Source organism: Methanospirillum lacunae (genome assembly GCF_003173355.1).
Lineage (GTDB): Archaea > Halobacteriota > Methanomicrobia > Methanomicrobiales > Methanospirillaceae > Methanospirillum > Methanospirillum lacunae.
In genome coordinates, this window is record NZ_QGMY01000006.1 from 230686 (window position 1) to 346028 (window position 115343).

A 115343-nucleotide genomic window follows, 5' to 3' on the forward strand; every position below is an offset into this window, starting at 1 on the left:
AGCCCACTAATGACATCAACATTCCTGTGGAAACCAGGCAAGTTGAAGAAAAGCAAAGTGAGCCACTTACTCCTGAATCAGTTGAAAGTATACGCATTGTTGAACCTGGCAAGTATGATCTGAATCTGCTCAGGCTTGCTGAGTCTGATGACCGCGTTATTCAGGTTGGAAAAGATGGAAACTTCCGGCTTGATCTTAACTCGATGATCAGGCCAAAGAAAAAACGTTGAGTTACGGGCATGCCCGTTATGTAATATTGTCCACCGCATACCCTTTGCTTGCGAGCAGATCGATAACCCGTTCACGATGGTTTCCCTGCAATTCAATCGAGTTTCCCTTCACCGTCCCCCCACAGGCGAGTTTACTCTTCATGAATTTAGAGAGGTCTTCGAGATCGATGTCAGTAGGATCAAGCCCCTCGATCACTGTGACTTCTTTCCCATAACGACGTTTATTGACCTTTACGTTAATTCTCTGCTGCTCTTTTGCAACTTCTTCACAGATACACAGTTCTTTTGGTAGCCCGCAAATGGAGCAAATACCACCATTCATTACTATACCATCTCCCGTTTTGTTATTAAAGCCTTTTTATTGTCCGGTATCGGAACAAACCCATTTATAACCGAGATTAGAAAAGTCAGGCCATAGGAGATTATTACCCAGCCCATCCAACGTTGGATCATGTCAATTATGGTGCTCGGTACAGCTTCTCATGTTGGAAAGAGTACCGTGGTTACCGCGATATGCAGATTACTCCACCGGCGTTCAATCAGGCATGCCCCATACAAATCTCAAAACATGAGTCTGAACTCATATGTTACACGCGAGGGGGGTGAGATAGGAATTGCCCAGGCGATGCAGGCCATAGCAGCAGGTTTAGAGCCTGATATTTCAATGAACCCAATCCTGCTCAAGCCCAAAGGAGATCAGACCTCACAAATTGTGCTCATGGGAAAGCCATACCGTGACGTCAAAGCCTCCTCATATTATAATGAGACCGATTATCTCCTGGAGATAGCGATAGAAGCTGCCAACGTATTGCTTGACCGGTATCAGCACCTGGTTATTGAAGGGGCCGGTGGTGCTGCCGAGGTGAATCTGTACTCCCGCGACATCGCCAATATCAGACTTGCCCAGAAACTCAGATATCCAATCATTTTGGTTGCAGACATAGAACGTGGAGGCGTCTTTGCCCAGGTATATGGCACCATTTCACTTCTCCCTGATGAGATAAGATCCCTTGTAAAGGGGGTAATTATCAACAAATTCAGGGGAGACCCTGCTCTCTTTGATGAAGGGATCACAATCCTTGAAGCTCTCTGTCATATCCCGGTACTGGGTCTCGTACCGGCAACAGACATAGCCATCCCGAGCGAAGATTCACTCTCACTACAAGACAAAAAAGTAGTGGTAACACCAATTCGAATTGCTGTAATCCATCTCCCGCGGATATCAAATTTCACAGACTTTGAACTTCTTGAGCGTCATGCATCTGTTTCCTATGTGAAACCCGGCGAAAACCTTGGCGATTATGATGCCATCATTATTCCAGGAACAAAAAATACGGTTGAAGATCTACAGGTAATTCAGGCATCGGGTGCAGCAGATCAGATCAGGGTAGCACGAGCGAGAGGCGCTCCAGTGATTGGAATCTGTGGGGGATACCAGATGCTCTGCACGACTATCATCGACTCAGGGGTTGAGTCATGTGAGGGAGAATATCGAGGAATCGGACTCATCCCGGGAACCACCCAGTTCATCGGGTACGAAAAGACTACCACCCAGGTAACCCGCTGCTCATCAGGAGTCGGTCCAATCCTCTCACGTATCTCTGAAGTGAGCGGGTATGAGATTCATATGGGAGATACCAATCATCCAAAAGTTAAAACTGCTTTTTTGGATGAAGGGGCAGTCTCTGATGATGGTCTTGTAATAGGGACCTATATGCATGGCCTATTCACAAATCCATCTGCGGTTAAAGCCCTGGTCTCATATCTTTGCGAGCAGAAAGGAATCATATGGAATGAAAGTGAGGAACAGGGAGATCCATTCGATGCCCTGGCAGATCACTTTGAAAAATATGTCCGATTTGATGAGATTCTGAAACACTTCAAATAAAAAGGAGAAATTTCCAGTTAACCGATGATATTCATGATACTACGAAACCCCTCTGATGAGAGATCATCGCATATAACTGCTTCAACTTTTGCAAGGTCAATCTCCTCGCTATGACGCTGAAGAGTGCAGTAAGCACGGGCAGGGGAGGCAACCTCTTTGCCAGCTACTCTGAACCTGACAGAATGGGCACAGAACCTGCAGTGATCTAGGTCCTCTTTTTTTGAAGACAGGCACTCCACATATCCTTTCTCTACCTGAAGTGTACGGACAGGACGGCTCATGCTCCTTCTCCGGAAATCCCTTCAATAATGATCTCCCCACCTGACAACTCCTTCATCTCGTCATTAATAATGGATGCTGCTTTCTCCTTTTCCCGCTCAAGATGATGAACCCGGCCTTCAAGTTTTCCTGATTCCTCATCGATGTGTTTTATTTCACGTTCGAGATCGAGAATGGCAATCTCAAACGAAGAATACTTTTCTGCTGCAGTGTGCGAGGAAAGTATATCGCGATCATGCTGACATTTTTCCTCTCCGTTTCGCCATAATACAACTGAACCTGTCATCTGGTCCATGTATGAATCAGCATTTACAAACAACGATTTTTCAAATGAATTTTTCAGGGGGATTGAATCGTTTGCTATTGATTTGAAAATCTCTTCTGATGTAGATTTTACAAGATGCACAAATTCAGGATCAGCATATTGCTGGAGTACGGCCATCTGGATAAGACTGTCAAGATGTTTCTCCTCACCCTTTCTTTTCTCGTCCTGTACAATCCGCAGCGCACGACGCCAGATAGGAAGAGCAGTTCTTACAAGAGCATCAAGCGTTTCAAATAACTCAAGAGTCCTTCGCTTTTCGTCTTCAAACGCTGCCATTGCATCCGCATATTCCCGGTATTCATGGCTTGAAGCATGCGTATCCCGATCACGGGAGAGGTCATCTTTTCGCTTGAGACGTTCACTACGCTTTTCATCCATCTCTTTCCTGATGGTGTTCACTTCAGCGAGTTCATCTTCAGCATCCTGCACCTGCTTTATCCCCTCCCTGACAGCCTCAATGCTGGCAAGTCTGATCCGGGAGTTTTTTATGGCTTCAGTAAGGAGGTTGAGTTCTTTTCCAATCTGATCCATCAGTTGCCTGAAGACCTTCACCTCATCTGCATACAGGTGGTGCAGGTAGCGGCCGGGGCCACGGTATGCCTTAAAGCAGCAGTTGATCAATTCGGCAACCTGCTGGTAATAGGTCTCATCATCGTCAGAGAATTCGACATCAAGGGCATCTTCGACCTTATGCTTGAACTGTGGGAGGTTATGCCGGTTCACCTGCTCGACCTTGGGGTGCATGGGTTCTGGAGTAGAATCCTCTTTCCCAAACTCTCCAAGAAGTTGAAGAATATCCTGCCTGGCTTTTTCAATGACCTCACGTGAATCAATGAACTGCTCAGAGCGGAGACTGACACAGGTCTGCTCTTCGGTATCAAGCCATGCAGGAAGGTCAGCAAAACTCGTAGTACTCGATTTTGATTCTGTTTTTTTGGATTTGAATAATTCGGTTATTCGTTTAAACATGATCTTCCCCTGATAAATACTCGATTTTAGGATCGCCGTCATCCCGGTCAAGATCCCTGATGCGATCAATACCATGAATTTCATGTATCACATCAACCACTGCAGATGGAACCAGACGTTCCCAAGGTTTGCCGGCCCTCATTCGATCCCTTATAGAGGTCCCGGAATGTGATTCTCGTTTAAACATGGAGGGTGAACAGACCGGGATTCCTGCTTCTGAAAAGAGCCTGATAACAAGAGGATTACTTGTGTATACAGTATCAAACGGAGGTGTCATTGAGGTGATATGGGCAACCCAGAGGGCATTTCGTTTGATATCTTCTATGGGAATTACATAATACGGACAGCATAAGCCTTCCAGAGCTCTTGTTATCATCAAAACCCGTTCACCTGCAGTGAACGGATTTTCAAGATCATGGCTAAGCTGGGCACTTCCAATTCCTATGATTAGTTCATCTGCTTCCCTTGTGATGCGATCAATAACAGTTAGATGACCGTTGTGAAACGGTTGAAACCTTCCTATGTAAAATGCACGTTTCACGATCTTCCTCCTGCAACCATGGTTGCTATTCTTGCCGCGAACGCCCCCGCAACAAATCCGGCATCAATATTTACCACTGTCAGCACTGAACATGACTGGAGCATACTTGCAAGGGCAGCCTCTCCTTTCCCCATATATCCATATCCGGTTGAGACCGGAACACCGATCACCGGTTGATCCATAAGACCTGCAACGACTGCCGGAAGAGTTCCTTCCCTTCCCGCGGCCACAACAAAAGCATGACAGTCCCGCATCTCCTCAAGTACCGGAAAGAGCCGATGCAGACCAGCAACACCGACATCATAGGAGGTGCGAACAATACACCCCATCTCCTCAGCAATAACCCGGGCTTCTTCTGCAACCCTGATATCAGAGGTTCCTGCAGTGATTACTCCGATGATACCACCGGTTCGCTGCACTTTCGGAGCACCAGTGAGTACCATGATCCTGCCTTCTGGGGAATATTCATACGATATGCCAAGACGTTCTGTTATCTCCTGCAAAGCAGGCAGGGTATCAGGATCGATCCTTGTGATAACACACCTGCCAGCCCGGCGTGCATACCCTTCTGCTATGGCATACAGGTGTGAAGGATCTTTTCCTTCAGCAAGCACCACTTCAGGAATCCCACACCGGCCTGCCCGCTCAAGATCAAGATGTGCAATAGAACCGATATGACCTGTGCTCCTTTTCTGGATCTCTATTTCAGCCTCATCGGGGGAGAGAACCCCTCTTCTGACACGTTCCAGAAGATCCCGCAGATCACCATCAGGCTTCATATAAGATAGTAAGATATGAGTCAAAGATTACATAATAGGTTCATTGTGGTGAGTTATCTCTTCTATATCGCCGTCTTCGGTTCGGCCGCCTGTCTCTTTTTATGGCTGCGCGATATCAGGATATTTATGAGAACCGGCCTTGATGGGTACCGGATTTCGGCACGAACAGGAGTTATTCACACCGCGATCACAACCGCTGGAGCAGGCGAGATAATGCTCTTTCCATCTGCCGATATTCTCGGAATCGGGATTGTCCTGCTTGGATTGTATCTCCAGGGACAGCAGAAGAGAGAGGTTGTTTTTTCAACAGAATCCGTCATAGACCGGGCACTTGGGAAGGCCCGGATAAAGCGATAGTTACAGAGGATACACATGCTGAGTAGACCACGAGGAACACGTGATATGCTCCCTGAAGAAATGGAGCAGCGCAGGGAGATCGAGGCACGACTGAGGGCAAAGGCCCGAACCTGGGGATACAGGGAAATATCCACGCCTACATTTGAAGAACTTGAACTCTTCACGATCCGTTCAGGTGAAGGGATCATCGATGAAATGTACGTCTTTGAAGACAAGGGTGGCAGATCTCTCGCCCTCAGGCCTGAACTCACCGCACCTGTACTCAGAACCTTTGTCAATGAAGGTCGTTCCCTCACAAAACCAATTAAGTGGAATTACTTTGGAGACTGTTACCGGTACGAACGCCCGCAGAAAGGGAGATACAGGCAGTTCTGGCAGTTTGGAATCGAACTGATCGGTGCCGATTCTGCAATGGCTGATGCAGAAGTCATGATGGTTGCTGATGATCTTCTCAGAACAACCGGTGTTACGTTTGTCATGAAAATTGGGCATCTCTCATTCATGCGGACACTTCTGAGAGATCTCCCTGCTGCCGACCAAAAGAAAGTCAGGGCATTTCTTGACAAACGAGACACTGAAGCGGCTTCGGTATTCCTGACAGAAATCGGGAGAAATGATCTTGCTCACCCACTTCAGCAGCTCATAAGTGCCCGGACGCTCGATGAAGTCTTTGCGGTTATCGGCGAGATCCCTGAAGCTGACCGGATACGAGAGACCTTTGGTATCCTCGACAGTCAGGGAATCCAGTATGAGATCAATCCTGCCATCGCCCGTGGTCTTGACTACTATACAGGAATTGTCTTTGAATGCTTTGCCGAAGGACTGGGAGCAGAGAACCAGATCCTCGGGGGCGGTGCATACCGGCTTGCTCACCTCTTTGGCGGGGAGGATACCCCGTCAGTCGGGTTTGCGATGGGATTTGACCGGGTGATGGTAGCTCTTGGCGAAAATATCTGGATGCCATTCCAGCCTCATGTTATTGTAATCTTTACCCCCAATGCCCGGGACAGAGCACTCGAAGTTGCACGTGAATTACGGGGGAGTGGAATTCTCTGTAGCATTGATCTTATGGGAAGGGGGTTTTCTGCACAGATGAAAAATGCAGGAAAGAATGCTGACTATGTCATCATTATCGGTGACGATGAGGTAAAAACAGGTCTGGCAACACTTAAGAATATGAAAGGAGGAGATCAGCAGACCCTTCCGCTTACTGACGTGATATCTTCACTTACCACCCATTGAAAATACTGAGTACTGAATCTCCCACATTTTTCAAGGCACAATGGCACGAAAGAAAGAACCCGTCCCTGTGCAGGCAGAACTGCCGGCTGAAACCCTTGCAGACGAACTAGCCCGTCAGCAGCGTAGCATTAGTGTAGCCGAATTTTTTGAGAAGAACAAACACCTACTCGGTTTTGATTCGCCGGTCCGAGGAATCATCACTACAGTGAAGGAAGCGATTGACAATGCGTTAGATGCCTGCGAAGAGGCTGGAGTGCTCCCAGACATCTACCTTGGTATCTTCAGGATGCAGGAAGATGTCTTCAAGGTCGTTGTTGAGGATAACGGGCCGGGAATAGTTCCAGAAAATATACCATTTGTCTTTGGAAAACTCCTCTATGGCTCCCGGTTCCATCAGATCCGCCAGTCCCGTGGACAGCAGGGTATCGGAATTTCTGCAGCAGTCCTCTATGCCCAGCTGACAACCGGTACGCCAACTCTTGTCATCTCCCGGTGTGGTGCTGACCGGGGAGCATTCAGGATGCTCATTCAGATAAAGACTGAGACAAACGAGCCCGAGATCCTCTCTCGCGAAGAGATAACCTGGGACCGTACCCACGGAACCAGAATCGAGATAGAATTCAGGAGCAGCCTAACTGCACGAAAACGGCTCATCGAATACCTCAGGTACACCTCGGTTGTAAACCCGCACTGTCGGATCAGGGTTGATCTCGACGGTGAAACGATGACCTTTGATCGTGCAAGCGAGGAGCCCATAGTCCCGCCAAAAGCGATCAAGCCACATCCCCACGGGGTCGAACTGGGCGAACTCAAACGAATGGCAGCTGCCACCAATGAAACGCTCAGGACATTTCTGATTGAAGGGTTCACCAGGGTCGGTGAGAAGACAGCAACTGAGATCCTGAATACGGCCGGAATGCCAGATGACCGCAAGGCTTCCTCTCTGAAAATAAAAGAACTTGGTACCCTGCTGGCAGCAATGCAGAGTGCAAATGTACCTCCGCCGCCAGCCCAGCAGTGTCTCTCCCCGATAGGCGAAGATCTCATCAGACAGGGCCTTGAGAAAGAGTTCCAGCTCGATTACATCTCGGCACGGACACGGCCTGCCGCAGTGTACCATGGACACCCGTTTATCGTAGAGGCCGCCCTTGGCTGGGGAGGTAAACTCGAAGCAGAGGGGACTGCAAGGATTATGAGATTTGCAAACCGGGTGCCACTCATGTATCAACAGGGAGCCTGTGCTGTCACTGGCTGTATCAGCGGGGTAAACTGGAAGACATACGGGATCGGCCAGCAGGGACTTCCAACAGGACCATTGATCATCCTCGTGCATGTGGCATCAACCAATGTCCCGTTTACAAGTGAGAGCAAGGATGCTGTTGCATCAATTCCTGAGATCGAGCGGGAGATAACCCTGGCTTTGCAGGATCTCGGGCGTGATCTCAAGACATTTATCCAGCGCCGTGACCGGAGCAGACAGAGTGAAGAACGGGCCCGGGCTATCTGTTCGATCATTCCCGATATTGCGGCAAAGGTCGCAGAGACTCTGGATCTTCCGGTCCCTGATACTTCACCTATTGAAGGGCAGATCATGCGACGGCTGGTAGCCAAGAAGAGGACTACAGATGGAATAGTCTCTATTCTTGTGAGCAACTACACCTCACATGCAGTTGACATCTCTCTTTATGCAATCACCCAGGATGATCCACAGAAAGCAGACAAACCACCGGTTTTTGTTGAAAAAATGGGCGATGATTACTCGGCAGTATGGCAGCTCCGCCTTGCAGCTTCAGAGACCTGGATCACTGAATTCCCCGGGACAGGGAGGGGAAGTATCGACATCAGGGGAATAGACGAGAAAAAGAAAGTGGTGGTGGATCTTGATAGATAAGGAAGCCAGAAAAAAGGAGACCCTGAATAAGCTGCTGGGAATTCCAAGGCAGTGGTACTCCCAGATGACCAGGGGGGATCTTCCATCCATCACGATGCCGACCAGAACCAAAAAGAACATCGAGTACGATGAAGACACCGAGGTCTGGAAGTACGGAGACAGGGAGAGACTTCGTGAGGCAGGCAGCGAGAAGAGCGCCCTGCATATTCTCAAGATGGCATATGTGATCTGGTTTATCAGACACCAGATCGTGGAGAACCGTTCATCCACATTAAGAGAACTGTATTACATCTCTGAGGGCTGGAAGAGGGCTAAGTTTGGAGCCCAGAATGATTCCAACCTCCTTATTGAAGATCTTGAGATCCTGACAGATGTTCAACGTGAGCAGTTCAACCTCAGACCAGAAGAAGACGGGGCTAGTATATTTGGCCCGCTAAAAATAAGAGAAGAGACCAGGCGTGGTCCTAAAGAGATCCACTGTGGTAATGATGTCGGTGAGACCGGGTACCAGATCCCAACAAACGTAGAGAAACTGGAACTTGTGGATCATGACGCAAAAATGGTTATCGCAATTGAAACCGGTGGTATGTATGCCCGTCTGATTGAAAACGGGTTTGATGAGAAGTACGATGCCATCCTCGTCCATCTCAAAGGTCAGCCTGCCCGATCAACACGACGTGTGCTCAATCGACTTGCCAAAGAGTTCGAACTCCCGGTCACGGTCTTCACCGATGGCGACCCATGGTCATACCGCATCTATGCATCAGTTGCGTACGGATCGATAAAAAGTGCTCACATTTCGGAGATTCTTGCAACTCCATCAGCCCGGTTCATCGGTGTTCAGCCGACTGACATCAGGGATTATGATCTCCCTTCAGATAAACTAACTGACCAGGATATTTCAGCTCTCAGAGCAGAGCTCACAGATCCGAGGTTTGCAACTGACTACTGGCGTGAACAGATAGATCTCCAGCTCTCACTAAACCTGAAGTCAGAACAACAGGCATTCGCTGCCCGAGGGCTTGACTTCGTCACTGACGAGTACCTCCCGGCCCGACTTTCCGAGATGGGTGTTCTGAAACGGTGATTGCACGAAAAAGATCGAACAGAAGATTAAGGATCACAAAGAAGAGGTATCATGGATATATTCAGCATGCCTGCGGTCATGCTTCCTCTTGCAGTTAATGCCCTTGTTCTGATTATTACACTCATCTACGGATGTAGAGAGGACATCCGGGAGCGTGCAGTACCGGTTGTGATGTGGTATCCCGCACTTGCAATCGGTATTCCCATGCTCATCTGGTTCTGGTACTCAGTAGCAGAAGCTGGAGACCTGCGCATGATGATGCCACTCATCCCTTTGATTCTCTTCTTTGTAGTTGCCTTCTACCTCTTTACCAGGTTCAACCTGATGGGTATGGCAGATACAAAAGCCCTGATACTCATTACCGTTCTCATTCCTTGTTTTCCGTTTGCCCCAGTCACCGGTTATCCCATCTTTGGCTTCCCACCGTACGTGTTCCTGCCATTCAGCGTTCTCTTCAATGCTGTAGTCATCAATCTCATTCTTCCGGTTACGTTCTTTATTATGAATGTAATCAGGGGAAACCGTGCACCATTGCCATATCTCTTTCTCGGATTTCCAGTGCAGGGATCTGATATTGAAAACCAGTTTGGGATAGTCATGGAAGAGTTTACCGAGGTTAACGGGGAACTGCAACGAAAATTTATCGGAGTAGGAGCCGCAATAAAAGATCTTGTAGCAGGGGGAAAGCGGGTATACACCAAATCGCTTAAAGAGCATCCAGAACGGTACCGCAAAGAACTTGCGTTATATCGGAAGGCTGGCACAGTCTGGATCAGTTATGGTGTACCCTTTTTGATCCCAATCACCGGTGGACTCATCTCTGCTCTCTTCCTTGGTGATCTTTTCGGATTTCTGATCAGGCTGGTTGTTTCATGAAGGATGTTGAATCAGGACTGGTAGAACTCAGTTTTGATGAGCAAGGGCTGATCCCGGTTATCACACAGGACCATGAGACCAAGGATGTTCTCATGCTCGCCTATGCTACCCGTGAAGCTGTAGACCTCACACAGAAAAGCGGTTACGCACATTATTACAGCAGATCACGTAAAAAGATCTGGAAGAAAGGTGAGGAGTCAGGAAACCTGCAGAAGGTTTATGAGATCAGGGTTGATTGTGATGCAGACACCCTGATCTATATTGTCTCACAACAATGCGCTGCATGTCACACCGGCCACTGGACCTGTTTTTATCGGACTATCAGCGGTAAAATTATAGCAGACCGCCTATTTGAGCCGGATAAGGTATATAATAAAAGCAATGAATGACCACGTTATAAGTGGTGAATATTTTTTGAAATTGGTGCCAGATACTAGCGTCGTCATAGACGGTCGCATCACCACTCTCATCGATACAGGTGAATATAACGGAGCTCAAATAATAATACCGGAAGCAGTAGTTGCTGAACTGGAGGCGCAGGCAAACCAGGGACGGGAGATCGGATTTTCAGGTCTGACCGAACTTCAGGAACTGTGTAAGCTCGCTGAAAGAGGTATAATATCAATAGAGTTCTACGGCGAACGCCCGACACTTGAGCAGGTAAAACTTGCCAGTGGCGGTGAAATAGATTCACTGATCCGGAGGGTGGCAATAACCCATGGTGCAAGATTTATCACCAGTGATGTTGTCCAGTCCGAGGTTGCAAAGGCAAAAGGTCTTGACGTATTATACCTGCGACCTCAGGTAGAGGATTTTACGCCTCTTGCAATTGATCAGTTTTTTGACGAATACACGATAGCAGTTTATCTGAAAGAGCGTGCAAAGCCGATGGTTCGCAGAGGAACCATCGGAAAGACTGAGACGTTTACTGCCAGAGATACCCTTTGTACTGAGTACGAACTCAGGTCCATGGCACAGGAGATTCTTGAGCGTGCCAAACGCGATCCTGATGGTTTCATCGAGATAGAGAAGCGTGGAGTTACTGTTGTGCAGATCGGATCCATGCGGATATCGATCGCCCGCCGCCCCTTCTCTGACGGTATGGAGATCACCGCAGTCAGGCCTATCGTTGATCTCTCTCTCCAGGATTACAGCCAGGCAGAAATAATCAAAAAAATCCTGCTCAGCGAAAAACCAGGCGTTCTGATCACCGGCACACCAGGGTGTGGAAAGACCACTCTTGCCCAGGCTATTGCCACATACCTATCTGATTCAGGTTGCATTGTCAAGACAATGGAACAGCCACGGGAGATGCAGGTTCCGGACCAGATCACCCAGTATACAGCCCTTGACGGTAGTATGGTCAATACAGCCGACGTCATGCTCCTTGTTCGTCCGGATTATGTCATCTTTGATGAACTGCGGAAGAATGATGACTTTGATGTCTTTGCTGATATGCGACTTGCCGGGATTGGCATGGTTGGTATTCTCCACGCAGTCTCACCGCTTGAGGCACTTCAGCGGATGGCATACCGCATAGACTTCTCTGCTCTTTCACAGGTCTTTGGAAGTCTTATCTACATGAAGGATGGGCAGATTCAACACATCTACTCAACCAGTTTCTCGATGAAGATACCGGAAGGCGCAGACAATGAGATGCACATCCGTCCGGTTACAACCCTTTCAGAACTCCAGACTGGTGATGTGGCCTTTGAGATCTTCAAGTTCGGTACTGAGACCGTTGTACTTCCAATAGCCCCTGTTGAGGAAGAAGAGGCACCGGCATATGAGCCACCACAGGAGACTGGTAAGGGTCTTGAACCAGAGAAGGCTGTGGTTGCGGTTGCAACAGTTCAGAACTCTGAACCCCAACAGTCTGAAGACGAGAATGAGAATGAAGACGAGGATGAAGAGAGTTCCACCTGGGAAGTTACTGAACGGGATATCCAGCGTGAGATCGGCAGATACTCTAATGGTGAGATCCTTGTCGAGATGCTCTCAGCAACCAAGGCTGTTGTATACATTGACGATCGCGACGTTCCAGCTGCAATCGGTAAGGGCGGCAAGAACATCGCTGCAATCGTGAACAAGGTGGGTGTCGGGATTGACATCAGACCTGCCAGTGAACTTGCCAAGAAGGCAAAGGTTGCAGCAGCCTCAGCCCCGGTCGAGAAAGAGGAACTGAACCTTGGTGAGGGACTGCAGGTCAGGATTGACAAGAAGCAACTCTCAATCATATCCTCTGATAACACTGGCAAGATAGTGGATGTCTTTGCAGGGAGGGAGTATCTCTTCACAGCCACAGTCAATGACTCTGGTGAGATTCACCTCGCAAAGAACAGTACTATTGCACAGGAGATGCTGCGCAGGTATAATGAGGGCGAGCCCATCAGGCTCAAGACGGTCTAAAGGTGGAATCAAAGAGGACATATCGTGACTCAGGATACCATTAACCAGGAGGCCGCAGTCAGGGCCAGATGGGAAGGGGCATTTGTCACAAAACCATCTGACAAGCAGAAGTTCTATCTCACCGTTGCATATCCGTACCCAAGCGGGGCGATGCATGTCGGCCATGGCAGGACATACATCGTTCCAGATGTTATCGCACGGTTCTGGAGGATGCGGGGTCGTGAAGTACTGTACCCGATGGCATTCCATGTCACCGGTGCACCAGTGGTCGGGATTTCAAAACGGATTGCACGAAAGGATGAGAAGGCAATCAAACTGTACCGGGATCTTTATCGGGTTCCCCAGGATGTGCTGGATTCATTCACTGATCCCCTCAATATTGTCAATCACTTTGCGAACGAATACGAACGGGTGATGAAACAGGCCGGGCTTTCGATTGACTGGACCAGGAGGTTTACCACCGTTGAGCCTACCTACAGCAAGTTCATCGAATGGCAATGGAAACACCTCAACGAGGCAGGGCATGTTGTAAAAGGTGCCCACCCGGTCAGGTACTGCCCACAGGATGATAACCCGGTCGGTGATCACGATCTTCTTGAGGGAGACAAGGCAGAGATTCAGAAGTTCACTCTGATCCTCTTCAAGTATGGGGATATCACCATCCCATGCGCAACACTCAGACCTGAAACCATTTATGGTGTCACCAATCTCTGGGTAAATCCGGATGTCGAGTACGTAAGAGCAGCCGTGGACGGGAAAGAGTGGATTCTCTCCCGCGAAGCGATGATCAAACTCGGTCTTCAGGATCACGAAGTAAAGGAACTTGGCGTTATCAGGGGATCTGAACTCGTTGATAAAACCGTAACCCACCCATTCTGTGGTGAAATCCCTATTCTTCCGGCAGTATTCGTAGACCCGGACATGGCAACAGGTCTTGTAATGAGTGTGCCTGCCCATGCACCCTATGATTACATTGCACTGCGTGATCTGCAGCAGAAAGGAAAGTACACCTCAATTAAGCCTGTTGGTCTTATCAAGGTCGACGGGTTTGGAGAATTCCCGGCTGTTGAGGCAGTGGAAAAGGCAGATATCATCAACCAGGATGATCCCAACCTTGAAGCCCTGACCCAGGAGGTCTATTCCGCAGAGCACAGCACCGGAAAGATGTATGAACAATACGGGGGAAAACCGGTAAAGTTCGCACGGGATGAGATAGGCCAGCTGCTCACAGACAAGCATGGCTCCTTTGTCATGTATGAGTTTGACACCCGCCCGGTTGTCTGCAGATGTGGCTCCCGGGTGTATGTCAAGGTCCTGCATGACCAGTGGTTCCTTGAGTACAGTGATCCGGCCTGGAAAAAACAGGTCTATGATCAGCTTGCAAATATGGAACTTGTGCCTTCAGAGGTCAGGATAGAGTTTGACCGGACAGTTGGCTGGCTCAAGGACTGGGCATGTTCACGGCGGGTAGGACTTGGTACAAAGATGCCATGGGATCCTGAGTGGCTCATTGAGCCTCTCTCTGATTCCACTATTTACATGGCGTATTACACCATTGCCGCACGGATAAAGAAGATGAACCCTGCCATCCTGACACCGGAAGTCTTCGATTACATCTTCCTGGGCAAAGAGTCACCGGATCTTCCTGAGCGTGCAGAACTTGATGCAATGAGGAAAGAATTCCTCTTCTGGTATCCGTATGACTTCAGGTTCTCAGCAAAGGACCTCATCTCCAATCACCTGACGTTCCAGATATTCCACCACTGTTCGATATTCCCAAAGAACTTACTTCCACACGGAATGGTAGTCTTCGGGATGGGTCTTCTGAACGGTGCTAAGATGTCATCCTCGAAAGGCAACGTCTATCTGCTCGAAGATGCTATCAACGACTTCGGTGCTGACACAGTCAGAATGTTTTTGATTGGTAGCGGCGAACCGTGGCAGGACTTTGACTGGAGAAATGAACTGGTCGCTTCAACCAGAAAACAGATTGAGAGGTTTGCATCAACCATTCGCGAGGCAAACACAGCAGGAGGAAGTCCGGCGTCTATTGACCGTTGGATCATCTCACGGGTTCAGGAACATATCAGGGAAGTTACCAGGGCGATGGAAAACTTCCAGACCAGGCAGGCTCTTCAGGAGGCTTTCTTCGGACTTGAATCTGATCTGAAGTGGTACAGACGTCGTCTCGGAGGAGGACTCACTGGTGGCAAGGAGACCCTTCATGAGATCAGTTCTACCTGGGTCCGCCTGCTGGCACCGATCATTCCCTTTACTGCAGAAGGACTCTGGAAAGAGATGGGTCATGATGAATTGATCTCTTTCGCATCATGGCCAGAGGCAGACGAGACTAAGATAGATATCAGCGCAGAGATAGGCGAGGACCTTCTCGCACGCACTGTAGAGGATATTGAATCGCTGCTTCGCATCATCAAGATGAAACCTCAGCAGGTTACTATCTGTGTATCTCCCGAATGGAAGTGGGAGATCTTTACAATGATCGCATCGGCTCCTGACAAGAAGAATGTCATGCGAGAGATCATGCAGCAGGAAAGCGTGAGAGCACGGGGCAAAGAGGCTGCTGATGCGGTAAAGAACTGCACAACCCACTATCACCGGCTTTCATCAGAACTAGTTGACCAGATAGTGGAGAGTAGACCTGACGAACTGGCTGTCTTTATTGCAGCCCAGAAGTTCCTTGAGAATGAATTCAACCTCAAGTTCACCATGGTAGCAGCAGAAAACTGCTCACATGAAAAAGCAGGAAATGCTCTGCCTTATAAACCAGCAATAATAATCGAATAAAAGAGACGGTTATTCAACCGTTTTAGCTTTTTTTACCCGTTCTTTTGTTGTGTATCCAGTTACTGCATCAAGATACCGCCTGAACCTGCGGTTTGTGTCAAGAATGATCTGTTCATCTTCGATACCGGTCTTTGACTTTGTCTCAACGAGCATGGTTTTTCCTGTTGCCCCGACCTTTACCTGCATTGATTCGATGGCACCGAAGCTGATCTGATAGAACCCGTCAACCTCTTTTGGTTCAATTTCGAAGTGCTCTTTGAGTTTTTCAACTATGTTCTCAGAAAGTTGCTTTATATGAGTCCGCTTGATTGGATACTCCTGCATACTCATTTTATAGCTTCGATGGGTATCTTAATGTAATGATGAACAGTCAGGTGCCCGACGTCATCGTGCATTCACCACCTCCATCTGGTCAGCCGGTTACGGTTTTTATCGGATTTCCCGGAAGTGGCCTTGTTGGGAGCATAGCACTCTCATACATCGTAGAGAAACTTGGATTCACCCAGATCGGGGTGATAACCAGTAAGTACTTCCCGCCGATGGCAATGATGACTGAAGGAGTCATAGCAGTTCCCGTTCGAATCTATGAGAAAGATGCAACAATCGCAATATTTGCTGATATCCCGATTCATCCACAGATCTGTTATGAAGTCGCCAATGCGATCCTTGACTGGCTCAAACCGGTAACGATTGCCGAAGTGGTAACCATTGCAGGTATCATCACAAATGAACCGGAGAAACGGGTGTTCTGTGTCACCACTGCAAAGGAATTACTTGACAAGATCGGTGAAAATGCACTCAAACTTCCCATTGGAAGCATATCAGGTATTGCCAGCAGTATCCTCACCGAATGCAAAGTCAGGGGAATACCTGGCATCGGGCTTCTTGGTGAGACAATAAACGCTCCTGATCCCCGAGCTGCAGCAGCAACGATAGAGGTAATGAAAACGATATATCAATTCCCTGTTGATACAAGCGGCCTATTAGAACAGGCAGATGAGATTGAGGCACAGATGCATCGTCTCTCTGAAGAGGTGCAGTCTGCAGAAGAGCAGCCAGTAAAGACTGATCCCTTACTTCCAATGTACGGGTGACCACCATGGAGTGTATCACATTATCAGGGATCTCACCGCAGGTAATCGAAGAACTTAGGAAAGGAGTCCCACGGACTGTAGAGCTCACGAGTGCTCACAATGTCATAGCATTGTCAACTGTAGCTCCGGGCGCAAGGGTCTTCATGACATCAGTTGACTGCGAAGATATCGTAATTGGCGACACAGGTATCATCGTAGAGATCCAATCAGTCTCCATCACTATGAAACACGTTGTTGAGGTTTCACAAGGATATCATGTCATGGAAAGGGAACGTATGTCTGCACGATGTAAACTGAAATATATCTCAAACACCACCATCAAGGCAACGGTAAGTCCCTGCCGACTGACTGAACCACGCAGGGTTGATGTTGTAAGACCTGTAATTTTTCATGCAGGATAACCCTTTTTTTCGCTAGGTTTAAACCAGTCCAGATGCAATATATAGAGGCACAGTGGACCTGTGGCTTAGCCTGGATATAGCGTCGGGCTTCTAACCCGAATGTCGGGGGTTCGAATCCCCCCAGGTCCGTAAAACTATTTTCTGAAAAATTTTGTGCTCATTATGCCTCTTATGAGCAACACTGGAAATAAAAAAATTATTGGGTTCTGCTGATATGAAGAACCTGATCAAAGAAATGGTACTGAGTCCCGTCCATAAAGGCTACATCAGCACCTATTCGCTCCATGCAATTGTTTGAGGCAATGAAATTGACTGTAGATCCAACTTTGTTTCCAAGATCCTTGGTTTCAGTTGTTCCATCCGGAGCATACCTTGTCACTTTCAGCGACTTGATGAGATTTTGACCAAAACCACCACGGAATTCAACGGTGATGGTGCTGATGTCAACATTCGCCTGAATGGCTACAGATTTGTTTCCTGGAATCTCTTCAACCGGAGCAGTCTTCAAGGATGGTGAAGCAGCGATCTCTTCGCAGGGATCAATCACTTTCTTAAAACCAACGCTACAGATACCAGATACTACAGGAAGTACTTCATTCAGGAACGGGTACTCAATTCCATCCATATATACCGCGGTCCCTGTCACCTGGTCACCACACCCAGTTCCTGTAAATTTGACTGTATCTCCAGTTTGCCATCCAAGGTTCTTTGTCTCTGTTTTTCCGTCTGGTGATGTTACAGTTATCTGTAAGGATTTTAGAAGATTCTGACCGAATCCACCACGGAATGTTGCAGTGATCGATGTTCCCATCTGATCAACCTGAACACCTATAGAGAGATTTGCAGGAGGCTGAATTGTTTCTACGGGTACTGGAAATACACCATCTGTTGCTGTTACAATCCCCATTGCCATCAATGAAAGCAACGCAAGTCCCACCAGTAGCGCTCTGGTTCCATCCATAATAGGAGTCTGTTCAACCTGAATACTATTTCAGGATTATGGTATGAATCAAAGAACGAAATTCAATGAAAAAAAGAATTACTCGAGAATAATGTTCTGGATATTATGTTCGCGGAGAGCAAGCATCTTTGTGCGGTTCAAATTTTTACCCGCTTTCCCTATTGCTAGTCCGCGATCCTCATCCCTGATCACCACGTGGGCGATCTGGTCACCATGATAATCCGAGTATTGTATCTCGGTCACCTTGGCAGGATGGAAGCAGTTCTTGAGGAACTGGGTCGGATCATCCGAGTACTCCACAACCTCACAGCGCTTGCCAAGTGTCTCGGCTGCTTTCTTAATATTGGCACCCTGTTTGCCAATGGCAAGCCCCATCTCACCGTTATTTACGATGAAGATAAACCGGTTATTCTCTTCGTCGGCGATGACGTCACGGCTTCCAGCACCAGTCAGGTGTTCAAACCGGGCAATCAGAGCCAGTTTCTCTTCGTTAAGAACTACTCCCATATCACTCGCTTACCTTGAAAGGCTCAGAATGTCAGACTCGCCTGCTTCTACAACTGCCAGGGCGCTTACCATGAATGGCTTACCACAGGCACGGCCGAGCTGGACACTTGAACCCGGGAAGGTATGAGCCTTTACATCTTCCTTACCAGAAAGAAACTCGACAAACTCCTTCGGGCAGTTTCCTGCAACCACGATGAGCTGTGCTTTTTTGCTCTCAATACACTCTTTTGTCTCATTCTGACCAAGGATCACAGTCCCGGTCTTGATAGCCCGTCTAAGGGAAGTGTTGAAATCCATATGAAATACCCTATACTTTCTGCCTTACTACTAATTTAACATCCCCGGTCCCGAGCTGAATCGGCTGGCCGACAATGACATTCTCAGTAACTCCGCAGAGAACATCTGCTTCGTGAGCTACCGCTGCATCCAGGAGGTGATTGACAGTCACTTCGAATGCTGCACGTGAGAGAACACTCTCCTTCTCTCCTGCAATTCCGTGACGTCCGATCTGCTTGACTTCGCCTTCCATGCACATCATATCTGCAACGAGCATGATATGACGGACATCGACCATGATACCCTGTTCACCAAGGGTTGCAAGGGCTTCATTGATGATGGCATTACGGGCGGCTTCAATACCAAGAACCTGGGAGATCTCGTTGATGTTGTTGGTCCTCGTCCGTGAGGTATCAACTCCGCGGACAGCAAAGACATCCTTCAGGTTTGAACCCTCGGTGTAGAGAATGTACTCACCAGACTCTTTCCTGACCACTACACGCTCGATATCATCGATTCCCTGGACGATGACGTTCCGAACATGCTCCTTAAGTTGGAAGAGGTTCTGATAACTCCCACGATCCTTGGGAAGGAAGACAATGATCCCGTTTGCCTCGTCAATCTCATGATCAAAATCACGGTAGTGGCGACGCTCACGGATCTTCTTCGGTCCTGCCTCAAGGATCTCCTTTACTGATATTTTCCTCTTGTCACAGACCTGCTTGTTCAGGTGAACAACGATCTGCATCTTTGCCATATCAGTGGTGATATCACCAAACTCCTGAAGGGGAGCTGCTTCAATCTGCCATGAGACCTGTCTGGCCTTATCACGATCTGCAGCATACCCCTCTCGGAGGTAGATAGTCATCGTTGGCGTGGAGGGCTCCTTCCTGGCATCCATGATCTCTATGAGACGGGGAAGACCCAGGGTAACGTTGATCTCGGCTACTCCTGCGTAGTGGAAGGTACGCATGGTCATCTGGGTACCTGGCTCACCAATGGACTGTGCAGCCACAATCCCCACAGCTTCACATGGCTCAATTCGGGTATGTTTATACTCCTTGATTACCTGGGCCATGATAGCAGAGAACTGCTCATTAGAAATAATCCGGTTTGGAGCTTCAACACCCTCAGTCTCACGCTTGATGAGGATCTTTGCAAGAGCGGTGTTGGTTCGGTGCGGAAGATTGGGCTCCAGGATACTGAAAAATCGGTTATTGATTCTGGTGAGAGACTCTGGGTGTTCTAGAAGATCTTCAATCCGTGGAAGGTGATCACGGAGCAGTTCCCTGAACTTATCCTGCTGAAACCGGTCAAGCGCCTCAAACTGGGAGAGATCAACCCATTCAGGGATCTTCATCTCTTCAACAGGCTCTTCACGACGAACCGGGATATCACCTTTGCCGAGATCTGCAGGTAACGGATATGCCTGGACCAGCCAGTTCTCGAAATTACCCTGCTTCAACTGCTCAGTAAGGAAGACATTATACTGTTTCTGGGTGAGCCTGAAGTTCGGGTTCTCATCTTTCTTGAACTCTTTTATCTGTTCTTTCAGGAGTTTCTCAATCCGCTCAGGTATTTCAGGAATCTTCTCTACAGTCAGAATATGATCTGCGAAGAATTCCCTGATCTCTATAGCCTTCTTGTCCTGATTGGTGAGTTTGGTCTTACGGATCGGGGTGATTATGACTTCGCCTTCAACGACTGGAAGTATTTCATCAAGAACCTCACTCTCCGGTTCATGATCCTGCAGAGTCAGCTGGTAAAAGCGGTCATTGAGCCACTCATAGAACTTTTCTGCATGGATGAGATCCTCCATTCTGGCGATAAAAGCCTGGTCATCAAGAAGGGAATCCTCAACACCTTCTTCCTCCTTCATCACCCATTCGACCATCTCCATGAGGATTTCTCTGATATGGTCAGGGACATCCTCTGGAAACTTCCGTTTTACCCGGTGCTCCTCAAAATATTTCAGCACCGCCTTGGCAGCCTCGGATGAGATGTCGGGAAGTTCTCCCATCATTAGATCTCCTCCTTGAGGATGTTACCAACGATACCCTCGACATCTACAGGCTCACCAAATGAACTTTTCATCGGGTCGGTTGAATCTTCACCATACTCGATCTGGATGATACGACCTCCGGTTGTCCGGACTGACCCGTCGTATGCAACCTTGAGATCCTGCAATGCGTTGATCATACGTCGCTGGAGATAACCAGACTGTGAAGTACGGACTGCAGTATCCACAAGACCTTCACGACCTCCGATTGCATGGAAGAAGAATTCAGTCGGGTTAAGTCCGGACTTGTAACTGTTCATAACAAACCCGTGACCCATTGCTCCGCGTTCATTCTTCTTGAAATGGGGAAGGGTACGATCCTCATACCCTCGCATAATTCGCTCACCACGAACTGCCTGCTGTCCGACGCAACCTGCCATCTGAGTCAGGTTGAGCATCGAACCACGGGCCCCAGAAACAGCCATGACCACTGCTGAGTTTGAGAGACCAAGGTGACGACCTGCAATCTCACCAGTGTTATCACGAGCCTTTCCAAGCACCTGCATGATCTGCATTTCAAGGGTTTCTTCAGGAGTCCGGCCTGGCATTGGCTCAAGCTGACCCTCTTCGAAGATCTTGATCCTTCGATCCACATCTTCAGAAGCCTGGGCCAGTACCTCACGAATCTGACCATAATCACTCTTGGACAGGTCTTCATCATCAATGCCGAATGTAAACCCATCATGCATGATTGCACGGATTGAGAGCCTGGTTACATCATCAATGAACTGGGCTGCCCGGGCATATCCGTACTGCCTGATGATCCGGTGAAGGATTGCACCATCGAATGCACCGACGGCACGCTTATCGATAACACCAGATACAAGGTCACCGTCGCGGATCTGAACATATGCGTCACGGTCACACTCTACTTTCAGGCATTGTTCGCAGTTCTTACAGGAAGATGCCTGGAAGACCATGTTCATATCGCTCGGGAGAATCCTGGAGAAGACCTGCTTATTACTCCAGTAGTTAACTCCATTCTCTACCTTGCCAGGTTTTCCTAGGCGATCAACATTGTTATTTTTGAGAAGATCGATCGCCTCACTCTTGGTAAACCACCTGAGCTCATGAGTGAGCAGGAAAATCCCAGAGATGTGGTCATGGATTCCACCGATGATCGGACCACCGAAACGTGGAGAGAGAATATTTTCCTGCACACTTGCAAGCATTGCTGCTTCTGCCCGGGCCTCTTCGGTCTGCGGGATGTGCAGGTTCATCTCATCACCATCAAAATCTGCGTTATATGGTGGACAGACTGCAGGGTTGAGTCTGAATGTCTTCCCATCCATCAGTTTTACCCAGTGGGCCATGATGGACATCCGGTGAAGGGACGGCTGACGGTTGAAGAGCACAATGTCGCCATCACGAAGGTGACGCTCAACAATCCACCCGGGTTCAATCTGTTCAGAAACAAACTCAAGGTTCCCGTCTTCTGTTCCAGTCCCTTTCACAAGCCGGATACGCCGCTTGTCAGGCCTGATAACATAGTTGGCTCCGCACGGACTCTTCACCCAGGGTCTTTCAGGACCGATTTTGACGATCTGGCGAAGCTCATCTATGTTGTATATAGTAGCCTGAACAGGGATGGTCATCTCGTTGGCAATCTTTAGTGGAATACCTACTTCGTTGACCGAAAGGTTCGGACTTGGGGAAATGACAGTACGTGATGAAAAGTTGACACGCTTTCCAGACAAACTTCCACGAAAACGACCATCTTTTCCTTTGAGACGCTGGGAGAGGGTTTTGAGTGGCCGTCCTGACCGGTGACGTGCAGGCGGACATCCTGCAACTTCATTGTCCATGTACGTGGTGACATGGTATTGAAGCAGTTCCCACAGATCCTCAATGATCAGTTGTGGTGCTCCGGCATCCTGATTCTCTTTGAAACGCTGGTTGATACGGATGATATCCACAAGTTTGTGAGTCAGATCATCCTCTGACCGCTGACCATTTTCCAGAATAATGGACGGCCGCATTGTAACCGGTGGAACAGGAAGCACGGTGAGGATGGTCCATTCCGGCCGTGCCACCGAAGGCTCAATTCCGAGGTGAATCAGATCCTCGTCCGGGATTTTTTCAAGTCGGGCCCTGATATCTGCAGGTGTCAGTTTGTTCTCAACTTTTTTGCCACGATCATCGGTTGTGACTTCGGCGAACGTAGTTGGTTTTTCAAAGTTAATTTTAAGCTGCTGCTCTCCACAGTGGGGGCAGATACGCTCCTTTTTAACATCTTTCTCAGAGAGAGAGTCACCACTGCTCTCATCCTCTGGTCCCATGATCTTCTCAATCTCTTCAGGTGAGAGAAGGAGGCGACCACATTCACGGCAGGTAACCCTGAGCAGTTTCCTGATCAGACGAGTGTACCCTACGTGTATGACCGGTTTAGCGAGTTCGATGTGACCAAAGTGGCCAGGACATTCACCAGCCTTCTGACTGCAGGTCTTACATCGAAGACCAGGGTCGATGACACCAAGGTGAAGATCCATAAGACCCTGTGGATACGGAAACCCATCATCATCATAGGTGTCTGCCCATATGATCTTACGGACACTCATCTGGCGGATCTCTTTCGGGGAGAGGAGACCGAACTCAATCCTTCCAATTCGTTTTGGGCTTGGCATTTCACTCCTCCTTATACGACATCCTCAAGATTGAGACGGGGCGCAATCATCATACTCTTCATCTCATCGAGGAGGAGTTTGAATGCGTAACTCATCTCAACAGGATAAATGTCTGTCTCATTGCCACAATTGAGGCAACGGGTGATGTTCATCTTCCGGTCGAGCATTGCCACCATACCACAGTTGGCACAGACAAACTCGGTGACCTTATCAGACTCTTCAAGCAGACGCTCTTTCAGAGCCATTGCTGCTCCGTGTCCGATCATCACATCACGTTCCATCTCACCAAAACGAAGACCTCCTTCACGGGCACGACCTTCAGTTGGCTGACGTGTCAGCACCTGAACCGGACCACGTGAACGTGCATGCATCTTCGAGGAAACCATGTGGTAGAGTTTCTGATAGTAGATGACACCGATGTAGATGTCTGCCTGGAACCTCCGTCCGGTGATTCCATCCCACATGGCCTGGCGGCCGGTGTGCGAAAATCCAAATGCCTTGAGAGAAGAACGGAGGTCTTCTTCACGGGCACCTGAAAAGGCTGTTCCGTTGACACGGTGACCCTCAAGTGACCCGACCTTTCCACCAAGCATCTCAAGCATATGCCCGATGGTCATACGCGATGGAATAGCATGCGGATTGATAACCAGATCAGGTTGCATACCAAGTTCGGTGAATGGCATGTCAACTGCAGGTGTGATGAGTCCGACGACTCCCTTCTGTCCGTGCCGTGATGCAAACTTGTCACCGACTTCAGGGATACGAAGGTCACGGGTTCTGACCTTGACAAGTTTGGAGTTGTTTTCTCCTTCAGTCAGGATAACAGTGTCAACGATACCATGCTCATTGCTTCGCATGGTAACAGAAGTATCACGCCGTTTCTCAACCGTTATCAGTTCAGAACTTGGTTCTTCAAGGAAACGTGGTGGAGAGGTCTTGCCGATAATAACATCCTTCTCATTGACAACAGTTTCAGGGTTGATGATACCATCGTCGTCCAGGTTAGCATAATAGTCGGCACCGTGGGCACCGACGACGTCCTCATCAGGTACCTGAATACGGTCAATCTGACCTCCCGGATACCGGCGTTCCTCACCTTCATAGGTTCTTAAAAAGTGGGATCTGCCAAGACCACGGTCAATTGAGGCCTTATTGAAGATGAGTGCATCTTCAATGTTGTACCCTTCGTACGAAAGGATAGCAACCACAAAGTTCTGACCTGCAGCCCGGTCATCTGATCCGATTCCTTCAGATGTCTGGGTATAAACGAGAGGTTTCTGAACATAGTGAAGCAGGTGACCACGGGTATCAGGTCGGAGTTTCATATTGGCATTGGCAAACCCGAGCGCCTGCTTGACCATTCCTGCTCCCATCGTTACACGCGGGGATGCATTGTGTTCAGGGAACGGAACATGAGCTGCCCCTATACCGAGAATGAGAGATGGATCGATCTCAAGATGAGTATGATTCGGCGTGATATCATCAGGAGTCATTGCAATGAAGAGATCCTCTTCCTCTTCTGCATCGACAAATTCGATAACACCGCTTGTGATCAGGTCCAGAAATGCGATCTCCTTGTTTTTCAGTTTCTGGAGATCATCCTCGGTGATCAGTGGTTTTCCATCCTGAAGAACAATCAACGGTCTGCGGGCACGCCCACGATCAGTATGAATGATAATGTCGCCGTTGAACTCCTTGTGCGAACAGTTCACCTCGGTTGAGATGACTCCCTGCCTGCGCATGGTCCTGATCTTCTGTACCAGACCCTTGGGATCATCAACAAGGCCGATCAGTGCTCCGTCTACGAACACACGTGATTTTGTCTCTATCACTGAATTTCACCCCTGATCTGTTCGACACCAAGGCCGTAGAGCATCCTGATGATCTCTTCATCATCATACACTCCTTTGCTGATCTCGACCATCTGGGCAAAGTTTTTCACCAGACCACAGTTCGGACCTTCAGGAGTTTCACTCGGACAGATTCGACCCCATTGTGTCGGGTGCAGATCACGAGCCTCGAAGTGAGGCTGGGAACGTGAGAGCGGAGAAATGACACGCCGGAGGTGAGAGAGGACACTCATGTGATCAATCCGGTCAAGGAGCTGAGATACACCAGTCCTTCCTCCAACCCAGTTACCAGTTGCAAGCGGATGAAGCAGGCGTTCAGTCAGCACATCAGCACGAACAGCGGTTGCAATTGAGAGATCACGGTGCCTCATGCTGGCACGCTCAAGCTGATATTTAATATCACGGGTAAGCCTGTTCAATGAGATACGGAAGAGATCCTCCATCAGGTCACCAGCGAGTTTGAGCCGCTTGTTTGCGTAGTGATCTTTATCATCAATACGTCTGCGGTCAAGAACAAGATCGAAGCAGGCTTCAGCCATACGTCCAAGGAAATGGGCTTTTGCAAGTCTGACGGAACGGACGATCTTCATCTGTTCCTCATCTTCCTCATGCACAAACCGCGGCATCATGTAATTGAGATGTGGAAGCAGGTAGTTGTCAAGTACGAACTCAGCCCGTTTCTTCTGGTAATCACGAGTCTGGTTTGGTGCAAGTTTCTTACCAACGTACATTACTCCACATTCAACCGAATCACATTCACTCTCTTCAAGATTCTGCATCATGAAGGTGAGAATCTCTTCATCGGTTGAGACAGCTTTGACAACCTCTGCATCGCTGGTCATCCCGAGTGCCCGCATCAGATCTACAAACCGGAGGTGCCCAGCTACTGATGGGAACGTGACCTCAAGCAGGTTCTTGCGGTTACGCTCGACGACTACAAGTGCACGATAACCCCTGAACTGGGAGAACACCTTAGCTACATAAATTCGTTCGTTGTATCTCTCGGTGTACTCGGTCATGATCTTGTTTGAGGCAAGATCCTCAAGCGTCATCAGCACACGCTCAGTTCCGTTGACTATGAAATAGCCACCGGGATCAAGTGGATCCTCCCCATGAGAAACACGCTCCTCCTCAGTCAGACCAGACAGGTTGCATGCAACTGAACCAACCATGATCGGGAGCTGCCCAATGGTTGCAGTCACCGGTTCCTGCCGGACACCACCCTGGATAAGGGTGAGATCTAGCTGAATCGGTGCCGCATATGTAATATTGCGAAGCCGTGCCTCTCCAGGGAATAGTTCAGACTGCGATCCGTCTGCTTCCCGTACAAGAGGACGTAATATTTTCAGATCTCCAAGCTCAACCGATACTGGTTCGTTCCCTTTACCCCGTGACTCAATGTCTGTTTCAATGATCCGCTGTTCTTCAACAACCTTATGCAGATTATGAGTCAGAAAATAATTGAACGAATCCAGTTGATGCCGGGCTACATGGTCCCGGGCAAAATATGCCTGTGAAAGGATGCTCCTATCAATCAAAAGATCAGCCCCAGGCTCACTTCTTGGGTCTCTTTACTACCTGACGGTAGGACTCTGCACGACCAGCAGTCATGCTCTTTCTGACGATCTTGATGACATCATTGATCCGGGCCCCTATGGCAAGCACTGCCGGATCATCATGATAAATCTTGGGCAGGTGTTCCTGCCCGATATTATACTTGGAAAAGAGCGCTTTGACATCTTCATCGCTCATGATACTGTGCTCTGGTACCATCTCATGCTTAAGTACATTCAGCTCGGCGTTCAACGCCATACCCCCTCGATTGCTACAGCAATTCGATTAAAAAATCTGTGCACGAAAAAACCACAACTGCAAGTGGAACGGGCTCGAGGGGATTTGAACCCCCGACCACCTGGTTAAAAGCCAGGCGCTCTGCCAAACTGAGCTACGAACCCCCTTTCTCATCTCTCTTGTAGCATCATAAAGAGGCTGCAATAAGGGATAAAGGTTTGCCTATCTCCTCATGTTTCAGAACTGATCACCTTCATCAGACTGATCTGAAACCGGGATAAACCCACCAAACAACAAGATGCTGGGTGGCGCGTGAATAACTTATATGCTGGAGCAGATAAACAGTTCTACTGGAATCACTGTTCATACACAAATATAGCTGAAGGGATCCCTTGATCCTGAAGTCAATAGGTACTCAGAGATTCCGTTTTTTCAGGAGCGATACTGAGTGGTACCAATATGGCTAATACAGGCTGGGCATCATGGATGAACTCAGCCGATGGATAGAAGAGAATAAAAAACTCTGTCAACCGAAAAAGGAGCATGCAATAAGGGCTGTCAGACATCTTTCACGGATTGAAAGACAGAATCTCTTCTCGGAAGAGATCTCATACATGAGGTCAGCGGAAGGCCGATGGTTTGAGATGATATCGTATGAACTCTTTCTTGATCTAGCAACTAAGACAAATGCTATCAAGGCCGTAGTTTTGAAAGGAGCAGATGTTAGAGGGAAAAAAGAGATCCCAGCACTTGGACAGGATGGATTTTTCTATTCACGAAACGGAGATATTACACTTCGGGGAAACGGACAAGATCTTGCAGAATTCGACCTCTTGCTAATCAAATCTGATAATTCACTGGTTTTTGTGGAGGTAGTGACATCACCATCAGATCTCAAGGATTTTATGCAGGAGATCTATTACAAAAAACAGATGATTCGCTACCTTTTCAATCAGAAGGCAGTCACCTTTATCCTGATAACTTCTTTCCCTCTTACAAACTACAAAGGTGGCAGAAAAGTTCTCGGTTCAGAGGAGCATCTCTCAATCTGTACTCAGGCATGTGAAACATTCAGATCCCACATCTCCGGAACCTGGAATAAAAATACAATGAAACCGGTTCTTCCAGCCGGAAAAACAGTCAGGGCCACAAGTCTTGAGCTTGCTAACCCCCTGTCATACAAAACCTTCCACGACCTGGAGCGCGAGTGGGTCTTTACCCATCTGCCAGAAGGAGATGAGATGCCCGCATTTCCATCACCCTACAAGACAGCAACCCTCGTAAAAAAGATCCTCTTTGGCCGGCTCTATCCATCTACGATCAAACGACTCTGTGAACATTACCGGTTCACATACAAAGATAAGATCCTCTCTGCGGAGGATATTATGGAGCAGTTTTCCAAGATGATCCTGGCTGCTGACCTACCTGATTATACTCCTCTCATTTACTTCAGGTTGAGGCAGAAAAAAGAGTACTACAAGATGGTATTTGATGGACAAGGGTGCTTTAAATTTGAACGAAAAACCCCTCCAAAGGTTGGTTTCTTTGTCTGGCTTGAGTCACTGGAGCCAGAACTCGGTGCAGGGATTTCAATAAAAGTGATAGATGCACTCGCAAAGTTCTGTTTCACGACGGGACAGACAATTCCGCTCCAACTTTAAACTCAATATCCTTCCAACATGGAAAAATTAATTCTAGAATGAGTGCAAATTTCCCTTTTTCATAATTAATAAAAGGGGAGTTTACACACACTGCAGGTCCTTCACATGAAATTTTGAGATAATTTCCATTTTTTACGTTACAGACGGAACAGTTCTGGCAGGCGAAGCCGGAGCACTTGCTCCAAAGAATCCAGATTGATATCCAAATGCCTTCTGGAGATTTCTTATGCCTCCGGTTACTTCTGTTGAATCTTTCCACGTGTTAGTGACTGAGGTCTTATTCCATGTTGCAGTGGCGTATGGATCATCAGCACTAGTTGATCCAGCACCATCACGGTAATAATTACCATCTCCTCCATCACGTGCTTCCATAATGCTTCCCGCGAAGGTAGTTTTCACAGTTCCCTCTGCAAACCCACTTCCAGAGTTTGCATCTGGAGTTACAGCCAATTGATAATTCAACTCCGCGGGTGTATCAGCACTGCTCGCAACCGCACGAATCTGCCCTTTAGTTGAAACCTGGGCACTGTTAACATTCACCAATGCGCTTTTTGCAGATACAATGTTACAGAAAGCTGGAAGTACTCGACCTTGATTCGTGGAAAAAACACACCTGATCTGATCTTCCGCTGATACATAATTACCAGCAACTGAAAGGGTGTATTCTTCTTCACCAACCATATGAGCCCCCTCTGTACTTGCATATGTCAGAACTTTTTGCGATTCCACATTATAAAGGCCAGTTGACTGATCTTTAGAAGAGAAATCAAAATTTTTGTTTTCAGCAAGTTTACCGCCATTGGTCAGAATTGCATCTTTATAGGTTACATCTGAAATAACTTGTGACGAGCCAAGGATACCTGTAGGTATTGCACCAGGTGATGCAATGACCCATGACATTGTAGATTTATCGTCAATCGCACCAGTTACATCAATAACTGTATCAATGCTAAATATCTGATTTTCAGGGGTTTGATTAGGGAGACGATCAGCTGTCACCAACCCTATCATAGCGAAAATCAGAACTGCAGTAAATCCGAAATAAACAATTTTACCCATTTTTCCTCCTAGGGTAATCAACAATAAACAGTAATCTTATATATATATGAGACCGGTGCCTACATCCTGAATTAGGCGACAATGGACGAAGAAAATAACAAAAAAATATTCATAAAAATGAATATCTTTTTCGTGAATTACGACTTGTAACTTGATATTTTGAATCTATTGGAGAAGTATATCCCATGCTTCATCCCGATATGCTTCCATCACATACGGAATACCTGAAACTTCTGCAGCTTCAGGAGTGAGAGCCATGAGATCCCTTCGGGACACTGACTTAAACGAGAAGTTGCGGCTTCCGGCCATAATCTGTGACATCCCGGTCTTGAACTTCTGTGAATATGTGTAGATGCCAAGGGCTCCAAGGGGTATCTGGTCTATTTTGGATCCAAATTTCTCTTTGAGTTCTTCATAGGCAACAAAGATCTCCGGGACCGTTGAACCATATTTAGAGATGCTTTTTGGAAGTTCACCAGTTTTGAGCCATTTCTCAATGTTCTTGCCAACCATTCCCGGAATCATGAGTCCACGACCCATACAAACGGCTTTGAAATACGGTGCACCCATGGCAAGAGCCTTGAATGCATTTGCTTCATCAGCAAATCCACCAGCGATCGCAAGGTCAGGTACCCGCATTCCCTTCTTCTGGAGATCACTTGCCATCTGGTACGCAAGAGACTGAATGTAGAAGGTTGGAATACCCCACTCATTCATCATCGGCCACGGGCTCATACCCGTGCCACCAGGAGCTCCGTCAATTGTGAGAAGGTCTATCTTTGCTTCCGAACTCCACCTTATAGCCATCGCGAGTTCTTTCATTGAGTATGCCCCTGTCTTCAGGGTCACTCGCTTGAATCCGATATTGCGGAGTCGATCCACTTCCTCAAGGAAACCTTCTTTGGAGACAAAGCCAAGCCTTGAGTGACGTTCAAATTCTTTGATTGCTCCGGCCTTGAATGATGCCTGGATATCCGAACGTGTCGGGTCAGGAAGAACAATATATCCACGCTTTTTAAGTTCCTGGGCACGTGCAAGATCTTTTACCTTAATTTCGCCTCCAATGCATTTTGCACCCTGACCCCACTTGAGTTCGATCGTCTCAAGATTATGTTTTGATGCAACATATTCTGCGGTCCCAAGCCTGGTATCTTCGACATTCAGTTGTACGAGAATTTCTCCATACCCCTGATGGAACTTCTTGTATGTATTGATCCGTCGATCCATTTCAGGAGAGGAAGCCACTTTTTTATCAGAACCAAGTGTTAACTGGGGATCAACTCCACAGACATTCTCTCCACAGACCAGGGTTATCCCTGATATGGCTGCACCAATAGCAAAGTGCTCCCAGTTGATTCGTGCAATATCAGTGGAACCCAGTGCACCGGTGAAGATCGGAACTTTCATCTTTATTTTGATGTCCCATCCGTACTCAACCTCGGTGTTGACATCATCGAAAACCGCCGTATCTGGATTTGCATTTACACCATCAGGCAGTCCATTAGCCCCGACAGCGTAGCCTTGAATATTCAGATGTGAGTAATCGATCGGGTAGTCCTTGTCTGCCCCTGCGGTGACCTCACCAAAAGGCCCGGGATACAGAACTTCACGGCCGCGGAACGATGATAACCAGATATCACATGCACCTTTACATCCGTCAACACACCGGGAACACATCCCCGACATGGGCACAACATCTTTCGAACGTGTTGCCGTGCCTACGGCTTCATTGGAATTAGGACGTTTCAAATTCATGAGGCATCTCCCCTGCACATAATTGAATGTGCGGGATCTCAAAACCCGGTCTTTTTTAGGGAGCCGGATAAGAGAAATAGATCTCATTGAGGTATAATCTCTTTCCTTCTTTCGTTCTTAAAAAAAATGGATAATTTTAAGGTGATTAGATAGAAGGAAGTTGTTGATAAACATTCCTTGATTTGTAAATCATCCCCTCATCAATAAATATGAACAGAACATAACAGCACTCATGGCACCGTTACGAAAAACTACACCAAAGGGAGCAATGAACCCAAAACTCGAAAAAGCAATTAATGAACAGATTAATGCAGAGTTCTATTCAGCATACTTATATCTCTCAATGTCATCATGGTTTGACTCTACCGGTCTGAAAGGGTTTGCCAGTTGGGAACGTATTCAGGCAATGGAAGAGCGCGATCATGCCCTGAAATTCTTTGATTACTTATGCTCTCGGGGCGGGCGTATAGTAATGCAGGCTGTTGAGGCACCCCCATCATCATGGAAAAATCCACAGGATGCATTTGAGGCACAGCTTGATCATGAACTGAAGGTTACCGGAATGATCAACAACCTGGTGGACCTGGCTATGGCTGAAAAGGATCATGCAACAGTAAATTTCCTGCAGTGGTTTGTCAGTGAACAGGTGGAAGAAGAGGAGAATGCACGGACAACCCTTGAACAGTTAAAGATGATAAGCCAGGAGAAAGGTGTCGGACTACTGTATATGCTGGATAAAGAGATGGCCACCCGGGTGTATACTCCTCCTGTACCAGCAACAAACTAATTCTTTTTTTACACAATTCGATTTTACTCATCCACCCGGCATCTGGACTATTATACCTATCACAATTCCCAGATTACACTTTTTTTCAATTAACCTCTCTAACCGAAGTGAGGATATCAGGAAAGATACAACTACTTTGTATGGCACGTGTTCTCAGTGAAAAAGATATTCAGCTCCTCAAGATCATGGCACCAGAATTCAGCGGGGAGACTTGCAAGGGATCAGGTGTACCATATAAATCCCTATTACCACCGATTGCAAACCATTACTCCAAGGATCCAGACGATTTTGAAGATCGTATAAAACGTCTTTCAGGTGATGATTTTCAATACCTGATCGATCTCATGCTCACCGGGGAAGAGGGGCTGCATTGTCTCTCACCAGAATTCTTTTTCCGCCTCGAAAAGTTAGTAAAAGCAAGCGCCGGACAGGATATAGCCCGCAAGATCGGGGCACAGTATGCAATGGAATGCTGATATCCAACAAGGGCTATCGGCGATAAGGCCTAATATTCTGGGATCAGATCTCTTGGTATGTCATTGAGATCCCGGATTATCATCATTCTCCTTGTTGTAGCAGCCCTGATCTGCAGTGCTGATGCATATATAATCACCATTGATGCACCGGATCAGGTCAATCTTGGCAGCCCCCTGACAGTTACCGGGGAAACATCATTCCCTGAGAATACTTATTTTGATATCGTTCTTTTTTACTCAAAGTACACTGCAGGGGAGGTTGCAAGACAGAAAGTAATAGTGGATCAGAGCAGATTATTCAGATCGGATTTTGAGACACGAGATCTTCAGAAGGGACAATACAAGGTTGAAATTCATAATATTGTATCAGATGGGAAAGAGTTCGTTGAGAGTTCACTTGGCTCGTCATCAGTCACCCGCAGGGTTGTGATGATAGTAGATCGCTCAGATGAACTTACTTTGGAGTCTTCACAGACACAGGATATCGGATCTGCCCTGGTTGTAACAGGAAAGATAAAAGATTTGAATAACGGTGTGATCACCCTTCGGGCATTTGGCCCTGATAATTTCACATTTGGTCCCCAGCAGTTGATCACCAGTTCTGGATATGCAGACAAGGACGGCCATTTCTCAACCAAAATACCAGTCACCCAAGCAGGAGAATATCAGGTAAGTCTTTCAGACAAAGGGGGATTCATCGGTGAACTCTCTTTCAATGTCACCGGTGGAGAGAACAGCACACCAACAGTCAAAGAAACCCAGACTCCAACAATTACACAGACACCAGTATCTAATGAGACGCAAAAAGACCCAACCCAGACTCCGCTCCCAACACCTACCAGGTCACCACTCCCCGGTTTCATCGGAGTCTGCAGCGTTATTATTGCATTTGTCTTGCACCAGAGAGAATAATCTCCGATTTTTTAGCGAGTCCGTTACGCCATTTAAAATCAGATAGAGATTAGAAAAAGAGAATTAGTGAGTTTATATTCACCCATTCAGGGTGGTAATAATCATATCGCGACCTGAAGTAAGAGCCTGATCGATCTTTGTCACGTCCGGTCCGCCACCCTGTGCAAGGTTTGGCTTCCCACCGCCTTTTCCTCCAAGGATAGTGCATACTGCAGCTATCAGATCTCCAGCCTTTATTGTGTCTACTCCGCTTGAAACCACTGCCCGTGCGGTTTCACCACCAGCAATCAGGAGTGCAACTCCCCCTAATGCAGAGATACTTGTAGCAATTTTAACCAGTTCGACAGATGGAAGATCAATACGTTTAATCAGAACATTCTTTCCATTGATCTCTTCAGAAGTCAGGTTTTTCAGTTCGAGTTCACTGACTTTAGCAGAAAGCCGTTCAATCTCCTTACGCTGATCCTTCCACTCACCAAAAAACCGCTGTGCAGTTGCGGGAAGTGCTTCATTCTGGACTGAAAATGCCTCTGCTGCACCGGTAAGTAGATCTTCCATCTGGTGAAGATACTGCACGGCAGCAAGGCCTGCAGTGAACTCAAGCCTCTCAATTCCATCCTGGATATGCTCGACCCTGATGATCTTGATAAGACCAATATCACCAGTATGGGCGCAATGTGTTCCCGCACATGCCTCAATATCGCCTGCAACCTTAACAACCCTGATCCTGGAACCTGGCGGAACTCCTCCCTGATAAAGGCGGAATCCATACTTCTGCTCTGCATCAGTTCGATCTTCCCAGCCAATTGAGGTCGGAGTGTTTGCCATAACCAGCCGGTTTGCAGCAGCCTCGATCTTCTTGAGTTCTGCAGGCGTGATATGTTTGTAATGTCGAAGATCCATTCGTGAACTGGTCTCACCTTTCTGGGCACCGGCTTGATGAATATGTGCACCAAGCACTTCCTGAGCAGCATGCAGAAGAATATGGGTTGCAGTATGGTGCCTCATCAGGGAAAGACGCCTCTCCTCATCGATGATTCCACGGATTGTATCGCCTTTCTGAAGATTCCCCCCGGAGATCTTATGAAGAATTGAATTACCGAGTTTGATCGTGTCCTCAACACGGATTGTAAGTCCGTCTGGTGCCAGAATAAGACCGGTATCTCCTGGCTGGCCACCACCTTCTGGATAGTAAAGAGTGGTATCCAGAACTACGTACCTGTTATCAAGAACATCAAGGACTTTTGCTTCAAACTCCATCGAGCCCTGCTTCTCGTAGTACAGTTTATTGGTTTCTGGCAAATGGGCAAGCCGGTCAAGGTAATCAAAGAGGGGATTTCGTTCTGGCTCGCGTTCTGACTCGGAATGTTTGTCTGCAATCTGCGAGTAAAAATCATCAGGCAAATCAACTACAGCACCCTGCTCTGCAGCAAGATCGCGGACCATCTCCGGAGGAATACCATGAGAATCATAGAGGGTGACCATCTCACTGAGCGGAATCTTCTCACACTTCTTTTTGTAACTCTGTGCAAGACGCTCAACAGTACGGGTTCCCCTCTCCATAGTAGTTCGGTACTTCTCAATCTCACGCTCGATGATCTCACTAACCACTTCAGGATCCTGTTCGAATCTTTCAGTCCCGATGATCTTCATCTGCTTGCTAACCATCTCACCCAGGAAACTATCCTCAATATTGAGGTCTTTCATCATCCTGAGTGTTCGCCGGATCACAAGACGTGCAAGATACCCATCCTTTACATTTGAGGGTACGATGCAGTCCCCAAGCATGTATGAGAGGCAGCGGGTGTGATCTACGATGGCATACACACTCTCCACCGGGGCGATCATCTTCTCAAGTTTCTCAACAGGGATATTGATCTGATCAGCAACCTTCTGTCGAAGTTCAAAGATTCGCTGACCTGAGATATCCATGAGACCTGCGAATTTTGCGTTCTCTCCAAGTATATGAATAAAGTCAGGATCGTTGAGTCGGTGACCAAGACCAGCCTCCTGCATCACATGGCTGACCATTTCCGGAAAGACGGCATCATAGATCGTTGGAGAACCTTTCGAGGCCCAGACCAGACGTTCAAGACCATACCCGGTATCCACAATTCTAAGATTCATCGGGTAGTACGGATTCCCTTCAAGCATGACCGGAGGTTTATCGGTCTTCTGCTTTCCAAGACTCATGAAGACCAGGGTAGCCACTTCAAGCCCACCGATAAGAACCTCAACACTCGGTCCCGCATTTCCTCCACCGATCCATGGGTGTTCCTTGTAGGTGACCCGGTTCATGTCAGCCCCGATGCTTGCTAGGAACTGGTCACAGAGTTCAACTGTCCGATCCTTCCAGTATACTTCCTTCCCGTTTGAGTTGAAGGCATGATGTGCCATCATCTCAAAGCAGGTCAGATGCCTGCCGGATCTTCCTACTGAGTCGAGATCATTGAGACGGATACAGGGTTGAGAAATTGTCAGCGGGTTTGCAGGTGGCGGAACAACTCCGCTTGTTACAAATGGTTGAAAATCGGCGATTGATGCAATGGTAAGGTAAATATCATCACGCCACCGGGCTGCCACAGGATAGCGGGATATCCGGGTATGGCCCTCCTTCTCATAGAATGAGAGATATGCTTCCCGCATCTGATCCACAGTGTGAGCTTTGAAAAGAGGGTTTCCAATGAACTGATATGGTTCGCAGGGGGCATCCCCACAGACTGTTCGCTCGGGGTCTCTCGTCCAGAACGCTTTCCCGCACGAGGTACAGACCTTCCGTACCATATCCTGGGTACGGAAGTATTCGAGCTGATATTCTTCTTCCATCATGAAGATTCCCGCAGTGCCTTAGCTATTCTCCTGCCTTCTATAAGGCTGTACCACCCGAACAACCAGTAAGGTCTTCATGGTACCAAAGATCGATTAGTTCAAACCTGCCGGTTATCCGGGCAACCTTCACAGCAAGAATATGAGCGCAACGTCCTCCACGATGAAGAAAGTCGTCGCAGGAACAGAAATCATCCTCAACCACATACTCACCGGTATCACCAACCACTACAAAAAAATCCCGATATCTTTTGACCCTGTTCTGGTCAACAATATCAAGGGCTTTCTTTCCCCGGCTCTTGTAATATGCACCAATTCTCTTTCTCATCCAGTCGTTAAGCGGGGAACCTGATGCGAGATCCGAGAGGGGATCACTCATGGATATGTACTCAATACTGGCGGATCATCGATGTAGGTCCAGCCTTTTTTTCCTGCTAGGATCCTCATTGCAGGGGCTTCGAGGGCATAGTGAGTAGCTTCAAGGAGTGGTAAAGGAGATGATCTCGCCACTGAATGCTTAAGTTCTGCAGAAAGAAAGGCTTGTGCACCGACATCAGAAGCTTCTTTAATCAGCACCGGATCAAAACCTGATCCCCCGACAACCGCAAGCCGCCTTATCTCACTTACCTTCCCCCATATCCGAAGTGAAGTACCTAAATGATCAGCGATCATTGATGGTGTCAGATAACAGTCTCCAACAACTCCGAGTGAGAGGGGCCTTACAGAACCGAGTCCAAGCAGACCGGCCAGACAATGGTTCACACCGGCCACCGCAAGGTCATAATTCGTGTGCATGACATACACATTGATTTCATGGCTGAGGAGATCTCGAAGGAGCGATGCATCTGAACCCTTTATACTTGTGAGAGGATACCAGAAAGGGGTATGATGGGCAACAATCATATCTGCCCCCAACTCAATCACCTGCCTGACCACCGACGCGGTGACATCAAGGCAGGTACAAACCCGGGTAATTTCCTGCTTTCCTTCTACTATCAGTCCGATTTTACCCTGATCAAACGGTTCTGCCAGATCAGGTGGAGCACAGCCTTCCAGATCAAGGACAATATCATCCCGGTATATCATCGCCTTACATCACCTTACACTTTTTAATAGAGAGAAAAAATAAGATTGGTGGCAGAAAGAGTATTTCAGACCTGTTCATTAGAGGATCAGCCCCTAATAGAAAGAAGAGGATAATCACGATTAATTGAAGACAGTTTATTCATCTTTTCATCAATGAGCTCTTGAATATCTTTCAATTTGCGGGCGAAAACCATTTCTTCTGATTCTGTTCCATTCGGGATACATCGTGGGTTTACAATCTCCTTCAATCCAATCAATGCCCGGACTTGTCGTGATAATAGAATCCATTCAGCACAAACATCAGATGGAACACCTTTTGATCCGGCACCTGCTGCATCAGCAAGCACGATATCATACCATTCAAAGAATTTGTTGATATATTCGCATAGATCATCATCAACGAATGGTTTTTTTATGAATCCACTTATCTGTTCACCAAAACGGAGGATCTCATCAGCGAACACGGATTTTGCTGACGACATGAAAACAGGGATTTCCTGCCCCTGGGGAAGGGTCTTGATCAGATCAAGTGTATCCCAGCCATCAAGAGGATCCATCATGATATCCAGAAGTACGAGATCATAGTGTTCAGATTTGAGGCGTTGTATCCCGTCACCTGCACTTTCCACTGATATGCAGGTGTGTCCACATGCAGTCAAAGCAGAACACTGTGCTTCTCTGAACACAGATTCATCGTCGATTATCAGTATATTCTTCTGTTTCCGGATCATGACGTAACCCCTGCCCGTATTGTTTATCATGTGTATGAACGAGGGAAAAATACTTTCATCTTTTCAATTAGTGAGGGATTTAGAGATAATATAAGCAAACTCTGCTTCTCCATGTGATATTTCCCCCTTGCAGATGAAGACCGCTGTACGGATGAGATATGCGAGATATTCATCATCCGATTCAGGTTCAGAAGAATCAAGAATTTTTTGTGTCAGATCAAGTGCTTCATCATCAGATCCGGTCTGAAGAAGTACCATAGCATGACTGATGTAGGCAGAACATTTCCCAGGCTTCAACCTGCGACCTTTACATCCTTGTACAAACCATGAGGGATGATATGTCCGTCTCCACTCAATAATATTCAGGAGCTGACCGGCCTGTTCAAATATCATCTCTTCTGCAGATGCATTCCTGAAAATCTCTCGAAGTAAGGTAACTGCTTTGTCTAAATCCCCGTCATTATATGAGACTTCCCTGACTGCAGCCTTAAATATCTGTTCAAGGGGAGGAGGATATCTGCAGCATAGTTGGGGAGCTATTCTGTCTGCCAGGAGATACCAGAGTACTGGAAGAAATTCCTGTTCAATTGATAATGTACTTGGAACTTCGGCCTTCTTTCCGGTTTCCTGATCTACAAAAGGGGATGATAGATCAGACTTGTGACTCTTTTCTTGCTGCATGTTCAGCAACTACCCCGGCCATAATTGTCATTACAGGAATAACAAGATACCGAAGTCCTATCTGGAATGTATATGATATAAAATCAAGTCCACTCAAGGGGATTAGGATTACTATATCGAGGCCCCAGTTAATTAAAAGCCAAGCCACACCAGTGACATATCCCGCGGTCTGATACTCCATAGTCATGACACTGAAGAGATGAATTATCAGGGCTGCACCGGTTAGGGCTCCGGCAACAATCATAATACTCTTAAACAACTGTTGATCAATTTGAAGTCCCCCTCCAGAATAGAACGGAATTGAAAGTAAAAATGGGATGAGCCATGTCAAAAAACCATACAAGAGAATCCGTACATTATCACGCATAGATATCTCCAGTTGATGCAGCCAACCTGTCTGAACAGATCTTCATTTTTACACAATTTCTCCTGAAATCAATATTTTCACCCCATGCAGAATTATTCATTAAGAATATATAACTGATCTTACTGTAAAATAATTAGTAATATGGATAAAACCATCGATGAGATCAACCGGCGGATAAGGGAGGGATCGGCCAGGGTGGTCACTGCCGATGAAATGCCCGCAATTGTCAGTGAACTTGGTGAAGAAGGAGCCCTTAAAGAGGTGGATGTCGTAACCACCGGGACATTTGGAGCGATGTGCTCTTCTGGTGCATTCCTCAATTTTGGTCATGCAGAGCCTCCTATCAAGATGGAACGTATCTGGCTCAATGATGTTGATGCATACGGTGGTCTTGCAGCAGTTGATACCTATATTGGAGCTACAAATAAATCGGTGACCAGGGCAGAGAGTTACGGCGGAGCTCATGTCATCGAGGATTTCATTGCCGGAAAAGCGATCGAACTCAGGGCACAATCATCGGGATCAGACTGCTATCCCCGCCGCAATATTACTACAGAAATACGGCTTGAAGACCTCAACCAGGCGATCATGGTAAACCCACGAAATGCATATCAGCGTTACGATGGGGCCACTAATACTTCAGATGATACCCTTTACACCTATATGGGGACCCTCCTGCCCCATTCAGGAAACGTCACGTTCTCAGGAGCAGGAACCCTGAATCCCCTCTGTAATGATCCTGCTCTCAGGCTCATCGGAAGCGGAGTTCCTATCCTCCTTGGAGGTGCACCTGGGATGGTAGTTGGTGAAGGTACACAGCATTCCTCTGCAGGTAACTTTGGAACACTGATGACTACTGCAGATATGAATGATATGTCCACCGATTTCCTCAGGGCTGCATATATGTACAGATATGGCCCGACCCTGTACATGGGAGTTGGGGTTCCTCTTCCTGTCCTTGATATTGAGGTGGTTAGAAGAACCGCGATCAGGGATGAAGATATTCCTGTGAGTATCAAGGATTATGGTGTTCCCTCAAGAAGTCGTCCATTAATAACCCAGGTAAGTTATGCCGATCTTAAAACCGGGAGGATCGAACTCAATGGCGAAGAGGTCAGGACATCTTCACTCTCCAGTTACCGAAAAGCACTCCAAGTTGCAAGGACCCTGAAACAGTGGATAGAAGAGGGACAGATGACATTATGCCTGCCAACAAGGCGTCTTGATCCCTCAAAACAGGTTAAACCAATGCGTGAGACCCGGAAGGTGGCACTTGTTCAGGAGATCATGCAGCGTAAGGTAGTAACTATCAAAGAAGATGAAGAGATACCTGAAGCAGCTAAAAAACTTCTCAAAGGCGAAACAAATCATCTTCCGGTCCTCAACGAACAGGGAAGACTGGTGGGAGTTGTAACAACCTTCGATGTTGCAAAGGCTGTAGCCCATCCGGAGCGCAAAGTCAGGGTAAAGGATGTCATGACCAGAAACGTGATCACCACCCGGTGTGATGAACCGGTTGATATTGCAGCACAGAAACTGGATCATCACCGGATCAGTGCTCTTCCGGTAGTTGATGCGCAAAACCAGTGTATTGCTATTCTTCATGCGAGTGATCTTGGAAAACTCTTCAAACCAGGAGGGCAGGGAGCATGAAACTGCTGGTAAAACTTTCACACAGGAGCAGGCCAATAATCGCAGAGGTGGTCAAGGATACCGGAGTCCTGATCAATGTTGACCGGGCACGATCTGATGCACACGAAGGAGAAGAGGCTCTGGTTGATGTGCCCGATGAATTCTGCCGGCTCATTAGTGAAAAGATGCGAGGCCTGGGAGCAGAGGTGAGTATCCTTGAAGAAGGAATACGGCATGATCGTGATGAATGCGTTGATTGTGGATCATGCATTAGTGTCTGTCCAAAGGAAGTATTCTCATTTAATAGTGAATGGGAACTTCAGGTCGAGACAAAACGTTGTATACTCTGTGGTAGGTGTGTGATTGCATGCCCACACCAGGCACTTTCAAATAATGAAATCTGATGTCAACCAGGTATCATTTTGAGTTAAGCGAGACTATTGCCACTATAGTTGCTGATCAGAATGAAGATATCAGAATTGCATGTCTGGGACTTTCTAAAGCCAGGCATGAAATTGAGAAATACATCCTCATTGATCCCTTTTTTAAAACCAGCTTTGAACCCATCCCGGTAGTCTCATCATCTCATATTATTAACCGGATGGCAAATGCTGCAGAAAAGGCTGGAGTTGGTCCCATGGCAGCTGTTGCAGGAGCGATTGCAACCTTTGCCCTTCAGGATGTAATTAATCAGGGAAGTAAATTCTGTCTGATTGATAATGGTGGAGATATTGCACTCATTGCTGACCGGGAGATAACTATCGGCCTTTTTGCAGGAGAATCACCCCTTTCTGGAAAATATGCTTTTCTTTTAGAACCTACATCTGGGATATACGGAATTTGTACGTCATCAGCAACTGTGGGACCCTCGATATCACTCGGAATTGCAGACAGTGTAACTGTCTTCAGTCCTGATCCAATACTTGCAGATGCGGTGGCAACCGCTGTGTGCAACGAACTCACACCAGATGAACATTCATGTCTGGAGAAATTGCCTGAAGGAATAGACGGAATTTTTGCAGTCTTCGGCGACAAAAGTGTGATATGGGGAAAAATTCCAAGAATAATTTCTGCAACAGTAAATGAGAACTTGATCACTGCCGGGAGAATTATCACCCCCTAACAAATAATTTGAGACAAAGAATCATCCATAAAAGTTGGAGAATAATTTCAACCAGAACCTGATTGAGAGGGTCCAATTATTTATGTGAAACTACCTCAGGGGTAAATCTCATAATCCATCAAGTATATTCGGAAATCTTTCAACAACCCACGCCATGATCTGGTGAAAAATGTTTGAATCTGATTTAGGCAGAACCTAATTCTTTGAAGATCTTTTCTTGTGCCATACTTTGAGAGGCTGATTCATTCATTACTTTTCCACTGGGATCAGAAGGGACTGATCTCGCCGGACACTCCCAGAATGGATAAGCACAGGAACGATTCAGGGTCTCTTCTGAACAAACTGCTTTTCCATGTAAAAACCAGAGATAAAAGCAGTGGGGTCGGTTGCCTTTAATCGATTGGGGCTTATTAGTGGACGTATCTTCACCCTGCATTACAATAGTACCGTTATACAGCTAAGGTTAAACAACTTATCCAAAGTTGGTTTTATGCTGTCTTCTCGAAGCGAAAAATAGTTTTGGGTTGTGATAACCGGGATAAGAATATTTTCGGGTCAGTTCGAGTTTTTGTCAGCCATTTCAACATCATCAAAGACTGTAACGATGGAAGAGTCTGGTGCAGGTGTTATTATGCTGACAACATAGATTGCTACAAGGGCAATAATGAATCCGGGAACGATCTCATATAGCCCAAAGAGATTAAGTTGTTTCCAGATGAGTACAGTAACTCCTCCGCTAATAATACCTGCAAGAGCACCAGCTTTTGTCATGCGGCGCCAGAAGAGTGCCATCAACAGTGCCGGCCCAAAGGCTGCTCCAAACCCTGCCCACGCATAAGAGACAATACCATACACCAGGCTGTCCGGGTTGAGACCAAGGATTATTGCAATAATAGCAGCTACGAGCACAGATATCCTGCTAACCCAGATCCCTTCTTTTTCACTGGCATGTGGACGGAGATATGTCCGGTACAGATCTTCTGAAACAGCTGAAGAGGTGACAAGTAGTTGAGAAGAGGCAGTACTCATAATTGCAGCAAGGATTCCACACAAAATGATCCCGGCAAGGAATGAGAAGAAGATCTGATCGGTCATCACCATGAATACGGTTTCTGATGCTGAACCAACGAGTGGTTGTGATAGAAAAACTTTGCCCACAAGACCAATTGCAACTGCAGCAGTGAGTGAGAGAATAACCCATATCATCGCAACAGTCCGTGCATGAGCAATTTCTTTGGGATCACGGATTGCCATGAACCTGACAAGGATATGTGGTTGCCCAAAATATCCCAGACCCCATGCCATGAGAGAAATGATCGCTATCGCAGTTAGCGGTGTTCCGTCAACACCAGTGAAAGGGTTCAACAAATTAGGGTTTACAGCATTGATTGAATCAATGGTTGCAACCGGACCGCCGAGGAGACCCACCGCAGCGATAGGAACAACGAGGATGGCAAAGAGCATCAAGAGACCTTGAAAAAAGTCAGTCCAACATACTGCCATGAATCCACCAATAAAAGTGTAGACCACAACAATCAGAGAACCAATAAGCAAGGCTGTGGTATAATCAATCCCAAAGACGGTATTGAAGAGCTTACCGGTAGAGACAAACTGGGCAGAGGTATACAGAAGGAAGAAAATCAGAATGAAAATCGCACATATCCCTCCGATGATATCAGATTTATCTTCAAATCGGTTTTTAAAGAATTCCGGGAGAGTCAACGAGTCTCCGGCAGACTGAGTGTAAATACGCAGACGTTTTGCGACCAATTTCCAATTAAGAAATGTCCCAAGGATGAGACCTAAAGCAACCCATCCTGCCTGCATCCCAGATACATATGCCAGACCAGGTAACCCAATAAGAAGCCATCCACTCATATCAGACGCTTCAGCGCTTAATGAGGCGACATACTTGTTCAGACCCCTACTACCCAGAATATAATCAGAAACATTGTGTGTCTTCCGATAATAGAGAGCACCGATGCTGAGCATCACTGCTAAATAAACAACAAATGCAGTTATAATTCCGATATCAGTATTAACCATAGAAGAACTCCACGTATTCCATTTGCAACCAACCAAAGTTGTAGAGAAGAACTCGGACTGGTCACATCAAGTGCAGGAAAAGCAGTTACCCCAGAAAGTATTTATAATATGATTACTTGAATCGGGGGATAAATATATGAATTAAAGGAGAGTGAGGGCCTTCATTTCAGGATTACTTCAAGATCCTCCAGCAGACCCTGAAGATCTTCTTCATGTTCAACCTCCTGTGATATGATGGTCAGGATCATATTGTATGTAATTGGATCCTTGTCTTTGACAACAGACAGAAGGTTATTGTAGGTCTCGATCGCACATCGTTCACCTTTAATATTCTGCTTAAGAATCTCTCTAACAAAGGGATCAGACGGGACTTCATATCCACAGTTAGTCAGATTGTACCATTCTTTTGGTTCAAGGACAGGAATACCCCCAATTTGGATAATTCGGAGAGCAATCATGTCTGCATGAGCGAGTTCTTCGGTTGCATGTTGGACAAGTTCAGTCATCACTGCATCTTTGGTCGGCCCTTTAACAACCTTGGCTCCAACCCAGTATTGGTAGTACGCAAGCCATTCATCACTCAATGCTTTGTTGAGCAGCCTAATGAGCTCATTAGCATCCATACCAACAATCATACGTCCTTTCGTTCCCATAATTTACTTCATCGTTCTCTAGTTATTTAGAGGAAACGGATCACAAATGAGGTGAATTCCAACAATTTTTAAAAAAGAGAATCGGATTATATCCAAAGACAAAAACAATAATCTCTAATATCTGCGAATCAGCCTATCAATGATTTTGTGAGACCCCTTCATTTCCAGTGGAGCGCGAGAATAATACCGGCTATTTTGAATAATATAAACAGAATAGCAACTAATATCTGATTCAAATCAGAGTGCATAAATATCGGTTACATATTCAGTGCCCAGGTGTATCAGATAATTACCCTGACCGCAGCATCATATTTATCAATTTCATGCGTTATTTCATCAGACCCACAAACTCTTACCCGATTGGGATGAAATAACCATCTAGTGATATCAAATGAGAAGGGTTATTTTATTGCTGATTCTGGCAGGGAGTTTGTTCACGTCGGTTCAGGCTGATATTGCAGTTGCCGGCATAAAACAGCAGACTAATCAATATGTTATTAACAACACTGAATTTTATCCAGAATATCAGTTTTTGACAAGCAGTGAGATCTGGAATTATGAATATCCATCTCTGGTAGTTAATGGAACATTTGGTGGAGGGTATAAACTAGATGGATTTATTCTCCATGCTATCAAACGAACAGATCTTGATCCAACTATTCTGGCAGATCTCAGTTCTCCAGAACGTGAGAAGAAAAATCTATCAGCCTACTTCGAATCCACCCCACTCGCAACATCAGATCTCCTTCTTCCTGTAACAACAAGTCTTAATGAGAACTTATCTGTGAGTAATCTTACAGTTCTGCTCAACATAGAGGGTATTAATAAAAAGACTCTTAATGTTTCCAAAATTAAAACCATCTACCAATATGAAAATGGTACCATATCTGAAGAAATAGAACAGACTAAGCCTGAAAAGATTGATTCTGCTTCACTAAACGATATCAACCAGATGTTTTCTCCAGACATATTGCTGGAGAAAATCTGAAACATTTTTTTTATTGTTATCTGTCTGAAGAATATGAAAAGAGGGTGACAATGCAGAGTCAGGATCTTTTTCTTCTCAACGTCTGGTTTTTTTTCATACCCTCATTTTCAGCGTTGCTTATTATTCTTATTCTGTTAATCCGGAGAATCAGGTGAACCTTCTATTATCCTCATTGATATTGGCCTTGATGGGAACCATCCTCTCAGAGTATGTAGCCCTTATTCTTCTGATCAGAAAAGAACCTCTGAACCTGTTTATCTACACCGTGCTAATTAACGGAGTAACAAATCCCCTCTTAAATTACTGCTACCTTATTCTTGACATCCCCCTCATACTCCTTGAAACCGGAGTGGTGTGTACTGAAATGATCCTGATCTATCTATTAGCCAAAGTAGATCTGCGATATGCAGGCATTTGTTCAGTCTGCGCTAATGGGTTTTCAACCTTAACCGGCTTATTATGGCATATACGACATTAACTTAAAGTTAGTCAAAGCACATTTTTGAAAATCATACAATTTTTTGTTTTTTAAAAATTAGATTGTAATTTGAGGATATTTATGTTTCATTCAGATAATGATTATGTAGTAGTGATAGTGAATGATGGGAAACTATTATATAGAACTACATTACAACAGATATGGTGACCACGTATGATTAATTCCGCAGATGAAGGGGCTCCGCAGGAACCCAGAGAAGATCAGGGTGAAGTCGGAGAACTGATTCCGGAGGAATCTCCCCCTCAGGATGAACGCACTCCCCTTGAGATCCTGCAGGGTGAGTATGATGATCTCCATAACAGATACCTGAGGCTTGCTGCTGACTTTGAAAATTTCAGAAAGAGAAGTGCCCGGGATATAGAATCACGGACAAGCTCAGCAATAGAACGATTTGCTAAAGACATGCTTGAAGTTGCAGATAGCCTTGAACGTGCCCTCGTTGCAGAAGGGTCCGAGCATGAGGGAATGAATCAGATCAAAAAATTGCTTGAAAATGTTCTCGACAGGCAGGGTATTGGCTCATATGAATCATCAGGCGAGAAATTTGATCCAACCCGTCATGAGGCGATTGCCTACGTTCCATCCGAAAAAGATGAGGGGATCGTTTGCGATGAAGTCTGTAAGGGCTACTGCCTGAACAGTAAAGTTATCAGACCTGCTAAAGTTACAGTCTCGCGTGGAAACGAATCAGAACAATCAAAGGAGTAAATAAAATGGCTAGTGAAAAAATTCTGGGTATCGATCTGGGAACAACCAACTCATGCATGTCAATCATGGAAGGTGGAAAAGCTGTCGTCATCCCCAACGCAGAAGGTGGCAGAACCACTCCATCGGTTGTTGCATTTACCAAGGATGGAGAAAGACTTGTCGGGAGTCTTGCGAAGCGCCAGGCAATAACCAACCATCAGAACACCATAATTTCAGTAAAACGGTCCATGGGAACTGACAAGAAGTTCAGTCTCAATGGAAAGAACTTCAGTCCGCAGGAGATCTCTGCAATGATTCTTCAGAAACTCAAGAGTGATGCTGAAGCATATCTTGGGGAAGAGATCAAGAAGGCAGTCATTACTGTCCCTGCTTACTTCAATGATGCACAGCGTCAGGCAACAAAGGACGCAGGAACCATTGCAGGACTTGAAGTACTCCGAATCATCAATGAACCGACTGCAAGTGCCCTTGCATATGGCATCGACAAAGAAGAGGACAAGACAGTATTAGTGTACGACCTTGGTGGCGGTACATTCGATGTTTCAATCCTGACCCTTGGTGACGGAGTCTTTGAAGTTAAGGCAACTGCGGGAAACAATCACCTTGGTGGTGACGACTTTGATAAACTTGTCACCGACTTCCTGGTCGAGGAATTCAAGAAAAAAGAAGGTATAGACCTCACCAAGGATCCAATGGCAATGCAGCGGCTCCGTGATGCGTCCGAAAATGCAAAGATCGAACTTTCTCAGAAACAGAAGACCAATGTAAATCTGCCATACATCACTACCGACTCAAGTGGTCCGAAATTCCTGGACATCGATCTGACAAAGTCCAAATTCGAACAGCTCATCGGGAATCTGGTTGAGAGCACCATTGGCCCGGTCAAGCAGGCACTTTCAGACGCTGGTATGACCCCATCAGATATCGATCACGTGCTGCTTGTTGGGGGGTCAACCCGTGTACCGCTCGTTCAGCAGAAAGTTAAGGAAATCCTTGGAAAAGAGCCAGACAAGGGAATCAACCCAGACGAGTGTGTTGCAGTCGGCGCAGCAATCCAGGGTGGAGTCCTTGGTGGTGAAACCAGTGATATCGTTCTGCTGGATGTTGCCCCACTGACACTTTCAATCGAGACCCTTGGAGGAATCGCAACCCCGATCATCGACAGGAATACAACCATCCCGACCAAGAAGAGCCAGGTATTCTCAACTGCAGCAGACAATCAGACATCAGTCGAGATCCATGTCGTGCAGGGTGAGCGAAAACTCGCAGCAGACAACTTCACTCTCGGAAAGTTCATGCTGACCGGTATTCCACCAGCTCCCAGGGGTATCCCACAGATCGAAGTAACCTTCGACATTGATGCAAATGGTATCATTCACGTATCTGCCAAAGATCTTGGAACTGGAAACGAGCAGAAGATTACGATCAAAGGGAGTAAGAAACTCTCAGATGATGAGATCGAGCGGATGGTAGACGACGCGAAGAAGTTCGAGGAAGAAGACACCAAGAAGAAAGAAGAGATCGAGGTCCGGAATAGTGCTGACATGGCTGTCTTCTCTGCAGAAAAACTCCTCAAAGAGTCTGATGACAAGATTGAAGAGGCAGATAAAACCAAGGTCCGTGAACAGATTGATGCAGTAAAGAAGGCACTTGAAGGCACAGATTCAGAACAGATCAAGAAGGCTATGGAAGAACTGACCGAGGCTGTCTACACAATCACTACCAAGATCTACCAGAAAGTCCAGCAGGAACAGGCTGCCCAGCAGCAGGCCGGAGGAACAGGAGAACAGCAGAATTCCGGACCTGCAGACGATAACGTGGTTGATGCAGATTTCACTGAGAAGAAGGAGTGAACCTGAATCATGGTTGCGGGAGATTATTACGACAGACTCGGCGTCTCACGGACAGCCGATGATAAAGAGATAAAGAAAGCCTACCGCAACCTTGCCCGGAAATACCACCCAGACGTAAACAAGGATCCCGGGGCTGAAGACAAATTCAAGGAGATCAATGAGGCGTACAGTGTCCTCTCTGATTCCCAGAAGCGGGCCCAGTATGATCAGATGGGACACGAAAACTTCACCAACGCCTCCAAGGGATCCTACGGCGGGGGCGGATACAGCGGCGGGTTTAACGCAGACTTCTCAGGATTCGGCGACATCTTCGACTTTGCCAGTGACATCTTTGGAGGGTTCGGTGGTGGAAGGCAGCGTGGTCCACGCAGAGGTGATGACCTTCTCATGCGCATGGACATCTCACTCAAAGACGCCACATTCGGACTCGACAAAGAGATCGAAGTGATGCATGCCGAGGCTTGTCAGACATGTGAAGGTACCGGCAGCGAGAACCGGAACCTCAAGAATTGCCCAAAGTGCGGTGGGTCAGGGCAGATAAGGCAACAGACCCAGACACCATTTGGTAATTTTGTCAGGCAGGGAACATGTGATCTCTGTCATGGGCGGGGTAAGGTTCCGGAAAAACCCTGCTCTACTTGTCATGGGACAGGACATGCAAAAGTCCGCAGGAAAGTTGCGGTCCATATCCCTGCCGGTGTTGATACGGGAATGCGTCTGAGAATGGAGGGATACGGCGAGGCCGGAGACCATGGTGCGCCAAACGGTGACCTGTACATAGAGATGCATGTCAAGCCAGAAACCCGATTCCAGCGTGAAGGAGATAATCTTGGGACCAAGGTTCAGATCTCCCCTGCCCAGGCAGTACTCGGAACCACAGTTGAGCTCGAAACAATCGATAATAGAAAACTCGAGGTCAAGATACCTGCTGGGACACAGGGAGGAAAACGGCTAAGGGTTTCAGGAGAAGGAATCAGACGCCGTGGCAGACACGGAGATCTGCTGGTGCTTGTTGAGGTTGTTATACCAAAGAATGTTCATGGTGAAACCAAAGAATTATATGAAAAAATCCTTGCATTTGAAGGACATACCCCAAAAGGAAACGGGGATAAAAAAGGATTCTTTGAGTCAATTCTGGGAAGTTAACAACGTACACAATAGGTGGCTGATCGCCACCATCAAACTCTTTATCAAAACCCTTAATTGTGTTTAAACGTAAATTGTAGATCATGGGAACTCTCCTTCTTGTTGATGATGCATCATATATGCGAAGACTCATCGGCATCATGGCAAAAAAGGGAGGACATAAGATCGTTGGTGAAGCTGAGACTGGAGAACAAGCGATCGATCTTTTTGTACGTCTTTCTCCAGACCTTGTTATTCTGGATATCCTGATGCCTGATATGGACGGGCTTGCAGTTCTAAAAAGGATAAAGGAACTGGACAGTAATGCCAGGGTTATCATGTGTACAGCTTCTGAGCAGTCTCACCATGTTCAGGAAGCACTCTCTTCAGGTGCTCAAGGGTATATTGTCAAGCCTTTTACACAAGAAAGCCTGAATGAAAAGATCAACACAGCTTTATCTTCATAAAAAAACACTTCTCTTCTGATAAATCCACATCTTTTATGCATTCCCGGTTAACACTAGACAGTGAAACTGATCTTTGAGCTTTGGGGCGAACATCCAGATATTCCCAGGGTTGAAATCTCTTGTATCGGTAGAGTGACTGATCATCGGGTACAGGTAGCGGTTGCTGAAATATCAGACCCGAAATTAGTCCAAAGGCTCGCCTACACTCACCGGGTAATGCGGTACCAGGGAGAATGTTCTGCTGATGAAGAGGCTTTAATTAAGATGCTTTCAGAACTTTCCCTTACCTCGGATCTACCATATTGCGGCAGAGTAAAAAAGATGGATGGATCGCAAATGAGCCTCTCAACCACACAGATGGAACGACTTATCGGAACATACATAGAAGGCCCTGTATCAGTATCAGCACCGAAAAGGATCTATCGTGCTATTGCTTCAGGTGACCGTATCTATTTTGGTGAAGTTCTCTGGGAAATTGATCGTGGCCCATATCATGAACGAAAACCAGGTAACAGGGAATTTTTCCATCCCGGTGTTATGATGCCCCGAATGATCCGATCCCTTGTGAATCTTGCTCATGCCATGCCTGGAGAAACGGTGTTGGATCCCTTTTGTGGAACAGGAGGCACTCAGATTGAAGCAGAACTCATTGGATGTAAAGCAGTGGGTACTGATGCAGATCCTCTCATGATTGAGGGAACCCGCCTTAATCTTCCTGGGTCAAAAGCCGCCATTGCTGATGTCAGATACCTCCCATTCCCTGATAACTCAATAGATCATGTTGTATCAGATCTTCCCTACGGACAATCAGTATTTATTATCGGATCAGAACTTGACGATCTATACCAAAGTGCCCTTGGAGAGATCCGCAGGATTACAAAACCAGGTTTACGATCAGTAATCGTGACACATCGAGATATCAGATCACTTGTATCAGAATACTTTACCATCTGTGAATTTTTTGAACAACGGGTACACCGGAGTCTCACCAGACGGATTCTTGTAATAACACACTGAAAGGATCAGTCACACATCTTAAAAAAAATAAAAAAGAGAATTGAGGATAGTTTTGGACTATAACCAGACAAATAACGTAGAAAATACATGGCATTTACATTCTTTTTCAGGGATGCACAGACCCTTCGTCTAGCAATAGAACAATTTCATCCCTATATCCAAAGCAGAACGAGAATTACCATCTGGAGCGCAGGATGTGCAATGGGACAGGAGCCCTACACATTTGCAATCATCCTCCGTGAAATAATTGGACCATACCTATTTCGAAATGTCAAAATCTACGCCACAGATCTGGATCAGTATGGAAACTATGGGAAGATCATTAACGAGGGAAAATACCCATTAAAAGATCTGGAGAGGATACCGGAAGATATCCTGGCAAGATACTTCACTCCAGCCGATGAAGATCCTTCGCAACGTATCATTCTAGAGGAGATAAGACATTCAGTGGAGTTTCATAGACATGATCTCCTCTCATTTGAGCCAATTCGATCAGGTATTCACATGATCATCTGTAAAAATGTCCTCCTTCACTTCTCAGCTGAAGAGAGAATAAAAGTCTGGATGATGTTCTGGAATACTCTAGAAGAAGGGGGTTTTATGCTCCATGAACATACTCAGAAGTTACCAGACGAATTGAACGGAAAGTTTGAATTGATGGTCATGAACGCACAGATATTTCGAAAGATCGGAAAATAACATGCATATCCGAAACCTGACCGGACATAGCACTGAATACACTTCAAATGTCTACCACATAAGTAGCGAGTATCTCCATTTGAATGATCAAGCCAGCCTTATTGATGTGGGCCGTGATGTGAGTATACTTGGCGAACTGGGAAATATCAGGACAGGTATCGGAAAGAAACCAATCGAGCAGATCTTCCTTACACATTCACACTTTGATCATGCCGGACTCCTTCATGAGATCCTTGACAGGTACCCGGTTCCGGTTTTTGCCCACCCCGAAAGCCGAGTCCAGAGGACTATTCCATTGCATGACAAACAGATGATCCATATAGGGGATCAAGATTGCGAAGTCATCTGGGGAGAAACCCATAGTGAGGATTCAGTCTGTTACTTCAGCCATGACGAAGGAGTTCTCTTTTCCGGAGATATTCCAATAAGAATCTACACGAATGATGGCATATATAACCCGGCATTTCTTCCTGTTTTTGAGCGAATATGCTCTTATAATGTGAAAGAGATCTATCCGGGCCACGGAGATCCCATCCGTGAAGGAGTAGGGCACATGCTTGAAGAGTCGCTTCGTAACCTGAAGAGGAGCAAATTTGTTTGAGGATGCCATGACTGATAATTTTGCCTATCAGCAGGAATTAGGAGAAACAGGGTCATGAAGGTGAGAAACCTAACTGCGGGATCTGAGATTTACACCTCAAATGCGTACCTGTGTTTGCCCTCTTTTCCCGGAGAGGGTAACTCAGAGATGGATAACCAGAAATGCGGCCTTCTCATTGACACTGGTTGCGACCCTCAAATACTATCAATATTGAAACAGATCGAATCTGAGAATCGGAGTCAACCCGTATGCCAGGTTATCCTGACACACAGCCATTATGATCATACCAAAATTCTCAAGGATATAAAGTCAATCTGGCCGGTAAAAACCTACGCATATTCTGCATACCTGCACGGAATTGATAATGTAGTAAAAGGCGGAGAGACAGTGCAGGTTAATGGGAAAAATTTTGATCTTATCCATGTTCCCGGCCATAGTACGGATTCTATTTGTATCTACTGCAGGGAAAATCAGTTGCTCTTCTCAGGAGATACGCCGCTGACGATCTGGGGGACTGAAGGAACTTATGAACGCCCCTTTGTTGAAGCATTTGAAAAACTTGTCGAACTCCCGGTGCATACAATATACCCGGGACATGGAGAAGTTATAACCAAAGATTGTAACAGAATACTGGAACAGTCACTTCGAAACCTTCGAAAAAGCAGAGTTCTGTGATCTGTTTTTTATCTATGAGAAATCATTCCTGAATTGGTTTTCTGTAAGGTATCACTTTATTTCTAAACCTCCCATTCATAAGAGGTGAAGACGGTAATCATTGGAGGTGGACTTGCAGGGGTAACCCTGGCCCACCTCCTATCAAAACAGGGTGAAGAGGTTCTGGTTTTAGAAAAGGACTCCAGTATTGGGGGTCTATGTAAATCAATCACGACTGATGGCTTCACATTTGATATTGGCGGTTCTCATATCATCTTCTCCAGGGATCAGGAGGTTCTTTCATTTATGCATCAGGTTCTCGAAGAGAACCGGGGTGAGAGAAAGAGAGACACGAAAATATTTTATAAAAATCGTTTTATCAAATATCCCTTCGAAAACGGACTGTATGAACTTCCTAAAGAGGACTGTTTTACCTGCCTGAATGAGTACATAAAAACACTTATCGCCCATGAAAAAGGTGAACTCAAAGATCCTGAAAATTTCAGAGACTGGATATACCATACTTTTGGAAAAGGTATCGCTGAGGCATACCTGGTCCCATATAATGAGAAGATTTGGAACTACCCACTTGATCAGATCTCTGCACACTGGGTTGAAGGCCGTGTTCCCCGCCCACCGGTTGAAGATATAATCAAGGCAGCAGTGGGGGTGGAAACCGAAGGTTATGCTCATCAATCAATCTTTTCATACCCGATAACAGGTGGAATAGAGGCACTCATTGAGGCGATTGCACACCCAGTTACAAACCGGATAAAGACCGGTTTTGATGTAACCTCTATTCAAAAAACTGAAAATGGATGGGAAGTCAGTAATGGGACAGAAATTATCAGGGCAGATAAATTGATCAGCACTCTTCCTCTCCAGATTCTACAGTCATGTTTCAGTTCTTTACCAGATCCAGTTAGAACTGCCATCAACGCCCTCAAATATAACTCGATTGTCTGTGTTGGGATCGGACTTAACGGACAGACACTCCCTTTCTCCTGGATGTATCTTCCAGAAAAAGAAGGAACTGCAGCTAACAGGATCTCATTCCCTTCAAACTTCTCAACAGAGGTTGCTCCTGATGGTTGTTCATCGATTCTTGCTGAGATAACATACAACGCCGGTGACAGGATAGATCAGATGAGTGATGCAGAGATAGTAAGGGATACCATCAATGCTTTGGGAACTGCAAAAATTCTTGATCCTGACCAGGTAAGATCTGCACTTGCAGTTCGCCATCGATTTGCGTATGTCGTATATGACCTTGCGTGGCAGCAGAATATGAAGATAATAAAAGATCACTTTGCATCAGTTGATATCTCTCTTGTGGGACGGTTTTCTCAATTTGAGTACCTCAACATGGATGGGGTCATCAGATCGGTCATGGATTTTGTAAGAGGCTCGTAATGGATGTCAACTTTGTCGTTGAAGACATGCTGCTTTTTAAGTACATCGGGTGTTCTACTGTTGCTCGTACGTTGTATAAAACTCTGAAACAGGAATCTGATTTGGATCTCACATGGGAGAGGTTCAGGTACAATGCTGACATATCACACTACCACACCTTCGGCCCAATTGCTCTTCTCAACCGGAGATTATCGGGCGGAAAAAGAATCCTTACTGCCCATTCAACTCCGAGAGTCAATATTGGCAATCTTGCCCTTACCAAAGCGATCAACAAACGATATCCCGAGATCTATCGCAAATTTGATCATATTGTAACAATATCCGAATCCTGTGAACAGGAGGTTAAGGAGATGGTGCCGGATGTTCCGGTTACAAGGATACCGAATGGGATTAACAGGAGTTATTTTCACCCATCACCAGAAAAGCGGATTTCATTCAGGGAGATGTATGGGATAAGTGAGGATGAACAAATGATCCTGACCGTGGCACAGGTAAGTCCACGGAAAGGATTCTATGATTTCATTGAACTTGCATCCAGGTACCCAGATATCAGATTTGTCTGGGTGGGAGGTTTTCCATACGGGATAGCCTCAAAAGATTATCTGAAAATTAAATGGCTCATTCAGAAACGTACCAATAACGTTATCTTCACCGGGTTTGTCCGCGATATTGCAGAAGCATACTGTGCAGCTGATATCTTTTTTATGCCCACATTTGCCGAGACCTTCGGATTGGCCGTTCTTGAGGCACAGGCATGTGGACTCCCGGTTCTAGCAAGAAATATTCCTGAGTTTCATGAAGTATACGGAGATACCGTACGATATTTTTCAACAATTGAAGATGCAGGACGCGAGATAACGGATGAGACAACGCTGAGGGCATGTGCAATTCAGGCACGGGATGCTTCAGCACATTATGACATTAAAGATGTTTGTACTGCACATATCAAACTCTACCAGGAGATTTTCAATACATGATATCAGTAATTGTTCCTTCATTTAACGAAGAAGAACGTATAGAAGGATGCCTTTCTTCGCTAACTAAACAGACTCTATCCAGGGATCACTACGAGATAATTGTAGTTGATGGTGGATCAAAAGATAAAACCCGTGAGATTGCAGAAAAGTATGCTGACACTGTATTCATCCAGACCAGTCCAAAAGTCGGGGGGGCACGCAATGACGGAGCACTCCAGGCAAAAGGAGAGATACTGGTAACTACTGACGCTGACACATATCTGCCTCCTGATTGGCTCGAACGGATTGAAAAGGGCTTTGAAGATTCAAGGGTTGTAATGATCTATGGTCCTGTCAGGCCTATAGAGAATACCATAAAGAACCGTCTTTATCTCTTTCTTGCAAACACCTTTGCAGGAATCGGCTATCTGACTGGAACAGTTCTCTTTACCCTGGGCTGCAATAGTGCATTTAGACGGGAAGCTTTTATGAAGGCAGGAATGTACCGTGTTTCTGATGCAGGAGATGATCTGGAGATCGCTCACCGGATGAAGCGAGAAGGAAAAATCTGGTTTGATCGTAAACTCTGGGTCGGCTTCTCCATGCGGCGATATGATCAGTTCGGTGCTCTGAAATCAGTGTATGAGTGGTTCTACATAGTCTTTCACGGAGGAGACGCAGATAAGTACTCGTATACCAGGCGTGAATACCGGTAAAAAATCATTTTTCAAAGGCAACTATTATGAAAAGATGCTTTTTTCTCTCATAATTAGCATGAGTCTTCATCAGGCTGGAATGGTTCTTAAACATGAATAGACAATCCTATAATAGTTTGAAACTATCCCGCACGTTAACAGGCAGGTACAGGTAATGTTTGACCACCAAAAAGAAGCACTCACCGAGGTACTCATCGTCGAAGATGATGAGATCATCTCATCGTTGATCGAGAAATTTCTCCTTCAACGTGAGTACATGGTTACCGCACGGGTTACCACCGGAGAAGAAGCACTTTATAAGGTTGCCGAGCATCTGCCAGATATCGTTTTGATGGATATCAATCTCGCTGGAAAAATTGACGGGATCACTGCAACAAAATACATTACATCGATATTTAGAATTCCAGTAATCTTTCTATCAGCACAGGATGATGAGAAGACATTAAACCGGGCAGCCAATGCCGAGCCGGCAAGTTTTATCATCAAACCATTCAGCGGAAAGGACCTCTACTCCAACATCGAGATAGCTCTCCATAATGATCGACTGCTCAAGAAATCCAAGGACTTCCAGTTCAGTAAGATCCGCAGGGTGGCACGAGCTGCGCTCTCTGAACTGGATGCGTATTTCATCCTTGATAACAGAGGAAGAATCCTCTTTATCAACCCTTATGGAGAGCACATCCTCAATGTTTCACGAAATAATGTAATCAATGATCCAATTGGCAAATACCTGACATTCTACGATACCAGACAGAATACTGTTTTTACCGATACATATCAGGATGTTATCAGAGAGAGTCTGGTTCTTGGAATAAAACAACATATCGCGGTCAAGATGAAGGATGGGACCTTTAGACATGTTGTAATTCAATCATCTTCAATCAGGGATGCAGCAAACGAAACGATTGGAGTGATGGTCAGAATGCATATGAAGATGAAGAATGAAGTTTGATCCAGACCGGATGGTTTATACCTCCTTACGACTCACTTGTATAAGCACCTCAGTCCCGGTAGGGTAGTGGATATCCTAGAAGCCTGCGGAGCTTTTGACCCGGGTTCAAGTCCCGGCCGGGGCGCTAAAATTTTTCAAGATTTTTTTTCCGGTTTTAATCCTTCACTTTTGTCTTCACTAGCAGGTATTTTGATAATATAACATCGTTTTGCAATTAATATTATCAAATTCAAGATTGCGTTTTATAATAAAAAACACGAAACGGGAATTTATATTAAGAGGCTTAAAGTGCTTATTTTAACCATTTTTTTCAGACACAGATAATAATTTTTTTTGTTGAAACAATGAAGGCATAATCCTATCAACTATTTTCTGCTTATTACTGAATTACAGATAAATTGAAGCGGTAATTATTGACAGAGAGAACTATATATATAAGTTATTATTATTTTAAATAGGAAATGAATATGGCCCATTTTTGCCTGGTTTTTCATCGCCTGGAGATAATTTTCATTATCATTTTTCTTTTCATTTTTCAGGGCGTAATTGCTGAGTCAATACAGAATACTTCAAATCCACATGAAATTTTCCAATATAACAACCCGCTAACCCAATCTTCTCCAATCGGCACCCCAATCTTAAAAACAACAGGTATTCAGACAACTATCATTTCGACGACGCCCACAATTAGTGCCCCAATAATAAACACAGCACCTGCTCCTAATTTTTCTTCGTCAGATGTTAGTATTCTTTTAAATCCCGGATGGAATTTTATCTCAACACCGGTTCCCTTAAAATCTGGAAAAAATACATTAAATATTCTTAAGGATATCAACACCAGAGGTCACTCACTATATGGATTTGACCCTGTTGGGGGATGGACTAAACTAAATAGTTCGGATATATTTCAACCATTAATTGGAATCTGGATTTATTCTGTAAGTCAAATATCAGTACCTCTGGAATATGATACAAAAAATTCACCTTATCCTGATGGAATTTATTTGAAAAAAGGGTGGAATGCAATCGGTTCCAGTACAACTACAGCAGTGCCAATAAGTGAATTCCTCTCATCAGTAAAAGACAATTGGGTTTTTTTTGTTGCATTCAATTCCCTGACTCAAACTACTGACTCACCATTAATCAGAGGATGGAAATCTGATCCAAACACGGAACAATTTTTAATCCAACCAGGTAAGGGATATTGGCTGTTTATGAGTTCTGATGGGGTTTTTTCCAGGCCAAAAAAAATGTCTGACATACAGGTATCCGGAACAGTGGCATACAATACTGTAAGTGATGATGGATGGAAATTTTCTATTCCTGGAACAGTAAAAGGATCAATTTCACCAAACACCGGAGAAATTACAATCGAATCCACAGATGCCTTCCTGACATATGCAGGTAAAAAATACCCAATAAAGATGAATATTAATGCACTTATGAATCAGTAAGATAAAAGTCAATCCATTCATCCATTGAGATAGATTATGATGTACAGTATTCCATCTGATATCCGGATTATTTAAATAATGGAACGATCAGGAGAGATAACCTCGCTCATTCTGAATGTGCTTACTATTCAGAAGAAAAGCATGAGTATTGTTGAAATCGCAGAACTAACGGGTGTTCACCGAAATGTTCTTGCTAAGTATATAAAAGTCTTAGAAGGACAAGGAAAAATCGAAGTTTCACGAATAGGAACAAAAAAGTATATTCAGTTAAGTCAGAGAATTCCAGCCTCATTTTTGAAAATTCTCACAACACATCCCTATTTGATCATTGATAAATATTTTTCCATACTAGAAGCAGGTAATAATATCCCGGAATTATATCACAGTGAAAATTTCATCATTGACAATGTCACTAGCCAAAAAGAACTTGACAGGCTGTTTATTACAGATGAAACTAAAAAATACCTTAATATTGCTATTAAAGGAAAAAAATCCACATACAAATTGGAAATTATTAACAAGCCATTTCCATATTGTTATCAATTAACTATCATCCCCATCGTCCTTGATAATGGACGACCTGGATCAGGAGTGATAATTGAAGACATATCAGAGAGTGAACAGAATTTAAATATATTAAAACAGATCAGATCGGCATATCAGGAGTTATTAGATAGTCAAATACAATATGTGGTCCGTTTTGACATAGATAATACTATCACTACCTCAAACAGCACCTTCACTCAACACACAGGAATACAGGAGCAGGCCCTTATTGGATCTCAATTTATTCCCTCATTTCCAAAAGACTCTTTTGACTACGCTATAACTCAGTTATCATCCATTACAAAGGAAAAACCAACAATCTCTCTTGATGTGAAAAGACTGATTGCAAATGGTGATTATTCATGGGAAAGATGGAAAGTTCAGGGAGTATTTGATGACAAATCGAATTCCCCGTATGAATATTCAGCTGTTGGATTAGATATTACAGAATTAAAAAGATCAGAATTAGAATACCAACACTTACAGGAACATTTTGAATCATTAATCAAAGAAAGGACAACTGAACTTCGAGAACTCAACAGTGAATTACTACACGAAATTTATCGGAGGGAGACTGTTGAGCGTGAACTTACAGTTACTAAATTTGTTATGGACAGTGCTAAGGATTATATCTTTCTTTTAAATTCAGATGGAGATATTGAATATATGAACACTAAAGCACAAGAAATTCTTCCACTGTCCGAAAATGAAGTCATAAATATTCGCAGTATTATAAGCAATGACTCGTCATCCGGAATTCAAAATCCATTTTCGTTTTCTCTGCATGAAATTGTAAATTTAGGAATCCCTACTATAAAAGGGTCGATTAAACGATCAGACAAAGAAAAAATTCCTATTGAGATTACTATAAATAAAATCGTTGACCGTGGAAAAGATGTTTTTTGTTGTATAGCCAGGGATATAACTGATCGCAAAAAAATTGAGACTGATTTATATCTTTATCGAAAACATCTGGAGCAAATAATCGACGAACGAACTAAACGGCTTCAAAAAGAAATCGAAGACAAAAAGAGAGTTGAAAAAACATTAAAAAATTGCAATGATCATTTCAAATTATTTATTGATGACTCGATTGAAATGGTTCTTTTATATCAAATAGACAGTGCAAAGTATTTGGATTCAAATTTAAGAGCAAATGCTTTTTTTACTCTTAATAAAAATAGTTTGGAAAAAACAATTTCTGAAAAACTTTCGAGAATAAATCTTGATAATAGTGAGAAGATTCTGGATTTTTTTTCCTCCATCATTTCAGATATCAAACCATATGAAGAACGAATATTCAACCGGATGATTTTTTTGGAGCCTGACAACGCAATAGATGCTGTGATCCGAATTAAAAGAATAATTTCAAATAATAATCACTATGTCAGGATTGGTATTACCGATATCAGTTCAATCACAGCATATAAGACAGATTTCCATGATCAGAAAAAAGAATAAATTATTCATTCATTTGCCTTATCTCTCATGATTCGTTCTTTTTGCTTCCATTCTGTTATATCCTGTAAGAAAAGAATATACCCGGAGGATTGATCCGTTTTCGAATTATAACATGGAATAATCTTCATTTGATAATATACAGATCCTCCCTTTTTTGTTCGATACAAATTTTTTCTTTTTATTCGGTCAATATCATATAATCCTTCAATCTCAAGAGTTTCACTATTTTTTATCCGTGATATGATCTGATTGCTGAAATTTGAGTCTAAAAAAAAACTGTACGATGCATAATCAGAGGGACCAGAAAAACCAAAAAATTGCCCTAATGCAAGATTTAAATCGTTTATTCGCCCATCAAGATCAATTAACCCAATTCCAATGGGAGATAAATTATAAACAATTCGTAATAATTCTTCTTTCTCTGACAGCATAGCATTTGCATGGATGAGTGCAGAACTTTTCTGATTTACCCGGTCATCAAGTTCTCTGTTTGCCAATATCAATTCCTGTTCCAGTTGATTCAGCCTGATATGATTTCTCACTCGAATAAGAAGTTCTTCAGGTTCTACTGGTTTGGTCAGGTAATCAACAGCACCGATACTGAATGCTTTTACTTTATCAAAGGTATCAGATAATGCTGAGAGAAAAATAATAGGGATGTCTCTCGTTTTTTCGTTTGATTTAAGTTGAAGGCAGGTTTCATATCCGTCAATTCCGGGCATCATTATATCGAGAAGAATCAGATCCGGTTCGATGAAATTAATCCTTTCCAGCGCTTTTTCTCCACTTGTCGCAATTAAAACCTGATAATTCTCCTGCTCCAGGGCAGCCTGAATCATACCAACAGATGCCGGAGTGTCATCTACCACCAAAATTGTTGGTTTATTATCAATATCTCTCTCATCATTCATCCTGTACACTCCTAATGAATGAAACAATCGCATCATCATTAAATTTCAGGCAATATTTACGAATTTTTTGAACAAAAGATAAATCAATTTCATTAGTTGTTTCTAAATTATTCAGGATTTGGTTAATACGTGAAAAATTACCTTGTTTGGCTAATAGTTCAATAGAACTCATTATTTGTTTTGAAGGAAGATGGCCCTTTTTAGGAACATCAATATTATTTAAAGGACTGATTTCATCACCTGTTGAAGACTCAGTCCATACAATATCAAGCTGCTTTCCAATCCGATCCAACAGCAATTCTATTTCAATGGGTTTGGCCAGAAAATCATCACACATTACCCTGAAATCATGTTCATGTTCGCTTCCTAAAACTGAAGCGGATATTCCAATAATTTTAATCGGGTCAAACGAATTATTATCCCGGATATAATGGATTACATCAAGGCCATTCATCCCGGTCATCACATAATCTAAAAGGATCATATCTGGTTTTTCTTTTGTTGCGATCTCAATGGCCTCTTCCCCTGACTTTGCCTTCAATATCTGAAATCCGAGTGGCTGTAAAAGATCAGTAAGAAATAATGCATTGGAAATATTGTTATCAACAATAAGGATTTTTTTCTGTTCTCCCCTATATCCGATAATATTTTTACACACCTTCTCATTTGGAATGAAATCATATGACGTCGGTAAGGGTATGGTTATAGTAAAAACGGATCCTTTCCCAAGTTCACTTTTCAGCGTGATTGAGCCGTGCATAAACTCAATCAGATTTTTTGTAATTGCAAGTCCCAGACCGGTTCCTTCAATAGTCTCACCCTGACTTTCTACTTGAGTAAAAGGTTTGAAAATGTCATCAATTTTATCATCAGGCACCCCTCGTCCGGTATCAATTATCTCACATTGAAAAACCTGAAGAGAAGGTGAATTATATCTGACCCTGAAGCATACTGTCCCATGATCGGTATATTTTATGGCATTATTCAAAACATTTATTAAAATCTGGCGTAATTTTCCCTCATCACCAGAAACACAGAGTGGGATTAAGGATAAAGGTTTAAAGATGTATTTGAGGTTCTTTTCTTCTGCCTGCATTTTGGTTATATTATAAACCTCTTCCAACAGGGGCATGAGGTAAAATGATTTTTCTTCAAGATGTATAACATGGGCTTCGATTTTACTCAGATCAAGAAGATCATTTATTAATGACAGGAGATGCTTTCCACTCATATTTATGGTTTTTAGTTGTTCCTTTTGCTCTTTCGTAATATTTGTGTACCCCTGCATGATCTGAGTATACCCAAGAATTGCGTTTAATGGGGTTCTGAGTTCATGGCTCATATGAGAAAGAAAAGTACTTTTTGCTTTATTTGCAGATTCTGCCTGTTCTTTAGCGAGGGCCAGTTCATGTGTTCTTTCAGCAATGAGCTCTTCAAGGTTTTCCCGATATTTTTGTAATTCCTGTTCCACTTTTTTCTTTTGAGTGATATCAGTAGCCCTGTGAATAATTTTTTCAATTCTTCCCTTTTCATCTAAAACGGGTGTACAGGATATTGAAAACGTCTTGTTTAAAAGTGCACTGGTTATTTCTTCTGATTCAAATTTTTTGGATTCAAGTGAACGTGCAAAAGGCCCTTTCAATGGAGGAGAGTTTATACCATAAAACAAAGAAAAACACTTTTCTCCCACTAATTCATCTTCCGGTTTCCCAAAAAGTTTGGCAGCTGCCCTGTTGGCAGATATTACCTGATTTAAACTATCAAGGACAAGGGTAGCAATTTCAGAATTATTAAAGATACCATCCCACTCCCTGCTTTTTCGTCTCAGTTTCTCTTCGGCCACTTTTAACCGTATCACTTTATCAATTTTTTGTCTCAGTTCATGGATTAAAACGCGAGGGTTGTCTGTTTTTGATATGTAAGAGTCAGCCCCTTCATCAAGGGCCTGGATGATGATCTCTTCACGTCCTTTCCCGGTAAAAATAATGAAGGGAATTACACTACCAGAACTGCGTATAATCTTTAGAAAGTCTATACCATTAATTTCCGGCATATCATAATCTGATATGATAACATCGACATCAGTATTCTCTAAAAATGACAACGCATTTTGAGCTGAATCGGCTTGATAAACAGTAATATCACCTGCCCGTTCTAACATTTTTTTAATAATATCCAGTAAGGCTGGTTCGTCATCTACATACAAAGCCGAAAGCATAGATGTATCATAGTGATTGATTCAACCATATTAATGATTTTATTACCATCCGGGCAAAAGAAAAAAACAGACCTTCCCTGCTTTTAAGGTATGGTTAATATTAAAAAAACTAGTTAATGAAGATTTTATTTGAATGGTTGAATTTTATTACCTTTTTCAGGGAACCTGGGTTTTCACCCAGAGATGCAGATCACGATAACTTGCATTGATACGATCAAATCCGGTGACAGAGTCAGAAGGGATTGTCTCATTAAAGAGCAGAAATTCAACCCTGTTATACCCTGTTTGTGAAGTAGTCAGATTATAGGGCAATATTGTTGTCTCATTATGAGCCAGAAATACAGGAATCTGGTTTTGACGATCCATGCGATTAATTGTTGAAGTATTGGTTTGATCATTAAACTGCATATTTACCAGATATGTTTCAATCATGTAGGTTACATTTCGGTATTCATGATTTCCGACCCCGATAAACATAGGATATTCGGTGCCAGTAAAAAGAACATTGGGATAATCAGCAGCCATTTTTTTCTCGCCCAGAATAAAAAATTCTGAAAATTTTTCTCCTTCTTTGGGTACTAGAATGACATATATCGTTGTACCTATTGCCCCTATTATTGCAATAAGCAGAATAATTGAGAGAATGCGATCCAGCCTTGATGATTCTGCAGAAAAGAACTCATTCTTAAATTCCCTTATCACAATATGGAAGGGTATCGTAAGTCGTTGTTCTACTGGCAGTAACACACGGCGATATTGTGCAATACACAGCATCGCTATCGTAAAAATAATAAGGGAAATAACAATTGGATCCAGTCTGATTCCCCAGGGAGTGTAGTTGAGTCCCAATCCAATCAGAGGAACTACTGCAATAGAAAGCCCAAATGATAGAGCAACACGCTCTATCATGTCAATATCATTTCTATCAGGAAACAGGGCTGCAATCAGTGTATACCCGGGAATGAAAAGAATCATGGGAAGAGCAACAAATGGCCGGACTGGTGAGGTGTTTATTAGTGGGAGATAAATCACTACACAGGTGAAAAATAACCAGAGCAGAATCAGTTTGATATCAGGAAACATTTTTTCTTCAAAAAAAGCTACAAATATTTTCTCATACCAGGGATCCCGGGGTTGCAATATACCCATGGTCAGATATTAGTGTCTAACCCTAAAAAACCGTCCTAATCCTGATATCTTAATTTGGATTTATTATCTCTATTCCTTACCAAAATTATTCCAGAAAACTTTTTCTTCTCATTATATAACTCTCTCAAACTGTTCTTGATCCCGGCCATTCAGTATTATTACGAATTACTCAATTATTGAAAATAAAATCATATCCATCGTTTTGTACCATTGCCTAAAGATATTAATTAGGCAAAAGTAATAAAATAATTACTTTTAAAAATTAATTTCCATATACAACCCAGAAATTATTTTAAAACATGTATATTATCAGGTTTATATTGCCTATTAGTAAAAAAAATAATTGCCCAAAGATTCTATTGCATGGCAAATATTCATATACAGAATTTGTTGACAATAACACATGTCACTTCAGTCAGGATTTTTTACTATTGAATATAAAAGACTCCGGGTTGGAGTCTTTGCATTATTACTAATTTTTATAATATGCAGCATTGGAGGCATGGTTTCTGCTGCCAATCCGGGGTATGGATATTTCAAAGTTGACTCAGCACCCCAAACTGGAGAAGTCATATTTGATGGTAAATCTTATGGATACACTCCAGCCTTGATTCAGGTGAATGAGGATTCCTCTCCATCTCATGAAGTAGTTGTAAAAATGGAGGGATATGAGGAATATTCCCAACAGATCTCGTACAATCCAGGAAGAGGACAAACGGTTCCAATTTCCCTGGATGCCAGCCATACACTTGATCATATCGGGGAATTTTTAAGTCGCCAGTGACTATCAGCACTCCTGACTGATTAACCATCATCAATTTATATGATATATTTTTGAAAAAAGGCAGTATGTATATTTTTATCCGGAATTAGGAATTTGTTGAAGATAATAAAATGATAATAGATATTATTCAATGTAATGTACATTCACACCACATAGCAGTTCAAAAAATCCTTCATTTTATTTTTATTATTTTCTCATGTTCACTGGTATGTGGCACATGTTTTGCTGAAAACCAGACGGCAGTGGACCTTTATACCCAGGGAAACAATCTCGCAAAAAATAGCAAATATCCAGAAGCAATTGAATTATACGAAAAAGCAATTTTAATTAATCAGAGTTATCTGGATCCCTGGATGGGAAAAGGGAATGCTTATCTAAATTTAAAGTTATTTAACGATTCTATAGCAGCATATGATAAAGTCATTGCAATAGATCCCAATAATATCCAGGCATGGAATGGGAGAGGAAACTCCCTGAAAAATATAAACAATTTTGAGGATGCACTTACCGCATATAACAAAGTTATTACAATTAATCCGAACCTGACTTCAGGCTATATCAATAAGGCAGGAATTCTTCAAAGTTTGAAACGATACAATGAGTCCATTCCTCTATATAATCGGGCTATCGAACTAGATCCAAAATCATTGTCAACATACCTTAATAAAGCCAGTGCAATTCAGAAATTAAATAAATATGATGATGCTCTGGCGGTATATGATCAAGTGCTGGCTCTAAATTCAAGTTATAGCCCTGCTTATACCGGGAAAGCGGGGGTTCTTTCAACACTAAAAAAGTATAACGAAGCATTAGATGTTTATGATCATGTTATAAAAAACGATTCAAAATCAATATGGGCGTGGAATAGTCGGGGAGATCTTCTCCAGACGCTTAAGCGATATGATGAAGCAGTCAGTTCCTATGATCATGCTATTGCGTTGAACGAAACAAATGCTCCTGTATGGAGGAGTAAAGCAAAATGTTTACAAATCCTGAAGAGACCCACAGAAGCAATGACTGCTCTTGATCAAGCACTAGCAAATAATCCAAATTATTTCGAAGCATGGATGGACAGAGGTAACCTCCAGTTGAATCTTAATAATTACCAGGGATCTCAGCAATCATTTGATCAGGCAATCAAAATCAATAAAAACGATACTTCTGCCTGGAATGGAAAAGGTCAGGCATTGATGGGATTAGAAAAGTATAACGATGCAACAGATGCATTTAGTCAGTGTCTCTCAATAAATCCAAATCTGACAAATGTCCGGAAAAACCTTGAACAGGCTCAGTTTAAGATGTTCCAGATCACAAAAAATAGTACATATAATACATCAAACACCCCGGCATCAGGTAATTTTTCAAAGGAAACTGCTTCAATCCCTTCACAAGTCACTGATTCACCTCAACCTCATCAGAAAAATGCAATATTTGATCTGATAGATCTTTTTTTTGGGAATAAGCCTGTTATACCAAAAGTAAGGAGTGAGGATTCACCAGATATTCCAAATCAGGTACGGCTTGTATTACCAGTTGATGTTTCACTCCAGAATAATACTTTTCTGATAACAGATCAGGGGAATCATAGTATTATCATATCTGATTATTCCGGAAACATCAGACTCATTATTGGTGGACCCAAACAATCAGATCTTTTCACCGAGGTGACAAGTGCAACATTAGATAAACAGGGGAATATTTATGTTCTTGACGCCGGAGCAAATAAAATATTCAAATTTGATGCCTTGGGTAACATGTTAATTTCCTGGGGATCTCAGGGATCAGATCCAGGTCAATTTAAAAATCCCAGACATATTGACTATGCACCACGTTCTGATTCGCAGGAAGGGATACTTTCTGTCGCTGATTCAGGAAACAACAGAATTCAACTTTTTGATCTTAATGGAGAATATCTCTCTTCACTCATCACATTGCAAAAGTCTGATAGTTTCACTTCCAGTGAACCGCATCTAAATCAAAGTAATAATGTAATTGAAAATCATTCATACAAAAAAATTATTCCAGAAGAAAAAGCAGTTCCCGCTCTTGCTGAACGAAATTTCAATGTACGCATCAAAGATACTACATATCCTCTATCAGTAATCGTTGATAGAAGGATATACCTGGGTGCACAAAATTGCAAAAATCTGGATGTAAATATCACGAGTAAAAATCCTGAACAATGGATCCATCTTTTAGAAGGAGCCCTATCAGATCCCACAACCATTGATACAATTGAAAATATTTCATCCCTCCTTGAAAAATGTTCAGTAGAAAATCAACTTACCGATAGTGAAAACCTCGATCTTATCACAACTTTTATTCAACAGATACCTTTGGTCAATGAACCTAATACAAGGTATCCTGTTGAAGTTCTTCATGACAAAAAGGCGAGTTCACCAGATAAGGCCATATTTTTATACGGGCTTCTCTATAAAGCAGGATATGATGTTGTTTTTCTCTCATACCCGGGAACAAACCATTGTGCTGTAGGGATACGATCTGATAAATCAGTCAATAAACCCGTAATGAAAGAATATACGATTGATAATATGTCATATATCTATGTGAACCCGGATAATCCGGATATTATTGGTAGGATTAACCCATCATTGAACAATATTGATCCCTTTATACTACATATTCTCCCACAGGATTCAAAACATTCTCTCATTCTCCCAGAGAGAGAGAAAAGGCTTGCCATTCTTGAGACATTGAATTCTTCGGTTGAAAAGAAAAAATTCTTGGAGGAAAACAGGGGAAAATACAGCAGTGCAGCAAAAAAACAAGCTCAGACAGACTTGGATAAACTCAAATCTGTTACAACATATGTTGAAAGTAATACATGGAATACCGAAGGAATATCCATGCGATTAAAAAATTCCAAAGTTGGAGATATTCAATTAATGTTTGGAAGTGAATTCAGATCTTAAATTTTCTCACTCTGGAGAATTTAGTTGAGTCATTATGAACATCTTTCAAAACACCATTGGTGCTGGTTTGGGAATTAAGGGTAAGATATAATGAAAACAAAATTAGTGTGTATAGCAATTATTGTATTAGGTTTACTATCATCTTGTGTTTATGGTGCAGAACTCAATATTTCTCAGGGAAATATTATCTCAAAATTACCATCACCAGTTGAATCACCCTCATCATCAACAATTACAGGATCAGATTATGTAAATCTGAAAACCATTGAGATTCCAAGTACTCCTGATAGTAAAACCCCGGTTATCAGATACACAAGTGATAATCTTCCTCCAACAATCAACGGGCTTATAGATCATATCGATTTCCAGACAACAAAAGATAAGAAAGGGCAGGTGTTTATTTATTTTAAACTCCCGGCCCCGGACGCTTCAGTTAATCAGTCCAGAGAAATTGGTGATTTCATTATCAATAGGAAAGAGTGGAATGGAGATCGATCTTTAGACTCAATACAAGCAGAAATCTATATTCACTGGGTTGCTGATTCTGCCCGGCCTCTGTTGTCAACAAATCCAGTTAATGAGCAGTTGTATAACCAGTACGTTATCGGAAGTAGTGACAAACGTCCAAGTCCAATTTACCCCACCCATTTAGGATATAATTATGAAGGGATGGATAAGACAAATCTGATGGATCAATTCCTCCTGACTCTGTAACATCAATCGTGGGCTTCAGGCATATTGCCAATAAGTCCTATCTCTTTTATAATAATTGTTCAGGTTTTAATATGAATAGAAAGACAGGCTTGATATTTATTTCATTCATATTACTCTTATTTTTTATAACTTTCCAAATAGTAACAGATATTCCCCTGTCTCCATTAGAAAAGGATACAAGTATGTATCACCCAATTTTTCTAAACAAGACAAATGATAACTCTGTTCCGGTAATGGAATATAGGAATCAGGAAATTCCAATTTCATTAAAAGGAACAATTGATCATATTGATTTTCAAATTACCAAAAAAAATTCAGGGCAGGTCCTGGTTTACTTTGTTCAAAATCCGGGATTCGTAAGTCTATCCAAATCACAACTCACATCAGACTTTATTGTCACAAGACCGGAATGGAGTGGAAATTATTCAGAAGAGTCAATTACATCAGTAATTTTTTTTCAATGGGCAGAGAACTCAATAAAAGCAGATCCAATTCTCAAACACTTTCTTCCGGTATATGAATACATTTTTCATGAAAAAAATTATTTAAAAATATTGCATCCGGTTTACATCAGCCAATGGTACAGAGGAGAGGAAAAACCCATAGCCAGATATTTTGGTATGGATTTTTCTAAAGAGATGAGTACATATGTGGATGCGATTGAATATCAAAATAATAATCGCGTAGATGCACAGATGTTAATTTATCTGAAAAATATCTGTGGATCAGCATGTTGGGAGTCTTCCAGTAAAATTGCTGACTATATTATGAGTAAACCTGAGTGGTCAGGTGACAGGACGAAACTATCTATTACTACTGAAATATTTCTTCATTGGGTAGCCAAAGATATCAGACCGGTGTTTCAGATTAATTTATTTACTAAGGTTCTGTACAGGCACCTCGTAATTGGAGATGGTGATAGTAGACAAAGTCCGGTATCTCCAATTCACCTTGGATATTATTATGCAGGACTTAATGAAACTCCGGTTATGGATCCATTCCTAAAGAGAATATAGATCATATTGCATGAACACAATATTACTTATTTTCGATAATAAAAGCAAAATTTTCAACATTTCTATTGCATGGCAAATTCTTTTATATTGATATTTCCAATTTCACGCAATAGTTATTATTAAAAAACTCAGAGAAATCACAATGAAAAAGAAATTCTTTTTAATTATCATTTTAGTCCTGTTCATTTGGATATTTGGTCCTGTCATTGCTGACAGACTTCCGGGTCAAGAACCAGAAAACCAAATTTTTAGCATTGATACTCTTATCGATGGAACCGGTGTTATTAAAGATAAATCTTCACTAAAATGGGAGATTTCCTCTAGTTATGCTATACCAACAGGCCAGTTATATCAAAATCAGTCCGTAGCAGAATCCATGTTTCTTGATAGCATTCTTACAAATGGTGGAAAGTTAAGTGAAAATAAAAATTTTGATTTTGATTCCAAGAGTAAAAGTAATGGGATGTATAATGTAGAGAATGCTAAGGTTCTCACTTATGCTAGTTCTCTTGGTGCCCATATGGTAGGAGAAGATGAATATACACTCTCTGTTGCAGGGAGATCGCTTAATTTGGATTCTGATATTAGATGCGTTTTTACAGATCGCAATCTTGTTCTCCCTTCATTTTGCAATATTGTGTCAACAAAAAGTAATTTAATTAATGTTAATACTGCTCAGGTTTCTTCCAAAGGTCAGATACGATCAGTTGGAAGTACAAATGTTACTAACGCAGGGTTAAATTTCCAACTTGCAGTATCCCCGGATGCAAATTCAGGTAGCGGTTTTGCAGATGGTATTGTAAAAACAATATTTGCTGGTAGCATTATGGAAGCCCGTGATGGTGAATACAGTTCCAATGAAGTTACCTGGAATAAAACAGCGGCTACGAATACCTGGAAAGATACAACTGAAGTTACCAGCGGAATCAAGAACATGCAGAAAGCATTCACATATCAATCAGGATTTAGAATCTAATAAAAATTTTTTATGTATTACAGTAGTGCATCTAATCAATAAGTTACAGATTTCATCTTAATACCATACTCAATTATTATTTTTAAAAATAATATTTTTTATATATGAAACTTAATAATTTTGAAAACTGACATGCCAAATATTGAAAATACAATTACTTCTGGAGAAGATGGTTTACTAATAACTTCACTTAAAATCCAATTAATCAAAGTTTCTTAATTAATTTTTATTTCACTTTAAATTACAACGAAAATATAATAAAAATTTTTTATTAAATGTTTTTATTTATGAATTTGCATGGCATATCCTTATATATCGATTATGGAAAATATGGCTTAAGTATATGATATCAGAGACAATTCTTGTTGAGTCTTCAATATCTAAAAATAAGAATGATTTTCACAATAATAGTAATTCTAATGTATCTAACGAGCATTTATCGATTCAGGATTTAGTTTTTCATCCACTACTTTCTCAGGAAAATACTGATATTTTTAAAGATAATCCTGATGATGAGATGAATATTGATAAGAAAAAAAATATCAATTCTGAAAATTTTTCATATCCTGATGTTTCCAGAGTATTAGGTTGTATAAATCAGGTTCTTAAGTTAACCCGATATACCCCCCCAAATATTTCTCCTTCTGGGAAAGCTCAAATATGTGATACAATTGCAATTATTCCAGCATATAATGAAGAATTAACTATAGGAATGGTTGTAATGCTAAGCCTTCAACATGTAGGGAGAGTTGTTGTAGTAGATGATGGTTCAATAGATCGCACTGCTGAAATTGCATGGTTATCTGGTGCTGATGTTGTTCGGGTTGAACCAAACAAAGGTAAAGCAAATGCTGTAAAGGTTGGGGTAGCAAGAGCCCGAGAAATCGGGTGTAATGCACTAGTTATGATCGATGCTGACGGACAACACAATCCAAGTGAGATCCCAGATTTACTTGATCCAATTCTATCTGGTAATGCTGATCTTGTTATTGGATCCCGATGCCTTAATGGTAATAGTCAAGAAATTCCATCATATCGAAGGTTAGGTCAGATAACACTTGACATTGCAACAAACCTTGAATGCTCATACAAATGTACAGATTCCCAATCCGGGTTCCGAGCACTTAGTAAAAAAGCCATTGACAAATTTGACTTTCCATCTGACGGATATAATCTCGAATCAGATATGCTCGAACATTATTCAAGGATTGGGCTAACAATAACTGAAGTACCTATTACAGTACGATACGAAGTACCATTCAAACATAAGAAGAATCCTCTCAGTCATGGTGCAGATATAATCACTCATATTATCGGGATAATAGGATATCGCAGACCATTACTATCTTTTGGAGTATCTGGATTTACATGTGCTTTATTTGGAATTATATTAGGGTTTTTTGCATTTGATCAATATTATTCAACAGGAAAGTTTGTATTTATTTTTACAATGTTTAGTGGTGTATCTATGGTTTTAGGATTATTACTTATCACAACGGGTTTGATTCTAAATTCTTTAGTAAAAATTGTCAAAATGGGAGATTTCTCCAATGCTCATAGAATTTAGAATCGTTACATAGCCTCTAAGAGAATTTAAGATTATAATTAATGAGATTATTGTCGGGTAATTGTTTACCACAGGTTATTATTAATTTATTGATATAAAATGATCACTATTATTCTAGGAACAAGACCAGAGATTATTAAAATGGCCCCGGTAATCAGGGCATGTAAAAAATATAATATTGCTTTTTCAATATTGCATACCGGTCAACATTATTCATATGAAATGGATCGAGTTTTTTTTGAGGACCTTTTGTTACCTCTTCCCCACTATAATCTGGATGTAGGTTCTGGTAGTCATGCAGAACAGACAGCATCATTAATGACTGGTATTGAACAGGTATTAGTTAATAATACCCCGGATGTTGTTCTTGTCCAGGGTGATACCAATACAGTCCTTGCCGGGGGACTAGTTGGAGCGAAACTCCACATTCCAGTTGGTCATGTAGAAGCAGGACTCAGGAGTTATGATAGAACTATGCCTGAAGAGATCAATCGGATTGTAGTTGATCATGTGTCAGATTACCTTTTTGCTCCAACAAAATTGTCAACCCATAATCTGATCAAAGAAGGAATTGAGGAATCAAAAATATATACCACCGGGAATACCGTGGTTGATTCACTATTTCAGAACCTGAAGATTGCTGAAGAAAAATCAGAAGTTGTTGAAAAAAATAGCCTTACTTCAGGAGATTATCTGCTTGTCACTGTTCATAGAGCTGAGAATGTTGATTATTACCCACAATTAAGTCGAATAATTACAGGTATTCAAAAAGTAAGTGATATCTATTCTCTTCCTGTAATTTTTCCAATGCATCCAAGAACTCAAAAAATGATTCAAAAATTTCGCATATCCACAGATGGCATTAAAGTCATTTCTCCGGTAAGTTATCTTGATTTTCTTAAACTTGAAAAAAATGCCCGAATGATCCTTACAGACTCAGGAGGTGTCCAGGAAGAAGCATGTATTCTTCAGGTCCCTTGTGTTACACTGAGGGAGAACACTGAAAGACCGGAGACTGTTGATGTTAAAGCAAATATCCTCGCGGGAAGTGATCCGGACAAAATAACCGCTGCTACCAAAGTTATGATTTCATCACATTCAGATTGGATTAATCCATATGGAGATGGAAATGCAGGAGAGAGAATTGTTGAGATTTGTGAATCTCATATATAAAAAAATTAGTTATATGACCTTCAAGATCAGGAAATTCCAATTATGAGTTCAAAAAAGATACTTGTAACAGGCGGCGCAGGATTTATCGGAACCAACTTAGTGAATGAACTTCGCTCCAGGGGCCATGATGTTATTGCTGCTGATATTGCAAATCATGATATTGACAGTTATATCAGAGCTGATGTAAAAAATTTTCGCCAAATTGAACGCATTTTTGATAAAAATAAATTTGATTATGTTTACCACCTTGCTGCAGAGTATGGGCGTTGGAATGGTGAAGATTATTATGAAAACCTCTGGCAAACCAATGTGATCGGAACGAAACATATGCTCAGACTACAGGAAAAATTAAAATTCAGGATGATTTTTTATTCCAGTGCTGAAGTGTATGGTGATTACACCGGTATTATGACAGAAGATGTCATGGAAATTAATCCGGTAAAAGATACCTATCAGATGAATGACTATGCCATAACCAAATGGGCAGGTGAACTCATGTGTATGAACTCAGCAAAGATGTTTGGTACAGAAACAGTCAGAGTGAGACCTGTTAATTGTTATGGCCCTCATGAACATTATACCCCATATAGAGGTTTTATTCCAAAATTCATATATCAGGCTCTTCATAATCAACCGTATTCAGTTTTTAAGGATCATAAACGGATAATTGATTTTGTTGAGGATTCGTGTAGAACCTGGGCAAATATTGTTGACAATTTCATTCCAGGTGAAGTATACAATGTCGCCGGAAGACCAGAGTGGGAGAGAGATATCAAGCAATATTCTGACTTAATCCTGAAAGAAATCGGCATCAATGATTCTTTGGTTACATATCATGAATCTGAACCATTTACGACCAAGATTAAAACAATAGATTGTACAAAAGCAATTAAGGATCTTCATCATAACCCACTGGTAACTCCAGAAGAAGGTATTAAGCGAACTGTTGAATGGATGAAATGGTTTTACCGTATCTAGGGGAAAAACGATGAATGATATAAATGAAGGATTTGAAGACAAGACGATATTGGTCACCGGAGGTGCAGGAGCAGTAGGTGGAAACTTAGTCAGAGCATTAGATGCACTTGATACCAAGAAGATTATAATTTTGGATAATCTTTCTTCTTCTTATGTCTGGAACATCCCTAAAAGTCCAAAAATTCAGTTTATACAGGGTGATATACTAAATGATGAAAACCTAAAATGGGCATTCCGTGAGAAACCCCAAATTGTATATCATCTTGCTGCTCATTTTGCTAACCAGAACTCTGTAGATAGCCCTGAAAAAGACCTTTTGGTAAATGGATTAGGAATTCTAAAAGTTCTCCAATATGCACAACTTGGATCAGTAGATCGGTTCGTATATTCCTCTTCAGGTTGCGGAGTATATGGCCTAGATTCAAAGATGCCTTTTGAAGAACATGATATCTCTATTCATCTCCATACTCCTTACCAGGTTACAAAACTTCTCGGAGAGTTATACACGAATTATTTTTATAATATGTATGACCTCCCAATTGTAAATGCACGTTTTTTTAATTCATTTGGGCCTGGGGAAGTCCCAGGTAAGTATCGTAATGTAATACCAAATTTCTTTTACTGGTCAATGAAGGGGTTACCACTTCCAATCACCGGAGATGGTACAGAAACACGTGACTGGACCTATGTTGGGGATATTGTAAATGGTTTACTTGCAATGGGAGTACAAGAAAAAGCTATTGGTGAAGCATTTAACCTTGGAGCAGGAAAAGAGCAACGTGTTATCGATATGGCAAATGCTGTGAACAACCTAACAGGAAATGTTGCCGGGATTAAATATACACAACGACGAGATTGGGACGTAAAAACAAGATTATTATCATGTATTGATAAATCACGCAAGAATCTGAAGTATAATCCGGTAATAGATTTTTCAAAAGGGTTAGAAAAAACACATGAATGGTTTGTTGAAAATTGGAATGATATAAAAAATTGTGCAGAATTTTCCTAATTAAAAAAATTGGTTTTTTTATGTGTGGAATATTTGGAATAGTGACAGAACAAAATTCTGTAATTTCTATATCTCTCGAAAAAATTATTAAAAAACTCTTTAAATTATCTGAGTCTCGTGGAAAAGAAGCATCAGGTATTGTAGTAAGATCAGGTTCTCAAATCGCTGTAGTTAAGGAACCAAAACCTGCGAAAAAATTAATTAAATCCAGAGAATTCGAAACATTATTAAATAAATATATTTTTGATGACATAAATAATAAAACTATTAAAAAACCTTTAGCAATTCTTGGTCATTCACGTCTCGTTACAAGTGGAAAAAGTGAACTCAATTCTAATAACCAACCGGTTATTAAAGATGGGGCTGTAGGTATTCATAACGGGGTTATTGTTAATGATAAAAAAATATGGGATACATACCCTATTATAAAAAAAGAATTTGATATTGATAGTGAAATAATTTTTAGTTTACTCCAGATGTATCGACACCAAGGCCTTAACATCATTGAAGCAACCAGATCCACTTACAGAGATATTGATGGTTCAGCATCAATTGCTACTCTCTTTGATGATATTGACGATTTATTACTTGCCACAAATACTGGATCTCTTTATATTTGTTTAAATATAAAATTTAATTTTTTAATATTCGCTTCAGAAAGAAATATTATAAACCAATTATTTAGATCCTTTTCATATCGCAATTTTTTTACTTCATCAGAAATTTTTCAATTAAAACCAGGTGAAGGTGGTATTATTCCACTATCACAGATAGGTTTTAAAAAGTTTGATTTTATTCAACCAGAATCTGATATTCAAACTTCCCCTTACCATGAGAAAATTGAGATTCTTAATTTATCTCCATCTTCTCCAGAAATAAAAAATCAAACCAGATTAAATTTCTTTATTTCAGACGGTATAAAAGATGTAATGCTTAATAATTGGGAGAACATCTTTTCAAATCACAATAACCTAAAACGATGTACAAAATGCATTCTTCCCGAGACAATGCCATATATTTCATTTGATAAAGATGGGGTCTGTAATTATTGTAGAAATTTTGAAAACCGAAATAACAAACTTAAAGGGGAGAAAGCATTGAAGGACCACGTAAAAAAATTTCAAAGTACTAATGGTGATCCTGACTGTATAGTTGGGTTTAGTGGTGGAAGAGACAGTTCTTTTGGTTTAGATTATATCAAAAATACCCTTAAATTGCATCCGATTGCATTTACCTATGACTGGGCTATGGTTAACGACCTCGCTCGAAGGAATCAAGCCCGGGTTGTAAGTAGATTAGGTGTTGAACAAATCATTGTCTCTGCTGATATAAAGAAAAAACGGGAAAATATAAGGAAAAATCTTCTTGCATGGCTTAATAAACCAGATCTTGGAATGGTTCCCCTTCTTATGGCAGGTGATAAACAATTTTATTATTATTTTCATAAGATAAGAAAACAGACAGGTGTAAAACAGTTTATATTCTGTGGAGGTCATGAAATCGAAGAAACACCATTTAAATACGGTTTTTGTGGAGTGGATCATGGTGTCAATTCGGTGATGAACTGCCTAACGGGGATATCACGTTTAAACAAGATTCGGATGATACTTTATTTTGCGAAGCAATATGTCACAAATCCGGGATACATTAATTCTTCCATTTTTGACACCCTTTTTGCTTATTACTGTACATATCTGCTAAAAGATGACTATCTCTATCTATACCATTATATCGAATGGGACGAGGACAAAATTGTCACAAGTATCAGAGAGAAGTTCGACTGGGAGGGCGTACCAGATACTTATGCTACCTGGAGAATTGATGATGGGACTGCAGCATTTTATAATTACATTTATCTTACCATGGCAGGGTTCACAGAGTTTGATAACTTCAGAAGTTATCAGATTCGTGAAGGAAAGATTACCCGGGATAAAGCAATGGAATTAATTAAAGATGAAAATAAACCTCGATTTGAAGCGATTGAGTGGTATGCAGAAGCGGTTGGGATTGATATAAATAAAACAATTACCGTTATTAATCAAGCACAGAAATTGCAAAAAAATATTTCAAAATGAGATTTTATGAAAATATTAATCATTCAGGATACTGACTGGATTCGTAGAAATCCATATCAACATACCCATCTAGCTGAACGATTAGTTCAGAAAGGCCATGAAATCCGGGTAATTGATTATGAAATTCTATGGAAAGATGAAGGAAAAAAGGAGTTATTATCAAAAAGAGAAGTTCATCACGTTTCCAGGATTTTTCCGGATGTAAATATTATGGTGATACGACCTCCAATTTTAAAAATATCCGTTTTAGATTATCTTTCGATGGTTTTTACTTATCGGTCAGAAATTAACCGACAGATCAAAGAATTTAAACCTGATTTAATCTGGGGCAATGATATTCTTACTACTTTTTTAGCATATCGTGCTGCAAAAAAAAATCGAATTCCAACGTTATTTTATTCAATAGATATAGATTATCGGTTGATTCCACAAAAGTATTTACAGCCGATCGGAAAAATGATTGAAAGTTGGAATATTCGTAATGCTGATTTAGTCCTTTCAATTAACGAAGGGTTAAGGGAATATACAATTCGGATGGGAGCCTCACAAGAAAAAACCGATGTGATACGAGCTGGGATAGACCTCAGCAAATATGATCCTTCGAAAAATGTCAGAAATGAAATCCGTATGCAATACGGAATTAAGAAAGATGATATTGTCCTATTCTTTATGGGTTGGTTGTATAACTTTTCAGGGCTTAAAGAAGTTGCACATGAATTAGCGAAAATAATAGAGAAATATCCCAACCTGAAATTATTTATTGTAGGGGATGGTGATGCGTATAATGATTTAATGATTATTAGAAAGAAGATGAATCTTCAAAAAAATTTAATATTAACAGGGAAACAACCTTTTGAAAAGATTTCATCATTAATTGCATGTGCTGATATTTGCCTTCTTCCTGCACATGATAATGAAATTATGCACGATATTGTCCCAATTAAAATGTATGAATATCTAGCGATGGGTAAGCCAATAATTTCAACAAAATTGTATGGAATTATGAAAGAGTTTGGAGACGGTCATGGTGTTATCTATGCTGATACTCCAAAAGACGTTTTAAAAGTTGTGCTCAACACCATTAATAATAGTAATTTAATAAAAGAAGGAAAAAATTCCAGAAAATTTGTAGAAAAGAGTAGTTGGACTGCAATCACTGACATTTTTGATGCTAAAATTAAGGAAGTAATATGAATATCCTTCAGGTAATTCCATATTTTAATCCAAAAAGGGGCGGAGATGTAAAGGTATGCTATGAAATATCTAAATACTTAAAATATTATGGACATAATGTGACAATTATTACAACAGACCTTGAATATAATGTAGAATTTGTCAATTTAGTTCAAAGAATTGGTATAAAGGTGATTAGTTTCCCAATTTTTTTAAATATAACCTTATTTTTATACACGCCATCTATAAAAAAATGGCTTTATGATAATATAAATACATTCGACTTAATTCATCTACATAATTATCGAACATATCAAAATGTAATTGTTTCTTCATACGCCAAAAAATATAAAGTTCCTTATTTAATACAAGCACATGGAGATTTACCATATTATACAAAGAAAATGCTAAAATTGATTTTCGATGTTAAATGGGGTCGAAATATATTAAAAAATGCCAATATGTCTATTGCACTTACAAATGATGAATTTAATTATTATATCAAAGAAGGAGTAGCCTCCTCTAAAATAATAATCGTCCCTAATGGATTAGAATTAAAAGATTATGAAAAATTACCAGTTAAAGGCACTTTTAGAAAAAAATTTAAACTAGTGAATGAGGATAAGGTTATTCTATATGTTGGAAGAATTCATCATAGTAAAGGATTAGATTTTCTAATTCGCTCATTTTCCATATTAGGAAAAAAAGACTCCACTTTTAAACTTGTATTAATAGGACCAGATTATGGATATCAGAAAAAACTAGTAAATTTAATAAATGAGTTGAATATTTCTAACTCAGTAAAAATAATAGGATATTTAAGTAATCTAGAAAAAATTCAAGCATTCATTGATTCGGATGTCTTTGTTACACCACGTTTTTATGGATTTCCGGTTACTTTTTTAGAAGCATGTATATGTAATATTCCCATTGTTACAACAAACTTTTTCGATCAACTTGAATGGATCAACAATTTTGTTGGTTATTCTGTAGATTATGATGAAAAAAAATTTGCTCTAGCAATTTCTAGTTTAATTGCTGACGAAAATAAGAGAATTGAATTCGGCCATAATGGCAAGAATCTGATTCTCAATAAGTTTAATTGGAAAACTATTGTTCAAGATCTATCAATAAAATACGAACAAATGATTACTAGATCGCCTAACCAATTGTGATTATAATGAATTTTTTTAAATTTAATATTGATCAGGCCATAAGAAATGTTCAGAATGATTTCCCATTTGGTCAAGAATATATGGATCCATTTAATCTAAAATATAAGTATATAATTTCAGAAATATTACAATTTGCACCTCCCCCATCTAATATATTATCTATTGGAGCGGGTCCTTGTGATCTTGAAGCAATATTAGCGGACATGTACTTCCAAGTCACTGCTATTGATGATTTAAACGATCATTGGCATTTATTAGGTAATAATCGGATAAGAATTAAAGAATTTGCTCAAAGACATAATGTAGATTTATTAGAATCTTCGGTAAAAGGAATAAAAAATAAAGATGAACAATATGATGTTGTTTTATTACTTGACATAATCGAACATATTGTTGGGAGTCCTAGAGAGTTACTAAATTATGCTATTTCTTCATTGAAACCAAATGGATTATTAATAATTCAGACACCAAATACAGCATCATTAAATCATAGAATTAAGATTATTTTTGGAAAATCAAACCAAGTTGACTTAAATTTCATTTTTTGGAACATTGGTGAATATCGAAGTCATTTTCGTGAATATACTCGCTTTGAAATGGAACAAATGTTATCTTTTGAAAATTTAATCAATATTAATTCGAAAATGAGAAATATATTACTATATCTAATTCCTCACAAAAGATTTTTGGAAAAAGTTGTGTTTATTACATATAGATTAATATGTGATTTATGGCCAAATTTTAGGGATAGCATTTTAATTAGTGGAAGGAAACCTTCAAATTGGTCTTCGATTGAACCATCCCTAAGCAAATTTTCTATTAGCTATCCTCATATAATTAAATATAATTATGATAATGAAACCGATGAAGATTATTTAATAAAATTAGCGGATAAAATATGAAAATTGTATTCATTTCAACTGGACTTATAGAACAAGATAATTACCCACATCCAAATCTTGGTGGACAAACTCAAATTTGGGGTTTGTCTAAAGAATTTGTCAAAAATGGACATGATGTAATAATAATTATAGCTGATAAAACAGCAAACATAACTATAGTTGATGGAGTAAAATTAATTGCAATTAACACAGGGATAAAGGATGAATTTTTCTTTGGAATTGTATCTCAATTCATATTTTCATATAAAATTATCAAACACATCATTAAGTTAAATCCTCATGTGATCATTTCTAGATTTCGTTATAGTGGATTTTTTTCGTCTCAACTGGATATCCCTTGTTTATTTATATTGGCGTCACCCGATGCATTAGAATATACAAAAAAAGTTAATGTAAAAGGAGGTTTTTTTAAGAAGATTTTTTTTTACTTTAATCGATTTATCGAATCTAAGGTCATGGCAAATTCTGACCAAATTATCGTATTAAACATATTTTTAAAGGATTATTTATCAAATTTTTACTCCTCAAATAAAGTTACATTTTTACCAAACGCAATAAATCCCAAAGAGTATTCTAATAAGGGTGATAACAACTTTATTCTTTTTGCTGGAAGATTTGATTGGAACAAACGCCCAGAGGTTGTAATTAAGGCATATTCACAATTAAATCCTAAATTGAGGCATAAATTCAGATTATTGATAGTAGGCAGAGCATGGGACAATTTTTACGAAAAAAAAATAAATTCACTAATTAATTCATTAAAACTTACAGAATCTGTTGAAATTATACCATGGCTCAAAAAACCAGAATTACAACAATTAATGGAAAGGTGCTCTGTATTAGTTGTGCCTTCATTATATGAAGTCTTTCCAAACGTTATTTTAGAAGCTATGGCATCAGAGAAAGTAGTAATTGCAAGTAATATTCCAGGAACTCAAGATATTATTATTAATAAAGTTAATGGTTTCTTATTTTCAAAAGAAGATATATTCGAATTAAAAAAAATATTACATATTGTATTATCAGACACCCTACTAAGAGAAAAAATTGGGAAAAATGCAAGATATTCAATTATCAATAAGTACTCTATCGACAAGATAGCATTGGAATATTTAGAAAATATAAAAAAAATTCCTAAGAAAACCATGTGAATTATTCCTCAAATCACTCCAAAACTACCAAAATGTAAATTTGGATAATTTTAATGGCAAATGACAAGATTCGGGAAAATATTTATTGAAAATCTTAATTTAGGAAACTGTATGAACTCAATTCAAATATGTTTAGTAATGTTTGGAGGTCCTTTCGACACCATATGCCATCGTATTGAACAGAGAATCAGGATATTTCAACACATTTCAACAAAATTTTATCTATTAATAGATAAAATGCCAAATACATGTAAAAATCTTTTAAGTTGTAGTATTATCGATTTAAATGTTAATTATCCAAATAATACTATCCACATTATCTCCACTAAAAATAGATTCTTTTTATATATGCTTTACTTACTATCACTGTTAAAAATGGTCAAATCTCTTTTTAAATATAAATCAGTAGATATTATCATTTTTTCTTCAGGAATTCCATTTATTCTACCTCTTATTATTCAATCAAGAATATTAAGAAAGAAGGTCATTGTAATGGCAGGTGGTTCTATTTTTTATTCATCTCTAATGGATATCAAAAAGAATCTATTTTATTTAAAAATTTTGCGCTTTTTTGAATTGTTGTGTTATTACTCAGTTACAACGATTGCAGTGGAATCAGAGAAATCAGAAAGAAATTTGAATCTTTATAAATTTAAGAATAAAGTTAAAATATTTGGTTCTTTTGTTTATATCGATACTGATAAATTTTCTCCATCTATTGCTTATGAAAACCGAAAATTTATTGTTGGATTTATTGGAGGATTTTTTAACAATAAAGGAATATTAAACTTTGTCAGATCAATTGATTATCTATCTAGTTCATCAAATAATATATCTTATTTAATCATAGGAGATGGCCCGATAAAAGAATCCGTGAAAGCTACAATTAATTCACAAAATTCTTTTAATCGGATACATTTAATCAGTTGGGTTTCGCATAATGATATTCCAAGTTTTTTAAATGAGATGCGTTTGTTAGTAGTTCCATCATATAGTGAAGGAATTCCAGCCATAATTCTTGAAGCAATGTCATGTGGAACACCGGTTCTATCCACATCTGTTGGAGGAATTTCTGATATTATTAAAGACGGCAAAAATGGATTCATTCTCGAATCCAATACTCCAGAATGTATTGCAAAAAAAATCGAAATTGCAATGAACTATTATAATATCCAAAAAATATCAAAAAATGCACGAGATGTTATAAAAAAGGAGTATTCATATAAAGAAATTATCCAACGATACGATATAATTATTAATAAAAATGGATGAACACTATGAAAAAATTTATGTCAAATAACGGACTTGTTTTCTTCATAATAATTTTTCTAGCAATTACTGATTTTGTAGTTACCCAGAACTATCTTTTTCTATGTCAAATTTTCGGCTTTGTGTTTTTAACGCTGATTCCTGGATATTTAATTTTAAAACTATTTAATATATCAAATATTGATACTACTAAAATTTTCTTATTATCCGTCGGTTTATCGATCTCTATTTTAATTTTCATAGGGATTTTTTTAAACACTATTTTCTCTCTTTTCGGAATTAAATTTCCTCTCTCAACAGTTCCAATATTAATTTCTTTTAATATTCTAATACTATCACTTATAGTTTTAAATATAATTTTTATTAAAAACTGTGAAATTAAAAGAACCATGTTTTCTTTTAAAGTTATTGATAAAACGCTTTTAATTTTTTGTTTTTTCTTATTATCAATAAGTCTACTCGCAGTTCAATATTTAAATTTATACTCTAATAATTTTTTATTAATTTTATTTTTTATATTAGTTTCAATTTTTATTATTATTTTTTCAATAATTAATAATAAAATAACAGAAGATTTTTACCCCATATATATATATATAATTAGTATATCGTTGATTTTAATTTATCCCTTAAGATCATCATATATTATTGGAATAGATTCTCACTCTGAATATTTTTTTTTCCAGACCACATTTATCAATCACTCCTGGGAAATTATTAATTATACTCTTTTAGATTCCTGTCTTTCAATAACTATTATTCCTACAATATTTGAATCAATTCTTCAAATAAATTCCCAAATACTGTTTAAATTCCTATACCCAATTCTTTTTTCAATATCTCCTCTTATTGTTTATATTATATCAAACAATTTTATTTCACGTAATTATGCCTTTTTTGCATCATTTTTCTTTATGAGTCAAATGACTTTTCTAATATCTAGTGCACAGTCTAGAACAGTAATCGCAATATTATTTTTTGGTTTATCATTAATGGTTTTGTGTTCAAAAGAGATTGAGTATTCTAAAATAAAATTACTAATTATAATATTTTCAATTATAATAATTTTTTCACATTATTCAACCTCATATATTCATTTAGTACTGTATGTTGGAGTAGCTTTACTCTCTTATTTTATAAAAAATAATCAAAAATATCATAGCCCAATTACCATAGCAACCATCCTTTTCTTATTTACTTTTATGTATTTTTGGTTTTCCATTATAACTAAAGGAGCTTTCAATGGTGCGATATCAGTATTAAATAATGTTTTTATTATCGATACATTCTTAAGTGAAAATACGAGAGCTCCAGAACTTGTTCAATTACTCGGAAAAAATCTTCAAGATCCAATTATCAGTGGACTAAATTTAATTATTCAGTGGTTAGTCTTAATATGTATCTATACAGGGATATTAATTTTATTTTTATTTTTAATAAAAAAGCAAATCGTACCAAAATTTTTTTTTGACAGACTACCTGATTTTAATTACTCTGCATTTTATCGAGAATTTATAATACTAGGTTTTTGTTGTGGGATCATTCTAGCGATTGTAGTGATTCTTCCAAATATTAGTAAATCATTCGATATTGCACGAACATTTACAATCTTAAGTGTCATTACATCGTGTTTCTTTGTTATCGGTGCAATTTTTTATTCAAATTTGTTCAGAGAAATTCTTATTTATAATAAAATTCTTACTCCAAAATATTTTGTTTCTGTAATTATTGTTTTCATTGTAACCTTAAATTTTTTGTTTAATGCAGGAATACCTCATCAACTTGTTGGACATCGCGATACCATCATATTTAATTCAGAAGGTGAATACTACAATCAAACGATTGTTCATGATCAAGATCATTATGGCTCAATTTGGTTAAAATCAAAAATGGATAACAATAATGGAATTACTACTGATCAAATGGGGAAAATTATATTGATGAGCCAAGCACTAATTAATCAAACAACCCAATTTTCGGAATTACTAGTCAATAGTAATCAACAAAATTATATTTTTTTTACACATTATATGACAAATAATAAAAAATTTTTAAATCAATGGAGAGAATCTTATCAAGATATTAAAACCTATGACCGGATTATTGAAATGAATAATAAAATTTATTCAACTAAATCTACTGAAATTTGGTTTAAAACGATGTAACAATTCAGACTGTATTTGCTCATTGAAAATTGCTCAGGTCCGCTCATTTAATTTTGCTCAGCCCTAAGTGCAATATCATCTTCCCATTATATAAATTCACTCCGAAGACAAACACAGAAGGGAGGAGACATCGCCCCCTCCCTTCATCCCTCCCCTGATTACGATATGCTCGGTGGGATGGATAAACATCCCACCTTCGCGAGGAGAGGTTATCAGGTTAGGATTTGCTAGCCCTTCTTCGATAACTCGAACCATTCATATTAACAACTATTGCGCGATGGGTGATCCTATCAAGCAGAGCAGCAGTCAACGTTTTATCATGGAATACTTTTATCCACTCAGAAAAAGGTAAATTCGTTGTAATCACCGTACTCAGTATCTCATATCTTGCAGCAAGGATCTGAAACAACAACTCAGCACCCTCAAGATCGAAGGTGATATAGCCAAGTTCATCCAGGATCAGAATATCAATCTTCTTTAACTGCTTCATCAAGAGGGTGAATCTCCCTGCTCGTTTGGCTTCAAGTAATTCATTCACCAACCCTGCGGCGGTTTTAAAAATCACTTTATAGTTATTCTCACAAGCACAAACTCCTGTTGCAATAGCCATGTGTGTCTTTCCGGTTTCAGAATTACCAATTAACACGACATTCTTCGTTTCCTGAATAAAGTTGAGTAGTTTTAGATCCTGCAGAATCCTTTTCCCATCATCAGGTAATGCCTCTACTGATAACTCCTCAAATCTCTTTTGAGTCGGAAATCCTGCAAGTTTCAGTGTTCGTATCTGACGGTTTGTCATCCTGATTTTCAGTTCGAACTGACAAGCGTTTGTCAGAATAGAAATTGTATCCGGATCAGAATCATGCTGATTCTGGATAAATTGGTAAACACCGGCAATATGGAGTTGTTTACATAGATTTTCGAGTTCCGGTGTCATGCTGTACACTCCAACACCTGATCATATACCCTTGATTCCCGGGAACACATAACGATGGAAAAAGATCCGAGAGGGATACGAAGAAATTTATCTAAATGAAGATAATATTATAGAGATTAGAAAATTGCACCTAATCGTTATGTGTGCTAAAAATACATAACGAGGATAAAAATTTTAATCCCCTATAATCAATCATTTTTTAATTCTGCAATCAATTTTAAGAATTTACTTCCTCACTCGTTACAGATTTCCGGGAATCCAGGAATTAAAGATAATATTATAGAGATTAAAAAATAGCATCTCATCGTTATGTGTGTTAAAAATACATAACGAGGTTAATAATTCAAATCCCCTATAATCAATCTGTTTTTAATTCTGCAATCAATTTTAGGATTTTACCTCCTCACTCGTTACAGATTTCCGGGAATATAGGTTGCATGGCATATCTATATAATCTTAAGATGGGAAAGAAAAATTAGAGTAAGGATAAGATATGACTCATATATTTCCCAATTCTCTAATTTTTATTATTAAAACCTTTGATTTTAAAACTTGTAAGGCATGGAATGAACATAAATAATTTCGATGATGGAGGATGATTCTTTGTCTTGAGTAATAGGATATAACTGATTCAATTCACATTTTATATCTTAAATTTTCGAGAATATTTACCGAATTAATTATGAGATAAAAAAACTATCTAAAAAGTAATCATTGGAAGGACCAAAATTGTTGACAATGATTCTAAAATTAGTTTATTTCACAATTTTTGGTAATTTTGGTTTCTACAAAGGAATGTATATTGTTATGAAAATCAATGAAATGACTAATTGTTTAGAATTTAATCCAGATATATTCTACGCAAACTATCCAACAAAGGTAATATTACGTCCAGGATATCCGGCAAGAGCCCAATTTAAAAGTACTTTGATGTGGGATTTGTATAGCAATCAAATTATGAATTATTTAGATAATAATTGTGAACACTATGCGGATATCGGGGGATGTTTCGGTTTTGGAGCAAACTCTATGGCTTATCAAATATTTCGATCACAAGGAAGATATCCTAAAACAAAAGTATTTGAAATTCATGAAGATTATATAAACATTGGAAAACAACTTTTCCCGTATATTGACTTTATTAAAGGGGATTTTAGGCATTATTATGAAGATCCCAAACAATTTGATCTGATATCAATGTTTGATATCATTGAACATATATCTAACCCAGAGACCTTTTTATATAAGGTAGCAAAAAGAACTAAATTATTATTAGTAAAAACGCCTCTTGAAACAAATGGTGACTGGTTTGGGGGAAAACCTCCAAATATCCAAGGATATGAACATTCAGATGGACACATTAATTTTTTTACTCCATCAAAATATATTCAATTATTAAATAAAAGTGGGTTCGAAATAATTAGTGGAAAATGTATAAAATCGATAATTCCTCCTAATGCTCATAATATCCTTAATCCAGAAACAGAACTCAAAACACAGACTTTTTTCACAAAGGGAATGCGTTTATTTGTAAACTATGCACCGTTCTATTTTACTCGCAAATTACTTGGAGGGGGAGATCATATCTGTTTAGCCAAATCTATTTATTTATAATTCTAGTACGGCGATTTCAAATTAACATAACTATGTCAAAATAACACCCGAGGGGTTAGGATCCATCTTGTATGACCACTTGAATATTACAGGTTCTTGGTTTAAACTATCAATATAGTTAGATAACCGTAGGATGATTTCTTCCTTCGATTTCACTCTTATTCCCCTTAATACTGATCGAGAGGTCTTACTAAAAAAGGATTGTAAACGCTCACCCGATCTTGATCAGGGGTTTATAAAGCCGCGCTCATTCGTTTTTGATCACCCTATTATAAAGTAAAACGAATAAATCCCCTCGGTATGTGAGGTGGATATTTGAGGTGAAAACGATGGCAGAGATCCAACAAATCGTTGCATCTTACAATAGATGCGGCCCATATAGCCAGGTTGCACGGGAGTTCCATATCTCTCGTAACACGGTAAAGAAGTATGTTCTCCGGGTAACTGAGGTTAGATCGGGTCTTCGGGATGAGATCCTTCCTTCAAATCGTGAAATATTTCAACCTCCCCGGGTTGTGACAGATGAAATCCTGCTCCTCATCCGCACTCTCCTCGAACAAAACCTGACCCATCCTAGAAAACAGAGGATGAATGCAAGGCAGATCTTTGACCAGGTTATTCAAAGTGGTTACTCGATCAGTTACACTACCGTCAAACGAATCATATCCTCATGGAATAAATCCCATTCTTCACGAGATGTGTATATTCTCCAGGAACCTGAACCCGGTTATCGAGCTGAATTTGACTGGTGTAAAGTCAGTCTTCAAATCAAAGGAGTCTGGACGAAAGTATCCATGGCAGTCATGGTCCTGACTTACTCGTTATTCCGATTCGCCCGACTCTATTACCATGAGACCCAGCAAGAGGTTATCGATGCCCATATTCAGTTCTTTACCGAGATTCAGTCAGTTCCCCGGTACATCTACTATGACAATCTTAAAGCAGTCTATGATTATTCACGGAAGAAGTTCCAGGATACATACCTTCAATTTGCATCTCATTACGGCTATTCCTATGAAGTATGTAATCCTGTTTCTCCGCATGAAAAGGAACAGATGAAGAGAGCGTCAGTTATATCCGAAGGAATGCATTCGGAGAGAGAACCTCATTTGAATCATTCGAAGAAGCTCAACAATGGCTCATTGCAGCTCTTAAGCGAATAAATAGTAAAAATGTATATCGAAGGGACAAGACCCCAATTGAAGCTTTGAAGGATGAACAGAATACTATGTTTTCCCTTCCATCTCTTGAATATTCTAACGTACTGACCAAATTTTCCCGAATTTCAAAGTATTCATTTGTAACCTTTGACCGTAATTATTACTCAGTTCCTGATACCTATCGTCAAAAACACATTCTGTTAAAAATATCTCAGGAACGGATTGACCTCCTATCTGGTCCTGAACTGATCGCATCACACCAGAGATTTTACGGGAAAGGGCAGTACTCTCTCAATATTTGCCATTTCCTAAAAACATTTGGAAGAAAACCAGGAGCACTTGAACATTCAAAAGTCATTCACCAGGTTCCTCCTGTCCTCCTTAAACTTTTTGAATCCAGTTACCGGGAAAAGCCGTTGGAGTTCATTCAGCCTTGATTCCCGGGAACACATAACGATGGAAAAAGGTCCGAGAGGTATACGAAGAAATTTATCTAAATGAAGATAATATTATAGAGATTAGAAAATTGCACCTAATCGTTATGTGTGCTAAAAATACATAACGAGGATAAAAATTTTAATCCCCTATAATCAATCATTTTTTAATTCTGCAATCAATTTTAAGATTTTACTTCCTCACTCGTTACAGATTTCCGGGAATCCAGGATACAACTTATCAACAAGGAAAATAGTACCGATAGGAAATGATATATTTTCATTCCGCTCAACTTCATTGGTTCTTAGTTTTGTTTGCATTTTAGGCGATTCAAACATCACTAAGAACACATTTATTTTTGTTAGTGGCAAAGTCAGGCTTCAGTTATCAAGTGGACCACTGCCGGTTTTTATCTATCCTCTCTACTTTTTAACCACTAAAACTGACGAAGAGCCAATTATATTTTAACATTTGAATGAACTTTACGCGTACTTATTTCTCCAATTCTCCTCAATTTTTTGTATATAATATCCTATAACAAAGGTAATTGGAATAATAAAAATAATCATAATAATATCTTGGAATAGTGGATTAAACCCAAGAAAATAAAATATTCCATACCAAATTGTAAAAAAAGGGCGATGAATTAGATAAACGACAAATGAAGAAGTTGATATAAATAAGAATAATTTATTTAAATTTGGAGAAATCTCTCCAATAAACGATTCTGCAAACCAAAGAGAAATTAAACAAAATGATATTACTATAATATTTAATGATATTGTTGAAACAATCGAAATAGAGAGGTATTGTCCTTGAAATAATGGTAAAATTTGGTCCATTCTTACATTCAAGATTAATCCAAATCCAAAAATAGTTGGAATGATGAGTAAATATTTACGCCATTTCTGATTTTCAAATAAATTAATAAAGTTGGTTGCAATTCCACATACAAAAATAAAAAAATAATTAAAAAAGTAATCATCAATTAAATGAAATAAAATTCTAATCATTAAACAACTAACAAAAATGGAAATAGTTACTATAATAAACGAGGGAAGTTTTTTAGAAAAATAAATTATCAACGGATATAATAAATAGAAAAATAATATCAATCCAACGAAATAAAGGGTAAATATTGGTTTTGCTAATGCAGGAGAGAGAATAATTTGTAGACCCAAAGCATTAATTATTAAATTATAAAAATTAAATAAATTTGAGATATTATAATCAATTCGTGTTGGGGCAAATATTGGCATTAATGTCGCATACACGAAAAAAAATAAAGATATTCCAAAAATCCAATATAGCGGAAAAATCCGAATAATCCTCTTTTTGTAAAATTTTATAATTTGAGCTTTAGTTTTTATCAAATTAGTGGTAGTAAATAAAATATATCCACTAATAAATATAAATAACCCAAGACCGAATGACGCAAAATAAGGGCTAAATAATTTGATCCCCCCATTATTAATTATATACCCTCCCCCACAATGTGTAATTACAATAAAACAAATCGCAAGAGTTCGTAAAAAATCTATACTAATAATTCGATTATTCATGAAATATCACCCATTTAATTGCATTCTTTATTCCAACACCAGAGAATTAACTTATTTATACCCCGAAAAATTTTGAAACTAATTATTGGTAATCTTGAAAATAAAAATAAAAGGTTTTTTTGAATTTTATATGTGTTAGTCTTACATTCCTTAAGTATTTTAGCAGCTGAATCGGAATCGTCTCTCAATAAAAAATGGTAAGCAATTCCCAATTGCAAATATGAAATATATTCTGAAACCTCATTTATCATAGTTTCATGAACTTCTCCCCTTTCAATTGCTTTTTTTCCTGAATTTATAAATGGAAGATTAGGATTTAGAACTTTTGTTAAACCAGAACGATTGACTGCATCCACATATACTTTTGATTCACCCCTCCAACTAAATGCGATTGAATATTTTATTGCAATTCTACCCCACATGTCTAAATCCTCCCCCATCGGTTCACCTTCTAGAAACATTCCAATTTCAGAAAAAACATATTTCGGAATTCCCACAGAAGAAGAACAAACAGGAGGATCTTCTTCAGTAGCCGCTCTAAAGTAGTCAGGTATTATTCCTTCCCAAGGATATTTTTCAATATATTTATTATTCATCTTTCGAATTATTCCTTTTGAATTACAACGGCTGTAGGATGTAACATAAGCTCCAGCTCCTGGATAAGTTTTTTGAAGGTTAAATAATATTTGCAAATGGTTTGGCGTCCACTCATCATCAGCATCAAGAAATGTAATAAAATCGGTGTTAATATTTTGAATTCCTCTATTTCTTGCTACAGATACTCCTGAATTAATTTGCTGAATAAGTTTTATTCTTGAATCATTTATTTTTTTAACCATTTCCGGACCATTATCAGTTGACCCATCATCAATGATAACAATTTCAAATTTTTGGAAAGTCTGTTTTAATACAGAATTTATAGATCTTAAAATATGAGGTTCTTTATTAAACAGTGGAATTATTACTGAAATTAGAGGATTCATAGATTTCTCATCAATTAGATAGTTTGTAGCAATATTATGTTAACAATTCTATTCAACTGGTACAAGTGAGTTATTTTCTAGATCCATAATAACAATTATGAAAAGTCCAACGATTCTAATATTTGTCTAAAACATTTTTTAATATATCTCCTGCTGAAAGCGCTAACTCCTTTATAGTTGGGATTTTCAGATCCAATTCACGCCTAATTTCACTTTCCCTTTCTTGCATTGAAGAGAACATATCAACAACTGTTTTCGAGTTTATTTTATCAGGCCCGAGAGAATAATTATTATGGCCGAAAATATCCTGATTAATACCTTTTGCTTTAAGACTATAACCTAAGCTTAAAGTTGGAACACTTGTTGACAAGGCTGCGATCGTAGCGTGAGTTCGTGATCCAATAAAAAATGTCATTTGACTTATGATCCATTTCATTTCTGATGCTGTGTAAGAGGGAGGGATCAAAACACATTTATTTTTTTTACATGATATTCGGGAAAAAATTTCCTTCATAAAACGATAATCATCAGAATGTAATGAAGTAACATGCGGAATGAGATAAATAGTAGAATCGCTTTTAGAACAGATTTCTTGAATTATTTCAGATGCCATTAAAACCCATGCTTCAATATCTCCACCAGTTACATATTTTGCCATCATTGGACTCAAATTAATACCGATTGAATCCTTCTCTAATGAAATATAATCATCGATTCCTTTAGGCTTCTCATGCTCCATGAGAAATGCTGGATCTGCAACCGTGGAAACATTTTTTCTTACCTCAATGCTATGTAAGTAATCTGTGGTTGCAGATTCCCTGGCAAATATTCCTGTGACCTTGTTGAGATGTTGACTCATATATTTTTCATATTTTCCAATTTGATTAAAGGGACCAATTGATGCACCCCAGATAAATAGTGGTTTCTGGTGCTCAAGGACAAGATCATCAAGTGTCGTAAAGAGTTTTGGGATCCCATAATCAAGAGAATAATTGTCACCGCCAATAGATAGGACCGCAGTGGAACTGTGGAGATATGGAAACATATTCTTATAGACACGACGATTAATACTTTCAGGTTTTAAAAAAAAATGATAAATGTCCCTCCAAGTATTTAGTTTCCAGAAATTTTTTAGAACAATATTTCGATTAAAATTTGAAGAGGAAATATGAATAATATTTCGATCGATTTCATTTCTAGATTGATATTGGAATATTTTTTCAGATTGAAAATGTGATAAACATATAAATTTCGGATCACAATAAAATTTCCGAAGAATTTTTGTCGTCCCTCGAATAATTGCCTCACATCCTCTATTTTCATACGAACCGTTCCCAGCTAATATAAAAAGAGGTTGTTCATGATTCATATAAAAGACTCCTTATTTTTCGTTGAAAGAATTGAATAATATCAATAGGAAGCATAATAATTTTTAAATATGTTTCATTTTTTCTTAAAAGATGTAGAATAGGTTCCATATCATCACGAAAGATATCATTCTCTCCTTTTTTATAGGTTCTACTTATTATCCTCATTTGCTCTTTATAAATTACCTCATTTCGTAAGAATGGGTTTTTCATTCTAACTGGATTTACTCTTTTTTTAACTACCTTCTTTCCATTTTTTTTGTTTAGATACAATCTAAATGCAAGGTATTTTCGCTTTATTGTTATCAATCCCTTTTGGCTTTGTATCACCATATCGATTGGAATTGTATCAAGATTGATATCTTTTAACATAATGCCCTTTTCTAACAACCTTTTTACTTTAATAGACCTTATTAAAATAAGATTTGTCCCTTTACTATCTAAAGAATATTCCGGAAGCCATGCATCCATAAGCGTTACATCTGCACATTCAGCAAAAATATCATCACAATAGTTACACGCATTTATTGTAAACCAACGATTTAGATATGCTTCTGCTACACCTTCATTCCAAAATAATTTTTTCTCTTTTCCTTTCTTATCCATCGCAGAGAAAAAAAAATTACTTGCAATTTTTTCTGAATCTTTTCCTCGATATTGTACTTGTATTGGCTTTTCTTCCAAACCTGCTAGTGTTGATAAATAAGTGGTATAATTTACACTTTTCAATTGACCACAAGTAAGACCTAATATAATCGTGATTCTCTTACGTAATTTTTTATTATACAACTGAGATAACCTAATTGCTTTAACAAAACACGGTAAGCCTATAATAGCATAATTACCTGGAATATCAACTATATATTTTAGTACTTCAGATAGTTCTACTGGATGATATGTTGAACCTGAACTTTTTCGAATATCCTCTATTGAGGAAAAAACTGTATATTTAAAAAGTTTATTTGGATCTAAATTTTTTGTTACACAAATAACCGCATCCACTTCATGATCTTTTATGAGGTTTTCAAGTATCCACGTTGCCATACCACCCGATGCTCCTAAATTGCGATGCTCATTTACTTTTGAGTATCCTACATAAGTATTTAGAAAAAACCCAGTTTCTAACTTATGTTGAATTCCGGGAACATTACCAAATAATTGTTGTCCGATTACATCTTCATCAGGATTCTTTTCTCCAAATGGACAAACATTTATACAGATACCACACTCGGTTTTACAATCATGATAGAGCACTGGATTATACTCACCATACGGATTAATAATCATTTTAAGGGAATTATCTGGACATAGAGCTACACAGACACCACAACCGATACATAAGTCAAGATTTTTGTCTTTTTTCGGAAATAAAGGCTTCATCAAAAAATCTCCTAAAACAAATGGGAATATATGCTGAAAACAGATTAAATTCGTATTCATTTAGACCAAACTTAATAATAAGTATTAAATATATTATGCTGATGGCCCCACCAACAAATACAAGGTTGAAGAAAGTCCATACAGGTTCAAAAGTAATAAAAATCCTGGAAACCATAATAATTGAAATCGTGGATATAATACCAGGCAACATTGATTTTGTAAAAGTATATGATGGTACTTGTAGAACTCTAGTCGCATACCATGGAGTAAAAATTGCATTTTTTAATGTTAGAGTAATTGCCGCTGCTACAGCAACTCCATAGTAACCCAATCCGGAGTATAGAGATAGGAATATCGCAAGGAGGAGGTTTCCTATCCCCATAATAAATGTAATAATTCCTGGAACTTTTACCTTATTGTGTGCAATATTTATCGCAAACAGAGGTAATACTGCCAGATTAACCATGAGGTGAATGACTAATACTATCGTAAGAGGAGCAAGAAATACAAATTCACTACCAACCCAAATAAAAATTAACTGTGAAGCAAACCCACAGACCAATCCAATTGGAAGCGCCACAAAAAGGCCCATCAACTTGACAGCACTCTTAGAAACCCGAATCAGAGATTCTATTTGCTCTTTTGCATAATACATCAACATCACAGGCGTTAACAGTCCTGCGACTGTTCCTGCAATCCCACGGAGAAGAATAACCCATTGTAATGCAATAGCATATTCCCCACCCATTTTCGCTCCAAAATATAAATTTATTACAATAAGATCGATGTTGAGAAAAAGTAATGATCCAACCTGATTAATGACAACCCACCAACTCATCCCCATAAAATCGTTTAATCGGCTTCGATCAAAATCATGGTAAGAAATTTTTAGATCAGGATTAATCAAATGGGATAAAAATATAGAAAAAGTAGTAGTAACAATTCCACTAATTAAGTAAGCTAATCCAACAAGAGCAAGAGAGGGTGAGATAATCTTAAAAAAAATTATTATAAATAGTATTTGAAGAATAGTTCCAGTAATATTTATTAGATTGATCAGATCAAGGCGATTATATGCAAATAGAGAAACGGTAAAATTACCAGACCATGCACGGATAAGAAAAGTATTACATATACCGAAGAAGAGAAAGAACACTTCTCCTTTTTGACTATCTTGAATACTAAATAATATAGGAGCATAAAGAGAAATAATGATGATAACCGGGAACAGGAGAAATATAAATGCAGTAATCCCAAAAAAGGCAGTATTGAACGTTATATTGGCAGATAAATAATCTTCTCGTTGAATATTGACTGACAGAAATCGAGAAACAGATGAATTAAGTGAATCAGTTAATAAACCAATATATCCATTTATCGATGTGGCAAGAGGGATAATCCCATATGCTGCAATGCCCAGAGTCGAAATAAAAAATGGAACTAAAAATAGGCCTATTACAATGTTTAGTAAAAAATATAACATATTCCCTAAAAAATTCTTACCCATCTGTTTAGATGTAAAAAAAGAACTTGTCATTTATTGTGTTCCTATAATTTATTTATTTTGCCTTTCCGCCTAATTTGTTCAGGTATATAAAATAAAATTCTCATCTTGAATCGCTCTGTCATATAATTGAACCAGCCACACTAGGGGTTTCCTTATTCAAAATTCATAATTATTTCACAAAACACAAACATCATGATTTTGGTATAGTATAAACTACTTGCCAATTCTCTAAATGTCATATTAAAATACTTTATTTTTATGTAGATTTGATTTGATCATTTACTGTGTGTTTTAATATTATCAAAACAATTTCACAAATAAAAATTATAACTTAAGATAAAACATTCCAACTTTCTCCGCCTCATCACTGTTGACCATCCCTTGAACATCCACAAGAACTGGGTTAGTATTCATCAGATATCGAATATTTTGAATATTTTTTTTCTTAAATAGTGTATGAGCCACTGCAATAATTACCACATCCACTTTCATATTGGGATCCTGCAAAGGGATCACCCCAAACTTTCTAATAACTTCATCTGGAAGTAGCGGATCATATCCATATACATCGATCTTGAATTCCTTGAGTTCATGGATAATCTCTTCAACCGAGGATTCTCGGGTGTCTGGAACATCTTCTTTGTAAGTGAGACCCATAATCAGGACTTTAGAATTCCTAATCACTTTACCGGCTTCATTCAACCCTTTTATCGTCATTTGGGCAACATGACGGGGCATTGAATCATTGATTGCTCTCCCAGCTAGGATCACTTGTGGATGATATCCTAATTCTTCTGCTTTATACACAAGGTAATAAGGATCAACCGGAATACAATGGCCACCAACCAAGCCTGGACGATATTTATGAAAATTCCATTTGGTTTCTGCTGCATTGAGTACTGCCTTAGTATCTATACTCATTTTTTGAAAAATAATTGAGAGTTCATTCATGAGGGCGATGTTGAGATCCCGCTGTATATTTTCGATCACTTTTGCAGCTTCCGCCGTTTTGATATTTGGTGCCCGGTATACTGTTGTAACTAACCCATAAAGATCACATAGAATATCTGTTGTATTTTCATCCATTCCAGATACTATTTTCGTGATTTTTTCAAGCGTATGTTCATCATCATTTGGATTAATCCGTTCAGGTGAATACCCAACAAAAAAGTCTGTTCCACACTTCATCCCGGATTCTTTCTCAAGAATCGGAATCATAATATCTTCGGTTACTCCGGGATATACTGTCGATTCAAGAACAACAATTGTACCAGACTTTAAATTTTGGCCAATGGTGGTAGCGGCGGACCTAACCGCACCAAGATCGGGATCTTTGGCCTTTGTTACCGGAGTAGGGACACAAATCAAAACAAAATCTGCATTCTTAATGGATTGAGGATCAGATGTTACATCAAATCCGGGTTGACTTTTTTTAATTGATTCAATTTTTTGTTGATCAATATCAAATCCTATCGTTCGAATATGTTGAGCAAACGCTTCTGCAAGCGGAAAACCTACATATCCTAACCCGACAACACACACTAGTTTATTTTTTATTGATTCTGATACCATGCAATCGTCTCCATAAGACCGGATTTAACTGAATAATGTGGAGTATAGCCAATTTGGTTCTGAATTCTACTAATGTCAGCAAGAGAGTCACGGATGTCACCCGGTCTCTCTCGTTCAAAAATAATCGGGGCCGTAATCCCCGTCAACTCCATAATCAACGAAGCTAACGAAATGAGAGAAATCTGCTGATTATACGCAACATTAAAAACTCCCTCAATGTTACTTTCCATTGCCTTGATGTTTGCCTGTACAACATCTTTCACGTACGTAAAATCCCGGGTCTGTTTCCCATCTCCATATATTACCGGTGATTCATGTTTCAAAATCCGGGTAATAAATTTTGGAATAACTGCAGAATATTCAGATTTGGGATCCTGGCAGGGTCCAAATACATTAAAATATCTAAGTGAAACAGTTTTTAGACCATATAATTCTGAAAAAACCCTACAATACTGCTCTCCAGCAAATTTTGAAATACCATACGGGGACATTGGATTTGGAGGCATATTTTCAGTCTTTGGAAGAACCGGAGTATCCCCATACACCGATGAAGAAGATGCAAAAACAACTTTTCGAACATTCATCTCTTTTGCAGCAAGTAAAACATTCAATGTTCCTGTAATATTCGTTTCATTTGTTGGAAGAGGATCTTTCACTGAACGAGGGACAGATGTTATGGCTGCTTCATGAAAAATCCCATCTGAACCCTCAAAAACCTGTTTTAATAGCAAAAAATCAGTGACACTTCCTTGTATAAACTTGACAGGAGTATGGACAATATGTTCCATTTTCCCGCTAAACAAATTATCAATGACAACGACTTCGTGATCCATCGCCAAAGCTTTAGCAAGATGAGAACCAATAAATCCGGCTCCTCCGGTAATGACATATTTCATGATAATGTATGTCCAGGCTAGAATATCCCGGAACAAGACTCAATATTACGCTTTTCAGAATTAGGGTATTTATTTATTTGCCATGCAATAGATCAATGTCATATGATTAACTTTGTATATGATTATTAGAATCTAAAAATACCTTGTAAATGGACATTATTATTGTAGTATTATGAATACCCGGAATCAGATCTAATAGAAGGGGGCCATCATAATGCCGATATACATAGTGAACTCCTTTTCTTAATTAAAGCCCAAATGGCAGATTTTTCTAAACCCAATCTAAGGGTTTCTCTAAATATACCGGAAATCGTCTATTTTTAAAATTCCCCAAAGGAAACCGAACATATATCCGGCCACTATTTATACTTTGATCAAAAGACACCATATACTATGGATATACCCTGGACAGGCTAATAGCACCCCCGTGTAAAAACGATATTTGGGCTCCTTTTCTCCCCGGACTGTAATGCATGGCATATATTTATTAACTCAACTCAAAAAAGAAAACACATGGCTTTTAGATATGAATTTCGTACTTTCGTAATATTATCCCTTTTCATATGTCTCATAATTACAATAATTCCCCCGGGATCGGCAGAATATTCAATCGAAATCTCTCCTCAAACCATTGCCCCGGATCAGGAAGTCACGGTGACACTCAATAATATTCCACAGAATTCTCTCATTAACATGTCCTTAAACGCTTCAGTAAAAACCACTCCGGGTGAAGAGATGGATTATACAGTCAACAACTTTCTGTTTCCTTATGAATCCGGGGTATCAGTATTCCAGGCAAAAATGTTTGATCTTGAACCAGGAACTCCTGCAACTGTGAGTATATTACGGGAAGATGGAACTGAAGCAACCCGTACTGACAATGTTTCACCTGCAGGAGAATTTAATGCATCTATTCAGAAAGAACTGAACAGGGGAATGTACAATGTTTCATTTATTGGAATCCCGGCATCCGGCAATGTAACATCAACAATAGACTTTGGTGGTGTCACTAATACAACGACAGGTAACGTCACTGCCGAATCTGCCAGTACTGAATCCTATTTCTCTCCTGGAGGAATTACTGACGGAACGGTCGATGTAAATATCTATATTGATAAACAACTTCAGAAATCAAATACCATCACAATATCTTCAAATGCATAAAATTGAAAATCATTGACAGAATCTTCAATATATTTTTCATAGTGATCTATGGTACTACATTCATTTTTTATCAAATACAATTCATCAACCAAAGGAGCGTATTGCTAGCATAATGCGACCCAGGCATATTGCCATCCTGACTCTGTGTGGATGGCTTCTCATTATTACTCTGTTCATGATGGCTGCAAGAAGATTTGATCTTGAAGTCTTCTTTGTGCTCTGGTTGATCGGTCTTCTGATTGTTGTTGAACTGACGGATTACAGATATTTTCAAACAACTCATCTTAAAAAAATTAAATATATTATCGGAATTGGTATCCTGATATTCGGATACATTGTCATTGAAAAAATACTGGTAATTCTCCATTCATGAAATCATTACGTATTAGTACAGCATTTCTTCTGCTGGCAATCAGCACTCTTGTCCTGGTATGTATGATTTCAGTTCCACCGGTTTTTTACTCCCTGGATCAGGATATTGCAAAATCAGGATTTCATAATAACATTGATACAGAAAAACGAGTCGTCATCAATAGTTCAACAGATATGCTTTCAGTAATGCAGGATATTCTTGACTACTCAGGACCGATTGCTCTCAACATACGAATGCAGGATCTTGAATCTTCAAGAAATGATCTCGATCAATACGCTAAGAAATACCGGAACCTGAACAGCCTGGTTATTAATCTTGAGATGAATGATAGTGAAGTTCAGGATTTTGTCAACAATACAAAACTCCAGGATGATCTATACCGGGAACTCATGAATTCATCATATTCACTTGATGAATTAAAGAGACTTGAATTCAGATACCGGGATAAGAAAGATAGTGTCGGCCTCACAACTATTGCGTACCAGGGTCAGGCATTAAAAAAGAAGATTCAGTCGATCAGAGACAGATATCATACAGTTAATCAGAACATCATAAATCAGAGTATCTCGTATGAACTGGACCCAACAAAAACTCAGAAAGCACGAGAAGATATTGATCGATTTGTTGACGAAATAACAAAGGACATTAAGGAGGAGAAACCGGAAGTTGTACCAAACCTGAATATCGCAAGAAAAATATCACTCATCATTTCTCCGGATCATGGAGTATACCGGGATCTGATTATGTACTCAGGGTTTGCTTCAGGAAATGGGGCTAATAATGCCAATGTAAGCATATGGCTTGATAATAAAACCTATTTTAATACTACGACGAATGATATTGGAGAATATCGCCAAAAAATAGAAATCGGAAGGATTCAAGAAGGAACCCATAATGTTTCAGCCCATTGGGGCTCTATGAATTCTGAAGAAATGAACCTTACCGTAACTTCGGTAAACTCTTCACTTACCCTGAATATTACCGGTGAGTTATTTCAGCCGGTAATACACACATCCGGACTTCTCATGACAAACCGGAGCGTACAATCAGCTCCCATTCGGTTTATCGTCAATAATCAAACATGGAATGAAACCAGAACAGATAATTATGGAAATTATAGTTTAAACCTTACTTTGCCTGAAGGAAAATACCTTATTCACACTCTCTTTTCAGATCGATCTTTTCCGATCAATCCATCAGTAAGCCCGACATATGAAGTCATCTCTTCTGGAACAGGTATCATTTCTATCCGGCTCCTTGGAAACTCCGTCAATAATTATGATGATTCAACAGAACAGTTGCTGAAAATCAGCATCGGATTCATTGTCCTTTTCAGCCTGGGTATATTATTTTGGCATTTGAAAAGGAAAAGCCAATCCCGGACTCATATACAAGAAGTTCCGTTACCAGATAAGAAGGATTCTGTCATCATTCCTGATGATATCGATGTACAGGAATTTTTCAATGGAAATATTGAGGATACCATAACGCAAAAAGAAGAACTATTATTATCCGGCTACACAGAAAAACTCAAGGTTTCCGGATTATCAGAAGCAGCACGATATGTATACATTTATTTTATTGAGAAAATTGCCGGTGATTTACAAAACCCGCCACCACCTCTTACTCTGACCCCGCGTGAAGTTATCCAAAAAATCCGGAGATATCACTATTCAGGGATCTTTACTTTGTTTGTATCGCAATACGAACGGATCAGATATGGCGGTAAGAATGATAAGAAAGAACAGACAGCCTTTGAAACTCTGATGAATGAAACCGATTCCAATTTGAGTGAGAAACATGAAGACTGAAAACGGTATTGCATTACTTCTGATCATTGCCGCAGTTTTTCTCCTCATATCTCACCTTTCAACAAACAATCTCGAATTCAGCAGATATAATGCCGGGTGGAATGGAACATCAGATTTTTTTGATCTTCAAAACCGTCATACAACAGAAGATATTACAAATACATCTTCATTATCAGGTAAACAAAACTCGACTCTTCTGATAATTGCACCAAAAAAGCCATACTCTGCTTATGAGTTATCAGATTACCGATCTTATATCCAGAGAGGAAACATAATCATTCTCGCCGATGATTTTGGGACTGGCAATGACTTTTTGAGAGGGATCGGTTCTTCCATTCGGATTTTACCAGGAATAGTAGCCAGTGTCGATCGGGCATATAATGATTCATACGCTATTGTTTCTTATCCGGTTTTTAATCATTCATTAACCAGAAACGTCTCTTCCATCGTATTAGATAAGGGGGCTGCACTTGAAGGAGGAGAACCCTTGATAAAAACAACCCTCATGAGTTGGATAGATGCAGATAATAATGCAAGAATTACAAAAAAGGAGATGCTTGGTAAGTATACTGTTGTAACTCGTGAGCATATCGGGAAAGGAGAATTAATAGTCCTCTCTGATCCGAGCATTTTTATAAACACAATGAATAGTCTCGATGATAAATGGGATAATAGAAAATTTATTGAAAATATTCTTGCTCTCTCGAATCATCTTATAATTGATCAGGCAAATTCGAGAACATCAGATACGGATGGGTATAGCACCATAATGCAGGATCTCAAAAGTTCCTCTCTTTCCATGCTTGCATTTATTGGCCTACTCCTTTTCATTTTGATCATCCTGTTTATAAAAAAGCGTTACATATGATTTTTCATAAACGATTTAAAGGACCCTGTATCTGTCTTTCAATTCAAGGACAACAAAAATATGACACAAAAACATGAAACCAAACAAAGAACTATAATATTCCAATCAAATAATCTGATACTGACTGATTATATCATATCCCTCTGGGTTACAGGAGTCTGCGATGAATAAAACCAATAATCAATCTTCCCATAAAACTGATGATGCAACCGTTACAACCCTTGAAACTTTGAACAGGGAGGCCATTAAAAAAATACAGGAGTATATTGTTGGAAATCAGGATCTTATCCAGTTAATCCTCGTTGCCCTTTTAGCTAATGGTCATATCCTTATTGAGGGAGTACCAGGCACTGCAAAAACTACAATCGCAAAATCCATTGCACTCATTACCGGCTGTGAATTTAGAAGGATTCAGGGTGCAGTAGATATACAGCCGGCAGATATCATCGGTATCAGGACCTATGACTTAGTATCGAGAGACTTTGTTCTTAAGCCAGGTCCGGTTTTTACTAATATACTACTCGCTGATGAACTCAATCGGATGAATCCAAAAGCACAGAGTGCTTTTATTGAATCCATGAGTGAAAGACAGGCAACAATTGATGGAGATACAATACCACTCCCTGACCCGTTTATCGTCATTGCGACCCAAAACCCATACGAGATGGAAGGGACTTTTCCCATGATTGAGGTCCAGCGTGATCGGTTTATGTTTAGTATGGATACCTCACATCTGGATTCTGAAGAAGAACTTATGATCATCAGAAGAGCTTCAGATGGTAAACTCAACTGGAAAAATTATGCTGACAGCATTACTCCACTTATTGAGAAGGAAACCCTCATACAATTGATAAGAAAAATATCTGATATTCACGTTGAAGATCCTATTCTTCATTACATCAGAGATATTATAATCAAAACCAGGAATCACCCTGATATTGCACTGGGTGCTTCTTCACGTGCCTCAATCTCATTTATATCAGGAGTTAAATCTTTTGCTGCATTACAAGGACGCGAATATGTAATTCCGGATGATGTCAAATGGATTGCACAGAAAGTGTTGAAACACCGGATCTATCTCACAAGAGAAGCCGAAATTGAAGGCATCACCTCTTCAGAAATAATACAGGAAATATTGGAGTCGGTAGAGGTGCAATAACAGTGAAAGTGAAACGCTGTACCCGGATTATTATTGCAGCGTTTCTTCTTTTCTTAATTTTAACTTTTTTTTTAGATAAACCAGATCTTTTAGCAGTTTCCCTGTCTCTGTGGGTACTCATAATCTGGCGTTACATCATTTTCTTTAAGCGACTAAAATTAGTTGTAAAATCAGTGGATGTCAAGAGAATTATCGATAAATCCCTGGTAAGACAAGGGATGATTTGCATGGTGACAACCAAAATATCCTTGACAATAGAAGAGGGAATGACAGCCATCTATTCAGAGATGGTACCAGTCGGTGTGCAAATCGAAGATGGAACGAATCAGACAGATCCACTTTTTTCAGGTGCTCATAAATTGACACTTACATACAGTATTTCTCCTATCTCCCACGGAAGCATTACATTTCCAGGAGGAAGTGTGACCGTGCAGGATCCATTCTTTGAAACAACAATTCGATTATCCACATCATCTTATAACGGTCCGGTTCTTCTTGTGCAGCCAGCTCCATTCTTTGAAAAAAAGAGATCAGATCGTCAGTCTCAGGGAGTTGAAACAAATACAATTCAGGTACAGCGTGGGAGCACCATAAAGACATACCGGAAATATTTCCAGGATGATGATTCACGGCTCATCGATTGGAAATTGTCTGCAAAACGTGATACGTTATATGTACGGGAATTTACCAGCCTGGAATCAAATCCTCCATTACTCATTATTGATCTTCCTGATGTGGATCAGGATTATGATGAAAAGCACTTTTCAAAACTTGTCATGGCAATTTCTGCACAAATAGAAAATGTGGCACGAGAAGGAACTATCCTTTCTCTTCTTATCATTTCAGGACCCAATATCATCACCTTCCTCTCCCATGAATATTATCCTGGCAGTTGGATGACTGTTATAAGAGAACAGTTCCACCCCCGTATCAGGTTGCATCATCTCTACCGTACAAAACAAAGGATAGAACTCAGAAAAATCGTGAAAGATTTTCAGAACCTGAATAAGAATAGAGTAAATAATTCAATAATCAGATACTATTCTCTCTTAAATTCTGTATTTAAGAACCATCTCCTTGATAATGGAAAAAACCGATTTTCATCTCAAATCTCACGAATTTTTTTATCAGTCAGACCAGGGTTTATCACTTTGTACTCACTTTGTGATGGCGATGTAAGCCACATTAAGGAGATTGCACATCAGGCACGATTTGATAAAATCCAATTCGTTATTCAAACAACGCAAAAGATCAGTTCTCATAAATTATGTGCTCAGTACAGTGCACTTCGTAAAGAAACAATTGAGGAGATACCATGATTATTTCACTCTTAGAGAAACTCTATCTATGCCTCTTTATTGCCTGTATGTTTGCTCTCGCATATTTTTCTCCGATTTGGTATGTATATCCCCTGATAATGTGTATTTTCCTTTGTATCTGGTTTTTTTACACACATAAAAGCGAGAAAGGAATCGTGTTGTTATTATGGGGTGAATTTTCCTGTGTTGCTGCATGGTACGCTTCTCCCTTTCTTGCATGGGTAATTCAAATACCGGTTATCGGTTTATTTCTCTTAAATCTGGATATTCCCCATACGAAACAGGAACAACTCTATTCAATTATATTATTTGGATTACTTGGAGTGATAACAGTACTTAGCGATCAGATAAACCATACTATGATTCCGGTGATACTGATACTCGTTGTATCAGTGGTGGTAATTCTGGGAATGATGATAACAGAATTTCGATTTAAAAAAGAGTTCAGAGTTGAGAAAGTATGAAAAAATCCTATATAAATAGAGATTTTCTTAGTTCATATATCCTGATAACTGTCGCCGCATTACTTCTACTGGTAGTGGCAATTACTGATCGGAGAGACATTACATCTGCATCAGTCGTAATCTCGGCCATGATCCTGTTTCTCTGTGGAATTTTTCTCTTCACGTTCTCAAAGCAGGATTCTATCGATGATCACATCTCATCACTCATTCCAGTCCAGAATCATATCAATTTCTGCACAATCATATCAGAATTAGGAATCATGGGTAATTCCTGGATTCTTCCACCACATAAAACAGGGAAAGAATGTATCATGCAATTCATACCAGTATCAACATATTCTGGTGGAACACTACAAGGAGATATTTTTGTTTCAGGAGAAGAAGGAACTGGCGTTCTTGTGCAGCCAACCGGACAAACCCTGAGATCAGATCTTAGGAAAAATGCCAGGTTAGTAATCCCCGACTCTGAAGAGGAGGTACTCCAGCTCATAAAGGAGACAGGAGAAGAACTTCTGGAAATTGCAGAGACAGTAAATGTCCAAAAAACAGGTGAGGGTTTTTCAATTATTCTAGACAATTATCTGCTTGTTGACGGATGCCGAAGAATAACAACTGAGTCACCTGCATGTTGTACGTTGAATCCATGTGCAATATGTAGTCTTTTTGGGATGATACTCACAGAAGGATTAAACCAGGCAGTAATGGTGGAGCGGTGTAGACCAGATAAAAAGAAAAATCGTGTCGAGATTCTCTTCACGATATCGTAAAAAACCTTCTTCTAAAGAAATTAATTCTTTTTCCCTTTCGCTTTTACCAGCCGTGCCTGAAGACCATAGTAATGTGAGAAACCAATAGCATCTGTCTGATCAATCAATTTTGAATCAAAGGAAGCCACGTCGACCGAGTAGAATGAATCCGGAGATGAACGGCCGAGCACAGTAACGGTTCCTTTGTAAAGCCGGAGATCCACAGTTCCGTTCACCCGCTGCTGTGTCGTGTCAATAAAGGCATTGAGGGCATCCCAGAGTGGTTCATAGATTAGACCGTAATAAGCAAGTTGCGCCCATTTTGCATCAACCGACTGCTTAAAAGCGTACTCTTCCCGTGTGAGAACAAGTCTCTCAAGGTCAGCATGTGCAGTGAGCAGAACTGTTGCTGCAGGGTGTTCATAGATCTCCCTTGCTTTGATACCCAAAACCCGGTTTTCCATCATATCGTTTCTGCCAATTCCGTGACTCCCTGCAATCCGGTTGATCTCACGGATGAGATCATACCCCGACATCTTCTTCCCGTTCAGTGCAACAGGGAGTCCCTTCTCAAAGGTCAGGGTTATCTCAAGGGGAGTATCTGGAGCACTCATTGCTGAAACAGTCCAGGCATAGATCTCTTCAGGTGGGTGGAAATCAGGCTCTTCAAGATGACCCCCTTCAACACTTCTCGACCACAGGTTCTCATCAACAGACCACGGTTTTTCCTTGTTGACCGGAACAGGGACACCATGCTGCTCTGCATATTCAATCTCCCATTCACGAGTCATGTTGTTCTCACGAATGGGCGCAACTACCTCCAGACCAGCAGATCTGAAGACGACGTCAAACCTGAGTTGATCGTTTCCTTTCCCTGTGCATCCATGTGCAACAGCGGTTGCTCCTTCTTTCTTTGCAATCTCAACAACCGCTTCGGCAATAATAGGCCTTGCAAGAGAAGTTCCCATGGGATACCCTTCATACAAGCCATTTGCACGAATAGAGGGGAACAGACACCGGTCAACAAACTCCTGTTTAAGGTCGACTGTATAGTGACGGTCAGCCAGTTTTTTGCCTTTCTCTTCTGCGACCGCAATCTCATCATCCCGCTGACCCACATTTGCTGCAACTGTGACAACGCGATCGTATCCGTACTGCTCCTTTAGAAGTGGAATGCAGATTGAGGTATCAAGTCCACCAGAATATGCAAGAACTACAGTGCCTTTGCCCATATAAATATCTCCAGAAAATGTGAATTATCCTCATATATATGGGTATGAAGAAAAGAAAAAACTCCCGCAGGTTTTCTTTCTACCGCGGGATGGGAAAAATCAGCAGATGTAGTGCTGCAGCGGTTCAATAGTCAGGTTTTCAGCCCTGACCGTGTTGATAGCTTCAGCAGCTGCAAGAGCTGCCTGTATGGTTGTGATGTAGGGTACTCCGTAATCAACAGCTGTCCGCATAATCTGAATATGATCCTGACGAGCTCTCCTGTCTGCAAAGACATTGATGATGAGACTGATCTCTCCACACCTGAGCATATCTACAACATTTGGCGAACCTTCCTGGATCTTGCGGACAAGATTTGAAGGAATGCCCTGGCTATTAAGATAATCCACAGTGCCGCTCGTTCCATATATTTTGAGACCATTCTCATGAAATGCTCTGGCAACTGGGAGGATATGATCTTTGAGATCCTGGGTTATTGAGATAAACACATTGCCTGATCGTGGAAGACGATTATGTGCTGCGATGCTGGCTTTATAATACGCACGTCCAAAGTCGTAATCAATCCCCATCACCTCACCTGTGCTTTTCATCTCAGGACCAAGAACTGTATCAACACCCGGGAGCTTGTTGAAGGGCAGAAGCACTTCTTTTACTGCAACGTGCTTGATCTGACGTTCCTGATAGGGCATATCAGAAAGCCTCATACCCATCATCACCCGTGCTGCAATTTTAGCAAGGGGAATTCCTGTCGCTTTTGCTACAAAGGGAACAGTCCTGCTGGCCCGGGGATTAGCCTCAAGCACATAGACCACCGAACCCTGGACCGCAAACTGAATATTTACTAGTCCGACTACCCCTAAACCAAGGGCCAGTCTCCGGGTATAGTCACGTACTGTCTCCAAAATTTCTGGTGAAAGTGACTGGGTAGGGATAACACATGCCGAATCACCACTATGAACCCCGGCAGCCTCGATATGCTCCATGATTCCACCGATGAGAACATCGGTGCCGTCACAGACTGCATCAACATCAAGTTCAATAGCATTCTGCAAAAATCGATCGATCAGAACCGGATGGCTGCGTGAGACTTTTACTGCCTCACGCATATACGCTGTCAATTCTGCAGTATCATGGACGATCTCCATCGCCCTTCCACCAAGGACATAGGAAGGTCTGACCAGTGCAGGATACCCAATCTTATCAGCAGTTGCAAGGGCTTCATCTTCAGAAGTTGCTGACCCGTTGGGAGGGGAAGGTATGCGGAGATCATCAAGGAGAACACTGAACCGATCCCTATCCTCTGCCATATCCATGGCATCAGGAGTTGAGCCAAGGATTCGGGTCCTGAGTCCAACGCGAGCCATCTCATCACGAAGTGGAACAGCAAGGTTCACGGCATTCTGTCCTCCGAACTGAACCATTACTCCATCATATTCATCCTTTTTGAGGATATTCATCACATCCTCAAGAGTCATTGGCTCAAAGAAAAGGCGATCAGATGTATCAAAATCGGTTGAAACTGTTTCTGGATTATTATTGACAACATGTACCTCAATACCCATCTCACGAAGGGCAGTGACTGCATGAACGGTACAGTAATCAAACTCAATCCCCTGGCCGATCCGAATCGGTCCTGATCCAAGGATCATAACCTTCTTCTTGCCAGATGGCTCCATCTCGCACCTGGAATCTCCCCAGGTTGAATAGAAGTATGGGGTCTGGGCAGGAAATTCGGCTGCACAGGTATCCACCATCTTATACGAGGGTGAACCACAAAGGGTATTGATCTCCTCTTCTGTCCGTTTGGTCAGGGTGATGATCTCACTTGTAGAAAAACCATACTTCTTTGCCAGCCTTACCTGTTCGTCTGTACCACCAGTCGTTAGAACCTGTTCAAGATCAACAATATTTCGGACCTTTTCAAGCCAGAAAGGTGTTATTTTTGTAAGATCTGCAACCTCATCCAGTCCGAAATCCTCCCTGAAAGCATCAAAGAGTGTTGCAAATCTTTCATCTGTGGGTCTTGAGAGGATCATGCGGATTTCGCCATGATTGGTGTGACGATCTACATCGTTGTCAAGGGAACGAAGAGCCTTCTTGAATGCTTCCTCAACACATCTACCAATTGCCATAACCTCACCGGTAGATTTCATGGCAGTTGTGAGAGTCCGGTCTGCGGTCTTGAACTTGTCAAACGGCCAACGAGGAACCTTGACAACAACATAATCTATTGATGGTTCAAACGATGCCGGAGTCTTTCCCGTCACCGTGTTGAGAATTTCATCAAGTCTGAGACCGATTGCTATCTTGGCAGCTACACGTGCAATAGGATATCCGGTTGCTTTTGAAGCGAGGGCTGAAGAGCGTGAGACCCGGGGATTTACTTCAATGACCCTGTACTCTTTGTCTTTTTTGAACCCGAACTGGATATTACACCCACCCTGTACATCTAGAGCACGGATGATCTTGAGCGCAGCATCACGAAGAACATTGAATTCATCATCACGGAGGGTCAGAATGGGAGCAACCACCACACTTTCACCGGTGTGAACACCCATTGGATCCACATTCTCCATACCGCAGATGGTGATACAGGTATCATTTGCATCCCTCATCACCTCAAACTCTACCTCTTTCCACCCGGCCACACTTTCTTCAACAAGTACCTGGTGAATTCTGGATTTTCCAAGGCCAAGTTCGGTGATTCGCCTGAGATCATCTGCGTTGTATGCAATTCCTCCGCCGGCCCCGCCAAGAGTATATGCAGGCCTGATAATTGCAGGGAAACCCACAATTTTGGCGGCCTCATCGAGCTGTGAGAGAGAACTGACAATCATAGATTTGGGGACGGGCTCGCCTATCCGTTGCATTAAATCCCTGAACTTCTCACGATCTTCTCCTTCATAGATCGCTTTAAGTGGAGTCCCAAGGATTCTAACACCCTCCAGTGCACCCATCTCGGCAAGTTCTGCAGTGAGGTTAAGACCGGTCTGACCACCCATCCCGGATAATATTCCATCAGGCTTTTCTTTCGCAATAATCTTCGCGATTACGTCAGCCTGAAGTGGTTCAACATAAATGATGTCTGCAGTATCAGGATCGGTCTGAATGGTTGCAGGGTTACTATTGACAAGAACAACCTCAACGCCCTCCTCACGAAGGGCGCGGCAGGCCTGCGATCCTGAGAAATCAAACTCAGCAGCCTGACCAATCTGAATCGGCCCTGACCCGATGAGGATCACTTTCTTGATTGATGGGTCTTTTGGCATTAAATCAGCCTCCGCATCATCATATCAAAGTACATCTTCTCTGTATCATGCGGTCCGGCATGAGCCTCCGGGTGGAACTGAACACAGAAGAGTTCAAGATACTCATCCTCAAATCCTTCAAGTGTTCCATCGTTACAGTTGGTGAACGTGACCTGACAACCCTCAGGGAGTGAATCTCCCATAACGACGAACCCGTGGTTCTGGGATGAGATTGCTATCCGGCCATCCTTGTAACGGACCGGCTGATTTGCACCCCGGTGACCAAACTTCATCTTTTGTGTTTCTCCACCCAGAGCCAGTCCGCATATCTGATTGCCCATACAGATCCCAAAAACAGGTAACTGGCCGGCAAGGTTTTTCACAGCATGAATAGCCCCTGTAGCCTGGACCGGATCACCAGGACCATTACTGATAAAGAGTGCATCTGGTTTGCATGCAAGTATCTCATCAGGTTTTGCATCGTGGGGGAAGATATACAGGTCTGCATTCCTGTGGCTTAAACTTTGAAGAATATTCTTCTTGACTCCGAGATCAATCACAGCCACTCTAGGTCCGCTTCCTTTCATATTCCAGGGCTCTTTGCATGAAACTTCAGGAATCAGTGCCTGGGTTGTGATATCAGGTGCTGATCTGGCCAGTTGAACTGCCTCTTCTCCATCATCACTGCCCACGATGATTCCAGCCCTGACAGTTCCTTTCTCTCTGATACTGATTGTCAGGTGGCGTGTATCAACGCCGGTTATTCCGAAGAGACCCTCTTCTTCAAAAAACTGGGAGAGTGTAGATCTGCCTGCCGGCTGCGTGCAGAGCTCGTGAACCACACACCCAGATGCCCATACTCGGGAGTTCTGAAAATTTTCCCGATCAACTCCATAATTTCCAATAAGAGGGTACGTGAAGAGGAGGAGTTGGCCGTGATAACTGGGGTCGGTCAGCGCTTCCATATACCCAGTCATCTGCGTGCTGAAGACCAGCTCGCCGGTTGTCTCTCCCTCAACCCCGAATCCCTCGCCGATAAAATATCGTCCATCCTCTAATCCGAGCGCAGCCTTCATGGTGTAAGTCCCATATCAGTGAGCCTGAAAACGTAATAACGATACCTTCTAGAAAATTTCAAAATAATTTCCCGAAGCATTGTGTACATTAAGTTTTCAGAATTATCTGGTGTCATCGAGTCTTGCGCACAATCTTAAGAACAATCTTAAGAACACCGCGGTTGAATGATGAGATGATGAGTGTTCCAAGAAAAGTCTTTTTTACCCGGGGCGTCGGTATTCACAAAGATAGGCTGGCTTCTTTTGAAGCAGCACTCCGAGCCGCAGGAATTGAGATGTTCAACCTCGTCTATGTATCATCAATATTTCCCCCAAAATGCATAGAGGTTACCAGACTTGAGGGACTTCGCAACTTGAGTCCCGGTGAGATCGTCTATGCAGTTATGGCACGTGCTGATACTAATGAACCAAATCGCCTTGTCAGTGCAGCAGTAGGACTTGCCCTGCCAAAAGAACAGGATCATTACGGATATCTTTCTGAACACCATACTTACGGGGAGACAGAAACCCAGTCTGGTGAGTATGCAGAAGATCTCGCAGCAACAATGCTGGCTACCACGCTAGGAATCGAGTTTGATCCTGATACCGCCTGGCAGGAAAGGGAACAGATCTATAAGGCAAGCGGCAAGATCATTGAGACATCACACATTTGTCAATCTGCGAAGGGTGATGTTTCAGGAAAGTGGACGACAGTAATAGCAGCAGCAGTATTTATAATGGAATAACCCGGATGTGACGGTTATCCACAAAATGAAGGTAATTACGCAATATATTTAATCTATACACCAGATAGTTCTATTATCAGGGTTCCAGAGTACCAGGGAACCCTGATTAATGTAGACAGGGATGGGGTATTGAGCGATTATGGACACCGCTAATAGGCGTGAACTTAAAAATCTTCTCAGGCGGGGGGAGGATGCTCTTCTTCGACATGACTACGAGCGGGCGTCAACATATTTCAGGCGGGCATACACCACAGATCCGGGAAATATTACAGCCATTACAAACCTGGGATATGTATATGCAAGAATGGGCCGATTCTCCCACGCACAGAAGTGTTTTATCACAGCATTGGATATTGATCCCGACAACCAGGTAGCAAGAAAGAACTTAAGCCTCCTGATGAGTCCGGAGAAAGAGAGACGACCGCCATCTTCACCACAGGTGCGGGGACGGCCGGCAGAGGAGATTTTTCTCAGGTACCTCGAGTGGGGAAACCTGCAGATGAAACAAGGTAACTATTACGCTGCAATCCAGTATTTTAAACAAGCGAGTAGAATTCATCCTGATTTTATCGAACCACATCTGAAGATCGGACTTAGTTATGAAGAACTTCAGGAATGGGCAGCTGCTGCAGGAGCTTTTACTGATGCCCTGGATATTTTTCCAAAAGACCCCATCGCACTTGAGCACTTAGATAAATGTAGGGGAATGAATAATGATGATTCTCAAAGAAATTCAGAGAATGAAGCATCAATAGAATCATCTACCAAGGCAATGGATGAAGTCAGGCAGAAATCTGAAGAATATAATCAGCCACCAGATTTATTACAGAAGATGGAGATGCCAACTACTTCTGACAAAACTCCATCCAAAACTGAAGATCTGGCACCGGAAAAACCTAAATCAGAAGATGATGTAATCCGGGCAATTCTTAATCAGTACAGTGATCTTATTAGTTCGGGAAAATCTTCAGACAAAGGGCAAAAAGACCAAACCGGCGAACATATACCTGAAGAGGAAAAACCTGGAACATCAGAACCACCGGTTACGCCAGTTGTATCAAAAAAACAGCCACCGGTCAGTAGTGATGACATGGTCAGCAGTATATTGATGCAGTACCAGGATGATATTGCTGATGAGAGTCAGTCTACATCCCCCGCTTCTGAACCTGAGTCTTCAGACAAAGGGCAAAAAAATCAGACTGGCGAACATATACCTGAAGAGGAAAAACCTGAAACGTCAGAACCACCGGTTACGCCAGTT

General features: G+C 41.0%; 103 protein-coding genes and 3 tRNA genes (2 of these 106 only partly in view). 66 read left to right on the forward strand and 40 right to left on the reverse strand.

What is annotated here, in order from left to right; genetic code table 11:
• Positions 1 to 230: the 3' portion of a Zn-ribbon domain-containing protein gene (locus DK846_RS06960; RefSeq protein ID WP_109968205.1), read on the forward strand. It extends 166 nt beyond the left edge of the window; 230 of the gene's 396 nt are visible here — the last part of the coding sequence; its start codon lies off the left edge, out of view; its stop codon occupies positions 228 to 230.
• Positions 231 to 246: 16 nt separating this feature from the next.
• Here DK846_RS06960 and yciH read toward each other — a convergent pair whose 3' ends face one another.
• A complete protein-coding gene (gene yciH / locus DK846_RS06965) occupies positions 247 to 552 on the reverse strand; it encodes a stress response translation initiation inhibitor YciH (protein ID WP_109968206.1) in 306 nt (101 codons plus the stop codon).
• Positions 553 to 681: 129 nt separating this feature from the next.
• On the opposite strand from yciH, the gene DK846_RS06970 reads away from it, so the two are divergent.
• Complete coding sequence (locus tag DK846_RS06970; protein WP_109968207.1) at positions 682 to 2118, forward strand: cobyric acid synthase; 1437 nt, start codon at positions 682 to 684, stop codon at positions 2116 to 2118.
• Between the two features lie 17 nt (positions 2119 to 2135).
• Here the strand turns inward: DK846_RS06970 and DK846_RS06975 are convergent, their stop codons facing one another.
• From DK846_RS06975 to larB, 4 genes are read right to left on the reverse strand one after another with little or no spacing between them, the layout of a single operon-like run.
• Entirely contained in the window at positions 2136 to 2399 is a 264-nt protein-coding gene (locus DK846_RS06975; RefSeq protein ID WP_109968208.1) for a hypothetical protein, read from the reverse strand.
• A complete protein-coding gene (locus DK846_RS06980; protein WP_109968209.1) occupies positions 2396 to 3691 on the reverse strand; it encodes a hypothetical protein in 1296 nt (431 codons plus the stop codon). The genes DK846_RS06975 and DK846_RS06980 overlap by 4 nt, the downstream gene beginning before the upstream one ends.
• Positions 3684 to 4232, reverse strand: a complete 549-nt coding sequence (locus DK846_RS06985) for a nicotinamide-nucleotide adenylyltransferase (RefSeq protein ID WP_109968210.1) — start codon at positions 4230 to 4232, stop codon at positions 3684 to 3686. The genes DK846_RS06980 and DK846_RS06985 overlap by 8 nt, the downstream gene beginning before the upstream one ends.
• Complete coding sequence (larB, locus tag DK846_RS06990) at positions 4229 to 5011, reverse strand: nickel pincer cofactor biosynthesis protein LarB (RefSeq protein ID WP_109968211.1); 783 nt, start codon at positions 5009 to 5011, stop codon at positions 4229 to 4231. The genes DK846_RS06985 and larB overlap by 4 nt, the downstream gene beginning before the upstream one ends.
• Positions 5012 to 5026: 15 nt before the next feature.
• Between larB and DK846_RS06995 the strand changes: the two genes are divergently transcribed.
• From DK846_RS06995 to leuS, 8 genes are read left to right on the forward strand one after another with little or no spacing between them, the layout of a single operon-like run.
• The gene (locus DK846_RS06995) at positions 5027 to 5368 is read left to right on the forward strand and encodes an ABC transporter permease (protein WP_245926490.1); all 342 of its coding nucleotides are present in this window, start codon (positions 5027 to 5029) and stop codon (positions 5366 to 5368) included.
• Positions 5369 to 5383: 15 nt separating this feature from the next.
• Positions 5384 to 6610, forward strand: coding sequence for a histidine--tRNA ligase (hisS, locus tag DK846_RS07000; protein WP_109968212.1), 1227 nt, complete (start codon positions 5384 to 5386; stop codon positions 6608 to 6610).
• Between the two features lie 40 nt (positions 6611 to 6650).
• Positions 6651 to 8501, forward strand: a complete 1851-nt coding sequence (locus tag DK846_RS07005) for a DNA topoisomerase VI subunit B (RefSeq protein WP_109968213.1) — start codon at positions 6651 to 6653, stop codon at positions 8499 to 8501.
• Positions 8494 to 9588, forward strand: coding sequence for a DNA topoisomerase IV subunit A (locus tag DK846_RS07010; protein WP_109968398.1), 1095 nt, complete (start codon positions 8494 to 8496; stop codon positions 9586 to 9588). The genes DK846_RS07005 and DK846_RS07010 overlap by 8 nt, the downstream gene beginning before the upstream one ends.
• A 51-nt stretch (positions 9589 to 9639) precedes the next feature.
• Positions 9640 to 10464, forward strand: coding sequence for an A24 family peptidase C-terminal domain-containing protein (locus DK846_RS07015; RefSeq protein ID WP_109968214.1), 825 nt, complete (start codon positions 9640 to 9642; stop codon positions 10462 to 10464).
• Positions 10461 to 10853, forward strand: a complete 393-nt coding sequence (gene hisI / locus DK846_RS07020; protein ID WP_109968215.1) for a phosphoribosyl-AMP cyclohydrolase — start codon at positions 10461 to 10463, stop codon at positions 10851 to 10853. The genes DK846_RS07015 and hisI overlap by 4 nt, the downstream gene beginning before the upstream one ends.
• A gap of 25 nt (positions 10854 to 10878) precedes the next feature.
• Positions 10879 to 12873, forward strand: coding sequence for a PINc/VapC family ATPase (locus tag DK846_RS07025; protein WP_109968399.1), 1995 nt, complete (start codon positions 10879 to 10881; stop codon positions 12871 to 12873).
• Positions 12874 to 12897: 24 nt separating this feature from the next.
• On the forward strand, positions 12898 to 15678 hold the full coding sequence (gene leuS / locus DK846_RS07030) for a leucine--tRNA ligase (RefSeq protein ID WP_109968216.1): 2781 nt from the start codon (positions 12898 to 12900) through the stop codon (positions 15676 to 15678).
• A 9-nt stretch (positions 15679 to 15687) separates the two neighbouring features.
• On the opposite strand, the gene DK846_RS07035 is transcribed toward leuS, so the two are convergent.
• Positions 15688 to 16008: a DUF5611 family protein gene (locus DK846_RS07035; RefSeq protein ID WP_342769653.1), complete on the reverse strand. Its 321-nt coding sequence runs from the start codon at positions 16006 to 16008 to the stop codon at positions 15688 to 15690.
• 29 nt (positions 16009 to 16037) lie between these two features.
• Between DK846_RS07035 and DK846_RS07040 the strand changes: the two genes are divergently transcribed.
• The 3 genes from DK846_RS07040 (at position 16038) to DK846_RS07050 (ending at position 17302) form a co-directional block, all read left to right on the forward strand.
• On the forward strand, positions 16038 to 16772 hold the full coding sequence (locus DK846_RS07040) for a proteasome assembly chaperone family protein (RefSeq protein ID WP_109968217.1): 735 nt from the start codon (positions 16038 to 16040) through the stop codon (positions 16770 to 16772).
• A 5-nt stretch (positions 16773 to 16777) separates the two neighbouring features.
• Positions 16778 to 17173: a DUF473 domain-containing protein gene (locus DK846_RS07045; RefSeq protein WP_109968218.1), complete on the forward strand. Its 396-nt coding sequence runs from the start codon at positions 16778 to 16780 to the stop codon at positions 17171 to 17173.
• Positions 17174 to 17227: 54 nt separating this feature from the next.
• Positions 17228 to 17302: transfer RNA gene (locus tag DK846_RS07050), tRNA-Arg, on the forward strand.
• A gap of 67 nt (positions 17303 to 17369) precedes the next feature.
• On the opposite strand, the gene DK846_RS07055 is transcribed toward DK846_RS07050, so the two are convergent.
• The 9 genes from DK846_RS07055 to DK846_RS07095 form a co-directional block, all read right to left on the reverse strand.
• Positions 17370 to 18134: a hypothetical protein gene (locus DK846_RS07055; protein WP_109968219.1), complete on the reverse strand. Its 765-nt coding sequence runs from the start codon at positions 18132 to 18134 to the stop codon at positions 17370 to 17372.
• A 78-nt stretch (positions 18135 to 18212) separates the two neighbouring features.
• On the reverse strand, positions 18213 to 18641 hold the full coding sequence (locus DK846_RS07060; protein WP_109968220.1) for a NusA-like transcription termination signal-binding factor: 429 nt from the start codon (positions 18639 to 18641) through the stop codon (positions 18213 to 18215).
• Between the two features lie 9 nt (positions 18642 to 18650).
• Positions 18651 to 18938 carry a 50S ribosomal protein L30e gene (locus tag DK846_RS07065; RefSeq protein WP_109968221.1) on the reverse strand — a complete coding sequence of 96 codons (288 nt, stop codon included), beginning with the start codon at positions 18936 to 18938 and terminating at the stop codon, positions 18651 to 18653.
• Positions 18939 to 18948: 10 nt separating this feature from the next.
• Complete coding sequence (gene rpoA2 / locus DK846_RS18325) at positions 18949 to 20940, reverse strand: DNA-directed RNA polymerase subunit A'' (RefSeq protein ID WP_394339594.1); 1992 nt, start codon at positions 20938 to 20940, stop codon at positions 18949 to 18951.
• A complete protein-coding gene (locus DK846_RS07075; protein ID WP_109968222.1) occupies positions 20940 to 23600 on the reverse strand; it encodes a DNA-directed RNA polymerase subunit A' in 2661 nt (886 codons plus the stop codon). Before DK846_RS07075 ends, rpoA2 begins: the two co-directional genes overlap by 1 nt.
• An 11-nt stretch (positions 23601 to 23611) precedes the next feature.
• Complete coding sequence (gene rpoB / locus DK846_RS07080; protein WP_109968223.1) at positions 23612 to 25432, reverse strand: DNA-directed RNA polymerase subunit B; 1821 nt, start codon at positions 25430 to 25432, stop codon at positions 23612 to 23614.
• On the reverse strand, positions 25429 to 26988 hold the full coding sequence (locus DK846_RS07085) for a DNA-directed RNA polymerase subunit B'' (protein ID WP_181391664.1): 1560 nt from the start codon (positions 26986 to 26988) through the stop codon (positions 25429 to 25431). Before DK846_RS07085 ends, rpoB begins: the two co-directional genes overlap by 4 nt.
• 16 nt (positions 26989 to 27004) lie before the next feature.
• Complete coding sequence (locus tag DK846_RS07090) at positions 27005 to 27256, reverse strand: DNA-directed RNA polymerase subunit H (protein ID WP_109968403.1); 252 nt, start codon at positions 27254 to 27256, stop codon at positions 27005 to 27007.
• Between the two features lie 75 nt (positions 27257 to 27331).
• Positions 27332 to 27405, reverse strand: a tRNA-Lys gene (locus tag DK846_RS07095).
• Between the two features lie 318 nt (positions 27406 to 27723).
• On the opposite strand from DK846_RS07095, the gene DK846_RS07100 reads away from it, so the two are divergent.
• Complete coding sequence (locus DK846_RS07100; protein WP_109968224.1) at positions 27724 to 28902, forward strand: hypothetical protein; 1179 nt, start codon at positions 27724 to 27726, stop codon at positions 28900 to 28902.
• 132 nt (positions 28903 to 29034) lie between these two features.
• Here DK846_RS07100 and DK846_RS07105 read toward each other — a convergent pair whose 3' ends face one another.
• A complete protein-coding gene (locus tag DK846_RS07105) occupies positions 29035 to 29961 on the reverse strand; it encodes a hypothetical protein (protein ID WP_109968225.1) in 927 nt (308 codons plus the stop codon).
• 165 nt (positions 29962 to 30126) lie between these two features.
• Positions 30127 to 31716: an FMN-binding glutamate synthase family protein gene (locus tag DK846_RS07110; RefSeq protein ID WP_109968404.1), complete on the reverse strand. Its 1590-nt coding sequence runs from the start codon at positions 31714 to 31716 to the stop codon at positions 30127 to 30129.
• 232 nt (positions 31717 to 31948) lie between these two features.
• Between DK846_RS07110 and DK846_RS07115 the strand changes: the two genes are divergently transcribed.
• From DK846_RS07115 to DK846_RS07125, 3 genes are all read left to right on the forward strand, one after another.
• Positions 31949 to 32503 carry a ferritin gene (locus DK846_RS07115; RefSeq protein WP_219970665.1) on the forward strand — a complete coding sequence of 185 codons (555 nt, stop codon included), beginning with the start codon at positions 31949 to 31951 and terminating at the stop codon, positions 32501 to 32503.
• 140 nt (positions 32504 to 32643) lie between these two features.
• The gene (locus DK846_RS07120) at positions 32644 to 32979 is read left to right on the forward strand and encodes a hypothetical protein (RefSeq protein WP_109968226.1); all 336 of its coding nucleotides are present in this window, start codon (positions 32644 to 32646) and stop codon (positions 32977 to 32979) included.
• Positions 32980 to 33036: 57 nt separating this feature from the next.
• Positions 33037 to 33891: a hypothetical protein gene (locus DK846_RS07125; RefSeq protein WP_109968227.1), complete on the forward strand. Its 855-nt coding sequence runs from the start codon at positions 33037 to 33039 to the stop codon at positions 33889 to 33891.
• A gap of 78 nt (positions 33892 to 33969) precedes the next feature.
• Here the strand turns inward: DK846_RS07125 and alaS are convergent, their stop codons facing one another.
• The 6 genes from alaS to DK846_RS07155 form a co-directional block, all read right to left on the reverse strand.
• On the reverse strand, positions 33970 to 36720 hold the full coding sequence (gene alaS / locus DK846_RS07130; protein WP_109968228.1) for an alanine--tRNA ligase: 2751 nt from the start codon (positions 36718 to 36720) through the stop codon (positions 33970 to 33972).
• A 37-nt stretch (positions 36721 to 36757) separates the two neighbouring features.
• Entirely contained in the window at positions 36758 to 37096 is a 339-nt protein-coding gene (locus DK846_RS07135; protein WP_109968229.1) for an SWIM zinc finger family protein, read from the reverse strand.
• The gene (locus DK846_RS07140) at positions 37093 to 37803 is read right to left on the reverse strand and encodes a Nif3-like dinuclear metal center hexameric protein (protein ID WP_109968230.1); all 711 of its coding nucleotides are present in this window, start codon (positions 37801 to 37803) and stop codon (positions 37093 to 37095) included. Before DK846_RS07140 ends, DK846_RS07135 begins: the two co-directional genes overlap by 4 nt.
• 86 nt (positions 37804 to 37889) lie before the next feature.
• Positions 37890 to 38534 (reverse strand): response regulator, encoded by a 645-nt coding sequence (locus DK846_RS07145; protein WP_181391665.1) that lies wholly within the window; start codon positions 38532 to 38534, stop codon positions 37890 to 37892.
• Positions 38535 to 38597: 63 nt separating this feature from the next.
• On the reverse strand, positions 38598 to 39215 hold the full coding sequence (locus DK846_RS07150) for a hypothetical protein (RefSeq protein WP_109968232.1): 618 nt from the start codon (positions 39213 to 39215) through the stop codon (positions 38598 to 38600).
• The gene (locus tag DK846_RS07155; protein WP_109968233.1) at positions 39187 to 39582 is read right to left on the reverse strand and encodes a hypothetical protein; all 396 of its coding nucleotides are present in this window, start codon (positions 39580 to 39582) and stop codon (positions 39187 to 39189) included. The genes DK846_RS07150 and DK846_RS07155 overlap by 29 nt, the downstream gene beginning before the upstream one ends.
• A 141-nt stretch (positions 39583 to 39723) precedes the next feature.
• On the opposite strand from DK846_RS07155, the gene DK846_RS07160 reads away from it, so the two are divergent.
• The 3 genes from DK846_RS07160 to DK846_RS07170 are packed head-to-tail and all read left to right on the forward strand — an operon-like array spanning position 39724 to position 42337.
• On the forward strand, positions 39724 to 41235 hold the full coding sequence (locus tag DK846_RS07160; protein WP_109968234.1) for a homocysteine biosynthesis protein: 1512 nt from the start codon (positions 39724 to 39726) through the stop codon (positions 41233 to 41235).
• Positions 41232 to 41618 (forward strand): 4Fe-4S binding protein, encoded by a 387-nt coding sequence (locus DK846_RS07165; protein WP_109968235.1) that lies wholly within the window; start codon positions 41232 to 41234, stop codon positions 41616 to 41618. The genes DK846_RS07160 and DK846_RS07165 overlap by 4 nt, the downstream gene beginning before the upstream one ends.
• On the forward strand, positions 41618 to 42337 hold the full coding sequence (locus DK846_RS07170) for a UPF0280 family protein (RefSeq protein WP_109968236.1): 720 nt from the start codon (positions 41618 to 41620) through the stop codon (positions 42335 to 42337). The genes DK846_RS07165 and DK846_RS07170 overlap by 1 nt, the downstream gene beginning before the upstream one ends.
• A 555-nt stretch (positions 42338 to 42892) precedes the next feature.
• Here the strand turns inward: DK846_RS07170 and putP are convergent.
• Entirely contained in the window at positions 42893 to 44383 is a 1491-nt protein-coding gene (gene putP, locus DK846_RS07180; RefSeq protein WP_109968238.1) for a sodium/proline symporter PutP, read from the reverse strand.
• Between the two features lie 161 nt (positions 44384 to 44544).
• Positions 44545 to 45036, reverse strand: a complete 492-nt coding sequence (locus DK846_RS07185; RefSeq protein ID WP_109968239.1) for a ferritin-like domain-containing protein — start codon at positions 45034 to 45036, stop codon at positions 44545 to 44547.
• A 391-nt stretch (positions 45037 to 45427) separates the two neighbouring features.
• Between DK846_RS07185 and DK846_RS07190 the strand changes: the two genes are divergently transcribed.
• The 17 genes from DK846_RS07190 to DK846_RS07270 all read left to right on the forward strand — a co-directional run bounded on the left by DK846_RS07190 (position 45428) and on the right by DK846_RS07270 (position 61145).
• Positions 45428 to 46024 (forward strand): hypothetical protein, encoded by a 597-nt coding sequence (locus tag DK846_RS07190; RefSeq protein ID WP_109968240.1) that lies wholly within the window; start codon positions 45428 to 45430, stop codon positions 46022 to 46024.
• A 187-nt stretch (positions 46025 to 46211) separates the two neighbouring features.
• Positions 46212 to 46502, forward strand: coding sequence for a hypothetical protein (locus tag DK846_RS07195; RefSeq protein ID WP_109968241.1), 291 nt, complete (start codon positions 46212 to 46214; stop codon positions 46500 to 46502).
• Positions 46503 to 46676: 174 nt separating this feature from the next.
• Positions 46677 to 47231 carry a nucleotide exchange factor GrpE gene (locus DK846_RS07200; protein ID WP_109968242.1) on the forward strand — a complete coding sequence of 185 codons (555 nt, stop codon included), beginning with the start codon at positions 46677 to 46679 and terminating at the stop codon, positions 47229 to 47231.
• A 5-nt stretch (positions 47232 to 47236) separates the two neighbouring features.
• Positions 47237 to 49084: a molecular chaperone DnaK gene (dnaK, locus tag DK846_RS07205; RefSeq protein WP_109968243.1), complete on the forward strand. Its 1848-nt coding sequence runs from the start codon at positions 47237 to 47239 to the stop codon at positions 49082 to 49084.
• 9 nt (positions 49085 to 49093) lie between these two features.
• Positions 49094 to 50230, forward strand: a complete 1137-nt coding sequence (dnaJ, locus tag DK846_RS07210; protein ID WP_109968244.1) for a molecular chaperone DnaJ — start codon at positions 49094 to 49096, stop codon at positions 50228 to 50230.
• A gap of 83 nt (positions 50231 to 50313) precedes the next feature.
• A complete protein-coding gene (locus DK846_RS07215) occupies positions 50314 to 50676 on the forward strand; it encodes a response regulator (protein WP_109968245.1) in 363 nt (120 codons plus the stop codon).
• A gap of 60 nt (positions 50677 to 50736) precedes the next feature.
• Positions 50737 to 51693: a DNA methyltransferase gene (locus DK846_RS07220; RefSeq protein WP_109968246.1), complete on the forward strand. Its 957-nt coding sequence runs from the start codon at positions 50737 to 50739 to the stop codon at positions 51691 to 51693.
• Positions 51694 to 51780: 87 nt separating this feature from the next.
• Entirely contained in the window at positions 51781 to 52392 is a 612-nt protein-coding gene (locus DK846_RS07225) for a CheR family methyltransferase (RefSeq protein WP_109968247.1), read from the forward strand.
• A gap of 1 nt (position 52393) precedes the next feature.
• Positions 52394 to 52993 carry an MBL fold metallo-hydrolase gene (locus tag DK846_RS07230; RefSeq protein ID WP_109968248.1) on the forward strand — a complete coding sequence of 200 codons (600 nt, stop codon included), beginning with the start codon at positions 52394 to 52396 and terminating at the stop codon, positions 52991 to 52993.
• Between the two features lie 147 nt (positions 52994 to 53140).
• Positions 53141 to 53668, forward strand: a complete 528-nt coding sequence (locus DK846_RS07235; RefSeq protein WP_181391666.1) for an MBL fold metallo-hydrolase — start codon at positions 53141 to 53143, stop codon at positions 53666 to 53668.
• Positions 53669 to 53752: 84 nt separating this feature from the next.
• On the forward strand, positions 53753 to 55060 hold the full coding sequence (locus tag DK846_RS07240) for a protoporphyrinogen/coproporphyrinogen oxidase (protein ID WP_109968250.1): 1308 nt from the start codon (positions 53753 to 53755) through the stop codon (positions 55058 to 55060).
• A complete protein-coding gene (locus DK846_RS07245; protein ID WP_109968251.1) occupies positions 55060 to 56037 on the forward strand; it encodes a glycosyltransferase family 4 protein in 978 nt (325 codons plus the stop codon). The genes DK846_RS07240 and DK846_RS07245 overlap by 1 nt, the downstream gene beginning before the upstream one ends.
• A complete protein-coding gene (locus tag DK846_RS07250; protein ID WP_109968252.1) occupies positions 56034 to 56732 on the forward strand; it encodes a glycosyltransferase in 699 nt (232 codons plus the stop codon). Before DK846_RS07245 ends, DK846_RS07250 begins: the two co-directional genes overlap by 4 nt.
• Positions 56733 to 56886: 154 nt before the next feature.
• Positions 56887 to 57684 carry an ATP-binding response regulator gene (locus tag DK846_RS07255; protein ID WP_109968253.1) on the forward strand — a complete coding sequence of 266 codons (798 nt, stop codon included), beginning with the start codon at positions 56887 to 56889 and terminating at the stop codon, positions 57682 to 57684.
• A gap of 52 nt (positions 57685 to 57736) precedes the next feature.
• Positions 57737 to 57808 (forward strand) — tRNA-Arg (locus DK846_RS07260).
• Positions 57809 to 58151: 343 nt separating this feature from the next.
• Positions 58152 to 59138 (forward strand): hypothetical protein, encoded by a 987-nt coding sequence (locus tag DK846_RS07265; RefSeq protein WP_109968254.1) that lies wholly within the window; start codon positions 58152 to 58154, stop codon positions 59136 to 59138.
• Between the two features lie 141 nt (positions 59139 to 59279).
• The gene (locus tag DK846_RS07270; RefSeq protein WP_181391667.1) at positions 59280 to 61145 is read left to right on the forward strand and encodes a PAS domain S-box protein; all 1866 of its coding nucleotides are present in this window, start codon (positions 59280 to 59282) and stop codon (positions 61143 to 61145) included.
• A gap of 5 nt (positions 61146 to 61150) precedes the next feature.
• On the opposite strand, the gene DK846_RS07275 is transcribed toward DK846_RS07270, so the two are convergent.
• From DK846_RS07275 to DK846_RS07285, 3 genes are all read right to left on the reverse strand, one after another.
• Positions 61151 to 62056: a response regulator gene (locus DK846_RS07275; protein WP_181391668.1), complete on the reverse strand. Its 906-nt coding sequence runs from the start codon at positions 62054 to 62056 to the stop codon at positions 61151 to 61153.
• On the reverse strand, positions 62049 to 64274 hold the full coding sequence (locus DK846_RS07280; protein ID WP_109968257.1) for a response regulator: 2226 nt from the start codon (positions 64272 to 64274) through the stop codon (positions 62049 to 62051). The genes DK846_RS07275 and DK846_RS07280 overlap by 8 nt, the downstream gene beginning before the upstream one ends.
• A 156-nt stretch (positions 64275 to 64430) precedes the next feature.
• On the reverse strand, positions 64431 to 65423 hold the full coding sequence (locus DK846_RS07285; RefSeq protein ID WP_109968258.1) for a DUF1616 domain-containing protein: 993 nt from the start codon (positions 65421 to 65423) through the stop codon (positions 64431 to 64433).
• A gap of 403 nt (positions 65424 to 65826) precedes the next feature.
• Between DK846_RS07285 and DK846_RS07290 the strand changes: the two genes are divergently transcribed.
• From DK846_RS07290 to DK846_RS07360, 15 genes are all read left to right on the forward strand, one after another.
• On the forward strand, positions 65827 to 66207 hold the full coding sequence (locus DK846_RS07290) for a PEGA domain-containing protein (protein ID WP_109968259.1): 381 nt from the start codon (positions 65827 to 65829) through the stop codon (positions 66205 to 66207).
• 242 nt (positions 66208 to 66449) lie between these two features.
• On the forward strand, positions 66450 to 69140 hold the full coding sequence (locus DK846_RS07295) for a tetratricopeptide repeat protein (protein WP_181391669.1): 2691 nt from the start codon (positions 66450 to 66452) through the stop codon (positions 69138 to 69140).
• 90 nt (positions 69141 to 69230) lie between these two features.
• Positions 69231 to 69854 (forward strand): hypothetical protein, encoded by a 624-nt coding sequence (locus DK846_RS07300; protein ID WP_109968261.1) that lies wholly within the window; start codon positions 69231 to 69233, stop codon positions 69852 to 69854.
• 182 nt (positions 69855 to 70036) lie between these two features.
• Positions 70037 to 70870 carry a hypothetical protein gene (locus DK846_RS07305; protein WP_146201172.1) on the forward strand — a complete coding sequence of 278 codons (834 nt, stop codon included), beginning with the start codon at positions 70037 to 70039 and terminating at the stop codon, positions 70868 to 70870.
• A 142-nt stretch (positions 70871 to 71012) separates the two neighbouring features.
• Positions 71013 to 71846, forward strand: coding sequence for a hypothetical protein (locus DK846_RS07310; protein ID WP_109968263.1), 834 nt, complete (start codon positions 71013 to 71015; stop codon positions 71844 to 71846).
• A 343-nt stretch (positions 71847 to 72189) separates the two neighbouring features.
• On the forward strand, positions 72190 to 73413 hold the full coding sequence (locus DK846_RS07315; RefSeq protein WP_219970667.1) for a glycosyltransferase family 2 protein: 1224 nt from the start codon (positions 72190 to 72192) through the stop codon (positions 73411 to 73413).
• A gap of 99 nt (positions 73414 to 73512) precedes the next feature.
• Positions 73513 to 74586, forward strand: coding sequence for a non-hydrolyzing UDP-N-acetylglucosamine 2-epimerase (wecB, locus tag DK846_RS07320; protein ID WP_109968264.1), 1074 nt, complete (start codon positions 73513 to 73515; stop codon positions 74584 to 74586).
• 42 nt (positions 74587 to 74628) lie between these two features.
• Positions 74629 to 75564: an NAD-dependent epimerase/dehydratase family protein gene (locus DK846_RS07325; RefSeq protein ID WP_109968265.1), complete on the forward strand. Its 936-nt coding sequence runs from the start codon at positions 74629 to 74631 to the stop codon at positions 75562 to 75564.
• Positions 75565 to 75574: 10 nt separating this feature from the next.
• The gene (locus DK846_RS07330; protein WP_109968266.1) at positions 75575 to 76576 is read left to right on the forward strand and encodes an NAD-dependent epimerase/dehydratase family protein; all 1002 of its coding nucleotides are present in this window, start codon (positions 75575 to 75577) and stop codon (positions 76574 to 76576) included.
• 41 nt (positions 76577 to 76617) lie between these two features.
• Complete coding sequence (locus DK846_RS07335) at positions 76618 to 78651, forward strand: hypothetical protein (RefSeq protein ID WP_245926491.1); 2034 nt, start codon at positions 76618 to 76620, stop codon at positions 78649 to 78651.
• A gap of 6 nt (positions 78652 to 78657) precedes the next feature.
• Positions 78658 to 79845 (forward strand): glycosyltransferase family 4 protein, encoded by a 1188-nt coding sequence (locus DK846_RS07340; RefSeq protein ID WP_109968268.1) that lies wholly within the window; start codon positions 78658 to 78660, stop codon positions 79843 to 79845.
• A complete protein-coding gene (locus tag DK846_RS07345) occupies positions 79842 to 80999 on the forward strand; it encodes a glycosyltransferase (RefSeq protein WP_109968269.1) in 1158 nt (385 codons plus the stop codon). The genes DK846_RS07340 and DK846_RS07345 overlap by 4 nt, the downstream gene beginning before the upstream one ends.
• A 5-nt stretch (positions 81000 to 81004) precedes the next feature.
• The gene (locus tag DK846_RS07350; RefSeq protein ID WP_109968270.1) at positions 81005 to 81901 is read left to right on the forward strand and encodes a class I SAM-dependent methyltransferase; all 897 of its coding nucleotides are present in this window, start codon (positions 81005 to 81007) and stop codon (positions 81899 to 81901) included.
• On the forward strand, positions 81898 to 83052 hold the full coding sequence (locus DK846_RS07355; RefSeq protein ID WP_109968271.1) for a glycosyltransferase family 4 protein: 1155 nt from the start codon (positions 81898 to 81900) through the stop codon (positions 83050 to 83052). Before DK846_RS07350 ends, DK846_RS07355 begins: the two co-directional genes overlap by 4 nt.
• A 111-nt stretch (positions 83053 to 83163) precedes the next feature.
• Positions 83164 to 84324 carry a glycosyltransferase gene (locus DK846_RS07360; RefSeq protein WP_181391670.1) on the forward strand — a complete coding sequence of 387 codons (1161 nt, stop codon included), beginning with the start codon at positions 83164 to 83166 and terminating at the stop codon, positions 84322 to 84324.
• A gap of 103 nt (positions 84325 to 84427) precedes the next feature.
• Here the strand turns inward: DK846_RS07360 and DK846_RS17630 are convergent, their stop codons facing one another.
• The gene (locus DK846_RS17630) at positions 84428 to 84712 is read right to left on the reverse strand and encodes a hypothetical protein (RefSeq protein WP_181391671.1); all 285 of its coding nucleotides are present in this window, start codon (positions 84710 to 84712) and stop codon (positions 84428 to 84430) included.
• 523 nt (positions 84713 to 85235) lie between these two features.
• Here DK846_RS17630 and DK846_RS17635 point away from each other — a divergent pair.
• Positions 85236 to 86486, forward strand: coding sequence for a DUF2206 domain-containing protein (locus DK846_RS17635; RefSeq protein ID WP_181391672.1), 1251 nt, complete (start codon positions 85236 to 85238; stop codon positions 86484 to 86486).
• A 217-nt stretch (positions 86487 to 86703) separates the two neighbouring features.
• Here DK846_RS17635 and istB read toward each other — a convergent pair whose 3' ends face one another.
• Positions 86704 to 87423, reverse strand: coding sequence for an IS21-like element helper ATPase IstB (gene istB / locus DK846_RS07370; protein WP_109968274.1), 720 nt, complete (start codon positions 87421 to 87423; stop codon positions 86704 to 86706).
• An 807-nt stretch (positions 87424 to 88230) separates the two neighbouring features.
• Here istB and DK846_RS07375 point away from each other — a divergent pair.
• From DK846_RS07375 to DK846_RS07385, 3 genes are all read left to right on the forward strand, one after another.
• The gene (locus DK846_RS07375; RefSeq protein WP_181391673.1) at positions 88231 to 89037 is read left to right on the forward strand and encodes a class I SAM-dependent methyltransferase; all 807 of its coding nucleotides are present in this window, start codon (positions 88231 to 88233) and stop codon (positions 89035 to 89037) included.
• A 329-nt stretch (positions 89038 to 89366) separates the two neighbouring features.
• Positions 89367 to 90200: an IS21 family transposase gene (gene istA / locus DK846_RS07380; RefSeq protein ID WP_109968276.1), complete on the forward strand. Its 834-nt coding sequence runs from the start codon at positions 89367 to 89369 to the stop codon at positions 90198 to 90200.
• A gap of 65 nt (positions 90201 to 90265) precedes the next feature.
• Positions 90266 to 90634, forward strand: coding sequence for a Mu transposase domain-containing protein (locus DK846_RS07385; RefSeq protein ID WP_109968277.1), 369 nt, complete (start codon positions 90266 to 90268; stop codon positions 90632 to 90634).
• Between the two features lie 480 nt (positions 90635 to 91114).
• On the opposite strand, the gene DK846_RS07390 is transcribed toward DK846_RS07385, so the two are convergent.
• The 7 genes from DK846_RS07390 to DK846_RS07420 form a co-directional block, all read right to left on the reverse strand.
• Positions 91115 to 92194 (reverse strand): acyltransferase family protein, encoded by a 1080-nt coding sequence (locus DK846_RS07390; protein WP_109968278.1) that lies wholly within the window; start codon positions 92192 to 92194, stop codon positions 91115 to 91117.
• A 14-nt stretch (positions 92195 to 92208) separates the two neighbouring features.
• Positions 92209 to 93177, reverse strand: coding sequence for a glycosyltransferase family 2 protein (locus DK846_RS07395; RefSeq protein ID WP_109968279.1), 969 nt, complete (start codon positions 93175 to 93177; stop codon positions 92209 to 92211).
• 115 nt (positions 93178 to 93292) lie between these two features.
• A complete protein-coding gene (locus tag DK846_RS07400) occupies positions 93293 to 94546 on the reverse strand; it encodes a polysaccharide pyruvyl transferase family protein (protein WP_109968280.1) in 1254 nt (417 codons plus the stop codon).
• On the reverse strand, positions 94536 to 95924 hold the full coding sequence (locus tag DK846_RS07405; RefSeq protein WP_109968281.1) for a Coenzyme F420 hydrogenase/dehydrogenase, beta subunit C-terminal domain: 1389 nt from the start codon (positions 95922 to 95924) through the stop codon (positions 94536 to 94538). Before DK846_RS07405 ends, DK846_RS07400 begins: the two co-directional genes overlap by 11 nt.
• Positions 95887 to 97461: a lipopolysaccharide biosynthesis protein gene (locus DK846_RS07410; protein WP_109968282.1), complete on the reverse strand. Its 1575-nt coding sequence runs from the start codon at positions 97459 to 97461 to the stop codon at positions 95887 to 95889. The genes DK846_RS07405 and DK846_RS07410 overlap by 38 nt, the downstream gene beginning before the upstream one ends.
• Before the next feature lie 294 nt (positions 97462 to 97755).
• Entirely contained in the window at positions 97756 to 99003 is a 1248-nt protein-coding gene (locus DK846_RS07415; protein WP_109968283.1) for a nucleotide sugar dehydrogenase, read from the reverse strand.
• Complete coding sequence (locus DK846_RS07420; protein ID WP_109968284.1) at positions 98985 to 99899, reverse strand: SDR family oxidoreductase; 915 nt, start codon at positions 99897 to 99899, stop codon at positions 98985 to 98987. Before DK846_RS07420 ends, DK846_RS07415 begins: the two co-directional genes overlap by 19 nt.
• A 513-nt stretch (positions 99900 to 100412) precedes the next feature.
• Between DK846_RS07420 and DK846_RS07425 the strand changes: the two genes are divergently transcribed.
• From DK846_RS07425 to DK846_RS07460, 8 genes are all read left to right on the forward strand, one after another.
• Complete coding sequence (locus DK846_RS07425; RefSeq protein WP_109968285.1) at positions 100413 to 101063, forward strand: hypothetical protein; 651 nt, start codon at positions 100413 to 100415, stop codon at positions 101061 to 101063.
• Positions 101064 to 101175: 112 nt separating this feature from the next.
• Positions 101176 to 101436, forward strand: a complete 261-nt coding sequence (locus tag DK846_RS07430; protein ID WP_109968286.1) for a hypothetical protein — start codon at positions 101176 to 101178, stop codon at positions 101434 to 101436.
• Positions 101433 to 103247 carry a hypothetical protein gene (locus tag DK846_RS07435; protein ID WP_109968287.1) on the forward strand — a complete coding sequence of 605 codons (1815 nt, stop codon included), beginning with the start codon at positions 101433 to 101435 and terminating at the stop codon, positions 103245 to 103247. Before DK846_RS07430 ends, DK846_RS07435 begins: the two co-directional genes overlap by 4 nt.
• Positions 103237 to 104115: a DUF4350 domain-containing protein gene (locus DK846_RS07440; protein ID WP_109968288.1), complete on the forward strand. Its 879-nt coding sequence runs from the start codon at positions 103237 to 103239 to the stop codon at positions 104113 to 104115. Before DK846_RS07435 ends, DK846_RS07440 begins: the two co-directional genes overlap by 11 nt.
• 163 nt (positions 104116 to 104278) lie before the next feature.
• Positions 104279 to 105274 (forward strand): AAA family ATPase, encoded by a 996-nt coding sequence (locus tag DK846_RS07445; protein ID WP_109968289.1) that lies wholly within the window; start codon positions 104279 to 104281, stop codon positions 105272 to 105274.
• Between the two features lie 2 nt (positions 105275 to 105276).
• Positions 105277 to 106593 carry a DUF58 domain-containing protein gene (locus DK846_RS07450; protein ID WP_109968290.1) on the forward strand — a complete coding sequence of 439 codons (1317 nt, stop codon included), beginning with the start codon at positions 105277 to 105279 and terminating at the stop codon, positions 106591 to 106593.
• On the forward strand, positions 106590 to 107057 hold the full coding sequence (locus DK846_RS07455) for a hypothetical protein (protein WP_109968291.1): 468 nt from the start codon (positions 106590 to 106592) through the stop codon (positions 107055 to 107057). Before DK846_RS07450 ends, DK846_RS07455 begins: the two co-directional genes overlap by 4 nt.
• The gene (locus DK846_RS07460; protein WP_109968292.1) at positions 107054 to 107824 is read left to right on the forward strand and encodes a hypothetical protein; all 771 of its coding nucleotides are present in this window, start codon (positions 107054 to 107056) and stop codon (positions 107822 to 107824) included. The genes DK846_RS07455 and DK846_RS07460 overlap by 4 nt, the downstream gene beginning before the upstream one ends.
• A gap of 20 nt (positions 107825 to 107844) precedes the next feature.
• Here DK846_RS07460 and DK846_RS07465 read toward each other — a convergent pair whose 3' ends face one another.
• The 3 genes from DK846_RS07465 to carA all read right to left on the reverse strand — a co-directional run bounded on the left by DK846_RS07465 (position 107845) and on the right by carA (position 113357).
• Positions 107845 to 109035, reverse strand: coding sequence for an argininosuccinate synthase (locus tag DK846_RS07465; RefSeq protein ID WP_109968293.1), 1191 nt, complete (start codon positions 109033 to 109035; stop codon positions 107845 to 107847).
• 99 nt (positions 109036 to 109134) lie between these two features.
• A complete protein-coding gene (gene carB / locus DK846_RS07470; RefSeq protein WP_109968294.1) occupies positions 109135 to 112302 on the reverse strand; it encodes a carbamoyl-phosphate synthase large subunit in 3168 nt (1055 codons plus the stop codon).
• Positions 112302 to 113357, reverse strand: coding sequence for a glutamine-hydrolyzing carbamoyl-phosphate synthase small subunit (gene carA, locus DK846_RS07475; protein WP_109968295.1), 1056 nt, complete (start codon positions 113355 to 113357; stop codon positions 112302 to 112304). The genes carB and carA overlap by 1 nt, the downstream gene beginning before the upstream one ends.
• A gap of 176 nt (positions 113358 to 113533) precedes the next feature.
• Between carA and DK846_RS07480 the strand changes: the two genes are divergently transcribed.
• Together DK846_RS07480 and DK846_RS07485 are read left to right on the forward strand one after the other, a co-directional pair.
• Positions 113534 to 114082, forward strand: coding sequence for a pyruvoyl-dependent arginine decarboxylase (locus DK846_RS07480; protein ID WP_109968296.1), 549 nt, complete (start codon positions 113534 to 113536; stop codon positions 114080 to 114082).
• Positions 114083 to 114221: 139 nt separating this feature from the next.
• Positions 114222 to 115343: the 5' portion of a chemotaxis protein CheC gene (locus DK846_RS07485; RefSeq protein ID WP_109968297.1), read on the forward strand. Its footprint extends 837 nt past the window's final position; the window shows 1122 of its 1959 coding nt (coding positions 1-1122); the start codon lies at positions 114222 to 114224; the stop codon falls past the right edge of the window.

Bases quoted from the DNA above. Each gene is read 5' to 3' on its own strand.
- yciH (WP_109968206.1), bottom strand. From the start codon at position 552: ATGAATGGTGGTATTTGCTCCATTTGCGGGCTACCAAAAGAACTGTGT.
- DK846_RS06970 (WP_109968207.1), top strand. From the start codon at position 682: ATGTCAATTATGGTGCTCGGTACAGCTTCTCATGTTGGAAAGAGTACC.
- DK846_RS06975 (WP_109968208.1), bottom strand. From the start codon at position 2,399: ATGAGCCGTCCTGTCCGTACACTTCAGGTAGAGAAAGGATATGTGGAG.
- DK846_RS06980 (WP_109968209.1), bottom strand. From the start codon at position 3,691: ATGTTTAAACGAATAACCGAATTATTCAAATCCAAAAAAACAGAATCA.
- larB (WP_109968211.1), bottom strand. From the start codon at position 5,011: ATGAAGCCTGATGGTGATCTGCGGGATCTTCTGGAACGTGTCAGAAGA.
- DK846_RS06995 (WP_245926490.1), top strand. From the start codon at position 5,027: ATGAGTCAAAGATTACATAATAGGTTCATTGTGGTGAGTTATCTCTTC.
- hisS (WP_109968212.1), top strand. From the start codon at position 5,384: ATGCTGAGTAGACCACGAGGAACACGTGATATGCTCCCTGAAGAAATG.
- DK846_RS07005 (WP_109968213.1), top strand. From the start codon at position 6,651: ATGGCACGAAAGAAAGAACCCGTCCCTGTGCAGGCAGAACTGCCGGCT.
- DK846_RS07015 (WP_109968214.1), top strand. From the start codon at position 9,640: ATGGATATATTCAGCATGCCTGCGGTCATGCTTCCTCTTGCAGTTAAT.
- hisI (WP_109968215.1), top strand. From the start codon at position 10,461: ATGAAGGATGTTGAATCAGGACTGGTAGAACTCAGTTTTGATGAGCAA.
- DK846_RS07035 (WP_342769653.1), bottom strand. From the start codon at position 16,008: ATGAGTATGCAGGAGTATCCAATCAAGCGGACTCATATAAAGCAACTT.
- DK846_RS07040 (WP_109968217.1), top strand. From the start codon at position 16,038: ATGATGAACAGTCAGGTGCCCGACGTCATCGTGCATTCACCACCTCCA.
- DK846_RS07045 (WP_109968218.1), top strand. From the start codon at position 16,778: ATGGAGTGTATCACATTATCAGGGATCTCACCGCAGGTAATCGAAGAA.
- DK846_RS07055 (WP_109968219.1), bottom strand. From the start codon at position 18,134: ATGGATGGAACCAGAGCGCTACTGGTGGGACTTGCGTTGCTTTCATTG.
- DK846_RS07060 (WP_109968220.1), bottom strand. From the start codon at position 18,641: ATGGGAGTAGTTCTTAACGAAGAGAAACTGGCTCTGATTGCCCGGTTT.
- DK846_RS07065 (WP_109968221.1), bottom strand. From the start codon at position 18,938: ATGGATTTCAACACTTCCCTTAGACGGGCTATCAAGACCGGGACTGTG.
- rpoA2 (WP_394339594.1), bottom strand. From the start codon at position 20,940: ATGATGGGAGAACTTCCCGACATCTCATCCGAGGCTGCCAAGGCGGTG.
- DK846_RS07075 (WP_109968222.1), bottom strand. From the start codon at position 23,600: ATGCCAAGCCCAAAACGAATTGGAAGGATTGAGTTCGGTCTCCTCTCC.
- DK846_RS07100 (WP_109968224.1), top strand. From the start codon at position 27,724: ATGGATGAACTCAGCCGATGGATAGAAGAGAATAAAAAACTCTGTCAA.
- DK846_RS07105 (WP_109968225.1), bottom strand. From the start codon at position 29,961: ATGGGTAAAATTGTTTATTTCGGATTTACTGCAGTTCTGATTTTCGCT.
- DK846_RS07110 (WP_109968404.1), bottom strand. From the start codon at position 31,716: ATGAATTTGAAACGTCCTAATTCCAATGAAGCCGTAGGCACGGCAACA.
- DK846_RS07115 (WP_219970665.1), top strand. From the start codon at position 31,949: ATGGCACCGTTACGAAAAACTACACCAAAGGGAGCAATGAACCCAAAA.
- DK846_RS07120 (WP_109968226.1), top strand. From the start codon at position 32,644: ATGGCACGTGTTCTCAGTGAAAAAGATATTCAGCTCCTCAAGATCATG.
- DK846_RS07125 (WP_109968227.1), top strand. From the start codon at position 33,037: ATGTCATTGAGATCCCGGATTATCATCATTCTCCTTGTTGTAGCAGCC.
- alaS (WP_109968228.1), bottom strand. From the start codon at position 36,720: ATGATGGAAGAAGAATATCAGCTCGAATACTTCCGTACCCAGGATATG.
- DK846_RS07135 (WP_109968229.1), bottom strand. From the start codon at position 37,096: ATGAGTGATCCCCTCTCGGATCTCGCATCAGGTTCCCCGCTTAACGAC.
- DK846_RS07140 (WP_109968230.1), bottom strand. From the start codon at position 37,803: ATGATATACCGGGATGATATTGTCCTTGATCTGGAAGGCTGTGCTCCA.
- DK846_RS07145 (WP_181391665.1), bottom strand. From the start codon at position 38,534: ATGATCCGGAAACAGAAGAATATACTGATAATCGACGATGAATCTGTG.
- DK846_RS07150 (WP_109968232.1), bottom strand. From the start codon at position 39,215: ATGCAGCAAGAAAAGAGTCACAAGTCTGATCTATCATCCCCTTTTGTA.
- DK846_RS07155 (WP_109968233.1), bottom strand. From the start codon at position 39,582: ATGCGTGATAATGTACGGATTCTCTTGTATGGTTTTTTGACATGGCTC.
- DK846_RS07160 (WP_109968234.1), top strand. From the start codon at position 39,724: ATGGATAAAACCATCGATGAGATCAACCGGCGGATAAGGGAGGGATCG.
- DK846_RS07165 (WP_109968235.1), top strand. From the start codon at position 41,232: ATGAAACTGCTGGTAAAACTTTCACACAGGAGCAGGCCAATAATCGCA.
- DK846_RS07170 (WP_109968236.1), top strand. From the start codon at position 41,618: ATGTCAACCAGGTATCATTTTGAGTTAAGCGAGACTATTGCCACTATA.
- putP (WP_109968238.1), bottom strand. From the start codon at position 44,383: ATGGTTAATACTGATATCGGAATTATAACTGCATTTGTTGTTTATTTA.
- DK846_RS07185 (WP_109968239.1), bottom strand. From the start codon at position 45,036: ATGGGAACGAAAGGACGTATGATTGTTGGTATGGATGCTAATGAGCTC.
- DK846_RS07190 (WP_109968240.1), top strand. From the start codon at position 45,428: ATGAGAAGGGTTATTTTATTGCTGATTCTGGCAGGGAGTTTGTTCACG.
- DK846_RS07195 (WP_109968241.1), top strand. From the start codon at position 46,212: ATGGGAACCATCCTCTCAGAGTATGTAGCCCTTATTCTTCTGATCAGA.
- DK846_RS07200 (WP_109968242.1), top strand. From the start codon at position 46,677: ATGATTAATTCCGCAGATGAAGGGGCTCCGCAGGAACCCAGAGAAGAT.
- dnaK (WP_109968243.1), top strand. From the start codon at position 47,237: ATGGCTAGTGAAAAAATTCTGGGTATCGATCTGGGAACAACCAACTCA.
- dnaJ (WP_109968244.1), top strand. From the start codon at position 49,094: ATGGTTGCGGGAGATTATTACGACAGACTCGGCGTCTCACGGACAGCC.
- DK846_RS07215 (WP_109968245.1), top strand. From the start codon at position 50,314: ATGGGAACTCTCCTTCTTGTTGATGATGCATCATATATGCGAAGACTC.
- DK846_RS07225 (WP_109968247.1), top strand. From the start codon at position 51,781: ATGGCATTTACATTCTTTTTCAGGGATGCACAGACCCTTCGTCTAGCA.
- DK846_RS07230 (WP_109968248.1), top strand. From the start codon at position 52,394: ATGCATATCCGAAACCTGACCGGACATAGCACTGAATACACTTCAAAT.
- DK846_RS07235 (WP_181391666.1), top strand. From the start codon at position 53,141: ATGGATAACCAGAAATGCGGCCTTCTCATTGACACTGGTTGCGACCCT.
- DK846_RS07245 (WP_109968251.1), top strand. From the start codon at position 55,060: ATGGATGTCAACTTTGTCGTTGAAGACATGCTGCTTTTTAAGTACATC.
- DK846_RS07250 (WP_109968252.1), top strand. From the start codon at position 56,034: ATGATATCAGTAATTGTTCCTTCATTTAACGAAGAAGAACGTATAGAA.
- DK846_RS07255 (WP_109968253.1), top strand. From the start codon at position 56,887: ATGTTTGACCACCAAAAAGAAGCACTCACCGAGGTACTCATCGTCGAA.
- DK846_RS07265 (WP_109968254.1), top strand. From the start codon at position 58,152: ATGGCCCATTTTTGCCTGGTTTTTCATCGCCTGGAGATAATTTTCATT.
- DK846_RS07270 (WP_181391667.1), top strand. From the start codon at position 59,280: ATGAGTATTGTTGAAATCGCAGAACTAACGGGTGTTCACCGAAATGTT.
- DK846_RS07275 (WP_181391668.1), bottom strand. From the start codon at position 62,056: ATGAATGATGAGAGAGATATTGATAATAAACCAACAATTTTGGTGGTA.
- DK846_RS07280 (WP_109968257.1), bottom strand. From the start codon at position 64,274: ATGCTTTCGGCTTTGTATGTAGATGACGAACCAGCCTTACTGGATATT.
- DK846_RS07285 (WP_109968258.1), bottom strand. From the start codon at position 65,423: ATGGGTATATTGCAACCCCGGGATCCCTGGTATGAGAAAATATTTGTA.
- DK846_RS07290 (WP_109968259.1), top strand. From the start codon at position 65,827: ATGTCACTTCAGTCAGGATTTTTTACTATTGAATATAAAAGACTCCGG.
- DK846_RS07300 (WP_109968261.1), top strand. From the start codon at position 69,231: ATGAAAACAAAATTAGTGTGTATAGCAATTATTGTATTAGGTTTACTA.
- DK846_RS07305 (WP_146201172.1), top strand. From the start codon at position 70,037: ATGTATCACCCAATTTTTCTAAACAAGACAAATGATAACTCTGTTCCG.
- DK846_RS07310 (WP_109968263.1), top strand. From the start codon at position 71,013: ATGAAAAAGAAATTCTTTTTAATTATCATTTTAGTCCTGTTCATTTGG.
- DK846_RS07315 (WP_219970667.1), top strand. From the start codon at position 72,190: ATGATATCAGAGACAATTCTTGTTGAGTCTTCAATATCTAAAAATAAG.
- wecB (WP_109968264.1), top strand. From the start codon at position 73,513: ATGATCACTATTATTCTAGGAACAAGACCAGAGATTATTAAAATGGCC.
- DK846_RS07325 (WP_109968265.1), top strand. From the start codon at position 74,629: ATGAGTTCAAAAAAGATACTTGTAACAGGCGGCGCAGGATTTATCGGA.
- DK846_RS07330 (WP_109968266.1), top strand. From the start codon at position 75,575: ATGAATGATATAAATGAAGGATTTGAAGACAAGACGATATTGGTCACC.
- DK846_RS07340 (WP_109968268.1), top strand. From the start codon at position 78,658: ATGAAAATATTAATCATTCAGGATACTGACTGGATTCGTAGAAATCCA.
- DK846_RS07345 (WP_109968269.1), top strand. From the start codon at position 79,842: ATGAATATCCTTCAGGTAATTCCATATTTTAATCCAAAAAGGGGCGGA.
- DK846_RS07350 (WP_109968270.1), top strand. From the start codon at position 81,005: ATGAATTTTTTTAAATTTAATATTGATCAGGCCATAAGAAATGTTCAG.
- DK846_RS07355 (WP_109968271.1), top strand. From the start codon at position 81,898: ATGAAAATTGTATTCATTTCAACTGGACTTATAGAACAAGATAATTAC.
- DK846_RS07360 (WP_181391670.1), top strand. From the start codon at position 83,164: ATGAACTCAATTCAAATATGTTTAGTAATGTTTGGAGGTCCTTTCGAC.
- DK846_RS17630 (WP_181391671.1), bottom strand. From the start codon at position 84,712: ATGGTTCTTTTAATTTCACAGTTTTTAATAAAAATTATATTTAAAACT.
- DK846_RS17635 (WP_181391672.1), top strand. From the start codon at position 85,236: ATGAGTCAAATGACTTTTCTAATATCTAGTGCACAGTCTAGAACAGTA.
- istB (WP_109968274.1), bottom strand. From the start codon at position 87,423: ATGACACCGGAACTCGAAAATCTATGTAAACAACTCCATATTGCCGGT.
- DK846_RS07375 (WP_181391673.1), top strand. From the start codon at position 88,231: ATGAAAATCAATGAAATGACTAATTGTTTAGAATTTAATCCAGATATA.
- istA (WP_109968276.1), top strand. From the start codon at position 89,367: ATGGCAGAGATCCAACAAATCGTTGCATCTTACAATAGATGCGGCCCA.
- DK846_RS07385 (WP_109968277.1), top strand. From the start codon at position 90,266: ATGTTTTCCCTTCCATCTCTTGAATATTCTAACGTACTGACCAAATTT.
- DK846_RS07390 (WP_109968278.1), bottom strand. From the start codon at position 92,194: ATGAATAATCGAATTATTAGTATAGATTTTTTACGAACTCTTGCGATT.
- DK846_RS07395 (WP_109968279.1), bottom strand. From the start codon at position 93,177: ATGAATCCTCTAATTTCAGTAATAATTCCACTGTTTAATAAAGAACCT.
- DK846_RS07400 (WP_109968280.1), bottom strand. From the start codon at position 94,546: ATGAATCATGAACAACCTCTTTTTATATTAGCTGGGAACGGTTCGTAT.
- DK846_RS07405 (WP_109968281.1), bottom strand. From the start codon at position 95,924: ATGAAGCCTTTATTTCCGAAAAAAGACAAAAATCTTGACTTATGTATC.
- DK846_RS07410 (WP_109968282.1), bottom strand. From the start codon at position 97,461: ATGACAAGTTCTTTTTTTACATCTAAACAGATGGGTAAGAATTTTTTA.
- DK846_RS07415 (WP_109968283.1), bottom strand. From the start codon at position 99,003: ATGGTATCAGAATCAATAAAAAATAAACTAGTGTGTGTTGTCGGGTTA.
- DK846_RS07420 (WP_109968284.1), bottom strand. From the start codon at position 99,899: ATGAAATATGTCATTACCGGAGGAGCCGGATTTATTGGTTCTCATCTT.
- DK846_RS07425 (WP_109968285.1), top strand. From the start codon at position 100,413: ATGGCTTTTAGATATGAATTTCGTACTTTCGTAATATTATCCCTTTTC.
- DK846_RS07430 (WP_109968286.1), top strand. From the start codon at position 101,176: ATGCGACCCAGGCATATTGCCATCCTGACTCTGTGTGGATGGCTTCTC.
- DK846_RS07435 (WP_109968287.1), top strand. From the start codon at position 101,433: ATGAAATCATTACGTATTAGTACAGCATTTCTTCTGCTGGCAATCAGC.
- DK846_RS07440 (WP_109968288.1), top strand. From the start codon at position 103,237: ATGAAGACTGAAAACGGTATTGCATTACTTCTGATCATTGCCGCAGTT.
- DK846_RS07445 (WP_109968289.1), top strand. From the start codon at position 104,279: ATGAATAAAACCAATAATCAATCTTCCCATAAAACTGATGATGCAACC.
- DK846_RS07455 (WP_109968291.1), top strand. From the start codon at position 106,590: ATGATTATTTCACTCTTAGAGAAACTCTATCTATGCCTCTTTATTGCC.
- DK846_RS07460 (WP_109968292.1), top strand. From the start codon at position 107,054: ATGAAAAAATCCTATATAAATAGAGATTTTCTTAGTTCATATATCCTG.
- DK846_RS07465 (WP_109968293.1), bottom strand. From the start codon at position 109,035: ATGGGCAAAGGCACTGTAGTTCTTGCATATTCTGGTGGACTTGATACC.
- carB (WP_109968294.1), bottom strand. From the start codon at position 112,302: ATGCCAAAAGACCCATCAATCAAGAAAGTGATCCTCATCGGGTCAGGG.
- carA (WP_109968295.1), bottom strand. From the start codon at position 113,357: ATGAAGGCTGCGCTCGGATTAGAGGATGGACGATATTTTATCGGCGAG.
- DK846_RS07480 (WP_109968296.1), top strand. From the start codon at position 113,534: ATGAGTGTTCCAAGAAAAGTCTTTTTTACCCGGGGCGTCGGTATTCAC.